This is a genomic window from Comamonas sp. Y33R10-2, from assembly GCF_019355935.1.
Lineage (GTDB): Bacteria > Pseudomonadota > Gammaproteobacteria > Burkholderiales > Burkholderiaceae_C > Comamonas.
This window is the reverse complement of the sequence record NZ_CP079925.1, coordinates 1,897,806-2,013,148: the sequence shown is the minus strand read 5'-3', so window position 1 is coordinate 2,013,148 and position 115,343 is coordinate 1,897,806. Positions and strand designations below refer to the sequence as shown.

The window sequence follows — 115,343 nt, the reverse complement described above, 5'->3', positions numbered from 1 at the left end:
AGCTTTATAACCAGTCCATTATTCCCGCGTTCAACAAGCATGCTATTCGCCTGATCTCGCATGGTGACCGCAGCGCGGCGCAGCGCAAGTGGGTGCGTGATTATTTCTTGCGTGAAGTTCAGCCTTTGCTGATGCCGGTGGGGCTCGATCCTTCCCATCCTTTCCCGCAAGTGGCAAACAAGGCATTGAACTTCGTTGTGCGCCTCAATGGCGTGGATGCCTTTGGGCGTGCCAATGAAGTTGCGATTGTCAAAGTGCCACGGGTTTTGCCACGGCTGATTCGGGTGCCAGAAAAAATCTCGGGCAAGCAAAAACTGTTTGTCAGCATCTCCAGCGTGGTGCGGGCGCATTTGGCTGAATTGTTTCCCGGCCGCGAGGTATCGGAGTTCTCTCAGTTTCGGGCCACGCGCCACTCTGACTTGGCCGTAGATGATGATGATGTAGTTGATTTGCGCATGGCGCTGCGCCAAGGACTGCATCACCGGCACTATGGTCAGGCGGTGCGTCTGGAAGTATCATCGTCGTGCTCGGTAGAGCTGTCTGATTTATTGCTAGAGCAATATGGCCTGCCAGCGCAGGCGCTGTTCCGCGTCAAAGGGCCTGTCAATCTGGTGCGTCAGATGCAGCTGATTGATCTGGTGGATGACCACGCCTTGCTGTTCCCCAAATGGAAGCCTGCATGGCCCACGCAGCTCACACCCGGACGTTCTATCTTGGCTCAGATGCGCAAGAGCGACATCATCATTCATCAACCCTTTGAGAGCTTTGATGCCGTGCTGGAGTTGCTGCGCGAGGCGGTTAACGACCCGCAGGTGTTGGCCATCAAGCAGACGATTTACCGCACCGGCATTGATTCAGAAATCATGAATTTGCTGGCCGAGGCCGTGAGTCGTGGCAAAGAAGTGCTGGCGGTGCTGGAGCTTAAAGCGCGCTTTGATGAAGAGGCCAATATCAACTGGGCCGAGAAGCTGGAATCACTGGGCGTGCAGGTGGTCTATGGCGTGGTCGGCCTTAAGACTCACGCCAAGATGCTGCTGATTACGCGCCGAGAAAAGCGCACCAACCAGCTCAAGCGTTACGCCCATCTGTCTACGGGCAATTACAACGCACGCAGCGCAAGGCTTTATACCGACATCAGCCAGCTGACCTGCAATGCAGAAATTACGGCTGATATGGATGCCGTGTTTCGCCATCTCTCCAGCCACAACACTCTGCCCAAGCTGCAAAAACTGGTCATGGCGCCGTTTCATCTGCAAAGCCGCATGCTTGAGTTGATTGACAAAGTGGCTGCTGCTGCGGCCCGTGGCGAGCGCTCGCGCATGGTGCTCAAGATGAATGCGCTGACCGATGAGCCGCTGATACGCGCGCTGGTTGCCGCAGGGCAAAAGGGCGCGCAGATTGATCTCATCGTGCGCGGCAGCTGCATGTTGCCGGCGCAGCGCCCGGGTGTGACGGACAACATCCGCGTGCGCTCCATCATTGGGCGCTTTCTGGAGCATTCACGCGTTTTCTACTTCTCTTGGGGGAATGAGGAAGAGCTGCTACTGTCCAGCGCTGACTGGATGAACCGCAACATGCTCAGCCGTGTGGAGCTGGCCTGGCCGGTGCTGGATAAGAAGCTGCGCCAACGTGTGATCGACGAGTGCCTGGTGGCCTATATGGGCGATGACCGTGATGCGTGGCTGCTCGATGCCTCGGGTATTTACCAAAAGCCTCTGAATCCGTTGGGCGGCAAAGGTGCGCAGCAGGCGTTGATGGCGCGCTACAGGGCTCAGAAGGTGGTTAAGTAACTTTAAAAGATGAACTGTTAGTCTTTGTCTTTTAAGGGATTGAGCATTCTTTTTCCCTGACCTCAATGATTGCATGGGACATGTTGCTATTCATTTAATAGAGGCCTAATAAAAAGGGACTGCACTGCGCAGTCCCTTTGTGTTTCCCTATCTGCCATACGGACTGATTGGTTTAACGCATAAGTAGCTTCAGGCTCCAGGGTGATTTGCTCCAAGCGGTAGCTTCTTCGTCCAGCAAACGGGCTGACTGAGGATAGGTCCGCATCCAGCCGTCAGGCGTGCTCAGGCGCAACTCTGTACCGACTCGTTTGAGCGCAATGCCCTGCATGTCCGGGTTGCGCCGCGTATGACACAGCAGCACGGCAAGGCGCAGAGCGATCAGGGGCAAAGCCACTTGCGGATCGTCTATGACGGCTTCGAGTTTGCGCAGCTTGCCTTGGTGGCCTAGCACTAGCTGGCATATGCGCTCGCGCAGCTCCGGCTCCCAAGTGGCTTGGCTGCAATGCTCGGTAATGTAAGCGCCGTGGCGGTGATAGTTGCTCAGCGCTACGCGCATGCCCACTTCATGCATCTGCGCTGCAATGTCCAGCGCTTTGCTTGCCAGAGGCGAGGGCGCAGCGGGCTGTATCTGTTGCAGCAACTCGCGGGCTACGCGCTGCACGCGCTGTGCATGGGCTTCGTCCACGCCAAAATCTTGCTGCAGGCCGCTGATTTCAGCGGCTTCCTTGTCAGCAGGGGGCTCATGATCCAGCAAATCATGCAAAGCGCCTTGGCGCAGCGCCCCTTGTGCGACTTCTAACTCAGTAATGCCCAGTAAGTCCACCACGGCCATCATCACGCTGATGCCGCCTGCCACAACGGCGCGGCGGTCTTCTTTGAGGCCGGGCAGGCGCAGCTTGTCGATGTGGCCTAACTCAAGCAACTGCGAATAAAGGTGGTGCAGCTTGGCTGGCGTAATCACGCGCCCATCAAGACCTTGCGCGGTGAGTGCATCGGCCACTGCATTGGCCGTGCCGGACGAGGCATATGCGCAGTCCCAAGCGGTGCCGGGGTAGGCTAGCTGGGCTTGGGCCAATGTCTGCTTGGCGGCGGCTATTGCGGTTTGAAAGTTGGCTTTGCTCAGTACACCATCGCTGAAGTAGTGCGAGCTCCAAGAGACGCTACCCAGTGCAAACGATGCGACTTGCAGGGCTTGGCTGTGCTGGCCGATGATGATTTCGGTGGAGCGCCCACCAATGTCAATCACCAAGCGCTTTTGCTGGCTTGGGGGCAGGGAACTGGCCACGCCGCGGTAGATTAGCCTTGCTTCTTCTTCGCCGCTGATGACTTCAATGGGAAAGCCCAGTAACTCGCTGCCGCGATCTACAAACTCTTGGGCGTTGATGGCTTCGCGCAAGGTTTGGGTGGCAACGGCGCGCACTTGTGATGCGTTCAAGCCTGTCAGGCGTTCGCCAAAACGGGCTAGGCATTCCCAGCCGCGTTCCATGGCTTCGCGTGAGAGTTCATGGCGTGTGTTCAGCCCATTGCCTTGGCGCACGGTTTCTTTAAGGTATTCCACACGCTCAATGCGCTGGTGCGAGCCGATGCGGCCAATCTCGAGGCGAAAGCTATTGGAGCCAAGGTCTACGGCTGCAAGCAGTGATTCAGGGGCCATTTCAGCGCCAATCCATATGTTGTTCTAAGGGGTAGGCGAAGGTGTCTTTGCGCCGCGCCTAAAGTTCTGCAATATGCAGTACTGGCGCTGATCTGGCTCGCTTTCGGTGCTGTTCAACCTCTGTCAAGTCAGGTATTCGCCAGCCATTTCTTTGCTAGTGTCGCAATTTTCTTATGCTTTTACTTGAAGACAAGGAAATGAAGTTTGCGAATCGCGGATGACGATCACGTGACACGAAGAGCAATTATTTCACTCTGCGGTTTGGTGAGATATTTGTGTCACAACGCTGTCATAAAAGGTTTTTAAAGTTCACTCCATCGAATCTTTCAACCCTAAGAGGTCGTTTCATGAAGTTGTCCTTGATTCACGTTCTGGTGGCTGGTGCTTTGTCTGTAGGTGGTCTGGCCCAAGCCAGCCAAGAAGCCACTGGTGCTGGTGCAAGCTTCCCCGCACCTCTGTACTCCAAGTGGGCTGCTGATTACCACAAGGCCACTGGTGTTAAGGTGAACTTCCAGTCCGTGGGCTCCAGCGCTGGCGTCAAGCAGATCGAAGCCAAGACGGTAGATTTCGGTGCTTCCGATGAACCGCTTAAAGATGAAGATCTGGCCAAAAAAGGTCTGGTTCAGTTCCCCACCGTGATCGGCGGCATTGTGCCTGTGGTCAACATCAAGGGTGTGACTCCGGGTCAGCTCAAGCTGTCTGGTCAAGTCTTGGGCGACATCTATCTGGGCAAGATTACCAAGTGGAACGATGCCGCCATCACGGCGCTGAACCCCGGGGTGGCTTTGCCTAATGCAACCATCGCCCCGGTGCGCCGCGCTGATGGCTCGGGTACTACTTTTGGCTTCACTAATTACCTCTCCAAGGTGAACGCTGAGTGGAAGGAAAAAGTCGGCGAAGGCAAGGCGGTGAACTGGCCTACAGGCGCTGGCGGCAAGGGTAATGAAGGCGTCGCCGCTTTCGTTGGCCGCCTGCCCAACTCCATCGGCTACGTTGAGTACGCCTATGTAAAGCAAAACAAGATGAATTTTGCGCAGCTGCAAAACAAGGATGGCGTTTACGTCTCTCCTGATGACGAAACTTTCAAAGCTGCAGCTGCTGGCGCTGATTGGGCCAAGAGCTTCTACCAAATCTTGACCAACCAACCCGGCAAGAATGCTTGGCCTATCACTTCGGCTACTTTCATTCTGATGCACAAGTCGCAAGACAAGCCTGCTCAGGCCGCTGCTTCGCTGAAGTTCTTTGAATGGACCTTCAAGCAAGGTGACAAGACGGCTGCAGATCTGGACTATGTGCCTATGCCTGAAGCGGTGAAGTCGGTGATTTACAAGTCTTGGAACGATATCAAGGACACTTCCGGTAAGGCTGTTGTTCAGTAATTGCTACAGTAATTACTCTAGTCATGCATGAGTGGTGAGGTGTCGTTCCGGACGGCACCTTCGCCGCTTTTTTCAACCTTTTGCGAATAAAGGCGCCCACGTGTCAACTACGTCGCCCTCTAGCTCGCTGACTGCTTCTACAGATGCAGCCAAGCGACGCTCTCCTTCTCCGCCACGTGCACCGATGATGTCGGGTCGCCTGGCGGATCGTCTGTTTGGTGTTCTCGCACGCGGCGCAGCGCTTTTGACGCTGGCGCTGCTTGTGGCCATCATGGGCTCGTTATTTGTGGGCGCCTGGCCTGCCATTCATAAATATGGCTTGGGCTTTTTGACCAGTAGCGTCTGGGATCCCGTGCAGGACCAGTACGGCGGCTTGGTCATGATTTACGGCACGCTGGCGACATCTGCCATCGCGCTTTTGATTGCAGTGCCTGTGAGCTTTGGCATTGCCCTGTTTCTGACGGAGCTCTCGCCCGCTTGGCTCAAGCGCCCGCTGGGTACGGCGATTGAGCTGCTGGCTGCGGTTCCCTCCATTGTTTACGGCATGTGGGGCCTGATGGTGTTTGGGCCCGTGCTCGCCACCTATGTGCAGCAGCCTTTGCAAGAGCTGCTGACCGGCGTGCCCTATCTGGGCGCTTTTGTGTCTGGCCCACCTGTGGGTATCGGCATTTTGTCGGCCGGCATTATTTTGGCCATCATGATCATTCCCTTCATTGCATCGGTGATGCGTGATGTGTTTGAAGTCACGCCTGCGCTGCTCAAAGAGTCTGCTTATGGTTTGGGCTCAACGACTTGGGAAGTGGTCTGGAAAGTGGTGCTGCCCTATACCAAGACGGGTGTGCTGGGCGGTGTGATGTTGGGTCTGGGCCGTGCTTTGGGCGAGACCATGGCCGTCACTTTTGTGATCGGTAATATGAATCAGCTCAACTCGCTGTCTGTGTTTGAGGCTGCTAACAGCATCACCTCTGCACTGGCCAATGAGTTTGCTGAAGCGGGCGAAGGCTTGCATCAGGCATCGCTGATCTATCTGGGTCTGGTGCTGTTCTTCATCACCTTCATCGTGCTGACCATGTCCAAGCTGCTGCTCAGTCGCCTGAAAAAGAATGAAGGAGCCCGCGCATGAGTTCGACCTCTTCAAAAATGATCAGCGCAGCAGACCTCGCTGCTGCGCGCCAAGCCAAGTACGACAAGCGAAAGCGCCTTAATCAGGTGGCGTTGGTGATGTCCTTGGCCGCCATGATGTTTGGCGTCTTCTGGCTGGTTTGGATTCTGTGGGAAACCGTGCGTCAGGGCTTGGGCGGCCTGAGCATTGCTCTGTTCACGCAGATGACGCCACCGCCCAATGATGAGGGCGGCATCGCCAACGCCATCTGGGGCTCTTTGATGATGGTGACGCTGGCCACGTTTGTGGGCACACCCATTGGCGTCATGGCCGGTGTCTATCTGGCTGAGTACGACAATAAAAGCTGGCTGGCCAGTACAACCCGCTTTGTGAACGACATCTTGCTGTCGGCTCCTTCCATTGTGATCGGCCTGTTTGTCTACACCGTGGTGGTGATGCGCCTCAAGAGCTTCTCCGGTATCGCAGGTGTGATTGCGCTGGCGCTGATTGTGATTCCAGTGGTCATCCGTACCACAGAAAACATGCTGGTGCTGGTGCCTGCAAGCTTGCGTGAAGCGGCCTACGCGCTGGGCACGCCCAAGTGGAAGGTCATCATCATGGTCACGCTGCGCGCTGCGCGCGCCGGTGTGATTACCGGTGTACTGCTGGCCGTGGCCCGTATTGCCGGTGAAACAGCACCTTTGCTGTTTACCGCGCTGAACAACCAGTTCTGGAATGCCGACATGACCAAGCCCATGGCTAGTCTGCCGGTCACTATCTTTAAATTTGCGATGAGCCCGTATGAGAACTGGCAGCAACTGGCCTGGGCCGGCGTGCTACTCATCACGGTCGCTGTGCTGGGTCTCAATATCCTGGCGCGTTACATCACTCGCCAAAAATAATTCGAAAGTTCTCGATCATGACTGCAACTATTGCTCCCGCCAATATCAAGCTGGCTGTGCGCGACCTGAACTTCTATTACGGCAAGTTTCACGCGCTCAAAAACATCAATCTCGACATTCCCGAAAAAAAGGTCACGGCCTTTATTGGCCCGTCGGGCTGTGGCAAGTCCACCTTGCTGCGTACCTTTAACCGCATGTTCGAGCTGTACCCCGAGCAGCGCGCCGAAGGCCAAATTTTGCTGGACGGCGACAACCTGCTGACCAGCAAGCAGGATGTGGCGCTGATTCGTGCCAAGGTTGGCATGGTGTTCCAGAAGCCAACGCCGTTCCCCATGTCCATCTACGACAACATTGCCTTTGGCGTGAAGTTGTTTGAAAGCCTGAACTCCTCAGACATGGATGAGCGCGTGGAATGGGCGCTGCGCAAGGCCGCGCTGTGGAACGAAGTCAAAGACAAGCTGCAGCAAAGCGGCTCGGGTCTGTCGGGTGGTCAGCAGCAGCGTCTGTGCATTGCACGCGGCATTGCGATCAAACCTGAGGTGTTATTGCTCGACGAGCCATGCTCGGCACTGGACCCTATCTCTACAGCCAAGATTGAAGAGCTGATTGCTGAGTTAAAGGATGACTACACCGTCGTCATCGTGACTCACAACATGCAGCAGGCCGCGCGTTGCAGTGACTACACGGCGTACATGTATTTGGGTGACTTGATGGAGTTCGGTGAAACCGAAAAAATGTTCTTCAAGCCCGAGCGCAAGGAAACGGAAGACTACATCACAGGCCGATTTGGTTAAGAGCGGCTAACACAACCCAGTAAACCGAAGGTTTGCGTTTGAGGCGAGGCGCGAAGCCGCAGGCAGTACACGAGTACGACAAGGCAAAGCAACGACGTATCAAGGGTGGTGTTAGCGGCTCTAAGAGCCAAAGGCGCTAAAGAAGACTTCGTAAAGCTGAGAAGGATTAGAGCAATGATAGAAAAACATTTGTCCACCCAGTTCGACGCGGAACTCAACCGCGTCTCGGCCCGCGTCATGGAGCTTGGCGGGCTGGTCGAGTCACAGATCCGCAATGCCGTCTATGCGCTGACCAGCTTCAGTACCGATGCGGTGGAGCTGGTCATTAGCACCGAGCAGCGCGTTAACGCGATGGAAGTGGAGATTGATCAGGAACTATCTTCCATCATTGCCCGCCGCCAGCCGACGGCGCGTGATTTGCGTCTGTTAATTGCGTTCTCCAAGTCCACTGCCAATTTGGAGCGCATGGGCGACGAGGCCTGCAAGATGGCCCGCATGGTCAAGTCCATCATTGACAGCGGCGCAGCGCGCTCGCTGCCCAGTGGTGAGCTGCGCGTAGCGGCCCAAATGGCTTCGGAGTTGCTTCGCAAGACGCTTGATGCCTTTGCCCGCTTAGATACCAAGGCTGCGGTCGCAATTTTGAAAGAAGACGACCTGATCGACGAAGAGTTTGACGGCTTTGTGCGCAAGCTCATCACGTACATGATGGAAGACCCGCGCACCATCTCCGCCAGTCTGGACTTGCTCTTTCTTGCCAAGGCCATTGAGCGCATTGGCGACCACTCCAAAAACGTGGCAGAGCTGATCATCTACCTGGTCGAGGGCAAAGACGTTCGCCACCAGACCATGGCCGAAATCGAATCGGCAGTGCTGTAAGCAGGAGGCAAGTCCCGGATGAAGAAGTTGCCCATGGTTCTCATCGTTGAGGACGAACCTGCAATTGCAGAGCTAATTGCAGTCAACCTGAGGCATAACGGTTTTCAGCCCGTGTGGGCTGAAGATGGTGTTTCGGCCCAGCGCGAGCTGGATGCGGTGCTGCCTGATGTGATCCTGCTTGATTGGATGCTGCCCGGTGCCAGCGGCCTGTCTTTGGCGCGCAAGTGGCGCTCTGATAGTCGCACTAAGGCTGTGCCGATTTTGATGCTGACTGCCCGCGGCGATGAGCCTGACAAAGTGGCCGGTTTGGATGCGGGCGCGGATGACTACATCACCAAGCCTTTTTCCACGCAGGAACTACTTGCCCGTATTCGTGCTGTGCTGCGTCGCCGTGCGCCAGAGCAGGCTTTAGACAAGGTCACTATCGGAGAGTTGGTGCTTGACGCTGCCACCCACCGCGTGAGCTGGCAGGGTGAGTTGCTGAAAATTGGTCCCACAGAGTTCAAGCTGCTGAGCTATTTCATGAAGCATCCCGAACGCGTGCATAGCCGTGCGCAACTGCTTGATAAGGTTTGGGGTGACCATGTCTTTATTGAAGAGCGAACTGTAGATGTGCACGTGAAGCGCCTGCGCGAGTCGCTGGGTGTGGCCGGTGCGCTGATTGAAACTGTACGTGGTGCAGGTTACCGCTTCAGCGCGCAGGCGCTAACCTGAGAGCGTTTTGCGCTGCATTTTTGCAGCGCTTTTTAGCAAGCTTTGGCCAAACATCACCAAAGAGAGTAAATATGGGCTGGCGTGCTTTTCGATTATTGGCCTCTCAAATTGCTGTAGCTATGGCGGTTTGGGCCATCTGGGTCTATTTCCTCCACCCAGAGGCTTCGCCGGCCCAGCAAGCGATTGTTGCGTTGGCGGCTGCTTGCTTAGGTGGCTGGATTTGGTGGCTGGTGGATAGCTTCAATGCTGCGCGGCTGCTGCGCTGGTTGCGCCAGCCAGAGCTGGGCGCCGCGCCTGATTTGGCAGGTGTTTGGGGCGAAGCGGGAGTGCGCATGCGCCGTTGGATTCGTCATGGCGAGCAGCAGGTGCACCAAGGTGAGCAGCGCCTCAATGATATTTTGTCCGCCCTGCAGGCTAGCCCCAATGGGGTGGTGTTTCTTGACGAGCAGGGGCGTATTGAGTGGTGTAACCAGATATCGTCCAAGCAATTTGGCTTTGATGCCCAGCGCGATGTCTTGCAAAACATTGGCAACTTGGTGCGCGACCCTCAGTTCAACGCCTATTTTGCAGCGCATGATTTCACCCATGATCTGGTGATGCATGGCCGAGAAAGCACGCCTTCACGCCCTGTGCGCTTGTCTGTGCAGATCTATGGCTATGGTGAAGGGCGCAAGCTGCTGCTGTCACGTGATGTGACGGCGCTTGAGCAGGCTGAGGCCATGCGTCGTGACTTTGTGGCCAATGTTTCGCATGAAATTCGCACGCCACTCACAGTCTTGGCAGGCTTTGTGGAAACACTGCAAAACCTACCGTTGGAGGAGGAAGAGCGCAGCCGCTATTTGGCGCTGATGGCTCAGCAGGCCGAGCGTATGCGGCATCTGGTTGAAGACTTGCTCACGCTCTCGCGTTTGGAAGGAGGCCCGCCGCCCAGCAACAGCGATTGGGTCTCAGTCGCAGACCTGCTCGTACGTTGTGAGAACGAAGCGCGTGGACTGTCGAATACCTTGACACGCAAGCAGGCGAGACCGCATGTGCTGAATTTTCCCGATGCTGCACAGCTCAAGCAACTGGGTGAAGTGGCGGGGGCAAGTGCTGAGTTGCATAGCGCCATTTCCAACCTGTTGAGTAATGCCATGCGCTACACCCCTGCGGGCGGAAAAATTGATGTGAACTGGCAGGTTTTGGGCGATGGGACGGCTCGTTTCGCCGTCAAGGACTCAGGCCCGGGTATTGACGCCAAACATGTCTCGCGCCTGACTGAGCGCTTTTACCGGGTGGACCGCAGCCGTTCGCGCGATACCGGGGGCACGGGGCTAGGATTGGCCATCGTCAAGCATGTGCTGCAGCGTCACGGCGCCAAACTCACGATTGAGAGCGAAGTAGGCAAGGGCTCGGAGTTCTCTGTGACTTTCCCGGCCACGCGTGTGCGCGTTAGCGCTGATGCCGCAGCGCCATCGCTGGCTCGGTTAGCGCAGCGGCGCTGTGTTTATTGAGCGCTTTGTGGTGATGGTTCAGGCTCTCTAATCACTTTGAACAGCATGCTGCTGAAGGCAATCGCGGTCACAAGTAAAGCCACTGCGCTGCAAATCCAAAACGGCATGGGAGTGGCTTGCCAGCCTTGCCAAGCGGGGCCGCCCTGCCATTCGTAGGTGAGCCAGTAACCTGCGCCCAGACCTCCGCCCCAGAGTAATACGCAGTAAATGATTAGTGGGGCGACGGTTACGCGGTAGCAGCGCAGCACAAAAATACAATAGGTCTGTACGCAGTCGGCCACGTGGTAAGCCGCTACTGAGATGAGTAGCCATGAGGTCAGTGCCAGCACCTTGGGTGAGTCTGTGTAGATATCTGCAATCCAGCTTCGTGCTATTAAAAGAGTAGCTCCTAGTCCAATGCCGATAATGACTGAAAGCTTAAAACATTGAATAATGAGTTTGCGGGCCTGTGCTTCATCGTCCGCGCCGCGCCAGTAGCTGATGCGGGCGCTGGCGGCAATGCCCAGCGATAGCGGCACCATGTAAAGAATGGCAGCAAGGTTGGCTGCAATTTGGTGGCTGGCCGATGAAAGCGAGCCTTGGCGGGCGACGTAAAGTGCCATCAGGGTAAAGGAAGTGACTTCCACCAAAATCGCCAGTCCTGCAGGCACGCCGAGGCGGGAGAAGTATCCCAGCTGCTTCCAGTCCGGCCGCTCTAGCTTGACCCAGAGTGCTAGCGGTCTATAAAAATCTTGCGTGCGTACGAGCCACAACGCCGTGGCAAACATGGCGTAGTTCACGAGTAGGGTAGCCAGTGCGCAGCCTACGACCCCCATAGGCTCAAGCCCCAAGCCCCCAAAGGTGAACCAGATGGACAGCGGAATTTTGATCAGCAAAGAAATCAACTGCAGCCAAGTCACTAATTTTGGGTGCCCCAGGGCTTGATTGAGGGCGCTGTAAATGCGAAATAGCAGCGCTGGCGGCAAACCCCAGGCTAAAACGGCCAGGTAGCGTTTGACCTCATGCTGCACAGCCTCAGGTACATCGGTCCAGCGCAGCAGGGCATCCGGTGCAAGCAGCACCGCCATGCCAAGCATGCAAGCGAGCGCGCACAAATACATGGATTGGCGCAAAGAGCGGCCAATCGCCTTTGGCTGACCTGCTCCTCGCTGCTCTGACCACAGAGGCAGGAGCGCCTGAAAAATACCCATCAGTGAGGCATAGACGCTGACAAAAATAGCAGAGCCTACGGACAGTGCGGCCAGTGCATCGTTGGAGTAGCGGCTGGCCACAATGGTGTCTGTGGTGCCAAAGGCCATCACGGCGAGTTGCCCGGCTAGTACCGTGCCCGCATGCCGGCTGATGTGCCGAAGCTCTGCCTTCATCGCGCGGCAGAGGCGTCTGCGCGCTTGAGCAAAATGAGGATTTCCTTGCGCCCGCTTAAGCGCGTGATGCGGCTGACTTCATGCCAGCCTTGACGCAGCTTGATGTTGTGATCGCCTGCCCAGCGGTCTGCATCGACTAAAGCCCAGTCACACTCACTAGCCGGGTTGTGGCGCAGCATAGCTGTGTCTACATGGGTGTAGTAGCGCACAGCAGATATTTGGGCGCGGCCTAAGCCGTAGGTCAGCACGCAAGTAGGGGACTGATTTTTTTGTAGCTCAGCGGCCAGCTGCGACATCTGAAACTCATAGCTGCGGGCATGATCCAGCGGGGCAATCCAGAGGGTGGATAGCAGCACCCAGCTGAGTGTGGCGCCGCCAGCGGGCAGCACCAGACTTTTCCAGATGGCAGCGCGATTGCGAGATGTACGCCAGATGACCAAAACAAACCAGCTAGCGGTGGCGATGAGTGCAATCAGGACGGTAATCCATGAAATTCTCGCTTCAAATTGAGGAGCTAGTCGTGCAATATTGGCGGCGATCTTGGGCGGATATCCGGTCTGAAATGCCAGCCAAACCACCCAGATAGCAACTGCGGATACGGTGAAGAAGATCAGCGTAAACCAATCAATCAGCGCGCTAATGCTGCGGCGGAAGGTGGGTAGTGCAAAGGCGGCCAGCGTAGCAATGGCAGGAAGACCTAGCAGCAGTGCACGGTCGGCCGGCGTGCTACTCAGGCAGGCAGCGACGGGTACTGCTGCAAATAGCAGTGCGATGGAAAGGTGAGAGTTGCTGCGAGGAAATGCAATCTGACGGCGCCAGACCCACAGTGTCCACAAAGCCAGCGGCCAGGCGGGCCAGCAAAACCACAGCAGTAGCTGTAACAGTCCACTCAGATCACTGACGGAGTCCACCAGATGCCAGACCCACTGGTCAAGCGCGGTGGTCAGCATCGCGGCCAAAATGGTTGAAACAAGCCATGCTGCCGCCCAAATGCGTGCCTGTCGGTGTGCGCGGCCGCGGCTGTCGCCCCAGCTGTGCTGGGTGAAGGCAATCAGGCTACCGCCTAAGCCAAACAGCACGGCCATGGTCGGTGCGCCGCTCAAAGCCAAACCCAGCAGGCCGACGATGAGTGCAATGGCCGATTTGTTGGGGTGGTAAGCCATGGCGGCTGCCGCAAAGAACACCAGCGCGGTGCAGCCTAGTTGGGTGACGTAGCTGGTTGTCTCGTGCGAAAGCTGAGCCAGACCAAGGCAGGCGACTAGAGCCAGCAAGGCTGCATCGGCCATAGCCCGGGAGTAGTCAATCAGCGTAGCCTCACCGCCAAAGGCAAAGCTTACGGGCTGTGCGCCGGGGGTGCGGGCCAAGTAATAAGCGCCCCACCAGGTGGCACCCAACGTCAGAACTAATAAGGCAATAAAAGGCAGGCGTGAGGCCATCTCAGGGCCCATCAACCACCCAAAGCCTTGCATCGACAGTGCGCCTAGCCAATAAGGCAGCAGCCCATCCATGCTGGGGGAGAGGCCGGAAAGCTTGGGCGCTAGCCAACTGGTGTGACCTAGGGACAGCTCTCGCATGAAGCCAAAGGCCTCCATATCATTGGAGCGCCATGGGCCGCGCATGATAAAGCCGGGGATGACGTAGGCCAGGCACAGCAAAAGCAGGGCCCAGCGAGGCAGGCGGCGTACAGCGCTTTGGGCAACGATGGCGGGGGTGGGCTGGTTCACGCAATCAATCCGGTAGCGGCGGTGCAAAGTGGCACGGCCAAATCAGGCGGTAGCGCTTAAAGATAAAGCGCAGGGTGCTCCGATGATAGGAGCGTTGAGGGGCTTTGGGGTATGCCTCAAAAGAAAAGGCAGCACGGTTGCCCGAGCTGCCTTTGTCAGCGAAAAAGTAAAAATTACTTCTTGCCGAAGCGGTTGCGGAACTTCTCCACGCGACCACCCATGTTGTCCACCGACTTTTGTGTGCCAGTGTAGAAAGGGTGCGATTCGGAAGAGGTTTCCAGCTTGAACAGCGGGTATTCCTTACCTTCGAAGGTTTCTGTTTCCTTGGCGTTTGCGCACGAACGTGTCACAAACTTGAAACCGTTAGACATGTCCACGAACAGAACTTCGCGGTAGTTAGGGTGAATGCCTTCTTTCATGATCTTCCTTTGGTCAAGTGCGGTAGCCGTGCCTGACCTGCTACAACCCTTGTAGCAGTCGTTAATCAAGCGTACTTTCCGCAATAGAAACAGCCCACCATTATAACGTGGCGGGCTTTCTAAGTTTAATACAAGCTAAAGCCCATATATAACGCTATGTATGGCAAGCGATTAACCGCCGCGACGCATCATGTCGAAGAATTCGACGTTGTTCTTCGTCGCCTTCATGTTCTTGATCATCAGCTCCATAGATTCGATCTCGTCCATGTTGTACATGAACTGACGCAGAATGCGCGTCTTTTGCAGAATCTCAGGCGCCAGCAGCAGCTCTTCGCGGCGTGTGCCGCTCTTATTGAGCTCAATGGCTGGGAACACGCGCTTTTCATAAAGGCGGCGGTTCAGGTGCAGTTCGCTGTTGCCGGTGCCCTTGAATTCTTCAAAGATCACTTCGTCCATACGGCTGCCGGTATCGACCAATGCCGTAGCAATGATGGTCAACGAGCCGCCTTCTTCCACCTTGCGGGCGGCACCGAAGAAGCGCTTGGGGCGCTGCAAAGCGTTAGAGTCCACACCGCCAGACAGCACCTTGCCCGACGAAGGCACGATGTTGTTATAGGCACGGGCCAGACGAGTAATGGAGTCCATCAAGATGACCACATCTTTGCCCAATTCCACTAGACGTTTGGCGCGCTCAATCACCATTTCGGCGACATGCACGTGGCGAGTAGCGGGTTCGTCAAAAGTCGAGGCAATGATTTCGCCCTTGACCGAGCGCTGCATTTCCGTCACTTCTTCAGGGCGCTCGTCCACCAGCAGCACCATCATGTGAACATCTGGATGATTGGCTGTGATGGCATGGGCAATGCCTTGCATCATCATGGTTTTGCCGCTCTTGGGCGGCGCCACGATCAGGGCACGCTGGCCACGGCCGATGGGGGCAATGATGTCGATGATGCGGCCGGTGATGTTTTCTTCGCCCTTGATGTCGCGTTCGAGGCGCATCTGTTCTTTGGGGAACAGGGGAGTCAAATTCTCGAACATCACCTTGTGTTTGTTCGATTCGGGCGAGTTGCCGTTGACCTTGTCGAGCTTGGTCAGGGCAAAGTAACGCTCGCCATCCTTGGGGATGCGAACTTCGCCTTCAATCATGTCACCAGTGTGCAGATTGAAGCGGCGAACTTGGCTGGGGGAGATATAGATATCGTCCGTGCTGGCCGTGTAACTCGTATCGGGGCTGCGCAGGAAGCCAAAGCCATCGGGCAAAATTTCGAGCACGCCATCGGCAAACACTTGTTCGCCTGCTTTTGCGCGCTTTTTGATGATGGCGAACATCAGCTCTTGCTTGCGCATGCGACCGACGTTTTCGATCTCAAGCGCTTCGGCCTGCTTCAAGACTTCAGACACGTGCTGTGCCTTGAGTTCATTAAGGTGCATGAATTGACTCCGAGGGTGGAGTGAGAATAACCAGGGGGGAGGCGTTGAGCCTAACGAAACACTGTGAAAGTGGGCAGGCTTGCCTGAAGAAAAATCCAGCGCGGTCCCATGCGGTTGCCGGCGGTTCAATCATTATGACAGGAAAAGCGGCGCAACTTGCAAGCTTTTTATGCAGGGTGTGTTTGTCTGCGGCCTGCGTTAGGCGATATGCAGATCAAAAAAGCAAGCTTAAAAACAAACAGGGCTTCAAATGAAGCCCTGTTGGTAGAGAACATTAGATGTGCTGATCGATGAATGCCGACAGCTGAGTCTTGTTCAAAGCACCCACCTTGGTGGCGGCCAGTTGGCCGTCTTTGAACATCATCAAGGTAGGTATGCCGCGAATACCAAACTTGGCAGGAATTTCGCGGTTTTCGTCCACGTTCATCTTGGCGATCACGACCTTACCTTTATAGCTTTCAGCTACATCGTCCAAGATGGGGGCAATCATCTTGCAGGGGCCGCACCATTCAGCCCAATAGTCCACCAACACGGTAGTGCCGGGTTGCAATACGTCAGATTCAAAGCTTGCATCAGTGATGTGCTTGACCAATTCGCTAGCCATTTGTAGTCCTAGTTTTTTGAATCAAAAAAGGTCGGTGGTATATCCACCTGATGCTTTGATTGTGACAGAAACTCATCTCCTGCTTTCGGGTGTGGCGGTTGTTTGCAGCTATGGCGTTAATAGTGCCTGTCTTATCGCAGAAATACCTGCGGTGGTATTCTGCGCAGCCTTTGGTAGTCCGGTGGCTGCCTCTTGAATTAGGTAATAGAAGTATGAGTCTCTCGGATACGTTGTTGAGCAATCCTGATGTGGTCTGTGATGTGGCTGTAGTGGGTGCAGGTCCTGCAGGCCTGATGGTGGCTGAACAGCTCGCTAAGGCAGGTTTGGTTGTGCATGTTTTTGAGACCAAGGCCTCTGCTGCACGTAAATTTCTCATTGCTGGGCGCGGGGGGCTGAATCTCACGCACTCTGAAGAGTTCTCGAGCTTTGTCACCCGTTATGGTGCTCGTGCTGCGGAATTGACTCCGTGGTTGCAAAACTGGGGTGCCGATGAAGTGAAGGATTGGGCTAAAGGCTTGGGTATTGATACCTTTGTCGGGACATCCGGCCGTGTATTCCCCAAAGATATGAAGGCTGCGCCTTTGCTGCGTGCATGGTTGGTGCGCATGAAAGCTCAAGGGGTGAAATTTCATATGCGCCACCGTTGGCTGGGTTGGGGTACGGATGAAAAGCCCGTATTCCAAGGTGAAGAAGCCAAGGTTAAGGTGGATTGCAAGGCTTTGGTGCTTGCCACCGGTGGCGCAAGCTGGGCGCGTCTGGGCTCAGATGGCGCATGGGCTGCATTGCTTCAGGGCAAGGGTGTAGAGCTTGCACCGCTGCAAGCTGCAAATTGTGGCTTTGATATAGGTGGGGCGCAGGGGCGTGCTGCCGGCTGGAGCGACGTGTTTGCTCAGCGTTTTGCTGGTCAGCCTATCAAGCCAGTCGTTTTGAAATTCACAGACGATCAAGGTGCTAGTTTTGTACGCCAAGGTGAGTTTGTGGCAACGCAGACTGGCGTAGAGGGCAGTTTGATTTATGCCGTCTCATCCATGCTGCGGGACTGTATTGCCCGCCAAGGTCATGCGACATTCGAGCTGGATTTGCTGCCGCAATTCAGTGCAGAGCGCGTGCTGCAAGAGGTAAAGCATCCACGTGGCTCACGGAGCCTTAGCAGCCACCTTAAGGGTCGATTGGGTCTGGATGGCATCAAAGCTGGTCTTCTCTATGAAGTGCTGGGTAAAGATGAAATGGCTGATTCGGCACGCCTTGCTGCAACGATCAAGTCACTGCCTTTGACCGTTGTTGCAACGCGCCCTCTTGATGAAGCGATCAGCACGGCAGGTGGTGTTCGTCTTGAGGCGCTGGATGAGCAAGGCATGTGCAAGGCGCTTCCAGGTGTGTTTTGCGCTGGTGAAATGCTGGACTGGGAAGCATCTACAGGTGGTTATCTGTTGACCGCTTGCATGTCGTCGGGCGTGCATATCGCCGCTGGCGTGGTGAAATTCTTGCAAAGCAAGTAATTTTTTGAAGGTGTTTTGCCTAGGGTGCCGCATTCAATTTTTAAGAGTGCAATTGTCGTGAGAAAGGTTATTCTTGCTTTAACTAGCAAATAACAGGCGGCATTCATGCCGCTCACGACAAGAGGGCACCCTAAATGCTCAAGCGCGCGCTTGAATCGCTCAAACAGCCTTCACTACGGCTGACCATCATTGGTATTGTTCTTTTAGTTCTGCTGCCAACGCTTGGCGTGGTTTTAGTGACCTTGTTCAATGCCGGGAAGTCATTTCAAGAGGCAACCACGCGCCAATTGCAGGAGACGGCTAGGACGGTGGCGCGTTCTACTGCCAATGAGCTTGAGCTGACTTCAAGCGTTTTATTGAGCCTTGCAGAACTTCATTCCGGTAGTGAGCCGCTTAGCCGAAGAGGTGCTGCTACCTTTGCCAATGGCACTTACGAGATCTACCAGCTCAGTGGTAAAGAGGGGAGCTGGCAGTTTCTAGGAGCGAGACCGGATCAGGTTGGAATTCAAAATCTTGCGCTGCAAGCGGCTCAAACCGGTCGTCCTCAAATCTCGGATATTGTGGATTCGGATGACAGCAGCAAGCCGTACAAATTGGCCTTTGCGGTTCCGAAAATCAGTGGATCTTCTCATACACAGGTGACCGTACTCATCACCACTCCCGCTGACTTAATCCATTCGCTTTATAAAAATAACGAGACTAATTTATCCGTCATATTGGCGATTGTGGATAGCACGGGGCGTATTTTGGGACGTTCAGTCAATGGCGAGCAGTTTTTAGGTAAGAAAACACCTGATTGGAATTTGCTGAAAGAAAGTGGTACTGATAGCGGTTTTTTTAAGGCGCGCACCCTAGAGGGGCGTCAGATCATGTTTGCTTTTCAGCGCATTAGCGGAACTCCTGGATGGGTGGCGGTTGTGGGTGAGGCCGCATCCAGCTTTGAGGAGCGCTGGCAGCGGCCTATCAAAACCATGCTGATTGCATCTGTGGCGGCAGTGTTGCTTGCTTTTGTGCTCGCTTTAACGCTTGCTCAGCGTGCCATGAAGCCGATTCGTCATCTGGCCGCACGTGCTCGGCGCATTGCAAGTGGTCAAGCAACTCAATCGCCAAGTATTGGTGACGATATTCCGCCCTCGTTTGTGGCTGAGTTTGAGACCTTGAGGCTGAGTCTGGATGAGGCTGACAAAGTGCTCAATCGCAGTCTTGAAGAGAGCCGCAGTGCTGAGAAGTGGGCGCAGGAGAATAACGCAGTACTCCGAGCGGCTGAGCGGCAAGCAAAGTTGGGCCATTGGTCATTAGATGTGAGGACTGGAACGCTTACGTCTTCCGAAATGCTTTCGGTGCTTTATGGCGATGAATCTGAGCCCAGTGATATGCCCATTCAAGCGCTGGATGATCGGCTGGTTCCTGAAAGTGCAAGGCGCATTGATGTGGCGATGACGCAATGCGTTGAAACAGGCGAGCCCTATGCGATGGAGATTGAGCACCGAAGGGCTGATGGCAGTACTTTTGCGGCTTATGTTCAAGGATCGCCAGTCAAAGATGCTGATGGCCGTGTTGTCAAAATAGTCGGCATCATGCAGGACATCAGCGAGCGCAAAGAGCAGCATGAGCGCTTGGTGGCTTTGGCTGATAACCTGCCTTCAGGGGTAATTTTTCGAATTGAGCGTGATTCAAGCCAGCATTTAAAGCTCGCATTTTTGAGTGCGGGTCTTGAGACCTTAACGGGCCTGCCTTCCAGCGAAATTTTGCAAAATCCGCGCAAATTGTTGGCTGCCGTGCCAGCGGCCGCATCGGAGCGCTTGCAGGTGGTCATGCGCAATTCAAATGCGGCTGGAAAGGTCGTGGATGAAATATTTCCACTGCAAACCGCCTATGGGCAGAGTATTTGGATTCATCTACGAGCGGCATTGCGGATTACAGGTGTGGAATCTGCCGTATGGGATGGGATTGCCCGTGATGTGACTGCGGAGCGAGAGGCTGCAAATGCTTTGCGTGAAGCAAAAGAGGCGGCTGAAGCGGCTGAGCATGCCAAAAGTGATTTTTTGGCCACCATGAGTCATGAAATTCGCACGCCCATGAACTCCGTCATTGGCATGGCGCGCTTGGCCATGCGCACAGACTTGAACCCCAAACAGCGCAATTACTTGGAGAAGATCAACGAGTCGGCAAATGTGCTGCTGGGCATCATTAACGACATTCTGGACTTCTCAAAAATAGAAGCAGGTGGTCTAGAGCTGGAACGCGTTCCAGTGCGGTTGGAGTCAGTGCTTGAGACTGTTTCCTCAGTCACCACATTGCGTGCTGAGGAAAAGGGCTTGGAAATTACCTATGCTGTGGCGCCAGAAACGCCGAGCATGCTTAAGGGGGACGCACTAAGGCTGGGGCAGGTCATTACCAATTTGGTTGGCAATGCCATCAAATTTACGGAGCAGGGCGATGTCGTCGTCTCTGTGAGCCCCATTTGGGATGAGTCGCGCTTGAGTCGTAAATTGTTGTTTTCGGTGCGTGATTCGGGCATCGGCATGACTGCTGAACAAGTGAAAAGTCTCTTTACCCCATTTACGCAAGCACAGTCAGATATTTCTCGTCGATATGGCGGCACGGGCCTGGGTTTGGCTATTTCCAAGCGCCTTGTCACGATGATGGGTGGCGAAATTTGGGTGGAAAGCGAGTTGGATCAGGGGAGTACTTTCTTCTTTACGATGATGTGGGTGGAGGCAGAGCGCGAGACTGTTGACTTTAGTGCGCGCAATCAGTTGGCGCTCAACCTGAAGGGGCGCCGTATTCTGGTGGTAGATGACAACGCTAGTGCCCGTGCAGCGCTCGTAGAGATGGTGCGCGGCTTTGGCATGCAGGTAGTTGATGTCGATAGCGGTATGGCTGCGCTTGAGCTGCTTCGTGCCGATGTCGGCCGTGGTAGCACTTTTGATATCGTGCTGCTCGACTGGCGCATGCCGGGTATGGATGGCTTGGAAACTGCGCGCCATATCCAGGCTGATGCGGCCTTGGGAGGTATGCCGGCCGTGCTGATGGTGACAGCCTACGGGCAAGATGCCATGCTGCAGGCCAGTGCTGGCATGGGTTTGCAAGCCGTGCTGCTCAAGCCGGTGACTCAATCGCTCATGTTTAACACCTTGCTCGGGGTGTTTTCTGGCTCAGAAGGTGTTCAGCAGTCCCGCTCTACCTATGTCCCAAGCGATGTGACTGCTTATGCGGGCTTGCGTGGTAAGCGGGTGCTCGTGACGGATGACAATGCTTTGAATCGTGAGGTGGCTACGGATTTTCTTGAATGCGTAGGTGTCCATGTGTTGACGGCGGTGAATGGGCGTGATGCTATTGCTCAGCTAGAACAGCATGACGTGGATGCCGTTTTGATGGACATTCACATGCCTGAGATGAATGGGCTTGAAGCAGCCAAGCAAATTCGCCGTCAAGGCCGCTGGGCTCAACTTCCCATCATCGCTTTGACAGCGCAAGCTCGCGGCGAAGACCAGCAACTCAGTCGTGAGGCGGGCATGAATGCACACTTGACCAAGCCGATTGATGAAGTGCTGCTCTACAGTACTTTGCTGCAACTTTGCAGTGCTCAAAAAGAAGTCGCTCAGGGCGGGGTGCTTGCGAGAAATGGTCAGGCGGCTGGAGTTTCTGCAGCGCAAATGTTTCCGCGACTCCCATCTTCGCCCAAACGCAAGGCTGAGCTATTGCGTGGCTTTTTGAAAGACTTTGACTCTTTTCCGGATCTATTTGAGCAGTTGTTGTTGGCCGAGCGCTGGCAAGATTTGGCTGAGCTGGTTCATCAAATCAAGGGTAGCGCCAGTTATCTGGATGCGGCGCAACTGTGCGCGCTGGCTAACGTCATCGAGCGAGCTGGGCATGATGGTAATGGCGATGTGGTTCGCAATCAGGCAGCGCCGTTTTTACGCTTGGTGCACGAGTGTTTGGCACAGGTCCGTAAAGTATTGCAGCGGCTTGATATGTCTAATGAAGTGACAGCAAGTGCGGCAATAAGCGCGGATTCGCTAGCGCTGTTAGATCGCTTGATTCCCTTGGTAAGCCGTGGAGACTTTGCTGCTCGGCAACTTCTCGAGCAGCTGATTCAGGGGGGGCAGCATGTTTGTGGCTAGGTCAGGCCCAAGCAGCGCTAGATGCGTTTGATGATCTGGAGCTTGATGCAGCGCAGCAACTGCTGTTGGCATTGCGAACTCAGCTACACCAAGCCCATGCTCTATAAATTTGTAGGCTAACACTTACAATATTTTTTGGAATTTTGTTGCAAATTTGAGAGTAGTAAAGGCGTTTTTGGGGAGCGTTTTAAGCAAGAAGCCATCCTACGTGTGGAACTCTTGCTATGGGACAGATATTCGACCTTGAACTCATTACGCTGGTGGTATTACTAGATAGATGGGTGGGATGAGCGAACTAATCGTTGCACAAGGAGGCTGACATGTTCTTCGGCAAGCTTTTTGGCTTTGGGCGCTCTGAGCCGCGCTATATCCGCCGTACGCGTGCCTACCTACAAGAGGCCCGTATGGCGGTGCTTGAGCACACGATTGCAGCAGAGCATTACCAATCTTCCGCGCAAATGTATGCAGAGCGCGCGACAAGACTGGAAGAAGAGTTGCATGCGTGGGAGCAGGGTGATCATCATGTGCCAGCTGTTCCCCATCACTATGCGTATCCGACGCGGGCAGTACCTAAGGCTGTGGGCGTAGATTCAGTGCCTGTGGGCGGGGTCGTTCGCGCTGCTTAGCGAGTTAGATAAAGCGTTGCTCATAGCCCCGCTAAAAAAGAAAAAAGCCTGTATGCAAACATACAGGCTTTTTATTTTGGCTCCTCAACCTGGGCTCGAACCAGGGACCTACGGATTAACAGTCCGGCGCTCTACCAACTGAGCTATTGAGGAAGATGTTGGCTAATGCGCTGATGTGATCAACGGCATTGAAATTTGGCTCCTCAACCTGGGCTCGAACCAGGGACCTACGGATTAACAGTCCGGCGCTCTACCAACTGAGCTATTGAGGAAAATGTTGGCTAATGCGCTGATGTGATCAACGGCATTGAAATTTGGCTCCTCAACCTGGGCTCGAACCAGGGACCTACGGATTAACAGTCCGGCGCTCTACCAACTGAGCTATTGAGGAAAATGTGGGCTAATGCGTTGATGTGCTCAACGGCATTGAAATTTTGGCTCCTCAACCTGGGCTCGAACCAGGGACCTACGGATTAACAGTCCGGCGCTCTACCAACTGAGCTATTGAGGAATATGTTGGCTAATGCGTTGACGTGATCAACGACATTGAAATTCTTGGCTCCTCAACCTGGGCTCGAACCAGGGACCTACGGATTAACAGTCCGGCGCTCTACCAACTGAGCTATTGAGGAAGAAGACCTAGATTATAGGACGTAAAAAGTAGCTCGAAAGAAGTTCGCCAGAATTTCACCAAATTCTCTACGCTTGTCCTCATTTATGGCCGCACTTTAGATGCTCGGCGGAGGTGGCGCTATGCTTTTAAGTGTTCGCTACAAAAATGTAGTTGTTTGCTTTTTCAATACGGAGCGCGTAAGTGGCGGCTTGATGGCTTGCTGCACGTGGTGCTGAGATGACGGTTCGCACAATTTTAAAAATGGGTGACCCCCGCTTGCTGCAGGTGGCAAAGCCTGTCACTGAATTTGATACGGATGCCTTGCATCTGCTACTTAAAGATTTGCTGGACACCATGCATGCCGCCAGCGGCGCGGGCTTGGCAGCGCCACAGATTGGTGTGGACTTACAGGTGGTGGTGTTTGGCTCGGGTCAGCCCAATCCCCGTTACCCCGATGCGCCGATTGTGCCGATCACGGTGTTGATTAATCCTGTGATTGAGCCCATTGGTGAGCAGGAGCAATCGGATTGGGAAGGCTGCCTGTCCGTTCCGGGGATGCGCGGGATGGTGCCGCGCTGGAACGCGGTGCGTTACACGGGCTTTGATATCTATGGCGACCCCATCGATCGCACAGTGGAGGGTTTTCATGCGCGTGTGGTTCAGCATGAGTGCGATCACCTCTGGGGCAAGCTCTACCTGATGCGAGTGCGTGACTTTAGCCAGTTTGGCTTTACCGAGGTGCTGTTTCCCGGCATAGCTGCAACAGAGGACGACTGAAAGCTCACGCTGCGCCGTGGTTCACGCCCAAAATGCCATGCAGGCGTGCGCTGGTCGTAGTGTATTCCAGCAGGGGCTTGCTGCCTTGCAGATACTCGGCTGCGGCAAAGGCTGCCATGGTGGCCTCGTGGAAGGCGCAGACAATTAAGCGCTTCTTGCCGGGGTAGCTGACGATATCGCCAACCGCGTAAATTCCCGGCGCACTGGTGGCCAGCGTTGCGGGATCGACCATCAGTTGCTTGCGCTCTAGCGCCAAGCCCCAGTCTGTCACTGGGCCGAGCTTGGGGGAAATGCCTTGAAACACCAGCAGCTGCTCGATGCTTAAAGGGTGTTCATTGCCAGCACCATCCATCCACTGCACGGTTTTGAGTTGGCGATTTTCTTGCCCAATCTCGGTGACCTGGCCAATCAACACTTCAATAGCACCGCACTCACGCAGCTGCTGGAGTTGGGCCAACTTCGCAGGCTCAGCATTAAAGCTGTCGCGGCGGTGCATGAGCGTGGTTTTAGCGGCCGTCTTTGTGCAAGCGATGGCGGCATTCACAGCCTCTTCATCGCCGCCATAAATCAGCACCTCGCGGCCAGCCGCCATGTCTAGTTGCAGCGGGTGATAGTGCAATTGGGAGGCTGTCAGCAACTCTATGCCTGAAACTTTCAAGGCCTTAGGCACAAAAGCGCCTACGCCTGCGGCAATAAAGATGCTGCGCGTGTGAAGCTGCGTGCCTGTAGACGTTGTGACCTTCCAGCGGCCATCTTGCATGGCCTCTAAGGTTTGCACCTGCTGGCCAAGGTGGCGGGGCACCTTCATGGGGGCGATCTGCTTATCCAGCAACTGCACCAGTTCTAGCCCCGTACATACCGGGATGCCGGGCACGTCGTAGATGGGTTTGTGGCCGTATAGCTGGCTGCACTGGCCACCGACATGGGGCAGGGCGTCAATCAAATGGGCTTGAATGCCTTGCAGACCTAACTGAAAGGCCTGAAACAAACCCGCCGGACCCGCGCCAATAATGATGGCGTCGGTTTCCACGGCGGGTTGTTGGGGAGAGGAAGCGTTGGGCGTTGCGTTGGACATGCTCATGCTGGTAAGCGTAGCGCAGTCCACGCCCAGTTTGGCTTAGCGCTCCAGCAAATCCAGTTTATTTGGCTTGCCATTCCACTCGTCGGCATCGGCCAGAGCAGGTTTGCGCTTGGTGATGCTTTTCCAAGTCTTAATCTGAGACAAGTCGACGTTCAGCTTGATGAAGGCCAGTTGATCGGCAGGCACATCTTCTTCAGCAAAGATGGCGTTGGCTGGACACTCTGGAATGCAGACGGCGCAGTCAATGCACTCATCAGGATCGATGACCAGGAAGTTAGGACCTTCACGGAAGCAGTCCACGGGGCAAACATCCACGCAATCGGTGAATTTGCACTTGATGCAGTTTTCGGTAACGACGTGAGTCATTTGGATTCTTCTTGTAGGGTGGGATTGGTAAACCCTGTGATTCTAGGTTTTTTCCCGCTTAGCCCCAGTGCCAAGCCGGATAAGGCCGCACGGCAATCTGATTTTTCGATCAGATCAGTGCGCGGCCATTCAACGTTTTTTAGTTTAGTGAACCAGCACAGCACCTGCTGTAGCGTTGCTGGCAGTGTCCACCAAGATCATGGCGCCCAGTTGGCGAGCCTGTGTGAAGGCGGCAGCGGGAATCGCCTCTTGCAGCACCAGTTCTACTTGGCCAATGGCGTTGGCCTCCAGCTGCTGGGCATCTTCTTGAGCCAGCGTGTTGATGTTCAGGCGGTGCACCAAGCTGCGAACTTTGGCCTTGACCCAGCGATGGCCGTGCAGCGCCCAGTACACGCGCCCGGGCACCAAAGGCTCGTTATCCATCCATGCTACGGTGGCGGTAATCTCGCGGGTAGCGGGCCATGGGCTCACTGCTGCGGGCGCGTCAAAGTCGTCTTCGGCGGCGGCTGCAGCGACTACGGGCGCCGCCACAATCCAGTCGCCGCGCGAGACATCAACTTCGCGGTCCAGCGTAATGCCGGCGGACAGGCCTGCTGCCACATCCTTGGGAGTGCGTGCATGGTCGATGACCTGAGCCACAGTCGCCAGTTGGCCGCTGGGCAGAATTTGCACTTGTGCGCCAACTTGCGCGATGCCGGTGGCGACACGGCCCCAGAACACGCGGCGGCCTTGGCTGGTATCTGCAGAGGACGAGAACTTCTCGACCCACTGCACGGGAAAGGCCAGCGCCAAAGCGTTGTCGCTGGGCGTGTTGGGCAGTTGCTCCAGCACTTGCAGCAAGCTAGGGCCGTTGTAGCCCGCCCAGCCCGCTTCGGTGTTGACCACGTTGAAGCCCTTCAGCGCTGACACGGGCACGGTGGCCGCGACCTTGATAGCAGCCGTTGCGGCAAACTTTTGCAGTGCAGCGCTGATGTGGACAAAGGCAACAGCCGGGTCTTGCACGGCATCAAGCTTGTTGACCGCGAAGATCAGCGAGTTCACGCGCAGCAAGTGGGCCAGCAGGCTGTGGCGGCGGGTCTGGGGCAGCAGCTCCAGATTGGCGTTTTGCCAGTCCAGCTTGGTGGCGTCGACCAGCACCACAGCAGCGTCCGCACTCGATGCTGCGGTGACCATGTTGCGGGTGTACTGCTCGTGGCCAGGCGCATCTCCAATGATGAACTTGCGCGCTTCGGTGTTGAAGTAGCGGTAAGCCACGTCGATGGTGATGCCTTGCTCGCGCTCGGCGGCCAAGCCGTCGGTCAGTAGGGCCAGATCGGTTTCGCCGCTCTTGGTGACCCCAGCCAACTGGTCTTGCAGCACAGCGCGGGTGTCGACCAGCAAGCGGCCAATCAATGTGGATTTGCCATCATCGACCGAGCCGCAGGTAATAAAGCGCAGCGCAGATGCATGGTCGTTTTGGCCGGTAGTGCTTGATGTATCTGCACTAGCTGCTATGGAATTAATAGTTTCAGTCATCGCATTGAACTCGTTGATTCAGACATTGCGTAAAAAGGGGCGCGATCCAGAACAAGGGACGCCGAGCAAGAGCCGCCTCGCGGCGAGGGCGTCGTCCCCCTCCCGAAGAGAGAGGGGGAAGGCGCGCAGCGCCTCAGGGGATGGCTCTAGAAATACCCATCCTTTTTGCGTTTTTCCATCGATGCTTCGCTGGTCTTGTCATCCATGCGGGTGGCGCCGCGCTCGCTCACATCAGCGGCCAAGGTTTCGATCACGATGTCTGAGGCCGTTGCGGCGGTGCTCTCCACCGGGCAGGTGCAGGTGATGTCGCCCAGAGTGCGGAAGCGCACATCGCGCACCACGACTTGCTCGCCATCTTTGGCGGGGGTCAGCTCGGTCACGGGCACCAGTAGGCCCTTGCGCTCAACGATGTTGCGCTGGTGGCTGTAGTAGAGGCTTGGCAGGGCAATCTTCTCTCGCTCGATGTACTGCCACACGTCCAGCTCGGTCCAGTTGCTGATGGGGAACACACGGAAGTGCTCGCCGGGCGCAATGCGGGTGTTGAACAGCGTCCACAGCTCAGGGCGCTGGGCCTTGGGCTGCCACTGACCAAAGCTGTCGCGGTGGCTAAAGATGCGTTCCTTGGCGCGAGCTTTTTCTTCGTCGCGGCGTGCGCCGCCAATCAGCGCGTCAAAGCGGAATTCTTCAATCGCTTCGAGCAGCGTGACCGACTGGTGCGCATTGCGCGGCTCTTCAGGGTGGGCCAAGCGCACCGTGCCGCGCGCCATGGAGTCTTCTACGCTGCGCACGATCAGCTCAGCGCCCAGTTCTTTGGCACGCAGGTCACGGAAATCGGTCACTTCAGGGAAGTTGTGGCCGGTGTCGATCATTAGCAGCGGAAAGGGAATGCGGCCCGCACCAAAGGCTTTTTCCGCACAGCGCAGCATGACCAGCGAATCCTTGCCGCCCGAAAACAGCAGGGTGGGGCGCTCAAACACGGCAGCGACTTCACGCAAGATGAAGATGGTTTCTTCTTCCAGCGCATCCAGATGGCTGTTGCTCAGGTGATTGAGCACGGAGGTATCCACTCGGGCGTTCATTACTTATCCAATCAAATCATGCTGTAGCGCATATGGAGAATGCACAGACAGCTATCTTTTTTTGCGGCAACTCAGGGCGTTGCGCTTGAAACTGAGCAGGTCCACATCAGGGGCACCGTGCAAGGGCCGCCCCGCAGCACCGGTGCCGTCCCCCTTCCGCGCAGCGAGAAAGGGCGAAGCCGCAAAGCGGCTCAGGGGGTTAATGAGAAATGTGCAAGCCGCACTCGCGGTTGTCTTCGCCCTTGGTCGGGTCCACATAGTCAAAATTGTTGGGCAGGCCGTGCTTTTGGCAGTACTCGTGCAGGTCTTTAGACGACCAGTGCAGCAGCGGCGCTACCTTGATCAGCCCGTCAGGGTTGATGCTGACGGGGTCCATGGCAGCGCGCACCGCAGTGTCGGTGGCGCGCAAAGCGGTAAACCAGACCTTGGGCGCTGTCTCCCGCAGGGCGCGGGTAAAGGGCTCTAGCTTTACTTCTTGCGTAAAGGCGGCGTGGCGCGGGTCATCCAGAGCTGGCGTGGCGCCTTCTACTGCTTCGCGGTGGGCACGGCTGCGCAGCGGCAGGTAGATCTTGAGGTTCAGGCCCAGCTGCTTGGTGACCGCGTCGGCAAACTGGTAAGTAGCTTCGGTGTTGTAGCCGTTGTCCATCCAGACCACGGGCACATCAGGGCGGGCCTGAGCGACCATGTGCAAAATCACCGCTTCAAAAGGGCGAAAGTTGGTGGTGACGATGGTGGGCTGGCCCAGACCAATAGCCCAGTTCACCAGCGCTTGGGCGTCGTGGCCCAGTTCGGCGTTGATGGCCGACAGGTTCAGTTCGCTCATGCCAGCTCCTGCGGAAAGTGGGGGTGGTGCTCCACAGCATCGGCTTGGTAGTAGCCGCCAAAGCGTTCGAACTGGCGCTGGGCATCAGCGGCATCCACGCCTTCGCGCAGCACGGCAGAGCTAAAGCCTGTGCGCTGCATTTGCACCAACTGGTCGATCAGCACATCGCCAGTGGCGCGAATGTCGCCCGTGAATTTCAGGCGGCGGCGCAGCAAATAGGCTTGGCTGAAGGCGCGGCCGTCGGTGAAGTTGGGAAACTGCAGATCCACCTGAGTGATGCCGTCCAGATTGGCTTCTAAGGCGTTCACATCGTTGGCCAGTACCAGCACGCTGCCAGTGCTCTGGGCAGGTGCTTGGTAATCGTTGTTTGCCAGAATTTTCATGACTTTGTCTTTCTTCTTGCTCTTGTTCTTCAGGCCACGGCTTCTTCTTCAGCGGGCGCGGGGTGGCGGGCAGCTTTGCCTGCATCCTTGAAGGGGTCCAGACCAATGCGGCGCACGGCGTCCACAAAATGCTCGCCCGGCTGGCGCAGGTCGCGGTAGGTGCTGAGCACGGCTTCGATCACGTCCGGCACTTCGGCAGCGCTAAACGATGGGCCAATGGCCTTGCCGGCCACGGCGTTGCCAGACAGCGTGGAGCCATCCGAGCCGCCCAAGGTGACCTGATACCACTCTTTGCCATCCTTATCCACGCCCAGAATGCCGATGTGGCCGCTGTGGTGGTGGCCGCAGCTGTTGATGCAGCCGCTGATGTGCAGATCAATCTCACCGATGTCGTCCAGCTCGTCCAGATCCTGATAGCGGGCGGTGATGGCGTCGGCAATTGGCAGGCTGCGGGCGTTGGCCAGCGCGCAAAAGTCGCCGCCGGGGCAGGCAATCATGTCGGTCAGCAAAGCCACGTTGGTGCTTGCCAGACCCAAGGCCTTGGCCTCGGTCCACAGCGCATACAGCTGGCCGACTTGTACCCAGGGCAGCATCACGTTTTGGTCATGGGTGACGCGGGCTTCGCCTGCGGAGAAGGCATCCACCAATTGCGCCAGTGCGTCGAGCTGCTCGCTTTGCGCATCGCCGGGCGCTTGGCCTACGCGCTTGAAAGACAGGGTCACGGCGCGCAGACCGGCAATGCGGTGGGCGTGTACGTTGCGCGAAACCCAGCGCGAGAAGGCGGGGTCCTTGGCGGCTTGCTCGATCAGCTTTTGCTCGTCGGCAATGGCGTTGGCCACTGCAGGCAACTTGGGCGTGGTGAACATGGCGGCCACGCGGTCAAACTCGGCCTGAGGCACGGTGTGTGGGCCGCCATCGACTTCAACGATTTGGCGGAATTCTTCTTCCACCGCATCGATATAAGCCTGACCTTCGGCCTTGACCAAGATCTTGATACGCGCCTTGTACTTGTTGTCGCGGCGGCCTAGTTCGTTGTAGACGCGAACAATGGCTTCGATGTAATTCATGATCTGGTTCCACGGCAGGAACTCACGAATCACAGTACCGATCACAGGCGTACGGCCCATGCCGCCACCTACAAAAACTTTAAAGCCAATCTCACCGGCTGCGTTTTTGACCATGTGCAGGCCCACATCGTGCCAGCCGGTGGCGGCGCGGTCTTCGGTGGCACCGGTGATGGCGATCTTGAACTTGCGTGGCAAAAAGGCGAACTCAGGGTGCAGCGTGGTCCACTGGCGCAAAATTTCAGCGTAGGGGCGGGGATCAATTGCTTCGTCCGGGGCAATACCGGCCAGCGCGTCGGTGGTGGTGTTGCGAATGCAGTTGCCGCTGGTTTGAATGCCGTGCAGGTTGACGCTGGCCAGCAAATCCATCACATCGGCAGCTTTGGACAGGGGGATCCAGTTGAACTGCACATTGGTGCGGGTGGTGAAGTGGGCGCAGTTCTTGGGCAGATAGGTAGTGCCCATCTTGCCTTGGCCTTCGAGGGCGGTCTTAAAGACTTCAGCCTCGGGCTCGTCGTAATCACGGGCGACCTTGGCCAGCACGCGAATCTGGGCGGAGTTGATCTCGCCATAAGGCACGGCCACGCGCAGCATGGGCGCATAGCGCTGGACATACCAGCCGTTTTGCAAACGCAGCGGGCGGAAATCATCTTCCGCCAGCTTGCCTGCCTGCCAGCGTTGTAGCTGGTCACGGAACTGGTCGGCGCGTTGCTTGACGAACGCTTTGTCGAAATCGGTGTATTGATACATGTCTTCAGCTCTTCCGTGGGGCGAATGCCTTGCCTTTAGAGCCGCTAACTCAACCCTTGATACGTCGTTGCATCGCCTTGTCGTACGTATGTACTGCCTGCGGCTTGGCGCCTCGTCTCAAACGCAAACCTTGGGTTTGCTGAGCTGTGTTAGCCGCTCTGAAGGGCTTGGCACTGTGGTCGTTGGGTGGAACTGTAGAGATTCTTTATATAAAAACAAACGATTATTTAGTCCTTCATATATAACTAAATGAATATGTGAGATTGTGGGAAAAGGCCAAGTTTTGGGGCGAAAAGCGCGTTTTTGAGGGATTTCCTTGCTCCGCGCTTGCATTTATGGATATGAAGGGTTTGCTGATTCCCTAGAATCGGGGCTTGTTTAATGATTGAGGCGCCTGGATCGAAAGCGGGTGCCTGACTATGGAAATAGCCATACTTTTAGCCCTCATCTGTTTGAACGGCGTGTTCGCCATGTCGGAGATTGCGCTGGTCACAGCCCGCAAGAGCCGCATGCAAAAAATGGTGGATGAGGGTGATAGCGGTGCACTAGCTGCTATCAAACTAGGAGAGGACCCAACGCGTTTCCTCTCTACCATTCAAATTGGTATCACTTCCATCGGCGTGCTCAACGGTATCGTCGGTGAGGCGGCTTTGGCCGGCCCGGTTGCGCTGTGGCTCACCAGCTTGGGCATGGAAGTCAAGGCTGCGGGTTACACCGCCACCGGCTTGGTGGTCTTGGTCATCACCTATTTCTCTATCGTTGTCGGTGAGCTGGTTCCCAAGCGTTTGGGCCAAACCAACCCCGAGGCGTTTGCCCGTCTGGTCTCCCGTCCCATCAACTTTCTGGCCTTGGCCACCAAGCCTTTTGTGTGGCTGCTGTCGGCGTCGACTCGCGGCTTGCTCAAGCTCATGGGCGTCAAGGAAAGCAATGGCAGCGTGGTGACTGAAGAAGAAATTCAGGCCATCTTGGTCGAAGGCCATTCAGCAGGCGTGATCGAGTCGCAAGAGCACACCATGGTGCGCAACGTGTTCCGTCTAGACGACCGCCAAATCGGCTCGCTGATGGTGCCGCGCAGCGATGTGGTGTTTCTCGACATCGACGACAGCCTAGACGTCAACCTGACGCGCATGGAAAGCGCCGACCACGCGCGCTACCCTGTGGTGCGTGGCGATATGAACAATATCGTCGGCGTGCTCAACGCCCGCCAGTGGCTGGCCCAAACCGTGCGCCAAAAGGGCGAGCAAAAGCTGGGCGACCAGTCCTTGCAAGTGGCTTTGTATGTGCCCGAGACCATCACGGGCATGGAGCTGCTGGATAACTTCCGCACCTCTGACCTGCAAATGGCGTTTGTGATCGATGAGTACGGCGAGGTGCAAGGCATTGTCACGCTGCAAGATTTGATCGAAGCGATTACGGGCGAATTCCAGCCGCGTGATGAAGAAACCAGCTGGGCTGTGCAGCGCGCAGATGGCAGCTGGCTGCTAGATGGCCATATCCCCGTGCCTGAACTCAAGGACCGTCTGAACCTTGACGCCGTGCCTGAAGAAGAGCGCGGGCGCTATCACACCCTCAGCGGCATGGTGATGCTGCTCTTGGGCCGAGTGCCCAAAGAGGCCGATATGGTGGAGTGGGAAGAGTGGCGCTTTGAAGTGGTGGACATGGACGGCAAAACGCTGGACAAGGTCTTGGCTACCAAGCTGGAGAGCTTAATTTCAGACTCAGAAGCGGCGCTGCTGTAATTTCAGCGCTAGGTATTGAGAGCGGCCCTTTATAAGCACTTTATAAGCCGTTTAAAACCCATTAAAAAGAGCAGCTAGCGCTTGTGGATCAAGCACTGGCTGCTCTTTTTTTAGGAGTTTTATTCAGCTTGCGTGGGCTTTGTAGTTACCTGCTCCACGCGGCTCCACAAGCGTTGCGTGCCCAGCGACTGCGCCAGTTTTGCGTCCAGCGGCAAGGGCTCACCATGCAAGCGCGCGGCCAGCAGCTCGCCGCAGAGCATGGAAAGCGTCAATCCCCGCGAGCCTAGCCCTGTCAGCACCCACAGCCCGATTTGGTCATTGGCCGACTTCCCTATCGGGCCCGCAAGCGGCAGGCGGTCATAGGCAGCGCAGCGCACTCTGGCCCAGGTTTGTTCCAACGTCTCGGGCTGCTGCTGCGCCGTAAAAAAGGTCTGCAAGGCGCGGCTGCACTCGGGCAGCAGGGCGGCCAGTTTTTCAGCGTTGCCCGCATGGGCGGCTAGCTGATCGGCTTGGCTGGGCGGAAGCTCGGTCACATCGCGCTCGAAGGTGGAGCCCATGATCCATTGATTGGCGCTGGCGCTGCTTGGCTTGTCTGGATTACTGCTCAGAAAGTCCGGCACCAAGTTGCCGTTGCCGTTGACGGGGAAGGGCGGCATGGCCGCCTGCGTTTGCGTCGTATGGTCTGCCACGCTGACCTGCCCGCGTATGGCTTGCAGCTCCCATAGCCCGGCATCCATGCCACTGGCTTGCAGCAGGCTTTTGCTGGTGGGGCCTAGTGCCAGCACCAGCATGGGGGCTTGGGCGATGGTCTGGCCTTCTGGGTTCAAGACCTGCCACTGGCCGCTGGCTTCATCGCGCAGCAGCTTGGCGGCGTGGGCATTGCCTTGCCATTGAATTAGCGGCGACTGCAACAAAGCGCGCACCAACTGGGCCGGTCTGACCCAGCCTGCTTGCGCATGCCATAGGGCGTGGCTGTCGTTGGGTAAATGCGCAGCGGCCAAGTGCTGGCTGCTGGCTGGATTACTCCACTGCAAGCCCCAGCCCGATTCAGCGCTGTCTGCCCTGAGCCATTGCGGGGGCAGGTGGGTGGGCTCGTTCAAGTCGTGCTCCAGCACGCCGCTGTGCGCCCAGTCTTGGCCGGCGAGCAGTTGCTCAGCCGTACTGAGCTGCTGCAAAGTTTGTAGCGTGGTACGCACGCCGCTGCGTGACAAGCGCGATAAAACACTGTCATCGGGCGAGACGTGGGGGCAAAACAGACCGGCAGGCAGACCTGATGCACCGGCCGCAGGCTGGGCTGCACTATCAAGCACGGTAACCTGCCAGCCGCGCCTTGCCAAACTGGCAGCTGCTGCTGCACCGGCCAGGCCCGCGCCCAGCACCAGGCAATGGCTGGGCTGCTGAACGGGGGGCGCAAAGCCATCAACGCGCTGGCGTGGCTCCCACGCGGGGTTGTAGCTGGCTTGCAGGTTATGGCGCTTGGGCGGCGTGCCCGCGATTTTTTGAACGTCAAAACCCTGAGTCTTTAAAGCCTGCCGAACGCTGCCAGCCACACACCAAGTCGCCAGCTGCGTGCCGCGGCGGCAGTGGCGGGCGATGTTTTTCATGGCGTCTTCATCCCACAACTCGGGGTTGAGCTGGGGTGAAAAGCCATCGAGATAGACGCTATCAACTGTGAGCTGCTGCTTGCGCAGCATGATCTGCGCCGGGCCGATATAAAGCGTCAGCAGCACTTGGCCGTTGTCAAAAGACAGGCGGTGTACGCCCGGCAGCAGCCCCCACCATTGATCGGCCAGTTGCAGGCCCAAGCTGCGCAGTTCCTCATCGGCTGGCAAGGATCGAAGCAGGTCTTCGCGTGAGACGGGGAAGGCCTCTACCGAGACAAAATGCAGCAGCCTTGCGCGCTGCGGGTCTGCCTTCCAGGCCGCCCAGGTCACCAGAAAGTTCAGGCCAAAGCCAAACCCGGTTTCCAAAATGCGCCACTGCGGCGCGTTGGCCCATGCAGCGGGCAGGCCGCAGCCGCCTAAAAACACCTGCTTGGCTTGCTTCAGCCCGCCATCCTCGCTGTGATAGCGATCGCCAAATCGGGTGTTATAGGGAGTGCCGTCAGGCATCCATGTGATGGGTTCAGGCATGGCAGAGGAAGGTGCATTCACAGGGCGTGATGCTTAAAAACTGGCGCGCTCCAGCATTAGAGATGCCGGGCAAGAGCCGCCTTGCGGCGAGGGCATCGTCCCCATTCCGCGAAGCGAGAGAGGGGGAAGGCGCACAGCGCCACAGGGGGTGCTTCATCTTATTCCCAGCGTTGCTGATAGGAAAAGACGGGAAGGCGCCACTTGAAACGAATAGCTGCCATACGAAACGCCAGACCCCCGATAAAACAGACGATGGTGCTGACGTTGGGGCTTACCTCCAGATAGCGCAGGCCGAGGAACATCAAACACACGGCCAGCGACACGCTGGCATACAGCTCGCGGCGGAAGACTACGGGCACTTGGTTGCACAGCACGTCGCGCAAAATGCCGCCGCTGATGCCGGTAATCATGCCCGCCATGATGACAACGATGGTGGGGTAGCCCAGCTCTAGCGCGGTATTACAGCCGATGAGCGAAAAGGCGATTAAGCCCATGGCGTCCAGCAGCAAAAACACCTGTTTGAGCTTGACCATGTGGCGTGCGACCAGCGTGGTCAGCAGGCCAAAGCTGATGACCAAGTACACATATTCGGGGTGCTGCGTCCAGCCAATCGGGTAGTGGCCCAGCACCATATCGCGAATGGTGCCGCCGCCCAAAGCGGTGACGAAGGCGATGACAACAACGCCAAAGATATCCATATTGCGCCGGCCCGCAGCCAGTGCGCCGGACATGGCTTCTGCCGCAATGGCCACCAAATAGATGGCCAGCATGACGGTGAAATTAGAGGCCTGGAACGAGTCCAGCAAAGAGATAGAGGGAAGCATGAAGGCTCTTGAAAATAAACCAGCCACTCGCATCAGCGGGTTGTCTGGCGTGCCTCTCCCGCTGTCCTTTTACCTGAGAGTTGCGCATAAGCACCATCGTGGCGGTCATGCTTGCCCCTTCGGTGAGCCCTACAAATTGCGCATTGCGGGCTGCTCTCCAGTTGGCGATATCCGGGCCTTGTCTGGCCCACCTGCGGTTCTTAGTGCCTGAGCGATTATGGGAGTTTGCGCCTTCGGCGGGAGCCGTTGCAGACCCCTCTCTCCCGCAGGATGGGCGCGATTCTAGCCTGCCGTAAGGCGCTTTTAGCGACTCATGGCTTCGTTTTGCTTTTGCCCTTCAGTTTTAGTCCATAAAAAAGCGCTGCTGGCAATCCACCAGCAGCGCTTTTGAGAGCTATCGCTTTATTGCTTGATGATTAAAGCGGAAGAATTGTCTTTTCGTAAGCGCCATTAATCATGATGGCCGAAGCTTCATAAAAAGCCAGTGAGCCGCAGACAATACCCACCCAGCCGGCGATATTGAGAATGCTAGTGCTGCCCGTAAAGTAAGAGGCAGACAATAAGAAAAACAAAATAGCCAAGGAGCCGAACAGCAGTTTGCCGGTGGTGTGACCCTTTAATGTTTGCAGGAAAAAGATAACCGTAAACATGCCCCAGATGGCTAAATAGCAACCCATAGAAGTGGCATCAGGTTTTGCGGCGCCAAAAACACCGGGTGCCAGCCATAAGAAAACCAAGGTCAGCCAAAATGCGCCATAGGCCATAAAGGCGACGCTGGCGAAATTATTGCCTTTCTTCCAAGCCATGACACCCGCAATAAACTGCGCGCCACCGCCAAAGAAAATGCCCATTCCCATAATCATACTGTCGACCGGGAAAAATCCAGCATTGTGGATATTTAATAAAATCGTGGTCATTGCAAAGCCAAATAATCCCAGCGGTAATGGGTTGGCTGTGTTGTCTTTCAGGGTATAAGTATTATTCATCACCAATAATCTCGTTCGGTTTTTTTGAGCGTGAATTGTACTGTCGGGGAATTCCCTTATTTCTGAGAATAAGGAGCTGACATCAAGGTGTCAGCTTTGGTTTTTATCTACGTAATAACCACTATGTTTTGCGCATCGTTGGTGATAAAGAAATAATAAATTTGATAGCGTTATGTCTAATCGATATAAAGGCTAGCGGCTAATTTTGCTGATATTTCTGCCTCATGCTTGATTGAAGAGTAGGAGCCGGGGCGAGACCCGGCCTCTGTCGCTGGCGACGCAATGAAGTTAATTTTGATAGCTGCTAGTGCAAGATGCATAAGCACTAGAGGCGGATTTAGCTTGTTTTTGCCACATGCCTGATTCACCGGCAGGAGCCGGGTTTCGCCCCGGCGGGCAAGCTACTTTCTGAGGCCAGAAAGTAGCCAAAGAGCCTGACCCCGCTGCCCGCGTCCCCTTCGCTACGCTACGGGGCAAACCTGCTCCGCCAACCTCTTGTTGCTGTGCGGCCCAACTCACTGCGTGCCTGCGGCACTCCGTTCAAACACACGGCCGCAGAAGTGATGACGATGCGTCTGCACTCTTCGGTGCAGCCGCCCGCAACAAGAGGCCGCCGTCGCAGGCGCGGGCAAAAGGGCGGGGGAGCCGGGATAGCTTCTTTAGCAAAATAGATAGCTGCTGCCCAAGGTGAGGTGCGGACTAAAAGCCTATTTCGTCACAAATCTGGCAGGCCGTCCGCTCCCGGCTTCCACCCCTTGTGTCAGCGCCTGCGGCACGCGGTTTGGGCTGCGGGCAGCGCTGCCGCAGGACAGCGTTGCTTCGTCATCTGACTTGCCGCCGTTTGTTTGAGCGAAGCGCTGCAAGCGCGCAGCGAGTTGGGCGGCACCGCAGCTTGAATGGCGTGACGCAGGTTTGCCCGTAGCGCAGCGGAGGGACGCAGGCAGTAGGGTCGCCTTTTCTTTGGGTACTTATCTTTTGGCGAAGCAAAAGAAAGTATCTCGCCAGCCGGGGCGAGACCCGGCCTCTGTCGCTGGCGACGATATGCAGCTAATTTGATAGCTGTATGTCTAATCAACACAATGACTAGAGGCTGATTTAGGTTGATTTTTTGGCGTCATGCCTGATTGGCCGACAGGAGCCGGGTTTCGCCCCGGCAGGCAACCTACTTTCTGCTGCCAGAAAGTAGGCAAAGAGCAGCACCCCTACTGCCCACGACCCTTCGGCTTCGCCTGCGGGCAACCTGCGCCGTCAAGCTCTTGGGGCTGTGCGGCCCAACTCACTGCGTGCCTGCGGCACTTCGTTCAAACAAACGGCCGCAAGTCAGAGCACGAAGCTGCCGCACTCTGCGGTGCAGCAGCCAGCCCCAAGAACTTGCCGTCACAGGCGTGGGCACAAGGGGCGAGATACCGAATACGGGATAGCTTCTTTATCAAAATAGAGAGCGGCTACCCAAGGTGGAATAAGCACTAGAGGAGGATTCCGTCACAAGTCCGGCAGGCCGTCCATTCTCGGCTTCCATCCCTTATGTCTGCGCTTGCGGCACGCGGTTCGGCTGCGGGCAGCACTGCCGCAGGACAGCGTTGCATCGTCATCTCCCTGCAACTCCAAATAGATAGCGAGCCACCGCAAGCACAAGCTTGGCTAGAAGTCCATGTGAGCATGCACTTTGAAGGTTTTGAAAGAATTCCAGAAGGGCTATCGGCTATAACCCCTCATCCTTGAAACAAGAAGATACAAGTGAAGGGTGGAGGCAATGGCGGTATTGATACCCGCGCTCAGCAGTTGCGCGGGGCGGATGACGAGTGGTGAAAAACGCTTGGCAGAGCGTTTGCAGCAAAAACTCGAAGACGATTACTTGCTCTGGTGGGATGTGCCCATTGGCCCCAAACAGACAAGGCCTGACTTTGTGGTGGTGCATCCGCGCCGGGGTGCGCTGATTTTGGAAACCAAAGATTGGCACCTCGACACCATTCGCAGCGCCACCCGCGAGCGCTTTGAAATTTTGGTCGATGGCCAAGTCAAAGTGGTGATGAGCCCGCTGCAGCAAGCGCGGCACTGTGCCATACAGGTCATCAACGCCTTGGAGCGCGACCCCCAGCTTATTGATGGCGATGGTCCGCACCAAGGCAAGCTGGCCTTTCCTTGGGGGCATGGCGTGGTTTTTACCCGCATCACGCGCAAGCAGTTTGATGCGGCGGGGCTGGGCGATGCAATTGCTGCGCACCTCGTCATCTGCCAAGACGAAATGGTGGAAGTCGTGGATGCCGAAGCCTTTCAGCAGCGGCTGTGGGACATGTTCCCCCACAGCTTTGGCCGCACCATCACCCTGCCGCAGCTAGACCGTATTCGCTGGATACTCTTCCCCGAAGTGCGCGTGCCCCAACAGCAAGCCCTGTTTGGCAACGATGCGGCCGATGAGGATGAGCTGCCCGACATCATGCGCGTGATGGACTTGCAGCAAGAGCAGCTAGCCCGCAGCTTGGGCGACGGCCACCGCGTCATTCACGGCGTGGCAGGCTCGGGCAAAACCATGATCCTGGGCTACCGTGCCGAGCACTTAGCGCAGACCCAAGGCCCGGGCAGCAAGCCGATTTTGGTGCTTTGCTACAACGAGCCGCTGGCCGTCAAACTCGCCGCCAGCATCGCCGAAAAAGGCCTGTCTGAGCGCGTGCATGTGCGCCACTTTCACAAATGGGTGTACGCCCAGCTCAAGAGCTACCAGCAACTGCCGAGCTACGCAATCGACTGGAATGTGGACGCCAAGATGGAAGAGTACGTCCGTTGCCTGATTGCCGCCGTGGACAAAGCTCACATCCCGGCTGGCCAATACCACGCCATCCTCATCGACGAAGGCCATGACTTTGCGCCCGAATGGCTGCGCCTTGTCACCCAAATGGTGGACCCCGCCACCAACAGCCTGCTGCTGCTGTATGACGACGCGCAAAGCATTTACGACCGGGGTCAAAAGCGTAATTTCAGCCTGAAAAGCGTGGGCATACAGGCGCCGGGCCGCACCACCATTCTCAAAATCAACTACCGCAACACGCGCCAGATTCTGCAACTGGCCCACCGCGTGGCGGGTGACATGCTCACCCCCGAAGACGCCAAGGACGAAGACGGCATTCCGCTCTTAAAGCCACTGAGCTGTGGCCGCGAAGGCCCGGAACCCATCATCATCGACCTGCCCACCCTCTACGCCCGCGCAGGCCGCGTGGCCGATTTGCTGGCTGACCAGCATGCCCAAGGCCATGCCTGGGGGGAGATGGCCGTGCTGTGTCGCCATAAGGACGAAATGTTTGTCTGCGCCGACGCCCTGCGCCGCAAGGGTTTGCCGCACCGGGTGCGGGAGAGGGCGGGGGACTTTCAACCTACGCACGATTCCATCAAGGTGATGACCATGCATGCGAGCAAGGGGCTGGAGTGGCCTGTGGTTGCGGTTGTTACTTCGGATGAGGAGCGTAAGGCTCGGGATGTGAAGAAGGATGGGGCGTTGGAGGCTAGGTTGGTTTATGTGGCTTCGACTCGTGCTACTCAGAAAATTATTTATCAATGATCTTATTTGTATCTGCTGGGCAAGAGGTTACTAGAAAATCTAATACCTCGATTAACCGAAGAAATATGTATTTGAACTATGGTTTGCTGACAATAGCAACTTATTTTTCAAATAAAGGCTACCCTTGCATTCAAGTTCAGGGCCATTTTTATCAGCCATTGGAATTTTTCAATCATTACAAAAGATTGGGATATTTTGAAAATGATAATCCAATATTTATTTCCATTCCTAGTTTTTATGCTTTGTCTTGGACAAGAAAATTTCTTGATTTTATAAGGGCTGATAATTTAAAAAGAAAAATTATCATTGGAGGAAGATGGTTGATAGATGGAGAACCTCAAAAATTAGTTCAAGAAATTGGTCGTGTTGACTATATTGCGGATGGATTGGGAGAGTCTCATTTAAATGGTATTGAGAATGAATTCTTACTAAGACTGAAAAAAAATCTCACGTCAGGGAAGCATTCAGTACTTGATTATAGTGTCTTGGAGAATAGATATCTATATCAGCCGAGTATTGAGGTTTCTAGGGGTTGCGGGATGGGTTGCTCTTTTTGTCAGGAGAAAGATCAACCATTAGAGAAATTGATTGCTCCGGAAATTTTGTGTAATCAAATTGAAGAGACATTGCTTCATGATTCATTAACAAAAATGACACCATACTTTGAAGCTTCAATGTTTATCCCATCAAAAGAATGGAGTAAGAAGTTTTATGAAGTGAAGAAGCATCATGTTTTGCTGGATCATCTAGAATGGAGGACCGAGTCTAGAGTTGACTCCATTAACCCACAAGTATTACCTTTTTTGAGTGATTCAGGATTAAAAATTATTGATTTGGGTTTGGAGAGTGCATCAGAAGTTCAACTTAAAAAAATGTCTAAAACCAATAATCCAAAAAGATATTTGGAAAGAGCTTCTTTAATATTAAAGGAAGCTAAAAATAATAATATTAAAGTTAAGGTTAATATTTTACTCTATGCGGGTGAATGTGCAGCTACTGTACGAGAAACTATGGATTGGCTTCATCAGCATAGAGAATTTATTTTTGGGGTTTCTGTTGGACCAGTTGTTGTTTATGGTTGGGATACTAAAGTTGCTTCATATATGGAGCAACTAAGATCCTTTGGTGCTACTCCTGCAGATTTTAATAGTATCAAAGGGGTTCAGCAGATAAATTTAAGCCCATCTATTGATCATCATGAAGCAAGATCACTTTCGATGAAAATAAGCCGAGAATTTATGAGTGCAAAAAATTTTTTTGAATTGAAAAAATTCTCATATTTCTCTAGAGATTATTTATATAATGATTTTTTGTACGATTTGAAAAATGAAGATAAAAATAATCTGAGTTTTTCGATTTAAAAATATAAATTCGATTAAGTAAAATTATTGGTTTCATATGAAATAAAATCTCATGTGTTGGCGCAGTCGATTATCCCCTGAGGTCGCAGGCATGGGCAGAAACATAGATGCAAAATTTATATCAGGGGTAGTTTCTGTCAAATTGAATGGTTACTACCGTATTCAATACATACGGCTGTAAGTCAATTCCGTCACAAGTCATCCAGGTCGTCCGCTCCACCCATGTGACGCAGGTTTTACGGGGCAGGCCTGCGCCGCTAACCTCTTGTTGCTGTGTGGCCCAACTCTCTAAGTGCCTGCGGCACTTCGTTCAAACAAACGGCCGCAAATTTGAGGTGGATGCGTATGCACTCTGCGGTGCAGCCGCCCGCAACAAGAGGCTGCCGTCGCTGGCGCGGGCAAAAGGGCAAAGGAGCCGGTATAGCTTCTTTAGCAAAATAGATAGCTGCTGCCCAAGGTGAGGTGCGGACTAAAAGCCTATTTCGTCACAAGTCCGGCAGGCCGTCCGCTCCCGGCTCTTACCCCTTGTGTCCGCGCCTGCGGCACGCGGTTCAGGCTGCGGGCAGCGCTGCCGCAGGACAGCGTTGCTTCGTCATCTGACTTGCCGCCGTTTGTCTGAGCGAAGCGGCAAAGCCGCGCAGCGAGTTGGGCGGCACCGCAGCCTGAATTGCGTGACGCAGGTTTGCCCGTAGCGAAGTGAAACGTAGCGTAGGGACGCGGACAGTAGGGGCGTGTTCTTTTGCCTTCTTTGCTTGCACGAGCAAGAAAAGAAGGTCGCCTGCCGGGGCGAGACCCGGCCTCTGTCGCTGGCGACGATATGCCGCTAATTTGATAGCTGCATATCTAATCAACACAATGACTAGAGGCTGATTTGGCTGATATTCATGGACTCATGCCTGATTGACGGACAGGAGCCGGGTTTCGCCCCGGCAGGCAAGCTACTTTCTGCGGCCAGAAAGTAGCCAAAGAGCCTGACCCTGCTGCCCGCGTCCCCTTCGCTGCGCTACGGGTCAAACCTGCGCCGCCAACCTCTTGTTTCTGTGCGGCCCAACTCACTGCGTGCTTGCAGCACTTCGTTCAAACAAGCGGCCGCAAGTCTGAGGTGAATGCGTCTGCACTCTTCGGTGCAGCCGCCCGCAACAAGAGCCCGCCGTCGCAGGCGCGGGCAAAAGGGCAAAGGAGCCGGGATAGCTTCTTTAGCAAAATAGAGAGCGGCTACCCAAGGTGAAATAAGGGCTAGAAGCCCATTTCGTCACAAATCCGGCAGGCCGTCCGCTCCCGGTTCCTAACCCCTTGTGTCCGCGCCTGCGGCACGCGGTTCAGGCTGCGGGCAACGCTGCCGCAGGACAGCGTTGCTTCGTCATCTGACTTGCCGCCGTTTGTCTGAGCGAAGCGGCAATGCCGCGCAGCGAGTTGGGCGGCACCGCAGACTGAATTGCGTGACGCAGGTTTGCCCGAAGCGAAGTGAAACGTAGCGTAGGGACGCAGACAGCAGGGTCGCCTTTTCTTTGGGTACTTATCTTTTGGCGAAGCAAAAGAAAGTACCTTGCCTGCCGGGGCGAGACCCGGCCTCTGTCGCTGGCGACAAAGCATGAGTAATTTTGATAGCTGCTAGTGCAGGAAGCATAAGCACTAGAGGCTGATTTGGCAGAAATCAAAACACCAGACAACAAAAAAGCCCCGGACTCACACCCGAGGCTTTTTTATCAGAGCAAGACCAGCTTAGTCAGCGCTAGGAGGCACATAGCCCTGCGCCGCATCCGCGCCATCGCCAAAGAAATGGTTTTCCATCTGGCGGGCCAGGTACTGGCGAGCACGTGCGTCTGCCAAATTCAGGCGGTTTTCATTGATCAGCATGGTTTGGTGCTTGAGCCAATCAGCCCAAGCCTGCTTGCTCACGCTTTCATAGATGCGCTTGCCCAGCTCGCCGGGTGCAGGGGGGAAATCCATGCCTTCAGCGTCTTGACCAAGCTTGATGCAGTGAATGGTGCGTGCCATGTGTAGGGTCCTCTTAGTTGAATTCAGATGTTTTGGTTATAACAAACTGAAATCTTAGTAGTTTGAGTTTTAAAACTGTAGATGAAGAATGCATAGCAACGGGGGGAAGTAGCCCGTTAACTATTCACTAAGAACACAGTCCAATGAAAAATCGTCGCAACTTTATCAAGTTTCCTCTGGCTGCAGGCCTGATTGCTGGCTTGTCCCTATCTGTTTTGTCTACATTGTCTGCCCATGCGCAAGGTGCAGCGCCTGTGCAGCTGCTCAACGTGTCCTACGACCCGACCCGTGAACTGTATGTGAACTACAACCAAGCCTTTGCCAAGCACTGGAAGGCGACGCAAAACCAGGACGTGAGCATCAAGCAGTCGCACGGCGGCTCGGGCAAGCAGGCGCGCTCCATCATTGATGGGATTGATGCCGATGTGGCTACGCTGGCACTGGCGGGCGATATTGATGTGCTGGTTAAAAACGGCAATGTGAAGGCGGACTGGCAAAAGCGCCTGCCGCACAACAGCGCGCCTTACAGCTCGACGATTGTGTTTTTGGTGAAAAAGGGCAACCCCAAGGGCATCAAGGATTGGGACGATCTGGTCAAGCCCGGCGTGCAGGTGATTACGCCCAACCCCAAAACATCGGGCGGTGCGCGCTGGAACTATCTGGCCGCTTGGGAGTTTGCCAAGCGCAAGTACGGCGGTGATGTGCAGGCCAAGGACTTTGTGGCCAAGCTCTACAAAAACGTGCCGGTGCTAGACACGGGCGCACGCGGCTCGACGGTAACGTTTGTGCAGCGCGGTCTGGGTGATGTGCTGCTGGCTTGGGAAAACGAAGCCTATTTGGCGCTTAAGGAGTTTGGCCCAGAGAAGTTCCAGATCGTGGCGCCGCCGCTGTCAATTCTGGCTGAGCCTTCGGTGGCCGTGGTTGACAAGGTGGTTGACAAGCGCGGCACCCGCGTGGTGGCCGAGGCTTATTTGAAGTATCTGTACTCCGAAGAGGCCCAGCGCATTGCGGGCAAGAACTTCTACCGCCCCACAGATGCCAAGGTGGCCGCTGAGTTTGCCAGCCAATTCCCTAAGCTGGAGCTGTTTAGCATCGACAAGGCTTTTGGCGGCTGGGCTGCAGCGGACAAGGCGCACTTTACGGATGGCGGCAGCTTTGACCAGATTTACACCAAAAAATAAGTAAGACGAAAAGGGGGCGTGCGCGATTGTGGGCCCCCTTTTTTGATAAACAACAAGGCCAACTCATGTCGATTTTGCTGATAGCCGCAAGTCCCACCAAGCCATCGCGCTCAAGCGCTTTGCTCAGTGCCGTGGCGAGCCGTTTGCAGGCGCAGGGCCTGAGCACCGAGCCGGTGCTGCACCTGAACCAGCTGGACCCCGCAGCCCTGCTGCACGCCCAGTTTGATCACCCCGAAATTCGCGCCGTGACCGATCGCGTCGCCCAAGCCGATGCCGTGGTGATTGCCACGCCGGTTTACAAGGCGGCTTACAGCGGCCTGCTCAAGGTTTTTCTCGATGTGCTGCCGCAGACTGCACTCAAGGGCAAGCTGGTATTGCCGCTGGCCACGGGTGGCAGCCCGCACCACATGCTGGCGCTGGACTATGCGCTGCGCCCCGTGCTGCAGTCGCTGGCTGCGCGCCATATCTTGCCGGGCATTTACGCCACCGACCAAGGCGTGCCCTTGTTGCCTGAAGGCGGCTATGGTCTGAACCCCGACATTGCAGAGCGGCTGGACGACGCCGCCGAACTGCTGGCCACCGACTTGCGCCGCAGCGCGCAATGGGCCGCCTCGCAAAACTTTGAAAACATCGCCTTCACTGATGTGCGATGTAGTGTCTAAAAATCTCCTCTCCCCCTGAGCCTTAATCGGCTGCGCAGCTACCCCGCTTCCTTCTCATAGAGCGAGGAGGGCGCTAGCTTGGCTCAAGGGCGGCTCTTGTTCACTACCCCCTTGATGGCTGTTGCCGGGGTAGTGCTGGCTTAACTATGTCTTTGTTTTATTGGATAGCAGTCCCCGCACTGTGAAGGCCGACTTGCGCCTGAAATCAGCCCCAAAGTACGGCTGAAGTGTGTGGATTGCGACTTCTTGAAAGGTGAATTTCTTATGACAGATCGCAACCCATTCGGCAACCCACTCACTTCACGCGTCTTGCCCCCACTGTTGAGCGCAAGCCGCCGCAAGTGGCTGGCAGGGACTGCCGCTTCAGCGCTGGCTTTGGCATCAAGCCCGCTGCTGGCGCAGAGCGGCAGTAACGCAGCGGCTGCACCGCGGGTTTTGCGCGTGGGCCACCAAAAAGGCTGGCTCTCTATCCTCAAAAAACGCGGCACCTTGGAAAAGCGTTTGACCCCGCTGGGTGTGTCGGTGCGCTGGGTGGAGTTCAACGCCGGCCCCGTGCAGCTGGAAGCGCTGAACGTCGGCTCCATCGACTTTGGTGATGTGGGCGAAGCCCCACCCATCTTTGCCCAGGCCGCCGGTGCGCCGCTGGTGTATGCCGGCGCCACCGTGGCCCGCCCGGGTTTGGAGGCGGTGATCGTGCCCAAGGACTCGGCCATTCGCTCGGTGGCCGACCTCAAGGGCAAGCGCATTGCCTATAACAAGGGCTCCAACGTTCACTACTTTTTGGTCCAGCTGCTGCAAAAGCATGGCCTGAAATACGGCGATGTGCAGTCCGTCTTTTTGGCCCCGGCCGATGCGCGTGCTGCGTTTGAAAAAGGTTCGGTCGATGCGTGGGTGATTTGGGACCCCTTCTTGGCCGCCGCGCAAAAGTCGCTGGATGCGCGTTTGCTGGCCGATGCCAAGGGCATAGCCAATAACCGCGCTTACTACTTCACCTCGCGTGACTTTGCCAGCCGCAATGCCGATGTGTTGCGCATTGCAATTGAAGAGATTGCGGCGATTGACAGCTGGGCCAGCAAAAACAAGAGCGCTGCGGCCGCAGATCTGTCGCAAATTTTGGGGCTAGACATTGCGGTGACCGAGCTGTATTTGAGCCGCACGGAGTTTGGCACCAAGGCGGTCAACGGCGAGATCTTGGCCGAGCAGCAAAAGATTGCCGACACCTTCTTTGATCTCAAGCTGATCCCTAAAAAACTGAACCTTTTGCACGCAGCCCCTGTGGATCTGCTGGCAGGGCGCTAAAGCAAGACTAGGAGTAGGTGATGACTAATCAACCGATTTCTCAACCCCGTTTTCAGCGCGGGCGTCGCCAAGCGCTACAGCTGCTGGGCACCACGGCTTTTAGCTGGGCGCTGGCAGACCATTACGCGCATGCACAGGCCAAGCCTGTCTCAAGTGCACCCGATCAGCTGCGCATTGGTTATAAAAAATCAGCCGTCAATCTGGTCGTGCTCAAGCAGCATGGCGTGCTGGAAAAGCGTTTTCCCTCCACCAAAATCAACTGGCTGGAGTTCCCGGCCGGGCCGCAACTACTGGAAGCCTTGTCAGTGGGGAGCTTGGACTTTGGCTTGACGGGCGACTCGCCCCCGGTCTTTGCGCAAGCCGCTGGCAAAGATCTGCGCTATGTGGGGGCGGAGCCACCCAAGCCCGAAAGCTCGGCCATTTTGGTGCAGGCCGATTCGCCACTTAAAACGCTTGCCGACCTCAAAGGCAAACGCATTGCGCTGCAAAAAGGCTCTAGCGCGCACTATTTGCTGGTGCGTGCGCTGGACAAGGCCGGAGTCGCTTGGGCCGACATACAGCCCATCTATCTGGCCCCCGCCGATGCACGCGCCGCGTTTGAGCGCAAAAGCGTGGATGCATGGGCAATTTGGGACCCGTTTTACGCCGCCACCGAAGTGGCTTTAACCCCCCGTGTGCTCAGCAGCGGCGAAGGGCTGTCGGGCAACAACTCTTTTTACCTGGCATCTCGCACGCTGGTGGAGCGCCACCCGCAACTCATCAGAGCCTTGTTTGACGAGTTAACGCGCGCCGATCAACTGGTGCAGACCTCGCGCAAAGAGGCGGTGCAACTGGTGGCCGCCTTTAGCGGGCTGGATACCAATGTGGTCAACCGCTTTATTGCGCGCAGGCCCAGCTCGCCCACCACGCTGCTGACCCCCGCCATCGTGGCCGATCAGCAGCGCGTGGCCGACGCCTTTTTTCGCTTGGGCGTGATTCCGCGCCAAGTGCGTGTGGCTGACATTGTTTGGCAGCCCAGCGCTTCGGAGTACGCCAGTTACGCCCAGCTTTCCCCATCCATCGTGCCCGCCAAGGGCTGAGACAACATCAAGGAGATATCCGCATGAAAGTTTTTTGGTTTATTCCTACCCACGGTGACTCTCGCTATCTGGGCACCAGCGAGGGGGCCCGCCAGCTCAGTTTTGACTATGTCAAGCAGGTGGCCATCGCCGCAGACAGCTTGGGCTACGAAGGGGTGTTGATTCCCACGGGCCGCTCTTGCGAAGACCCTTGGGTCATCGCTTCGAGCCTGATGCCTGTCACCAAACGCCTGAAGTTTTTGGTGGCGGTGCGCCCCGGCCTGCACCAGCCCAGTTTGGCAGCGCGCATGGCGGCCAGCTTTGACCGGCTCTCAGGCGGGCGCTTGTTGATCAACCTCGTGACCGGCGGCGATCAGGCTGAGCTCGAAGGTGACGGCGTGTTTTTGGACCACGCCACGCGCTATGAGCAGTCCGCTGAGTTCATCAAAATCTGGCGCGAGATTTTGGCACGCAGCCATGATGGCCAGTCGCTGGACTATGACGGTAAACACCTGCAGGTCAAGGGCGCCAAGCTGCTGTTCCCGCCGCTGCAAAAGCCATATCCGCCCGTGTATTTTGGTGGCTCGTCTGCAGCCGCCCACGACTTGGCGGCCGAGCAAGTCGATGCTTATCTGACATGGGGCGAGCCACCGGCTGAAGTGGCTAAAAAGCTGGCCGATGTGCGGGCCAAGGCCGAGCGCCATGGTCGCAAGCTGCAATACGGCATTCGCCTGCACGTCATCGTGCGTGAAACCGATGAAGAAGCTTGGGCCGATGCAGAGCGCCTGATCAGCCGCGTGCAAGACGAAACCGTGGTGCAGGCGCAGGCCGCATTTGCGCGCATGGATTCTGAAGGCCAGCGCCGCATGGCCCAACTGCATGCAGGGGGCGCCAAGCGCAGCCGCAAGGATTTGGAGATTAGCCCCAACTTGTGGGCGGGCGTGGGCTTAGTGCGTGGTGGCGCGGGCACGGCGCTTGTGGGCAGCGCGCAAACCGTGGCGGATCGCATTAAGGAATATGCCGACTTGGGCATTGACACCTTTGTGCTGTCGGGCTACCCGCACTTGGAAGAAGCCTATCGCTTTGCCGAGCTGGTCTTTCCGCTGCTGCCGGTGAACGTGCAGGAAAAGCTCGCTGGCGGCAGCCCTTTAGGTCCATTCGGCCCATTTGGCGAGACCGTGGCCAATCTTTACTCACCGGGGCGCGAGAGGGTGGCGGAGAAGGTTTCGGAACCATTGCGCGTGTCGCAAAGCTAAAGGAGATGCTATGAGTGATGCTCAAACTTTAGCCTTGAAGCCGAGGACTCAACCCACGGCGCAAATCGCACCTCGTCTGGAGCAGTTTGCCCGGCAGGTGGGCCTGCGGCTTGTGCCTTGGCTGGTGCCGCTGCTGCTGATTGCCACATGGCAGGCAGCATCGGCCTACGGCTGGCTGTCTACCCGGGTTCTGCCTGCGCCGCTGGATGTGCTGCGCGCGGGCTGGGCGTTGGCTGAATCGGGCGAGCTGTGGGTTCATGTCAAGGTCAGCGCGGGGCGTGCGCTGGCTGGGCTGGCCATTGGCGGCAGCTTGGGGCTGCTGCTGGGCCTGCTCACAGGCTCGCTGCGCTGGGCCGAGACGCTGCTGGACTCCACTATTCAGATGGTGCGCAACATCCCGGCGCTGGCGCTGATTCCGTTGGTGATTTTATGGTTTGGCATTGATGAGACGGCCAAGCTGTTTCTGATCAGCATCTCGGTGTTTTTTCCCATCTATCTCAACACCTTTCACGGCATTCGCAATGTAGACCCGGCGCTGATTGAAATGGGCAAGAGCTACGGCCTGACCCGCTGGCAGCTGTACCGCGACATCGTGCTGCCCGGTGCGCTGTCTTCCATCTTGGTGGGCCTGCGCTTTTCGCTGGGGCTGATGTGGGTGATTCTCATTGTGGCCGAGACCATCTCGGCGCAGGCCGGAATTGGTTACCTGACCATGAACGCCCGGGAGTTTTTGCAGACCGATGTGGTGCTGGTGGGTATTTTGCTCTATGCCATTTTGGGCAAGCTGGCCGATGTGTTTGCACGTTCTCTGGAGCGCTGGTGGCTGCGTTGGCATCCTAGTTATGGAACCCCCTGAGGCGCTTTGCGCCTTCCCCCTGAGGGGGCCGACGCCATCACCGCGAGGCGGCTCTTGCTTGGCGTCTCTGGGGTGAGGGTGTGACGGTTTTAAGGTCAGTGAAAAGAATTTCAGGAGCTTGTGATGAGCAATTTATTTAAACGTTTGACGCAGTCTCTGCTAGGGAGCGGTGCCCGGAGTGCGCGCCAGCCGCTGGTGGCTTGGGAGTCGTCTGACTATGAGGTGAGGGCGTTGCAAACGCTCAAGCTTGAGCGTGCAGTGACTCAAAGCGACGCAGCTTTGGGAGCAGTTACGGGTGAAGTGCAGGGCGTAGTGCAGGGTAGCTCTTTGCAGGCGCAAGTCAAAACACGCGGCGTGCACTTGCAGACCCAGCAGCTGACCAAGCGCTATGGCGAGCGCGAGGTTTTAAAGCAGGTGCAGCTCGATGTGCAGCCCGGTGAGTTTATCGCCATCGTGGGGCGCAGCGGCTGCGGCAAATCGACTTTGTTGCGCTTGGTGGCGGGGCTGGAAGAGTCCAGCGCTGGCCAGTTGCTAATTGCTGATGTGGATGTCAAAAAGGCAGCTAAAGAGGCGAAAAAAGACACCCGCATCATGTTTCAAGATGCGCGTTTGCTGCCTTGGAAGCGGGTCTTGGATAACGTGATTTTGGGCCTGCCCGAATCCGCCCGCGAAAAAGGCCGCAAGGTGCTGGCGCAGGTGGGCTTGGCCGATCGTGAAAACGAATGGCCGGCCCGTTTGTCGGGCGGCCAGCGCCAGCGTGTGGCCTTGGCCCGTGCCTTGGTTCACCAGCCGCGTTTGCTGCTGCTCGACGAACCGCTGGGCGCACTGGACGCGCTAACGCGCATTGAGATGCACCGCCTGATTGAAGGCCTGTGGCGCAGCCACGGTTTTACGGCTTTGCTGGTCACCCACGATGTGCAGGAAGCCGTGGCCTTGGCCGATCGCGTGGTCTTGATTGAAGACGGCCGCATTGCGCTGGATGAACGCATCGACTTGCCGCGCCCGCGTGTGCATGGCGATGCACGCTTTGCCGCGCTGGAAAGCCGCATTTTGGACCGCGTGCTGCAAAAGCCTGAAACCGAGTCACCCCCTGTGCAGGCTGTCTGGCCGGGTGTGACCGCGACCGGCCTGCGCTGGGCGATTTGATTTTTTCTCTTTCTCTTTTTCTCTGTTCACTTGTTCTCAAACCAAAGGAAACATCATGTCTATTCAAGCTATCAATGTGCGCAACCAGTTCAAGGGTAAAGTCAAAGAAATCATCCGCGGTGATGTGGTCTCCGAAGTGGATGTGGAAACGCCTTGGGGCGTCGTGACCTCGGTTATCACCACACGTTCGGTGAATGACTTGGGCTTAGAGGTCGGCTCGGAAGTCGTGGCGCTGGTCAAATCTACAGAGGTCTCTATCGCCAAGCTGTAATTCGAGAGTTAGAGCAGCTAACACCACCCTTGATACGTCGTTGCTTCGCCTTGTCGTACGCTTGTACTGCCTGCGGCTTCGCGCCTCGTCTCAAACGCAAACCTGCGGTTTGCTGGGTTGTGTTAGCGGCTCTTAGTGGTTCTTAATGTCAAAAGAGCACCTTGTGCAGGTACTGTCTGCACTGGGTGCTCTTTTTTTTGATTAATTCATACAGGCGAACTCGCTAATTCGCTAAATTGCTAATTTATGGGCGGATTAGTCCACCCGCAGCACTTCAAAATGCTGACGCATTTGAGCGACCTGTATCGCGATCTCATCACCCTCGCACTTACCCAGCATGGCATTGCCCAAGGGGGCATCACTGCTGATGACCTGAATAATTTCAGCGCCGTTGATCAGCTTCATGCTCGCCCCACTAGGGCCTAAAAAGAGCTGTTGCTGCTGGCCGCTTTCATCCACCAAGCAGACCAGTGCGGCCAGCTGTATACCTTTGCTGGCGTCATAGGCGTGCGGGCGGAACTGGCGCCATTGGGCGATTGACTGAGCAATCGCTTGGGCGCGGCGCGCTTGGCCTGTGGCGAGGTAGGCGGCTTCGAGGCCCAAGGTGTCGTATTTGTTTTCGGCGATGTTCTCTTCATGAGTCGCCGTCTCATGCGCTGCCCGCGCTGCTTGCTCGACTTGCTCTAGGTCCTCGGTAAGCCTCTGCAGCACCTGCTTTTGCAGCAACAATTTATCCATCATGAAGTCAAAAATCGCAGAAATGGGTGAGGTTACAAGGTGGGCCATCAAGGCATGTTCAAGTCCATACCCAGCATCTTGGCGATGCCGAAGGTGAACAGCAGCACAAGCGCGAGCCCTACAAGGAACAACGCAGCCAGCTTGCCGCCTGTGCGTAGCAGCGTGCGCTTGTCCAGCTTTTTTTTACCTTGGTCGTAATGCCATTTGATGGCAAAGAACATGCACGCGCCGAAGATGAGGGCCTTGAAGGCCAGGAGGATGACGGGGACCCAGTCGATCATTTTGAAAAACTTCCAACCAATATTTGGCAGAACGCGAATGCGTTGCAGCAGGCGATGATAGATGGCTTGTACACCCCCGGTGATGGCCTGCTAACTAGCGCCACCCCCGCCGCCTGATAGGGTGTATTTTGACGGCTGCGACTACTCCAGCGTCATCAACGCCGCATTGCCCCCTGCCGCAGCTGTGTTGTGTGACAGGGCACGCTCATGCCAAAGCCGCTCTAGGCGCACGGGCTGGCCCGTTGGGCAACGCTCGGGCAGTACCAGCGGGCCGGGGCGACGTGCCAAGGCTTGCGACCATTGCAAAAACTGCGCGTCATCACAGTGCAGCAAGGCCGAATCGATAGCTTCGGTTTCGGCAATTTCTTCAACACTGATATCGGCACTGAGCAGCTTGATATGGTGCTGCAAAGGCTCGGGCAGCTTCTTCAGCAGCGATGCGGTAAGAGCGCTATGCACCCATATAACTTTGGAGCTACTGGCCAGCACGGCCGCACATTGCAGCAGCAAAGTTTGATCATTTTGTGCCACGCACAGCGTGTGGTGTTTGCCTGTGAGGCGGTAGAAGTTGCGCTCCCCCGTGGGGCCGGGCAACAGGCGCGGGCTCCACAACGCGGGCAGGCATGCCTTTAATTGCTCGCATTGGGTTGCTACGGTGGGCTCACTTAACTGTCTGGCCCAGTGGCTCAGGTGTTCAAGGGCATCAACTGCTGCGTTGATGGCGGTGGTTGTGGGGTGGCTTGTGTGGCTGCTTGCCTCTTGCTCAGGGCCAGAATCTTGCAGTATTTGCTGGAGCAGGCGCACGGGTGATGAGCAGGCTTGTTGCAGGCGCGGCACATAAAGTGGTCCACCTGCCTTGGGGCCGGTGCCGGACAGCCCTTCGCCGCCAAAAGGCTGCACCCCCACCACGGCGCCCACCATGTTGCGGTTGACGTACAGGTTGCCGACATGGGCGCTGTTTGCCACATGCTGCACCGTTTCATCAATGCGGGTGTGCAGGCCCATGGTCAGGCCATAACCCAAGGCGTTGATGCGCTGCATCAGCTCTGGCAGCTCTTGCCTTTTGTAGCGCAGCACATGCAGCACAGGGCCAAAGACTTCGCGTTTGAGGTGGTGTAGGTCGGGCAACTCAATGAGCGTGGGGGGCACAAAGTGGCCTTGCGCTGCGGTGATGGATGACAGCGGCGACTGCTCAACGCTCAAACCTTGGGCTTGGAGATGGTGGATATGTTTTTCCAGGCCCGCCTTAGCTTGGGCATCAATCACGGGGCCCACATCGGTGGCTAGCTCGGCGGGGTTGCCGCAGCGCAGCTCATGCATGGCGCCGCGCAGCATGTGCAGCAGGCGGTCGGCGCAGTCGTTTTGCACGCACAGCAGGCGCAGGGCCGAGCAGCGCTGGCCCGCACTGTCAAAGGCCGATGCCACAATGTCTTGCACGGCTTGCTCGACGAGGGCGGAGGAGTCCACCAGCATGGCGTTTTGGCCGCCGGTCTCGGCTACCAGCACCACGGGCTGGCCGTCAGCGCGCAGGCGGGCGGCGGTTTGCTGGTTTAAAAGCCGCGCTACTTCGGTGGAGCCGGTAAACAGCACCCCGGCCACGCGGGCATCGGCGACTAGCTGCGCACCCACGGTTTCGCCGCGCCCGGGCAGCAGTTGAAGCACCTCTGGCGCAATACCGGCTTGGTGCAGCAGGCGTACCGCTTGCTGCGCGATCAGCGGGGTTTGCTCTGCCGGTTTGGCCAGCACCACGCAGCCAGCGGCAAGGGCGGCGGCAATCTGGCCAGTGAAAATCGCCAGCGGAAAATTCCAAGGGCTGATGCAAACCACAGGGCCGATGCCGGGTGCGAGCAGGCCAGACTCGGCCTGTCGGCGTATTTGCCCTGCGTAGTAGCGCAAAAAGTCCACGGCTTCGCGCACCTCGGCCACGGCATTGGCGGCGGTCTTGCCGGCCTCTTGCATCAGCAGCGCCATCAGCGGCTGCATTTGGCTTTGGTAGCTGTCGGCAGCCGTTTCCAGTAGTTGCGCGCGCAGCTCGGCGGGAGTGGCGTTCCAGCTTGGCTGGGCCTGCTCGGCACGTTGCACGGCTTGATGCACCTGTGCAGGCGTAACGTCTGGCACATGACCTAACCATTGCAGATGGTTGGCGGGGTTGGTGATGGTGAAGCCGTCTTTGGGCTGTTTGTGATCTTTGTGTTCTTTGGCTGGCTCACCTCGGCTAGGGTTGAGGTGGCAGGAGAGTGCCTGCAGCACGCGTTCGTCGCTCAGATCCAAACCAGCAGAGTTGGTGCGCTGCTGCCCCAGTAGTTGGCTGGGCAGTGCGATATGTGGATGGGGCAGGCCGATGTTTTGAGGCCCTTCGCGCTCAGATTTTGGGTCACTCTGGCTCGCAGTCCTTGTCAGATCTGCAGGGGCTGCTATCAAATCTGAAATAGGCCAGTCCGGGTCAGCAATGCGGTGTACGAAGGAGCTGTTGGCCCCGTTTTCCAGCAAGCGTCGCACCAAATAGGCCAGCAGCGTCTCATGCGTGCCCACGGGGGCGTAGATGCGACAGGGGCGGCGGTTTTCTGGTTTACCTTCTTCAACCACATGGCGATACAGCGGCTCGCCCATGCCGTGCAGGCATTGAAATTCATAGCGCCCAGTCTCGTAGGGCTGTGGCTTGGCCAAGGCTTCGATGCTGGCCACGGTTTGGGCGTTGTGAGTGGCAAACTGCGGGTAAATCGCAAGGGGCGCGGCCAGCAGCTTGCGGGCGCAGGCAAGGTATGCCACATCGGTGTGGTGCTTGCGGGTGTAAACGGGATAGTCGCTCAGGCCTTCGATCTGGGCGCGTTTGATTTCACTGTCCCAGTAAGCGCCTTTGACCAAGCGCACCATTAGCCGGCGCTGGCTGCGGCGGGCTAAATCGATTAGGTAGTCAATCACATACGGGCAGCGCTTTTGATAGGCTTGAATCACAAAGCCTAGACCATTCCAGTTGGCCAAGCTGGGCGCGTGCGCTAGCTGCTCGAGCAGGTCTAGTGAGAGTTCCAGCCGGTCGGCTTCTTCAGCATCAATGTTCAGGCCAATGTCGTAGCTGCGTGCTAACTCGCACAACTGCAGCACACGGGGCAGCAACTCTTGCATTACCCGTTGCTGCTGCGCACGGCTGTAGCGCGGGTGCAGGGCGCTGAGCTTGATGGAGATGCCTGGCCCTTCGTAAACGCCTCGGCCAGCCGATGCTTTGCCAATGGCGTCAATGGCATCCACATAGGATTGCAGATAGCGCTGGGCATCTTGCGCGGTGATTGCGGCCTCGCCCAGCATGTCGTAGGAGTAGCGAAAGCCTTTGGGTTCGAGATCGCGGGCACGCACCAGAGCTTGGCCAATGGTCTCGCCCATCACAAACTGCTCGCCCATCAGGCGCATCGCCATGTCCACGCCTTTGCGCACCAGAGGCTCGCCACCTCGGGCGGTAATGCGTTTGAGGGCTGAGAACAGTCCAGATTCGCTGTGCGTATCGACGAGCTTGCCGGTAACCACCAGCCCCCAAGCGGCAGCGTTGACGAAGACGGATGGGCTCTTGCCCAGGTGGGCTTGCCAGTCTCCACCGCGCAGCTTGTCGCGAATGAGCGCATCGCGCGTGGCGGCGTCGGGGATGCGCAGCAGCGCCTCGGCCAAGCACATCAGCGCTACGCCTTCTTGTGAGGACAGTGAGAACTCCTGCAGCAGCCCTTGCACCAAGCCCTGTCTGCCTTTACTCGAAGGCTGGGCGCGCAGTTGCTCGACCAGTGTTTGGGCGTGGGCTGCCACTTGAGCGGCAACAGCGGGTGGCAACGTGGCCGCAGGCAGCAGTTTGGTAACAGCCTCTGGCTCGGCGATGCGAGTTGCAGCGGTGATGGCTTGGCGCAGATCATCGGCCGGGCGGCTGGAGTCTGGCAGTGCGGTGAAGGTTGTCATGGCTGGCCGTGTTGGAGAGTCTGGCCGCGAGCGGGTGCGCGGTATTCACCATGTCCACCACTGCATTGCATGCGTCTGTAATGCAGATGTCTACATAGGGAAAATCATTGCTGGTTTGGAAATAAATTAATCACTATATTTGGCGAATTAAAAAGAGGAATTCTCCAATGAATGATGTTTTAGAAGTGGATATCGATAGGATCGATCGAAAAATACTGGAAATTCTGCAAACAGACGGGCGCATCTCTAATCTGCGCTTGGCCGACCAAGTAGCACTATCGCCCACGGCTGTGCAGGCGCGGGTGGCCCGGTTGACGCGAGACGGCTATATCTTGGGTTACGAGGCACGCCTGAACCCCCAAAAGCTAGGCGTTGGCATGACGGTGTTTGTGGAGGTGCTGCTCGATCGCACAGCCGCTCATGTGTTCGATGAGTTCAAGGCTGCGGTGCTGGCTTACCCGGCCATCATGGAGTGCCATATGGTGGCGGGCGGGTTTGACTATTTGCTCAAGACCCGCATGGCGGATATGGCTGCTTACCGAGAGTTTGCCGGCCGGGTGCTGTGGCAGCTACCCGGCGTGCGAGAGACGCGCACCTATGCGGTGATGGAAGAGGTCAAGGATGATGCGCGGCTACCGCTGTAAATCGAGTTACTGCCGAGTAGCCGCTGAGTTATCTAGCCAAGGCAAGCTTCACTTTGGCTGCTTCAAGCCGCGTTGTTCGACGCTTTGCGGTCTTGATGCTGAAACCAAGCGCGCAGCAGATCTTGCAACAGGTACAGGCTAAGGCCAAAGACCAGAGCGATAACAACGATTGGCAGGCCCAGTGCGCTGACCACATCAGGGCCCGAGGGAATTGCGAGGCGTTTTTCTGCTGGCGCAGTGCAGATGAATTCCGCAGCGCTCATGCCCATGTAGTGCATGGCCGAGACCGCGATGGCCATGATGGCGGCTGCCATAACGCGCAAGCTGATCTGTGCAGTGTTAAAAGCCAGCCAAAGTGCCGCAGTAGCCGCAACAAACGCTATCAAAACCGAGAGCGCAACGCGGGTGTAATCCCACTGAAAGTAGCCGCCAAAACGCATGCCGTACATGCCCAAGTAGTGCATGACAACGGCGCCCATTCCTAATATGGCGCCAGCGAGCAGCAGTCGTTTAAAGCTGCGCGGGTCGCGGGCGACAATATGAAAGGCAAAGGCAGAAATTGCAACAGCGGCGATGAGGGAGACGATTGTTTCCCAGATGGAGTAACCGATTCCCAAATCCATGCGCACGGCGAGCATAGCAATAAAGTGCATGGCCCAAACGCCGATACCGCCCAGTGCAAGCCCGGAGCTGATGAGCGCCATCCGATAGGTTTGCGGATCGTAATTCTCAGGCATCAACCGCCGAGCGGAGAGTAGCGCCATAAAGGCGCCAAGCATTGAGATTGCATATGACAGCACAACAAGTTCCATGTTGTAGCTGGTGTTGACCACGGTACTCATAAGCTCATCTCCTAATAATCGTAAAAAACACTAATAAATCCATCCTGGTTTTTTAACGCATAGCCCTATTTGTAGCAATATGTATCCTGTAAGACAAATTCTAGTCTTTCCCTCTGTAGAGGATTGTTAACATTGATAAATTCGGCGCTCTGATTTGGGTTGAGGGCAATTTTCAGGTATGCCTTGACGTAGAAATTGCGCTGCTCATCCCCACAGGGCGGGTTTGTTCACCATCAGGTAATAAGTCCCTGCCATGGCTACAAAAGCGGGGTAGCCCAATGTCTCCCAGCGCAGTTGGTAGTGCTTGAAAAGTGCTGGCAGGGGCTGATTGTTTGCATGAGCTTCATTGGCTATGGCGGCCATGCGAACTTGCAGCCAGACCACGGGCAGCCAGCAAATACCGGCCAGCACATACAGCCCCAGCGATAGTGCGAGCCAAGGGGTGGAAAGCGGCCAGCCGGCCATATAAGCCATGGCAAGACCTGTTATCGGCTGAATAAAGATGCATGGCGTGGTAAACCACCAGTCTGCCCGCACGACGAGGCGGCTAACCACTGCTTGAGCGGCAACGCAGCCACTGCGGTTGGCAAAGAACATATAAAAAGCCGAGCCAAGGCCCGTTCCCACCAGCAAAACGCTGGAGAGGATATGCAGGGTTTTGAGCAGCAGATAGATATTCATGATTCAAGCCCATCAGCCGCGCCGGCTGTGTTGGCGGTATTCGTGGATTTTTCGGTCTGCAGCAAAAACCACAGCATGGCTGCGATGGGCAGATTTTTGAGTAGAGGCCCCAACGGGTGCAGCCACAGCGCGGGTTGCAGTGCGGTGCCGACCGCCGTCATGGCAACCATCATCCACAGTGCCGCCCTATAACTTGCGCGGCCGGGGCGCAGCAACAGAGCCAAACCTATTAGTAGATCTGCCAGCAGGCCAGACCAAATAAGTACTGCTTGCCACCGGGTATCGCTTATGCCGCCATCAGTCAAAAGGCGTGCGCCTTCGTGGTTGAGGCTAGACAGACCGAAGTAGTCCAAAGCGCTGACGGCGGCCGTGCCTAGCCAGACTATGACTAGCGTGGCGTGCATCGCACTGAGTGGCGAGCGCACAGCTTTATCCACGGGGGCCTCCTTTGGGTAGGCTGGCCACCATTTGATAGATATTCATGGGCTCGCGCCCCAGCAGGCTGCGCAGGGTGGCGGGGTCGGTTACGTTGTCATGCTCAAGCAAGGCCATGGCTTCGCTGCACCAGGGCATCCAGCTGATCTTGTCGCCCAGTTTGGCGCTAGCGCTGCTCAGCCAGTTGGGCAGCATGCGCACAGTGGCGGGGCCGTATTGCATTTGTGCGCGCAGGGTGGCGATAAAGCGTTCGATGGAAAGTGCTTGCGGGCCGCCGATCTCAATGACGCCGCTTGGGGTGTTTTCTGCTGCCTCAATGCTTGCCAGTTTGGCGATGGCTTGCGCCACATCGCGCACGGCGACGGGCTGGATCTGGCTGCCACGCATGATTTGCGGCAAAGGCAGAACAGGAAGTTGAGCCAGCAAAATAAAAAGTTTGCTGCTGGCGCCACCTTCGCCAAAAATGATGCTGGGGCGAACAATGGCGGGGTTGAGCTCGCCCGCTTGCCCCAGCGCCAGTAAATAGTCATCTGCCGCGCGCTTGGTAGTGGCGTAAAGCGTGTCGCCCTTGTCCGCACCAAGCGCAGATACCTGCACTACGCGGCGTATGCCGGCTTGTACGCAGGCGTCAAACAAGGCGGCTGGCGCTGTCATGTGCAGGGTTTGCAAATCGGCATCGGGCCGGTTGCGCAGGGCGCCAACGGCGTTGATGACGGCGTCTATCCCTTGCAAGTGCGGCATCCAGTCTTGCGCGGTGCGCAACTGGGCAAAGTCCAGTGACGGATCAGAATGACGGCTGCGCACGACGGGGTCGTGGCCTAGTTGCACCAAGGCGTTGACGATATGACGGCCCAAAAAACTGGTGCCACCGCAAATTAGAACTCGCATACATAACCCCTTTAAAATTTTCTGCTTTTGCAGAAATTAAAAACAGTGAGGCGATTTTTGCCTTGGCAATGCACAGAGATGCCTTAAGAACTCCGCACAAAGCGCTGCACACTGGCACCCATACGCAAAATTTTGTCTAGCGTAGAGGGGGATAAGCGCAGCATTTCATCTGTCCAAATGCCTAGCGAGTCCATCAGGCGCAGGGTCTCGTGCACGCGGTCTTGGGCGTCGGGTGTTTCTTGCTCAAACTCGGGCTGCGCAATCAAATTACGTAGCAGGGCGCTGGTGGGGTCAAACTCCCGCTGCTTGCGCTCTCTCACAATGGTGCGTAGCAGCTCCCATACATCAGCCGAGGTTTCAAAGTATTCGCGCCGGTCGCCTGTTTTGCGGCTGCTGCGAATCAGATTCCAGCTCAGCAGTTCCTTGAGGCTGTTGCTCACATTGGAGCGCGCAGCGCCCAGTGTTTCGCAGATGTCATCGGCATTGAGCGGGCGGCCATGAAAGAACAGCAAGGCATGGATCTGCGCCACGGTGCGGTTGACGCCCCAGGCGTTTCCCATGTCACCCCAGTGATGCACAAAACGTTCGGCGATAGGACTTAGTTGCATGGTTTTAAGTGTTCACTGGATTGAAATTTCTGTCAATACAGAAATTTCAATCCAGTGAAAAGCTTTACCGCTCTTGCTTCATGTGTTGTAGCAAGGCGAACCAAGAAACAATGGCGGTACAGAAATTTCTGTCTTTGGCGGCAGCCACATAAAATGATGAGCATTCAAGGGGCATGTAGCCTCTGATGGCTAAGGGAGAGACTTCATGACTGCTGTATCTGTATTACGTGCCACCGTGCTGGTGTCGGCCTGCGCTCTGGCCCAAGCCGCATCGGCAGCTTGCTACTTTGTTTACGCGCCAAATAACGAGCTGATCTATCGCTCCAACTTGGCGCCAGTCGATCTCTCGCAGCCGCTGCATATGACTGTGCCCCAACTCAGCCCCGGCGCGAGGATGTTCTTCTCGCTGGACGAGTACAACTGCGCGACTGAAGTCAACTTGATCGCCGACCGCGCTCAGGTCGCGGCAGCCCGCAACAATCGCGACCGTCGCACTCGTGAGGACTCACGCTTTTCTCGATAACACGTCGCTTGCACCCCGTTTTATGGAGTGCTGAGGAAAAAGCCCGCGGCACGGGCATTGCGTTCGTAAAATTTTGGGAACAGGGGGTGGCTGGTGGCAAATTCTTCTCGCATACCAACAGCCATCTCATAGGTATCGATCTGTGCGAGCGTGCTTTGCTCCCAAGCGGCGAGCGCGAGCATGCTTGCTCGTTGTTCAGGCGCTTGCTGTAGTGCCAGATCGCTTCCCCACTGCAAAGAGTCCAAGCGAGATGAAAGCAAGGCTGCTTCGCTCGTTGAGTGAAGCGCTTTGAACAATTCGTTTTGCGTTGAATTCAGGTCTTGATCGGGGACTTGTCCAGCGAGGTCACTGACGTAAATTAACGTGGGCTCGATGGACTGCACCAGTGTCGATAGAGTGGCTTGCAGCCCTAGTGGCAATGATTGGCGTGACGGAAATTCTTGGATATCAATATCGAGACCTGCGACGAGCGCCGCTTGTGCCACAGCTTGCCATATGAAATTGTTTGATTCTTGGGCAGCTTTGAAAATCAATAATTTTTGAGTCGCGCCTTGGGCGAGGTCTGTGAATGTGCGCTGCCAAGCGTTGACGTGGCTCTCATAGGCTTGCGGGTTCTCGTCACGAAGCGGCGGGGAGGGCATGTTGAGCAGCCGATATTGCCCTTTGCCATGAGTTGTGCCTGCGGGCGAGCGAAGGCAGTCTAGGGCTTGAGAACCCTCTGAGATGACGGTGTCAGGGTCAAAAGCTCGAAGCTGAGATTGGATGCTTCGGCAGGAATCTTGACTGAAACCCAAATACTGATGGCGAACTTTGAGTTGTGGGTGAGCCTGGAAGATTTCTTTAGCGCCTGCATTAAAGGCTTTGCTGTAAGCGCTGTCCGCTTTGCCTTCGTGAAGAATCAAGACTCGGCGACTTTGTGTATTCACCAAAATGGTGGCCCATGCCAACAAAGCAAGTAAGCCGACCCATGCCCATGGTTCAAATCGACGCCAGATATTAGTCACTGAATGAACCCCATGGAGAGCCAGTAGGGAAGACTGAGCGCCAAGGCAAAAATTCGAGTCAATTGCATTAACGCATTACGCTTGAGCATAAAAGTGCTTTCTGCATGCGTGCATTGGCAGGACTCTCTGAACATTAGAAAGTCCGAGCTTTGGTGCGGTAAAAACCAAATCTCGCTGGCTGTAACAATGACAAAGCCAAGTACCAGCGGATTTAAACCATGTACGTCTGCCAAAGGTATAAGAATGGCGCACAGCGTTGTAATGCAGACCACAGAAGGCAGAGCTAAACGAAGCAGCAATATGGTGGCAATCAGCATGGCGAGGAATATTGATTGCTGATCTCGAATCAGTGGCTCAAGCATGTCAAGTTGACTTAGCAGCACTTTTTCTATGCCCATGAAAGTAAAGCCGCGAGCCAGACCTGTTGTGCAAATGAGGTAAATTAGAATGCTCCACTGAATGTCGCTATGAAGCCTGGTGGCGGGCAGTACTCCGGTAAACATCAGTAAAACCAAAATGAAAAGTGCAAGCCAAGCCATTTCAATATGGTGTGTATGTACTGTTGCCGCGCCAGTTGCCAAAACGATTAACGACAGCAGAGTAATCTGCTCTTTTCTCCCCATGGGAGGCAGTTTAGGCGCTGTCCAAGGTGCCAATTCTTTATGGGGGGGGCCTTTTTTTCCCTCAAAAGCGGTGCTGATGACTAAGCTGGCGATCATTGTTGCGGTGTAAATTGCAGCGCATTGAAACCAGGTGCTCCAGTTGACATAGGGCTGCCAGTGGTCAGGCAAGATGCCAAGCACAATGAAATTGGCTGCATTACCCAACAGAAATGAAGTTGAAAAAAAGGTGCAGGCCGACAGGGCGATGAATGCCAAGGCGCTTCGGCTCAACGGTGTTGCCAGGGCGCTGACCATGGGGGCAATCAGTTGCAGGCGGCCGCTGCTGCTAGGGATAAACATGGTCATGGCGCTTCCGATCAGAAGCAATGCCAGTTGAAAGATGCGTGGGGTACGCGGCAGTGGGCGCAAAAGACTGCTTAAAAGGCGAGGCATCAAGCCGCTGCGCTGTACCGCAGCGCTACAGCCAAACATTCCCAATAGTAAGAAGAAGCTTCCGGTAGTGAGCCCTGCAAGAGCCTGTTGAACTGGCAAATGGTTACCGGCCATCATGAGTGTTAATGCGAGCAAGGCTCCAATCAACGGAGGCGCTAGGTTCAACACCCAGACACATAAACCTGCCGCCAATGAAGCGGAGAAGATCAACCACTGGGTTCGTTCATCGTTGATACCTGCCATGAGAAGCAGAGCCCAGGCGGGTAGTGATAGGGCGAGCACCCAGCCAAGCGCTTCACGAATATTGAATGGCGCAGGTGACACGCGTGGTGTGCAGCGTTGCTGACTGAGGGTGCTGAGCAAGGCTGCCGGAGCGACCCAGCCGTAGCCGGGTAAATCAGGAGTAATCAGCTCAGACGCGTTGCTGTGGACGTCAGCGGTGATGGCCTCAATGGGCGTTCCGTCATCAAACCAGCCGAATACTTGAGCAGATGGGCTGATTTGCCGGAGGTCCCTGGCGCAGTTCCAAGTGATTTCTTGAACATTGCAAGTCAGCACATATTGCTCTGACGCTCCTAGCTGTGCAAAAACCGGGTGCTGCTGCAACGGATGGTTCATTGAGCAGAGACTCCGATTAATCGCGCGGATGAGCGTGCGTAGTAAGCGTCTAGAGCATCAACTTTCAGGTGTCGGCGCTGTACCTGTGCTGGGTTGAGTAAAAGTAAAAAATGTTGGCTTTGCAAATGCTGTTGCGAAAGCGATGAGGGTTGCTTGGGGATAGCAATCTCATGCTTGGATATCTGCTGCAGCGCCATCTTGGCGGCAACCTCGCCTTGCTCCATGGGGGAAGGAAGTATTCCCATGGGAATTCCATCTTCTAAGGCATAAGCAGATAACGCAGCGATTGGCTGAGACAAGCGATCAAGCGCTTCCTGCGCCAGAATGCGGCGCCATTGTTTGTGATTCAAGCTATCGCTTGGCTGCATGTATCGATAGTCTCCAATGACAACGATGTCTGCAGATTCTGCAATTTCATGGAGTGCAGCAATCCATTGCTCTTTGTTTTTACAGCGCCACACCCCAATCGGTTTGGCAAGCTTCCAGGTGTGCTGCTCGAAGCTGCGAGCTTCCTCTTCTGCGGCAGGGCCCGTATCTGAAATGAGTGCAATGCGTAATTCAGAGGTGCTGGCTTTGTGCGAAGGGGCGTTTAACTGCACAGCTCTAACCAAACTGTGCTCGATGCTGTCCCAAGGCGTTCTCTGCGCGATACCGCGAACACCACTGGCTTGCAGGCTGGCGAGTGATCTTTCGTGGTCTTCGATGCCGGTGTAGATGACGGGCTTGTTGGCTGCGTAAGGTAGGCCGATACGCGTTTGTGCAAGGTCGTCAACAACGATCAGCGCACTAGGTTGCCAAAGCTTGATGAAGCGTTGTGTGCGTGAGATTTGCGTATCTGGATTGGCGCCGTTGCTTGTGGAGATGTGAGATTTATGCAGCCTGATGTTGGAGATGGGTGTGATCGTTGTATCGATGCCGACATTAATGCCGCGGGTCCAAGGGATTGTCTTGTCTTGGCTGTGAACGACCAGAACAGATGGCCGTAGTGCTCCAGTCCATGCGAGGCTTACCCATAAAAAAACCAAGGTGGCAGCGATGAGCCAGCGCTGACAATTGTTGAATCCTGCTTTCATGAGCGTACCCATTGAAGCCACAATGGAAATGCAAGCAAAATTGCCCATGTGCTGGGCGCTGAATAGGCATAGCGCAGGCGTAGCCAGAGCTTTGGAGATTGCTCATGTGTTTGCGTTAAAAACTCCACCAAGTGAAGCGCAACGAGAACGGGTAGCAGAGCCTCCAAAAGGCTGGTGCCGGGTGTATGCCCCCAAAGTGCACCGACGATGATAGTGATCATCGTCAATGCCACTGCCGGAACGATGAATCTGAGGGCCATCAGCAAAGGCAAGATCAGCAGCGTAGATGCGGGTTGCAAGTGCTCCACGTGCAGGCTAAAGGCGACTGGAGTGATCGAGGAGAAAGACTCCAGTAGCCCTGGGAAAATAATGAAGCTAACGAGCAAGGACCAGTCCATGCCTTGCTGCAATGCGGCTGGGGTAATGACGCGCAGTGCAAATAAAGCGATCAGCCCAAGCGCAGTCACCAAACCCGGTTCAATCCCATGAAAGGGTTGCAATGCAACCAGCACAACGCAAAATAAAGCGATGGTGATCGTGGATTGAAACGCAAAGCGATCTAAGTAATGTGGATTGGGTGCTGGGACTGAAGATGAGCCGATGACTTTTGTAGTCTGGCTGGAGACTAGTGCTGAGTCATTGCCTTGAAACCTGCAGCCAAGGCAGCAGGCAAGAAGTGCGAGTGGCCAAGTGGAAAGGCACCAGTGAAGTGCGCTGAAACTGTTTGAACCCCCAGCCGGTAAAAGTGCAAGCATAAGCAAGCTTGCTGGATGAGCTGGTAGCCAAATCAGTTTTGCGGCAAGTTGGGCGGCTGAAGATGTGCGCTCATGGCTCTCGTGTGCTGGTGTTGTGTGCAGATAAATGTTGCGCCAGTGTGCGGATTGCCGTGGAGATGTCAGCAGCGCAAAAACAGGGGTTAGCCACAGAACGCAAGAGAGACGGAGGCTGGGCCATTGTTGACTGTGAGGCGCTTTCAGGCTTTTGCATGCCCGGTTGAGCAAGTAGCCCAGTAAACCGCTGTCACGAGCGGCGATGGACAGGGCCAAGGATGTCAGCATCCACAGTGTTGCATCCGTCGCGGCAGGGGTCAAAATGGCCTGAGCGGGGCGTATACCCAATAAGCTGATCACCAGAAAAATCAGCAGCATGGGCGCAAGGGCAGGCATGGATTGCAGCATCCACAGACCTAGCAAAAGCAGCATGCAAAGCCCCAGTCCGAGCTGCTGAAGATTGAAATCTTGAGCCCATAGCGGGGCGTTAGCGTGCGTGATGAGTAGCCAGCCGGCCAAACCAATAAGGCCACATAAGGCGCAAAGCGCCCATGCGACCAGATTGGAATTGCTGTTGCTGGATGTGTGACTGCACTTTGAAGCCTGACGCTGCAAAGGAGAGTTCATATCAAACAGTCAAAGAGTAAAGCAGGCTTTATTCCACCGAGACGATTTGCATCATCCCCATATCTTCATGCGCCAAGATGTGGCAGTGCATGACGTACTCGCCACGGAAGTCTGTAAAACGTGTTCTGAATGTCACCGACGTGGGTGCCTCAGGTTTTCCGTTTCGCGGCAGTCCAATGGTGTCGCACCAGAAAGGCTCGACCGCTTCACCGTTGACTTTGATAATTTCGATAGGGTTGATGTGGATGTGAAAGGGGTGGCGTACCCCGTTCATATTGTAGATAGTCCATTCCTCAACACTTCCAAGGTCCACCGTTTGGCGTATGGCGGAATCCGATTGGATGGGTGCCAGTTTCTGCGGCATCAGCGGTTGAGTAGATGCTTTGTCGCTTGCGGCTCCCATCGTCAACGCCGTATCCGCCAAAAAGGTGCTGTCTGTTTGGTATTGCCATTGGCTCAATTGAGACAGGTCACCATTGGGAAGGTTCAGAAGGTCGAGTGCGGGAGCGCTTGTCAAAGGGCTTCCATCACTATTGAAAACAGAGCGCAAAACAATGCTGCGTCGCAGCCCGCCTTTTTGAGCGAGTTCTTCGTCGCTAATGTGCTTGAGCGCTTCAGGGACCGGCGGCAGTTTTTGCGGCAAAGCCATGTTGATTGGGCTTCCCTCTACAACAATATAGGCAAGAACATCAGCGTCCAGCGGCTGTTCATTGCCCATGTCATAGGAGTTCGTTCTGAGTTCATAGCGGCCAGGCGCGCCTGCCTTGATCAAGACATCGGCACGATTGCCTGGGCACAGAACCAGCCCGTCAGCTTGCGCGTCGTTGCTCTGGAAAACTTGTGCATGACTGCGTGGGCAGGAGTCCAGTGCCACAAGGTGCAGAGCGTGATCTTGAAATTCGATGTTCAGATAATTGGCAATACCAGCATTGATCAGGCGCCAGCGTTCAACTTGACCGGGGCGCAGCACGAGAGTTGGTCGGCGCTGACCATTGATGAGAAATGGAGGCTCGGATTTTGGATCTGCCACTTGAGAGAAGCTTTCCAGCCGGCCTTTGTCGTCCGAGATCGGTGCTTGGAACATGAAAACGCGGTCGCGCGCTGCGGCGATTTCAGGGACTTGATCTAGTGCGCCTTTAATCAAAATGGCTCCAGCCATGCCGCTACCAACTTGAATGGCAGTAGATCCATGTAAATGGGGGTGGTACCAAGAGGTGCCCGGGGGGTGATCTTTGCCGATAGCGTATTCATGCTGGCGGCTCTGACCTGGGTGTACGGCGGTTGTATGGGTATCTACAACGTAGTCGCCATAGACGTTGGGGCGAACCAGCCCCGGCGTGACATGCAGGCCATGAGTATGGAGGTTGGCACTATTCATATAGCGAAGGTGCTCAACTGGCTCTTGGCTCACAGGATTGAGGGGAAGATCGTTGACGATGCGAATTTTCAGCAGCTCACCTGCATCAACTTGCAGCGTTGGCGCTGGGATCATGCCGTTGTAAGTGCGTAGGTTGACGGCTTTGTTATCTAAGCGTAGGTCTGCATAAGTCATGCGCAAGGTGTAGTCCAATACTCCATTGCTTGCGACGACACGTAGCGGCTCGACGAAGGTCTCGGTAGTCGCTGGCGATGAATCACCGCCGCCGCCGCAGGCGGCTAACGCAGTGGGGAGAATGGCCCCAACCCCAAGCTTCCATGAGACATTGAGAAAATCACGGCGGTTAGTCGGTACGCTTTTCATAGTGGTGGTGTTGCGCAGTATTAAAGCGCTTGTGTTTCGTTCAACAAGATGGGAGAGGCCATGCTTGGGATAGCGATGCCAAGTTGCTCGCGGCGGTTGTCGCCCCATGCCCAGACACGTGCCCCATCGCTGGCCAGCACATGCCTGTGGCCTGCTGCCAGTTGGGTGATGCGCCGCAATGAAGCAATGGATTGAATGCCTGTCAGCGCGTTTTGATTTCCTTGGCCTAGCTGGCCGCTGGCATTCCAGCCCCATGCATAAACATTGCCCGAGCGAGAGAGTGCATAGGAGACATGCTGCCCGGCTGCGATTTGAGTAATTGCTTCAGGGAGTTTGACTTTGAGGGCTTCAGGGCTGTAACTGGGGGCTGAGTGACCTAGCTGGCCGTGCTGATTGCTTCCCCAGGCCCATACGGATCCATTGGTATCAAGCGCCAAGCTATGGCTGCTGCCCGCTGCAACGGCCTTCATACGCTTCAAAACAGGCAGCCGTATGGGGCTGGCTTGATCTTTGAGGTGACCGAGGCCCAACTGCCCTGCGGTGTTGGAGCCCCATGCCCAGATTGTGTGCTGCCGGTCTATTGCTAAGGCATGAGAGCCGCCAGCGCTGCATGTCAAACACGCTGGTGCTTGCTGCACGCTAGCCGGGGCGATGTTCTGAGTCTGAGCGCCACCGGGGAGCAGCCCCCAGTGAAACAATTGCCCCTCTTTGCTGAGCGCCAGTGCAAAAAATTCGCTGCCACTGATGTGCTCGATGGCGGGAAGTCCGTGCAACAAGCGCGGTGTTGATTCCGTAATGCTGCCTTGTTGACCGCCTAGCCCAGCGCGGTTAGCGCCCCATACGTAAGCTTTGCCCTGTGTATCCAAGGCCAAACTGCTGCCCGCGCCCGCAGTGATTTGGCGCAATGGCTGGTGACTGATCAAAACCATGCTGTTTTCGGAGTCCGAAGCCGAGCACACCCCTGCAGGCAAAGGCAGGCGCCCTGTGCCGTCGCCCCCCCAGCCCAGCAAGCCCGCTTGTGATCGCAATACCAAGCTGTGGTCACGGCCTGCAGCCAAGTCCAGAACCTTATCTGGCTGGCTCATGGTTTTTTGCTGATGATGAGAACGCCGCGTGGTTTGTTGCTTACGCTGTCTGGGTCCTGCGCGCCCAGCAACAAATCCTTGAGGGGGACCCACACGGGTGGGTATTTGTAGCGTGCTACATCCATGAGCAAAACAGAATCACTGGGCTCGTGGTATGCGGCCAGAGGCGACCAGTGTCCTCCACCGATTTCACCAGTCATGCGTCGGTTGAAATTGAGCAAGACAAAGCGATCATCTTCTTTGAGATTTTTCTTCAATAGTTCGCGAAAACTCTGCTCATTCAGCGTGTCGCCAAATATCTTTTGCTGGTTGACAGGGTAGTTGCCCAGCATGGCGCTGAGCTGGTCCATGGTCATACCCTCTTTAGCAACCACGTCCGGGTCCGCAATGCGCTTGTCGGCGGGTGTGAAAAAGTCTTGCTGAGTGAAGAATGGAAAGTCTGGATACAGCGCATTGGCTGGCCTAGGCAGGCCTAAGGCGTTGAGCACGATGACGGAACTTGCAACAGAGCAATAGGCTTGATTGCGTTGGGTTTCAAAGTAGGTTGCCAGCAGCCAGTAGGGCTGGCGATAGTCACTTTGCAAAAGCCGCTGCTGACCAATTGGGTGCGAGAGCGCAAAGAGATTGCTTGGAATCTCCAGTGGCTTCTGAGTGGAAGGGGCGAAAGTGACTTGAGGCGCAGTTTCCCGCGCTAATGCCGTAGGTGTGAGAAAAGCGCTGCAGAGCGCCAGAGACAGGCTCACCAGCATTCGTGAACTTAGATGCCTAGTGCTGCGCAGGCAATTGCGGGTATTTATCATCGTGAGGTCTTAGTTCTTGCTTGCGAGGGCGTTTTGTCGCTGCACATATTCACGCGCCTTGCGCAGCGCATCGAGAGCCCGATCAATGGATTCGGGGTCGGTGAACACGGAAAGCGTGAAGAATTTGATGCCAACGATTGGCATGCCATACGGGGTATCTCGGTACCGGTTGGTTTGCACGAACACGGGGCTTTCGCCGCTTTCTGCCATCTCGCGGGTGCGCATGTACACGGCCTGGTTGAAGTCGTTATGCGCTTGCAGCGTGGCTTTTTGCGCGGCGTCGCTTCTTTCTATGCGGTATGAGCTGTCGGCTTCGACATTGTCTGGATAGACTCGAATAACGACCACTGAACCATGGTTGTCGGCATTGAGTACGGTCAACCAAGGTAGCTCGCGCGCCTTTTTTCGCATGAGCTCTGACATTTGAAGGCAGTGGCTGAGCATGCCCCGAAAGCCATCTTTGCCCAGCAAAATCAGGTTAGACAGTGCAGCGAGCACTGGCCCGCCCGAGCGTGAGCATTCCAAGGTGTAAATGCCGGGGTCATATTCGCCAAATTGGAATAAATAGGGCATCGCCACTTTGTCGCGACGGATGGGGCTGAGCATTTGTGCATCCCGGGCCAGAAATAGGCTGGATGCATAGGGTGTGTAGCCACTCTTATGGAAGTCAATGCCCAAAGAGTCGGCGAGTGACAGGTGACGCAGACGCTCGCGAACTAGCTTGAGGGAGTTCAGTGCAGCGTCGGGAATTTCTAGCGGGTTTTGTGCAAAGTCGTAGTCATTGAAAACGCTATATGCCCAGCCAATCACGGCATCTGCATGCAGGTGCGGCACATAGTCAAGCTTGTACTCTTGCACCAGCTTTAAGCGCAGCGCATGCACGGCTTCGATGTCGTCTATGCCAAAAGCATCGGTGCTTCCCATGGTGACAACAATGGCGGCAATACGTTCGCCTTTTGCGATAGCGCTACGCAGAGATTTTTCTAACGCCTGTACATCAATGGCATTGTCTTCGGTGGTGGGCACAGAGACTGCCGCTTGAGAGCCCAAGCCTAGCCAAGCGGTTGAGCTAAGCTTGGCGTAGTGAGCCACATCAGAGGCGAAGACGCGCATGGGCTGACGCAGGCCATCATTAAACAGGCCGGGCTGGGCTTTTTCTGCACCAATTTTGATGCCGTAAAGAGTGGTTCCTGTGCCGCCAAAAGTAAACAGTCCCAGCGCCTTATCTGGGTCATAGCCCACGAGCTCGGCGCACATTGCGGAGGCTCTGACTTCTGCTTCAGCCGTCTTGTGCGACAAATCATCCCAGACTGTATTGGGGTCTACAAGGGAGCCATACAGCTGACCAATGATGGAGACGGAGGTTGCAGAGCCATGCAGACGGTGCACATCAGGGTGGCTCCATGTGTATTGACCTTCGAGATATTGAGCCGTCTCCTGAACGGTACGGCGCATGTCTGCCATATTCTTTTGCATTCGGAATTTGCGCGCACCTGCATAGTCAAGAGGTTTGCGTTTTCCCAAAAAAGTACGGTGAGACTTAAGGCTCTCGTATTCAGACAATGCGAAAGCCATGATCCGAGAGAATCGGCTATCAGCCGCTGAGGATGTGGTCGGCGATGGGAAGCCGTCCCGAATAGAGCGAACAATGCGTTTGTACGCTTCTGAGCCTGCGTCTGCGCTTGCCAAGTTTGCGGTGCGTTGAGCAGCCTGCGCTTTGGACGAAAAATAAGTGGCCATAGAAGCGATGGTTGATACCTTGAGCCAAGAGCGTCTAAGCATGTAATTTCCAGATAGAGTGAACGTGGTGGAGCAGGGCTGGCTCAGGCGTTAGCCTGAAAGCGACCAATGCTCAAGTCGTTAATAAGGCTAGGTAGGGCTCGCAAGCCGAGGGCAGCTGCAGTCAGCGTCGGCGCGTTAATCGGCATGGTTGGGAAATTGGCCGTACCAACCACGAACAAATTGGCATGGTCATGGCTACGGCACGAATCATCGACAACTGAAGTTTTCGCATTGCTGCCCATGCGCGCAGTGCCTGCAATGATGGCCGTCGCGATAGAGGGCTCGTCGGTGGTGATATTCGTGCAGCCCAGCGCTTTAGTGATCTCGTCATGGCGCAGGCGGGCTTGGTTGATCGCTTGCAGGCTGTAATCGTCAATGGTGAAGCTGACCTGTGGACGGGGCATGCCGCTGCTGTCTTTGAGTTTTGGGTCTGGAATGACGCGGTTATGTGCAACAGGCAATGTTTCCACTGAGCTGTTGATCGCGAGCTCGCGTGCGCATTCATCATTGAGGGCTTGCGCTAGCTCTTGCCCTCTCAAACCTGCTTTGATGAGCTGAGCTGAGCGTTGCATAGGCCCAAGCCCAGTGCGCCAGCCGCGGTTAAGGAACGAGGTGCCAATGGCTGCGTGGCGCTTGCGGAAGTCACCATCGCGCAGCTCCAAAATACCCGCTGTCGTGGTGGGTGCGCGGTAGGTATAGAGCGGCTCTCGCGTCAAAGCTCTAGTGTCCAGGTCCACCTGCCCCATTAGATATCGGCCAACGGCATCGCTACTGTTGGCAACGCCATTAGGTGCGCTTGCTTGGCGAGAGCGCAGCAGGAGATTGGGCGTTTCGATGGCATGAGCAGCCAGCACGAATATTTTTGCATTAGCAGTAGCTCGGCTGCCATCAGCGCGGCGTATGCGTAGGCTTTTGATCTTGGAGTCAGAGCCCACTTCAATATGCTCGACCAATGCCTGAGACAGTAGCTGGGCACCTGCCGCTTCTGCTTTGGCAATATGAACGCTGCCGTCATATTTGGCGCCGATAGGGCAAATTGGAACACAGCTTGCACTGCCGCAGCAGGGTGGGCGGTTGTCATGCACGACAGAGTTACGGGCATGGCTGAAGGGCCCGACGGTGTAGCCTAAAGGGGCAATCGCCGCATTGATGACCTTGTCTGCATAGGCCATGGGGACGGGGGGGAGTGGAAATGCATGGCCATGACGCGGGCAGCCTTGATCGAAAGCATCGTCACCAGCAGTTCCCCACTCTTTTTCAATGAGCAGGTAGTGGTCCAGCAAGTCCTCGTATGCAATCGGCCAGTCCTCACCTACGCCATAAAGGCTGCGAGTTTTGAAGTCATTGGGGCGAAAGCGTGTGGCAAAGCCTGTCCAGTGCCAACTGGTTCCACCAACTGCACGCAAAAAGCTACCACCAAAAACATCTGGTCCCGCCTGCACCATGTAATCGGTGGCATGCATAGGGTGAGGTGCGTAGTCTTGGTTGGGGTAAGGCGAGTTCGGCCCTTTAACTGCGGAATTAAAAAAATGTTGAACGGCATCTCCCCGATCAATACGCGGGCCCGCTTCAAGTATCAAAACCTTGATGCCTTTTTTGGCCAGCTGCCAAGCCATCATGCCGCCAACGGCACCAGCGCCAATGACAATGACGTCCGCAGAAAAAGTTTCGTTTTGAGGGCTTGGTGCGTTCATTGTGTGTGCAAAAATCTTTAGAAAAATGGGCGCTCTCATGCTTAGGTAGCAGATGAGGACGAAGGTCTTCAGGCGGGTTTGTCGGCCCAATAGCCAAAAGCTCCGCCGCATACGCCCGCGGGTTTGGTAAACGTCAAAGTGCTCCAGATCGGTGCATCGATATAGGCAAGAACGGTTTCGCTGTTTTTGATGGGGGGCATAGCACTGAGCCAGAGTTGCAGTGCAAACTCGGCGGCTTCTTTAAGCGGCTTTTGGCGTGACGCTGTGGCTTGAACCTTCGCAGGCTGCTTGGCTAGCGTGAGAAAAGCTGTTATTTGCGGGCGAGAAAGATGCTCTTGCAGCACCTGCAGGTATTGGCCCACCAGCTCTTTACTATCAACTTTTGTGCCGGCCAAAGCATTTCCAACAGCCATTAGCTCGGTGATTTGCTGGCTGTTTGTGTTCGCACTCGTCGCAAAGGCATCTGCGGCAATGCAACTTGACAGCAGTACAAGAAATTCGCGACGCCGTGTATTTTTGAGTGGTTGCATGGTCATGAGTGGGGCCTTGCGAGGGCTTCAAATTCGAAATTCACACGGCGACAAAGGCTTGATGTGTGCAAATGCAATAAATGCTACCTGTTAAAAGGTGTTGCAATATTTCAAATCGCAAGGTATGGCGGCGGGTTATGACGTCGTGAACTGGAGTCTGTGGTGGGCCAGCGCTTTAGACACGAGTGTTGCTAGGCGTGGCTTGGGTATTTTGTGATGGAGCCAAAGGGTGCGGCCTAGCCTGAGACAATTGCCCACCATGAGTAAATCCAGCGACAACAAAATCCCCGAAAATCTGCCTGAAATTGACACCGATGCGCCGGCTTTGCCTGAGGGCTGGCTGCAGGTGTTGTCCATGGATATGGACGCCAAGGGCGTAGCGCGCAAGCCCGATGGCAAGGTAGTCTTTATCGACGGTGCTTTGACGGGTGAGCTTGTCACCGCCAATACCCACCGCAAGAAAAACAACTGGGAAGCTGCCTCGTTGACTGAGATTCATCGCGAATCGTCTCAGCGTGTGACGCCCGGTTGCCCCAACTTCGGCCTGCACGATGGTGCTTGCGGCGGCTGCAAGATGCAGCATCTGCATGTCGCTGCCCAGGTCGCCATCAAGCAGCGCGTGCTGGAAGACAACCTCTGGCATCTGTCCAAGGTCAAGCCCGAGACTATGCTGCGCCCCATCGAAGGCCCGGCCTGGGGCTATCGTGACCGCTCGCGTCTGTCGGTGCGCTACGTCATCAAGAAGAGCAAGGTGCTGGTCGGCTTTCATGAGCGCAAGAGCCGCTATGTGGCCGATATGGAAACCTGCAAAATTTTGCCTCCCCATGTCGATGCCATGTTGATGCCGCTGCGCGCGTTGGTTGGCAGCATGGATGCGCGTGAAACCCTGCCCCAGATCGAGGTGGCTTGCGGCGAGCATGTGACCGCTATGCTGCTGCGCCACCTTGAGCCGCTGAGCGTGACAGACCAAGAGCGTCTGCGCGTCTTTGGCACTGAGCACAATGTGCAGTGGTGGCTGCAGCCCAAGGGCCCAGACACCGTACACCGCATGGAAGAGGGCGGCACCCAGTTGTCTTACAGCCTGCCAGAATTTGGCATCACCATGCCGTTCAAACCCACCGACTTCACACAGGTGAACCCGCAAATCAACCGCGTGCTGGTGGGTCGTTCACTGCGTTTGCTTGATGCTAAAAAGAGCGAGCGTGTTATCGATTGGTTCTGCGGTCTGGGTAATTTCACCTTGCCGATTGCCACCATGGCCGGCGAAGTGCTGGGCATTGAAGGCTCAGACACGCTGGTGCAGCGCTCCCATGAAAACTATGCCGCCAACAACGCCGTGCGCGCTGAGGGTGAGAAGCTGGCGCCTACGACCTTTGTGGCACGTAATCTGTTCAATATGACACCCGCCATGCTTATTGCCGACGGCAATGCAGACAAGTGGCTGGTGGATCCCCCTCGCGAAGGCGCTTTTGCCTTGGTTCAAGCGTTGGCGGATATTCACCAGATCCGCACAGGTGCCAAGCAAGTGGGCGTGGCTACGGAAGAACAGCCGGACTTGCTGCCAGCGCTGCCTGAAGGACAGGAAAGCTGGGAGTTTCCCAAGCGCATCGTGTACGTGAGTTGCAACCCCGCCACGCTGGCGCGCGATGCGGGTTTGCTGGTGCATCAGGCCGGTTACCGCTGCGTGCTGTCTGGTGTGGTCAATATGTTTCCGCATACGGCCCACGTGGAAAGCATGGCCGTTTTTGAGCGTATTTGATCCCTCATTGATCTAGTTTGATTTTTGAAGTGATCTGTGATGCGCTGTTGCAGATCACTTTAAGCGAGCTTTGCCTTGGCTATAGCGGCTTCCTGCACGATGGAGCCGCATTAGTTTTAAAGCTAACTTGAAGCGCACCGGGTTTGGTCGTGGCCAAAGTTAACTGTATCAAGCGACTGGTTGGGTGTGTGATTTCACAAACGTTTTAGCGTCAAGTGAACGACCTGTACAGCTGGCCCACGACCTTCAATCAATTTACTTAATTGGATCATCCTCAGATCGCGGCGGTGGCGTAGACGAGTCTGGGGTTTGGGCCAAAGTGCCGCTGAGCAGTTCAAATGATCGGACTTACTATTGAAGTACTTTTCTCCTCGCGAAACACAGCGACGATTGTATTGGTGACTTCTGAAATGGAGTCCTCAATCAAGCGATTACGTGGCTGGCGTGAAGGTGTGATGATGCTGACGGTCGCTTCCATATTCGAAATCTTTTGCCAAGAAAGATCGTGAATACGGGGGAGGCGTCGCATGCTTCCGGGCATGATGGAGTATCCAATGCCTTGGTGGATCAGCTCCAAAGTGGAGAAGGTTGAGTCAACTTCCAACACGATGTTAAGGCGCAGTCCTAAGCGTGCTGCGGCCGATTCAAGCGCAGGCCTTGTCCATTGATTGCTGTGTGGGAGGATAAGTGGGAGTGCCGCTATTTCCTGAACACTGATCGATGCCGCTGGGTCGCGATCGGACTGCGGCCCAACTAGATAGAAGTCTTCTGTGGCCAAAGGCCTGATGTCTAAGTTCGGTGAGCTAGCTGGGCTGAGTAGCACGGCGAAGTTTAGCTGGCCGAGCAGCACGCGTTCATAAAGGGCTCCGGATAGGCCTTCAGTGAGGCTAATCGCTGCCCTGGGAAAGCGTTCTTTCAGTTGGCGTGCAAGTGATGGAATAACCAGTCGACTGATGCTGGGCGTAAGGCCAATGACGAGTTGTCCGCTGTACTCGGCCTCATCTTCTCGAACGGAGAGTAGCGCTGTATCTACGGTGAGCAAAATAGAGCGCGCATATTCGATGAAGCGCTTGCCTCGATCTGTCAGCAGGACGCCGCGACCATGGCGGTGAAAGAGGCTGGCACGTAATTCGACCTCTAGGGCGCGAACTTGTCGGCTAAGTGTCGGCTGTGGAATCTGAAGCAGGTCGGATGCTCTGATGTAGCTTCCGGCTTCTGCTACGACAACAAAGCTTTTGAGTTGAGAAATATCCATGTCTAAGGTGACCTGCAAAAAACCGATTCAGAAGGATGTTGGCGAGCGCAATTAATGCACTGACTGTTCAGGTTGTGCTGCGATCAAATGTTCGATAGTGACAGCAGTTTTTTGCAGCTTTTGCAAATACGAATGAACGATTTCGCCTGACAGTTGGCTGGGAAATTCACTCAGGCGCAGAGCTAAAGCGACTTCGCCGTTGGGTTTGCGTACCGGGACAGACAGGTGGAGCATGTCGTGCTTCTCATTGATGTCCAACTCATCTGGTTCGTGCAAGTCAAACATGGTGGACACGCTAGACAGGAAGTGACGTTCTTGCTCGGGCGTGCGCTGTGGATTGCTATACATCGTTACCGCTTGCTCTAGCTGATCGGCGGATAAATTGCCAAGCAAGGATGCTGACCAGCCACGAGCTTGGACGCTGCTTAGCTTGCTGCGTGCTTTGGCAACGGTGTCAGGGCTAGCCTTGTTTCCCAGGCGTGCAATCCACTCATCTTCGGATAGGGCGTTCTCGTGGCCAATGAATAGGGTGCCCAGCGGAGGTGTTAAAGGTACACGTACTCCTAGGTGGCTTGGATTGTCGTTTTCTGGGTTGTGGTTGGCCACGGCGACATAGACGGCATCGTTGCCGACGGGGGCGACTAGGCTGCACTCCATCTGCAATTCATTAGCCAGTGATTCAATTTCGTTGCGTGCGACTTCTGCAAGTCGGGCGCATTGCAGGGTTTCTCTTTCACTTGCAAGCACCATGGGGCCTGTGGAGAAGCTCCCATATCCGCGCTGGAAGAACAGCAGTGGCGTGGTGTCTCGCTCGAGGCCCATATCCTTGACGCTTCCCAGCACAATAAAGTGGTCGCCGCCTTCAAGCACATTTGCGTATTCGCAATCAATCCACGCGACGACGCCGTTGATGATGGGGTTGCCTGCAGGGCTGAGGTGCCAGTCGACCGCATCGAATTTGCGCTCTCCTGGCGAGGCCAAAGTGCGGCAAATACCTTCCTGATCGGCTGCCAAAATATTGATAGAGAACTTATCTGAAGCTTCGCGTAGATTTTGGAAAGTGCGCGAGGTCTTCATTGGCAAAAAAGCGACCAGTGGCGGATTCATTGACACGGAGGTAAAAGTTCCCACGACCATGCCGATGGCCTCACCTTGTTGATCAAGGCCAGTGACGACGGCGACGCCGGTGGGATAGCTTCCCAGTACGGAGCGGAAACGGTCGTTAGCGATGGACTGCTCGGTTTGCGACATGATCTTGCTTTCTTTGTTCTAGGTGTCAAAGACAAACGGGCACCGGCTGTAAAGAGTCGGCGCCCGCTCTGTCATTCTGGATCCGGGTAGGGATCGCTTAAATAATCACGCCCTTAGGGGTTGGGATGTTGTAGAGCGAACCAGCATAGGCTGAGTACACTGGTGCTTCGACGTTACATGCGTGACCCAGTGCCACGGACAGATCGCGCCATTGACGTTGGATGGGGTTGGACAAGCGGCTGGCATTGCCACCTGCGTGCTTAAAGACCTGTGCCGCAGCGCTTGCTGCACGGTGCACGGCACGCACTTGATGAACGCGAGCCTTGGCTTGCATCTCGGGTGTGATGAAGCCGCCACCCTTGACGAATTCATAGGCGTCGTTGATGTCGGTCAGCACCTGCAGCTTGCAAGCGTCAATATCGGCCATAGCGCTACCTAGATCCGCCATTTGCCAAGGGTTTTGCGTGGATTTGACGCCCATGCGAGATACGCGGTTGCGTGTGTATTCAGAGAAGTGACGGACTACACCATCAGCGATGCCGATCGTTGCTGCAGCAATAGCGCCGGGGAAGATCAGCTCGAAAGGAACTTGATACAGAGGGCTACCAGGACGATTCTTCTTGGCGTATTGACGTGATGTCAGGCCCGCGTAGCTCATGATGCGGTGGTCAGGGACGAAAGCGTTAGTCACGCGCACATCCTTGCTGCCGGTTCCCACCAGGCCCATGACCTTCCAAGAGTCTTGCAAAATCTCGTAGTCGGCGCGTGGCAAGATGAAGTGAGTCATCTCAGTGAACTCATCGGCAGGCCCACCTTCTTTTTCTGCCAAACCTGCCAGTACGATCCACTTGCAGTGATCAGTTCCGGACGAGAAAGGCCATTGGCCATTCAGGATGTAGCCGCCGTCCACGCGCTTGGCTCGGCCAATAAATGCGTAGGGTGATGCAATCCATGTGTCATTGTCCTCAGCCCAGACTTCTTCTTGCATGCGGCGGTCGCCTTGTGCAAATTCGAAGGGGTGAACGCCGACCACGCCACCAACCCAGCCTATGGAAGGGCAGCGAGCTGTCAACTCCATCAGAATTTCGATGAAATCGCGTGGATGAGCTTCCTCACCGCCAAAATCCTTGGGTTGCAACATGCGGATGATGCCGGCATCGCGCAACAAGCGAGCGCCTTCGTCAGAAACGCGACCTAGTGCCTCACAGGCTTCGGCTTCAGCAGCGACTTGGTCGCCCAGTGTTTGGATGTTTTCGAGAGCGGGATGCATAGTTAATCTCTTGTTTACAGGGGTCGAACAGAGTGGGGGTGAATCAGGCTTTGCTGCCGGCATCGCCCAAATCGAGGAAGGGCGAAAGGTGCTTGTTGAGGTGGCGGTGACCCCAGATGCTGGTGCGGTCGTAGTAGCGCGGAACCCACAGGTCATGCACTTCCAGGCCGCCCCAGCCGTATTCGATGCGGAAGTCGGATGGGGAGTGCAGATAGAACGATGTCATGTGATCGTTGGTATGCGCGCCCAAGGTGCGGGTGATGGGGACACCCGAGTCTTCGCAGATGTCCAGTGCTGAGCCGACATCGTCTAGCGACTTGGTTTCCACCATCAAGTGAAGGAATGAAGGGCGACCTGTTGGCGGGCGTGCAATGGCCAACGAGTGGTGGCGACCGTTGACGTGATAGAAGTGAGCATGGATGGGGCCATCGACGACGGTGTCAGAGAGGTGAAAACCCATGACGGAGCGATAGAAACGGTCCATTTCAGCAACGTCTGGAACTCCCAGCACTACGTGGCCGAGACCTTGCTCCCCAGTTGTGAAGCCGGACATTGGACGACCGGGCAGAAATGGATTGTTGGGGCGTCGTTGACCCCAAATCAGCTCATGACGGAAACCCGCAGGATCAAGAAACCAGAAGAAGCCCAGAACGCCGCGATCTGCGGCTTGCTCATTGCTCGCTCGGGTGGTTTGAATACCTTCTTCTGCGACGCGAGCGGCGAGGGTTGCGGCCTCGGATTCGCCAGAGGTGGTCCAGCCGATATAGGCGACATCGTTGCGCTCACCTGGATGAACCGTCAAGCGGTGTGCCATTTCATCAAAACGCAAACGAACTGAGCCATCTTGACCTGGTTGCGTCAACTCTGCACCTAGCACTTTGGGGCCGAAGGTTTCCCACTCTTTATAGGCTGGTGATGTGACGCCAAAGTACGCGAGAGAGGTAATCACTTGTCTATCCTTTTAAATTATTTGATGATTATCAATACTAGAATGATCATTCAACAAAGAGAATCAGGCAAGATGGGGTTGACCCTAGGTGATGCTCAATTTTTTGTATGAAGAAGCTCTATAGGAATGCGTCCCTTGTGATGACGCAGCCATAGAGGGTTCAACAACATTAGCCGTGTGCAGGTGAGCACCGTTGTGCGTAGGTTGGTGAGATCGATCCATCAGGACTGCCTTCAGGGTAGGCAGACTTAGAAAAAGTGATGGCGTTTTGAAACACTGGCATTACCCGCCAGTGATGCAGAAAAGAATTTGAGTGAATAGCGATGCTGATGGCAATAAGCGCCATGAGACATGTGAGTCCCGGACCTTGTCAGAACAGCACTGACTAACGTTGGGCCCCCGAATGGACTGATCCATTCCGCTGACTATTTCCATCAGCAAGAAAAGATAAGACGAATGTCACCTAATTGCGCCTTTGGTGTGGATGACCAGGGCTGAAATTGCGCGAGGGGTCTAGGTTTGTAGCAGCGTCAGGCTTTGAAACCAAGCGCCGAAATTTGCTGAAAATCCTTCGAACCAGTACAGCCTAAGTCGCGCTTAAGATGTGCTTTGAAGGGTATTTCGCTTTGCTTTTATCAGCTACTACCTCAGTCCTAGGAGAGGAGGCTGTTGCGGCTCGCTGAGCATAGTGCTCAGAAAGGAAATGGGCCGAGTGATGAAGATGCATCACTCGGCCCATTTCGAATTACCTGATGAGTTTCAGCGATTATTGACCCTTGATGAAGGATGTCACTGAACGGTTGAATTCGTCAGCGTGTTCCAGTTGTACCCAGTGGCCGCAACGATTCACGATCAATGCACGAGAGTTAGGGATCAGGCGAGAGAGATGCAGAGCGGCAGCGACGTTAACGGTACGGTCATCACGGCCATGAACGTGCAACGTCGGGATATTGATCTCTGGCAGCTTGGACTGGTCGATGCGAACCATGGGCTTGCCGTGACCGGTGATCCAGCCTTCAACGTGGTCCATGCGAGACTTGGTCAACTGCACGCGCTCCTCGATGAACTCGTCTGTGACGTGACGGGAGTCATAAGTCATCGTTGCGATGAACTTGCGCATTGTTTCTACGCTTGGGTTGAAGTAGGCAGCTTCCAGAGCTTTCACACCTTCAGTTAAGCCACCCGCAGCATCAAAAATTCCAGGAACGCCGGCAGAAGATCCCAAAGTGATCAAATGGCTGATGAGGTCAGGGCGCTCGTAGGTAAGACGAATGCAGGAAGATCCGCCCATGGAGTTGCCCACGATGGCAACCTTGCCAAGACCCAGCGCGTCAATGAATTCAGCCAATGCACCGCTGTTATCGCGAATGTCGTATGTCACAGCCTGCGACTTACCCCAGCCTGGGAGATCCACGGCAAATACGTGAAAGTGCTCAGCCAAATAAGCGATGTTTGGTTGGAAGTTGCTCCATGCAGAGGCGCCAGGGCCGCCACCGTGAACCAAAACCAGAGGTTGGCCTTGACCGGCTTCGTGGTAATGAATGTCCCAAGACTTGGTCTTGATGCGTTTGCTGGTGTTCTCTTCGGTCAAAGTCGCCATGTGTGTCTCTTTAGTAAAGCCTCAAAACACTTGAGGAAGATAAAAAATCGGGTGTCTTCTAGGGGTGTCAAAGCACGCCATATCAATTGACGAACGAATAATAAATGAACATTCATTCTAGAAGATGTGATCGTTAACCCTAGGTTGCCGACTTCATTGCTCTTATTGAGCGACTGCATGGAGATAGGTGAAAGTTAAAAAGCGATGGACGCTGTCGCATATACCTCGTATGAATCGATCAGTATTTTCTTGTTAGCTTTGAAATTCAGATGGCGTGCCATAGACAAATTGCATATCTGTGTTGTGCAGTCCAGTGTTGAATGTGGCTTGAAATACTTTGAGAATGAGAAAAGTCAACTGGCCATGGCGTCATGGAAAGTAGAGCTGATTGAGGTATCAAGCAGGTAGCTCAGCGAATTCAAGAAGTGTTTTCAAAGCAGCTTTCTGCAAGGCATGGAATCATGCGCATGAGTAGTTGGTGGGCAGCCTCGTATCCTGGTGGACGAGGCGACATTTTCCCGCTCTAGCTTGAGTGCGGACTTCATGCGCTCTCCTGTGAAGCGAACCATTTCTTTTCGTCTGTTGTACAGCGAGCTGTTGCTTGAAACTGCGTCCAGTCAGCAATGAGCCGACTCGCGTACATGGTTAACAGAACGAAAATGGTAGAGGCAACACGATGAATAACGAAGTGCTGATTCAGCAATTGGCAGCCAGCTTGCGCGAAGCAGAGCGCTCAGGTTCCCCAGTCCAACCATTGCGTGAGCAAATTCAGCATGATCCGGAGCGTTTGGCGTACGCCATTCAACAAGCCAATGTGGATTACGCCGTATCTCAAGGGCGCCGAATTGTGGGTCGCAAAATTGGCTTGACCTCACTTGCAGTGCAAAAGCAGCTGGGCGTTGATCAGCCTGATTTTGGCGTTCTTTTTGCAGACATGCTTTACGGCGATGACGAACCTGTGCCGGTTGCGCGCACGCTGCAGCCTAAGGTGGAGGCGGAGGTCGCGCTTGTGTTGGGGCAGGACTTGCCACGTACTGATACGACTTTGGTAGAGCTGTTAAATGCGACAGCCTATGCGTTACCTGCCATTGAAATTGTGGGCAGCCGCATCGCTAATTGGAATATTCGGTTCGCAGATACGGTGGCTGACAACGCTTCTAGTGGATTGGTTGTGCTTGGCGGAGTCAAGGTGCCTTTGAATAACCTCGATTTGAAACTCTGCGAGATGCAGATGACGCGCAATGGCGAGGTCGCATCCACTGGCAATGGTGCAGCCTGTCTGGGGCATCCACTCAATGCAGCACTATGGCTGGCACGCAAACTTGCATCATTAGGCAACCCCTTGAAAGCAGGAGACCTTGTGCTGACAGGCGCATTGGGGCCAATGGTGCCTGTAAATCCGGGTGATGTTTTTGAAGCCAGTATCAGCGGCTTAGGCTGCGTCCGTGCTCGCTTCGACGTAGCGCATTAGCCGATGAGTTTTCTTTTTCGGGTAACTGCATCGATCTGCATTTGCCTGCTCTGCCTAGATGGCACCTTTGATATTTGTGAAAGAAGCGCTATGACGCATAAGCTGAAAGCTGCCATCATCGGCAGCGGCAACATTGGCACAGATCTGATGATCAAGATTCTGCGCCACGGCCAGAACATCGAAATGGGTGCCATGGTTGGCATCGACCCCAATTCCGACGGTCTGGCCCGCGCCGCCCGCATGGGCGTTGCCATCACCCACGAAGGTGTGGAAGGCCTTACCCGCATGCCTGAGTTTGCGGACATCGATTTTGTCTTTGATGCCACCAGCGCAGGCGCTCATGTCAAAAACGATGCCTTCTTGCGCAGCCTCAAGCCCGGCATCCGCATGATCGATTTGACACCTGCGGCAATCGGCCCGTATTGCATTCCCGTGGTCAACGGCCAAGCGCATCTGGATGCGCTGAACGTGAACATGGTCACCTGCGGTGGTCAGGCCACTATTCCTATGGTCGCTGCCGTCTCGCGCGTGGCCAAGGTGCATTACGGCGAAATCGTGGCCTCGATTGCCAGCAAGAGCGCCGGCCCCGGCACCCGCGCCAATATTGATGAGTTCACCGAAACCACCTCCAAAGCCATTGAAGTGGTGGGCGGTGCGACCAAGGGCAAGGCCATCATCATCATGAATCCGGCCGAGCCACCGCTGATCATGCGCGACACGGTCTACACCTTGAGCGACTTTGCCGACCAAGATGCCATCGCTGAATCGGTAGAGCGCATGGCCGCCGATGTGCAGTCCTATGTGCCCGGCTACCGCTTGAAGCAAAAAGTGCAGTTCGACCGCATCGACACACCCATCCGCATCCCTGGCGTGGGCAATGCCCTGACGGGTCTGAAGACCTCGGTGTTCTTGGAAGTCGAGGGTGCAGCCCACTACCTGCCCGCTTACGCCGGCAATCTGGACATCATGACCAGCGCAGGTCTGCGCACCGCTGAACACATGGCCGCCCGCATGCTGGCTGCCAAACTGGCTACTGCTTAAGGAAAAGCGTCATGAACGTGAACAAAAAAATCTACATCTCCGACGTGACCCTGCGTGATGGCAGCCATGCCATTCGCCACCAGTACAGTGTTGAGCAAGTCAAGCAAATCGCCAAGGCCTTGGACGATGCCAAGGTGGACTCCATTGAAGTGGCCCACGGCGACGGCCTGCAAGGCTCCAGCTTTAACTACGGCTTTGGGGCCCACACTGATCTGGAATGGATTGAAGCCGTGGCCAGCGTCGTCAAGCACGCCAAGATCACCACCTTGCTGCTGCCCGGCATCGGTACCGTCCATGACCTGAAAGCCGCCTACGACGCCGGCGTGCGCGTAGTTCGCGTTGCGACCCACTGCACCGAAGCCGACGTTTCGCGTCAACACATCGAATACGCCCGTCACTTGGGTATGGAAGCCGTGGGCTTTTTGATGATGAGCCATATGCAGACCCCTCAAGGTTTGGCCCAGCAAGCGAAGCTGATGGAAAGCTACGGCGCCACCGTCTGCTACGTGGTGGATTCGGGCGGCGCTTTGGGCATGCAAGATGTGCGTGACCGTTTCCGCGCCTTCAAGGATGTGCTGAAGCCCGAAACCCAAACCGGCATGCATGCCCACCACAACCTGAGCTTGGGCGTGGCCAACTCCATCGTCGCCGTCGAAGAAGGCTGCGACCGTGTGGATGCCAGCCTGGCCGGCATGGGCGCGGGTGCGGGCAATGCACCTCTGGAAGTCTTCATTGCCGCTGCTGAGCGCCTGGGCTGGAACCACGGCACCGACCTGTACAAGCTCATGGATGCGGCTGACGACATCGTGCGCCCCCTGCAAGACCGCCCCGTGCGCGTGGACCGCGAAACACTGGCTCTGGGCTATGCAGGTGTGTACAGCTCGTTCCTGCGCCATGCGGAGGTCGCTGCTGCCAAGTACAACCTGAAGGCTGTGGACATTCTGGTGGAGCTGGGCAAGCGCCGCATGGTGGGTGGCCAGGAAGACATGATTGTGGACGTCGCCCTTGATTTGCTGCGCCAGCGCACAGCTGCCTGAACTTAATTCAGGGCGATTGTAGAAATCATCGCTTAGAGCCGCTAACACCACCCTTGATACGTCGTTGCTTTGCCTTGTTGTACGCATGTACTACCTGCGGCTTAGCGCCTCGTCTCAAACGCAAGCCTTCGTTTGCTCTGTGGTGTTAGCGGCTTTTGCACAGGGTGAGCTTGAGTGCCGAGTTGGTTTTTACATGTGAGATTTTTGTAGTGCTAACAATTGGTACCGTTTATTTGGCTACTAAAGCCCGAGCCTCCAAAGGATGTGTGCTCCTTTGTGTGCCGCCTAGCTCATGCAACCTAGGCGGTGGGGCGTATTCCACGCTTTCCTGCATACAAATGTGTCAATGTAGTGCTAGGTGCTTTCCCTAGATTTATTCATGCTCAGTTCCTTTTGCCGTTTGCACAAAAGCAGGGGAAGTAACTCCAAATCATTGTGTTAGCAGGGAGGCTTTTCAAAACAGGTCGAGATGTCAGTCTTTCCTTCGATCTTTGAATAGCAGAGTTGGTGTTTCTCCGTGTTGATTTAGTTCAATTCTAGTTTCAGAATTCTAGAAAAATATTCCAGAACAAAAGTACTGGATTGATAAATACACGGAGACAAATCGATGAACAGAGCACTTTTGAAAAGTGCCGAAACACGATTGAGAGATGCTGCATTGCATCTGCTTGATCGCTGTCGGCATAGCTTTCGAGCAAGGCGGTTGACAGGCCGCTACTTGTTGGTGGCGCTAGTTCCTTTTCATGTGGCGGGAGTTGCTCAGGCACAGAGCACTTCTCAGCTGCGTGTGGCAGATTACCGAGCCTATTTACCTGAGACGCATTCTGTTCGTCAGGCCTTGAACAGCTTGTCCATGCTGGTTAATGAGCGCAGTAGTACTGCGTTGCAGGTGAAAGTTCTTTCAGGCACTGTGCCTGGTAATCCCTCGCAACAGATCAATGCTTTGCAAGCAGGCGAGGCACAAACACCAGAAATCATGCTGGTCGCCGCGACAGGGTTGGCTGAGCTCGATGACAGCTTTTCTTTGTTCGACCTGCCTTACGCGCTCAGAAATAGCGCTGAGGTTGATGCTCTGATAGATGGGAGCAAAGGTGAGGCTTTGTTCAAGCGCTTGGAGGCTCACGGTTTAGTGGGACTTGCGTGGATGGAAAACGGCTTTCGCGTGCTCACCACCTCTGATCAAGATCTGGTTTCACTGCAGGATTTTCATGGGCTGAAACTGCGCTCATTGCCGGTCGCTACCTCTGTAGAAACTTTTAAAGCTTGGGGCGCTATGCCTGTTGCAATTCCTGTGAGTCAAGTGCGCGAAGCACTGCTGTCTAAAAAGATTGTTGCGCAGGAAAGCTTCATCACTTCAGTGCAGCAAAACAAGCTGTATGAAGTCCAGAACAAGCTCTGGCTGACTAATCACTCTTACGGAGCACAGGTTTTGGTAATCAATGCCAAGGCTTGGAGTGCTCTGAGCACATTGCAACAAGACGTCTTGAATAAGGCTGCGCAGCAAGTGGCTTCGCAGCAGCGTATTGCTGCGCGCAAGGAAGATGCCCAAGTCTTGGAAACCCTGAAGTCGCAGGGAATGCAGATTCACATGGTGTCCCATGAACTGGTGCAAAAGCTGAGCGACGCCACAAAAAATATGCGTGAAAACGCATTGACCGACACGGGCTTAAAACCCCGTGCTACTGGTTGCCTCAAAGGCGGCCTATGCAGTAGTGCCTTGCCAATACTTGCTTTGACGACTGTTAGCTATTCGCTTCAGTGATGGACTTTTGAGCCAGTAGAAGCTTTTCCTTTGCTTAAACAACGAGACCGTAGATTTTTATGACCGAGACCACTGAAGCGCAAAAGCAAAAGCGACGAGCAATGATCGCCAGTTACTTGGGAACAACGCTCGAGTATTACGATTTTCTGTTGTACGGCGTTGCTGCTGCACTGATCTTTCCAAAGATCTTCTTTGTTGCGATGGATCCGTTTACGGCCACGCTGTCTTCCTTCGCTACATTCGCGGTGGGCTACTTTGCTCGCCCATTAGGGGCGGTCGTGTTTGGTCATTACGGTGACAAACTAGGGCGCAAAAATGTGCTCGTGGTGACGTTGGTGATGATGGGCTTGGCCAGCACCTTGATTGGTGCGCTGCCTACGTACGCTCAGGCCGGTGTGATTGCTCCAATCCTGTTGGTGGTTCTGCGCTTGGTGCAGGGCGTGGCCATGGGTGGCGAGTGGGGGGGCGCAACCCTAATGTCGATGGAGCATGCCAAGCCTAAAGGGCGCGGCTTTGCCGTCAGTCTGGTGAGTGCTGGTGGTCCTACAGGTGCTGTGCTGGGGACATTGGTCATGACACCGTTCTCATTGCTGCCTAGTGAAGACTTTTTGAGCTGGGGCTGGAGAGTGCCATTCTTGCTGAGCGCACTGCTGATGGTTGTGGGCTTGTTGATCCGCGTGAAAGTGACGGAAACTCCAGAGTACGAAGCCGCTCGCAAGGCTCAGGCTGCCAAGAAGGGACCTAAGTCGATCCCCATCGTGACGGTTCTCAAATACAACAAGCGCCAGATTGTGTCTGGTGTTCTGGGTGGTTTGGCACCTCTGTCGTTCTCGACATTTGCTGCAGCTTTCCTGTTGAACTATGCGGTGCAGATGGGACACAGCCGTACGGACGCACTGATTGCGATGACGATCGCTAATTTCTTCAACATCTTCACGCTGCCATTCTTTGGTGCACTGTCTGACAAAGTGGGTCGCCGACCTTTGATGCTGACAGGTGCTACTGCTGGTGTGGTGCTGATCTGGCCCATCTTCTTGTTGGTGCAACAGGTGAGCTTTGGTTTGCTGCTGCTTGCAATGGTGTTGGCAATGCCCGTGATTCAGGCATTGATGGGCGGAGTGTTCAACACCTGGATCAGCGAGAAGTTTGCTGCTGATGTGCGCTACAGCGGCATTGCTTTGACTTTCCAAATTGCTTCAACATTGGGCGCAGGCTTGTCACCGCTCATCGCTGCGACTTTGCTGGCCGCTTCTGGCGGTAAAAATCCTGAATGGGTTGCCATGTATTTTGGTGCGATTTGCGTCATCAGCGGTATTACCTACTGGATCGGTAGTGAGAAGTTTGACCAAGAACTAGATACCTTTACGGTTGCTAATGAAGAAGAGGTCGAGCCAAAGCGAGATATGGCTTTCCAAAAGTAATCTGCTTGATATTGGAGAGATTTTGATTTGAATAAAGATGTTGATTGAAGTTGCAAGATTTCAATCAACTCTTTTTTCGGGTTGAAAAGACATGGGGATTTAATAAAATTTCTATGATCGTTTGTCGGTAAATTTAATTAAATAAAATCGGAGACATAATGAAACAAATCCTGCTGGGGGTTGGTTCAGTGCTGGCCATTTCTATGGTGCAAGCACAAAATAATAATAATCAAGAAAAAAATTCTACTAGCTTTGTTCGCCTCTACGGTGCAGCGGATATTGGAGTTGCTCATTACCGTACATCTGGCCAATCCAAAACAGCCATGCATGCCGCAAGCGCGGGCTCACGTCTGGGTTTTCTAAGCAGTGAAGATCTCGGTCAAGGCCTTAAGGTTGGTGCACGCTTAGAAGCCGGTATTAATCTGGATTCTGGTACATCAAGCTCAACCAGCGGTAATCCGGGCCGTTTCTGGAGTCGTCAGGCCTATGTGGAGTTGGCAAGCCAGTCCCTAGGTGCTGTTCGCGCCGGTCGTCTGGAAGGTCCGATCTACGACTTTTTCCCAAAATTTGATCCCATGCTGCTGCCTGCTATGGATGCATGGGGTGTGCTGACTACGCTGGGCTCTCCAATGCCCGGCTATGTTTCTGCGTCTAAACGGGGTGGGTCTACGGGATTTTTGATTAATCCGACCATGCGTACGGAAAACTCACTGGCCTATATTTCTCCTCGCCTAGGTGGTGTGCAGGCAAAGGTGTCGTATTCATTCAATGAGCGTTCGCAGACCATGCCTAAAATGTTGGAGGCAATGGTCGATTATGAAAATGGGCCACTGACCTTAGGTGCTTTGCTCGTAAAAACGTCCAAAGTAGAAGGTGCTGGCGCAACGCCAGCAGCGAAGGGCGTAACCGAGTACGCGCTGGGTGCCAGCTACAAAAAAGGCCCTGTCCAGCCTTACGTTTCTTATATTCACCGCGATGTGACTGACCCAGCGTTAAATGCGTCGGGTCAAGCGGTTAACGGTAATTCAGAGTCGGTCATTTTGTTGGGTGGTGTCGTTCCAGTGACTGATAACAGTCAATTGCGCTTTACCTTGGGTCATTACTCTAGCGGCGCAGATAACAGCGATGCCCGCAGCTATGGCGTGGCTTATACCTATCAGTTGAGCCGCTCCACGATGTTGTTGGCGGCTGTCACACGACTGACGCAAGACAGTAAATCTCGCTGGCCTGTTTTCCAAAGCACGATTCCCAATGCGGGAGCCAGTGTTAACGGTGTGATTTTGGGTATGTCCCACAGGTTCTAAGAGCCACTGATTTTTAAAACTGTAAAGGAAATAAAATGGCTTCTAAGTCTCCCTGGTATTACATTGTTCATTGGATTCGTCTGTACTTCGGCGCCCATTTGCTGTTCTCTGGTTTGCGCTATGCATTTACAGGGTATGTGCCTAATATTCCTGGAGTAGGTGGTGAATGGGTCAATGCGAATGCTGAAATTTACCTCTATCAGATAATTAAGTACCTGGAAATCGTGACTGGTGCCATGATTTTCTTTAACCGCATGCCGCTGTTGGGTCTGATTCTTGAAATGCCTGCCTCTGTCAATATTTTCTGGTTGAACACGATCATCGTGGCTTCACCTGAAATGCCTCGTCAGTATTTCACCGGGCCTCAAGAACTTTTCCTGAACGGAGTTTTATTGCTGGCTTATAGCGGCTGGATGGCTGCGGCGCTCAAGCCTAAGCTTGAACCGCTTTGGCTGTGGAATGGGGATAAAGCATACAAGCCAGATGTTGGTCGACGAATTGTTGATTAATACTTTCATTTGTTAAAAATAAAAAACGGAGAAATAATGGATAAAAATAAATGGATTGCTGTGTTTGTCTGTGTTTTCCTGACAGCTGCAGCATTTATTGGGTCGACTGGTCTTTTTTACACGACATATCGTCCAATTCGCAACTATGACATCGTTGCATTTGTAGCATCTTGGGCTGGATTGATTTTTTATCTTATCCGTGACAAGAAAAAAGATTAATTAATAAAAAGGTCGCAATGTTTTTAAATTCATTGCGGCCTTTTTTATTTAAAATAAAGGAGACAATAATGAGCGCTGAAAAAGGGCCTTGGAAATATATCGTATTGTGGCTTAGGTTTTACTACGCCATTCATTTTTTAAAGTCTGGGATTAATTACGCGGTATTTGGGGTGATTCCTGATTTCAGCAAGGCGGGGCTGGTTGGCCCTTATATGCATGAAATGAATGAAATCGGTTTCTATCCTTTGGTGAAATATCTAGAGATAGTGTTGGGCTCGATGCTGCTGTTCAATGTTTTTGTACCAGTCGCTCTGTCGGTCATGGCAGGGATTTCATTTCAGATTATTTATCTGAATTTATTTATTTCACCGCATCCACGTCAGCTGTTTACGGGGACTCAAGAGTTGCTTTTGTGCGGCCTTTTGTTGCTTGGCTACGGAAAAATATTTGCAAGCCTGTTTCAGTTTCGCGCACAGCCTGGTTTCCCGTGGGATAGGGGGCCGAATCTTGTGCAAGCCTCAGGTGAAAACTCCAGTGTGTTGCCTCCAGTGGCAAAGGATTTCATCATCGTTGCCATTCTTGCTGGAGTCTGGACATTGGTTGTCATGGCCTTCTCGACCACGATGGGAACCCGACCTTTGCGAATTTATGACTGGGGTCCACCAGTTGGCGCATTGATTTTGACGACTGTCGCCATGATGGTTGCGCAAAAAAAGCGTTGAAGATTTGAGTCGTGAATATAGGCATCAGTGCCTATCGATAAATCTGATGCCTAAACGCGGGCTGACCTGATTTAGGTGTTTGCCGGTTTCAAGTAAGGAAGCATTTCAAAATGAAGCTCAATCGTAGAAATTTTGCACAACTGTCTGCTTTGTTTGCAGCAAGTGGCTCCGTCGGCTCTATTTGGGCACAGGCGGCGAAAGATGGCGTGGCTGCGGCAAGAGCACCGGATGCCATTTATGCGCTAGTGGACTATTGCTTGAACACGCAATATGAAGCGCTTCCTGCAGCGGTAGTGGAAGCGACCAAGGTGCAGATTTTGGACACGGTTGCCGTGACGCTGCCTGCGCTCAATGCGGATGGCATTCGGCAGTTGTTCAGCTGGGCTCAAGATACCGGCGGCAAGGCTGAAAGCCTGGTGCTGGGCACCAAAGTGCGCCTGCCTGCTGAAGTAGCATTGCGTCTGAATGCATCGATGGCTGCAACTCTTGAGTTTGACGATACTTATGAGCCTTCGCTCATGCACGCATCTTGCGTAACCGTCCCCACAGCTCTGGCGACTGCAGATTTGGTCAAAGGAGTGTCCGGCAAAGAGTTGATTACAGCTGTGGCCTTGGGAACAGATATTGCCTGCCGCCTGTCGCGAGCAGGATCGCCGGGCTTATCTCCTTTCATCGTGGGCTGGGACCCGACCCCTATGTATGGCATCTTGGCTGCAGCCATGGTCGCTGGCAGATTGTTGGGACTGACGCAAAAACAGATGGTTGCAGCCGTGGGCTTGGCTTACCACCAGATGTCTGGCAATGCTCAAGCGAGTGTGGACGGAACGCTGGCCAAGCGCTTGGGTGGTGGCTTTGCAAGTTATGACGGCTTGATGTCTGCACGCTTGGCAAAGCACGGTGTTTTTGGTTCTGACAATGTGCTTGAAGGCTTCAAAGGCTTGTTCAAGCAGTATCACGGCGGCAAATTCTCTAAAGAGTCATTGCTTGGGGGCCTTGGGACTCAGTTCGCAGGCCTTGACATTGCACCTAAGCCCTATCCATCTTGCCGTGGCGGTCACGTGGCCATTGATGGAACGTTAGAGCTGGTTAAGACCCACAACATCCTGCCCGAACAGGTGGAGAAGGTTACTATTTACAGCCCGCCCGGTGAGATGATGCTGCTGGGCGCGCCCATTGATAAAAAGCGCAACCCCAAGACGATTGTGGAGGCGCAATTTAGCAACCCGTGGATGGTGGCTGTCGCGATTCAGGATCGCGAAGTATCTTTGCGTCACTTCACTGACCAAGCGCTGCAGCGTGCGGATCTGAAGGCACTGACGCAGCGCATGTTCACGGTTGAAGATAAAGGCTTGGTGCGTCCAGATGGTGGTCCTGGCTTTGCGCGAGTCGAGATTCAAACCCGTGACGGCAAGACCTACTTGAAGGAAGTGAACTATGCCAAGGGTGACCCGAAAAATCCCATGTCGCCAGCTGAGTACGAGAAGAAATTCTACGAGTGCACGGACGCGGCCAAGATGAAGCGTGTGCAGGCGCAGCAGTTGCTCAAGCGTTTGCAAAAACTGGAAGCGGAGAAAAATGTCTCTGCTTTGCAGGAATCGATGGCGATTTAAAAGCGTGTTTACGAGCTAAGGTAACTAACGCGCGATAGATATGATGGCCTCACCTGTTTTTGGGTGAGGCCATGATTTTTGGAATGGTGAGTAGCTGGTCACGAGCAGATTGAGTCTGGCTTGAACTTGAATGGAGTAGCACCCTTGATACAAAGAAAGCACCCTTATGGTCACGAGTGAAAAAAGCCGACCGCGTAAACATGGCGAGCACAAATCCAGTGCTGCTGTGCGACTGCGTATTCTGGACACGTCGTTTGATGTGATCTCCAAATATGGTTACAGCGGCATGACGATGGCCAAGGTTGCAAGCATGTCTGGTTTGCCCGTTGGTAGTGTTTACTGGCATTTTGAGAGCAAGGATTTACTCCTAAATGCCATGATTGAAGAGAGCTTTGAGCGCTGGCATCAGGTTAACGAAGAGGTTAACAAGCCTCGTCCTGATGAGAGTTTTGAAGAGCATGTGGAGCGTATCTTTAGCAGAGCGACGGCGCCCAAGTTTGTGGCTGCAGACTTCTGGCGTCTGGGCGTGATTCTTAGCGTGGAAAAATCGGTTCCAGAGCAGACGGCTCGTGCTCAGTTTCTGCGAATACGTGAGCTGCAAAAGCAGGAGCTGGTTGGGTGGTGGCGGAGCATCTTGCCAACGGACTTGTTGAAATTCCAACCGAAGCTGCCGCAAAAGCTGGGTGACTTTACGCTTGCGATGCAAGATGGAAATGCGATTGCAGGTGCTTCTGGTCAGGCGCTGGAGGATTTTCAGCTCACGCTCAAAACTTGCCTGTTGCATCTGGTGGCGCATGCGCGTATGCAGCTAGCGCAGGGTGATGCTAGCGTGAATAAGCGCGTGGCAAAGGTGGCGACTAAAACAGCGGCCAAGACTGCGGCGAAGCCAGCGACTAAAGCCGCGCCCAAGACTGCTAGCAAGACCGCTAGCAAGGCACCGAAATTGGCTTGAAGAAGCGCAGCCGTCTCAGTATTAATGCTTCAAAACGATAGCGTTATCTGCCGTGTAGTGGTTGGTTTGAGCTTGATTTCATATTGAGCTCAAGCATTGACAGCCACTACTTGCTATCAAAGTCTATAAAAAAGCCGACGTAAAAGCCGGCTTTTTTGTTGGGGGAGCTTCAGAGATCAAGCACGAGTCGAGAGCTCTTGGCGCCCGAGCAGCAAACCATCATGGTTTTGTTGGCGGCCTTTTCTGAGTCGGTCAAGATAGCGTCGCGGTGGTCAACTTCGCCGTCTAGCACCACGACTTCGCAGCAGCCGCAGATACCTTCTTGGCAGGATGAGTCCACGTTAATGCCATTTTCCAGCAGCACTTTCAGAACGCTGGCGCCTTGGGGCACAGTGAGTTCTTTGCCGGAGCGCGCCAGCGAGATGACAAAGCCGCCATCAACTGCCGCCACTTGCTTGCTTGCAAAGCGTTCTAGGTGCACTTGCTCGGCAGGCACGCGGGCCGATGCTGCGGCTTCGTAGGCATCAAGCATGGGCGCGGGGCCGCAGCAGTAAAAGTGCGCGTTGGCAGGTGCGGCTGCAGCAATAGCGGGCAGGTTCATGGGGCTGCCTGCTTCATCATCAAAGTGCAGGTGAACGCGGTCACCGAGAGCCTGCAGTTGAGGGATGAAAGCCATGTCGGCGCGAGAGCGAACGCTGTACCAAATCTCCCAAGAGGCACCGATGGCCTGCAGGCGCTGGGCCATGCACCAGATGGGGGTGATGCCAATGCCGCCGGCAATCAACACCGAGTGGGGCGCATCTTCGACGAGAGGAAAGTGGTTGCGTGGCTGAGAGACAGGCAAGACCGAGCCGACACGCAGTTGCTCGTGTACATAACGTGAACCACCGCGGCTTTTTGCATCCAGCTTGACGCCCACGACATAAGACTCGGGGTTGTCGCCGGACTGCACCAGCGAGTAAGAGCGCGTGATGCCGTTGGGCAGGTGCAGATCAATGTGAGAGCCCGGCGTGACCGAGGGCAATGTCTGCCCTTGAGGCTGCGTGAGCTCGACGAGGTAAGTGTCCTTGGCCGCATAGCGAATGGACTGAACCCGCAGTTGGAGATGTTCTTTGTGAGTGCTGGACATGCTCAGCCTTTCGAGCCGGTTACCTTGACGTGCATTTCGCCAATGGACTCAATAGATGCGTGCATGGTGTCGCCGGCAACAACGGGGCCAACGCCTTCGCAGGTGCCGGTCATGATGACGTCACCGGGGTACAGGGTGTAGAAGGTGGACGCCCATTCGATCTGTTCTGCAATGAACATGATCATTTGCGACGAGTTGGTGATTTGGCGAGTTTCGCCATTAACGCGCAGGTGCAGGTTCAGGTTCTGTGGGTCTGCAATCTCGTCTGCCGTCACAAGCCAGGGGCCGAGCACGGAGTAGGTGTCTAGCGACTTGCGCAGCGAGCGGTCTTCAGGGCCGCGTACGGTCATGTCTAGGGCGATGGAGTAGCCTGCAATGCACGACAAAGCTTCAGCCTGCGTGACGTTGGAGACTTTTTTGCCGATGATGGCCGCCAGTTCAATCTCGTGGTGCGTCAGGCGCTCGGGCATCGTGATGTTGACGGCATCACTTGCGCCGATCAGTGAGCTGTTGGCCTTCAGGAACAAGCCTTGCTCCTTGACACCGCCGGTGTAGCGGTTGGTGAAAATGGCCACATCGCGTTGGGCTTCTTCCACGTGAGCTTGGTAGTTCACTGGAACGCCAATGATTTTGCCGGGCTGTGCCACAGGGCTGAGCAGGCGCACATCTGCAACAGCTTCAGAAGAGGCCGTGGGCAGCAGGCGTTCGATCTCGGCGCGCAGCGCGGGAAGGTTGGCTACAACCAAGTCACCGGTAAATTCGGGGTAGCTGGGGGCGGGCAGAGCTTTGAGGGCGGCAGTGACGTCGTACACGCGATCATTGACGACGACACCCAATTGATTGTTGTTAAACCAGCAAATCTTCATTGTTCTTCCTTGTTTATTATTGATGTGGCAGCTGTGCCCAGCTCTTCGCTCAGTAGATTAAGGCGGCGCATGGCATCGGCATCAGAGACGACAAACAGTCGTGCATCTGCACCTGCTGCTTTGTGCGAGACCCAATTGTTTTGCGGCACCGTAAACACATCACGCGCAGACCATTGAATGCGCTTGTCGCCAATCACGCTTTCACCCGAACCTTCGACGACCGAGACCACTAAATTGGCATTGCTGCGTGTGGGCAGTGACTGGGTGTTGGCATCGATTTGCATCATGCTCGCTTCCAGCAAGGCCATAGCGCCTTGGCCGTTGAGCGGGTTGACATAGCGTACGCGGCGAATGCCGTCTGGGCTGGCAGGTGCATGTTTGAGGGCGCTCACCACATCGGCATAGGGGTAACGGAACACGGGCGAGTGGTCCGTGCGGCCAAGCGTGACGAAAGGCGCCACATTGGCGTGGGCGAACGCCGCATCCGGCATGGTTACAGGCGGCTCGGTAATAGGGCCGGGCTGGAACACGACTGAGCCCATGTACATGTGCAAGGGCACATCCAGCACGTCCAGCCACACAACGGGCTCGCTGCCATCATGGCGGTGCTCGTGCCAAGTCATGCCGGGTGTCAAAACCAGGTCACCTGGCTCCATGGGGCATTCCTTGCCGTCTACCAGCGTCACAGCTCCCTTGCCTTCCAGCATGAAGCGCAGTGCGTTCATGGTGTGGCGGTGAGGGCGTGCCGTTTCGCCAGGCAGCAAACACTGGTAAGCAGCCAGAACATTGCCGCAGGTGTGCTCGTCAGCCAAAGACTTGGCTACCGGGCTCAGCATTTGCAGCACACGTCGCTGCACGGCGGCAGGCGAGGTTTCCTGAAACGCCAGCTCGATCAGTGGGCGCATTTCCTGCCAGCGCCACAGATGGGCTGCAGTGGGGGCAGGAGGCGGCTTGTGTGCGTTAGGGCTGTTCCACAAGGGCGCCAAGCCTGCGCCATGCCACTGTTGCAAAATCTCTTCGCTGCTCAATGACATGGTGATCCTTACAGGCTGTAGCTCTCGAAGGTACCGGGGTGGAACAGGTCTTCCGGTGTGACCAAACGTGGCGACAGGCCTTGCGCGTGGTGGTGATGGAAGAAGTTCTCCAGCACGTGGCGGTTGGCCTTGATGCCGTAGGACCAGTGATCCTGACCCATCAAATCACGGGCTTCTTTGAGGCGCTCTTCCACAAAGGGCAGCGTGATCTTGGTGGCCGAGGTTTCAGACAGATGCTCAAGCGCCTTGACCTTGGACTCTTCGAACGCCTTGTAGATGGCGCCGGGCAGCCATGGGTGGCGCTCAGCGAGCTCACGGCGCACACCCAGAATGTGCATGATGGGGAAGATGTTGGTGCGGCGATAGTAGTCTTTGGCGGCCTCAACTGGGTCGCGGAACAACCAGCCGATATTAGGAGTGCCTGCAGGAACGTCGGGAGCGCGAGGCGCGACATAGCCATCAATTTCACCCTTGGCCAGCAGGCTGGAGATGGTTTCGCCTTCAGGCGCATCTTCAACGCGCACGTTGTCGGGCAGCTTGATTTTGAGCTTTTCAGGACGGCCGGCGTGCGAGATACCGCCGCGCACCCAGGTAACGTCGGAAGGTGCAATACCGTAGTCCTCTTGCAAAATCGCGCGCACCCAGACGTTGGCGGTCAGTTGGTACTCGGGCAGACCAATTTTGCGACCACGCAGGTCTTCAGGCTTTTGAATGCGGTCCGTGCGGCAGTAAATTGCAGTGTGGCGGAAGGCGCGTGACAAGAAGATGGGAATGCCTACATAGGGGAAGGTGCCCTGAGCGGCCTGCAGTGTTGAGCTGGACAGCGAGAGTTCGCAAATGTCGAACTCTTGACCACGGAATGCGCGAAAGAAGATCTCTTCGGGCGACAAAGTCATGATGACCGGGTTCACGCCGTCGATTTGCACAGCGCCGTCAATGAGGGGGCGGCAGCGGTCGTAATTACCAATGGCGAGAGACAGTTCGAGCTTTGACATATTGATAGCCTGCTAATTCAAAAATAGGGGGAGAGAGCGTGTGAGGCAAGCCGCTTTAGGACAGCGCGAATTCTTGGCGAATGGCTGCGGAGTGCTCGCCAAGAACGGGAGCTGCAAGCTCTGATGGGCCGCGCTGGCCGCCGATTTTTACGGGGCGGTGAATTGCAGTTAGCTCGCCGTGCTCTGGGTGTTGAATGGTGTAGAAGGGCTGCAGTTGCTGCACTTGTGGGTCTTGCATGACTTCAGGCACGCTCTTGACCGGTGCAAAGGGCACGTCTGCTTGCGTCAGGCGTTTTTCCCACTCTGCATAGGGGTGCTGGGCAAAGATCTGGCTCACTAATTCGGAGATTAATGCGTAGTGCTGGGTACGCAGAGCCGGGGTTTTGAAGCGTTCGTCTTCCAGTAGTTCTGGGTGAGCCAAGGCGTTGACAAAGGCAAGCCAGAACTTTTCCACCGATGACAGGTGAATTGCCAGCAAGCGGTCATCAGCGCAGCGGAATGCATAAGACTGAGAAATGGCCACGCGTGACATGGGGGTGGGGGTGACGCCCAGACGTGTGAATTGCGAAAAGCCTTCGGGCGAGAATGCGATGGAGGCTTCCAACATGTTGACTTCAACGCGTGCGCCTTCGCCAGTGCGCTCACGCCCATGCAGAGCACCCAGAATGCCGTAGGCGGCGTACATGCCGGTGATGTTGTCAGAAAGTGAGGGGCCGTTGAGGACGGGGTTCTCAGGGTCCAGTTTCTGACTGGCCAGACCGCTAATGGCCAGCGCTACAGCGTCATAGCAGGGGCGATCTTTGTAGGGGCCTTCTGCACCGAAGCCGGTGATGGAGCAGTGAACCAAACGGGGGTTGAGCTTTTTCAATACTTCATCGCTAAAGCCGAGGCGAGGGAGTACGCCTGCGCGGAAGTTGTCTAGCAGGACATCGGCACGTTGAATCAGCTTGGTCAGATCGGCCTTGCCGGATTCAGACTGCAAATCCAGCTGAATACTTTCTTTGTTGCGGTTGTAGGCCGCAAAGTGGGGGCTGTAGAGCTTGCCTGCATGGCGGCGAAAGGGATCGCCTCCTTCAGGGTGCTCCACTTTGATAACTCGAGCGCCCAGGTCGGCGAGCATCATGCCGGCAAGTGGCGCTGTCAGCACGGTGCCCAGTTCAATGACCAAAATACCTTGCAATGCGTCTTTCATGGGGTCTTCTCTCAGGCAAAGTTTTTCAGGATTTGACGGGCCAGCGTGGTGCGCAGCACTTCGGTGGGGCCTTCTGTGATGCGGTAGCTGCGCAGATCACGCCAGAAGCGCTCGATAGGTGTGTCTTGCGTCAAGCCCATGCCGCCGTGCAGCTGCATGCAGGTGTCGATCACGCGAAAGCCCACTTCGACGCCGTAAGTCTTGATCATGAAAGTTTCAAGCTTGGCGTCGATGCCCGCTTCCACCTTGCGCGCTGCGTCATAGACCATCAGGCGCGTTGCATAAACTTCGGTGAAGCCGTCAGCAAGCATCCACTGAACGCCTTGGCGCTCAGACAGGGGCTCGCCAAAGGTCTTGCGCTGGCAGGCGTAGCTGGCGGTCATGCCCAAGCAGCGCTCGGCAGCGCCCAAGGTATGGGCGCCTTGGCGGATGCGGCCGTGGTTGATGTAGCCTTGCGCCAGAGCAAAACCCTTGCCTTCGACACCCACCAGGTTTTCAAACGGGATGTCCACATCGACCAGCGCGATCTCGCACGGAGAGTCGCCCATCATTGTTTTTTCTGAGCTGGCCAGCGTGACGCCGGGTGCCTTCATGTCAACGATGAAGCATGAGATGCCTCCGCGTGCGCCTTTTTCAGGGTCGGTCACGGCCATGATGAGGGCAAAGTCTGCTTTAGCAGCACGCGTGATGTAGCGCTTGACACCGTTGAGGCGATAGCCTGTTTCTGTCTTGATCGCTCGTGTGCGCATGGCACCTGGGTCGGAGCCAGCATCGGGCTCTGTCTGTGCGAAACAAAAGCGCTTGCGGCCTTCTACAACGGGGTAGAGATACTCTTGGCGTTGAGCCTCATTGAGACCTAGCAAGATGGGGCCGACCATGGGGCCAAACAGACCATGATCACGAACCCATGAGGCTACGGTGCTGCGGCCGACTTCTTCCCAAAAAACGGTCAGAGGCAACATGGATAGGCCTAGGCCGCCAATTTCTTCGGGTACATCCAGCAGCCAAAGTCCGGCGGCTTTGGCGCGTTCGCGAACTTGTTGCGCGGTGGCATCATCCAGTAAGCCTGCCGAGTCAAGCTTGTGTTCGAGGGGGAACAGCTCTTTTTCGACAAACTTGCGAACAGAGTCGCGGAACATGATTAGCTCTTCGGGGAGTACTTCGTGGGGGGTCAGCTCAAACATCGACATACCAGACTTTAGAAACAGGGGGCAAAGTACAAACGTGCAAACCCCGGCGTGATGGGCCGGGGTTTGAGGTGCTAACAAGCGTTAGGCATTAGCCAGTGCAGGGGCCTTTTCGCTTTCATCACCTGGCTGGTGTGGCAGCTCCATTGGCACGTCCAGAGCCTTCCAGTCCTTGATGGGCTGGCCGCTGTTGACGAGATCGAGCTCGCGCCAGAACAGCTTGCGCAGCGTGACGATGCCCAGGTCCGAGCGACCCAGAATTTCGTCTTCTCGCTTGGTCACGCGTTCTTGACCGCGGATGGACAGGTAATCCTGCGCCGCAGTCAGGCCCACGAAGGTGTCATCCGGGTTCTTCCAAACGCGGGAGCTGAACAGCTCGTCATGATGGTCAGCCGGGTCGTACTTGCCGTACTTGGCAAAGTAAGCTTTGAAGCGCATGCGCGAGGCTTCGTTGGCTTCGGGAGGCAGGCTGTAGATCATGAAGCGGGTGGTGTTCAGATCGTCGTTAGGAGTCATCCACACAAACACATCCAGCCATGGATCTTCTGGCTGAAGGCCTGGCACGGTGATGTGGTTGTTGTTGGGGAATGTCCAGTCGCTTTGACGCACGTTGTTATTGGTGCGACGTGCGGTTTGTCGAATGCCCGAAGGAGTTTCTTCGTAGCTCAGCTCTGGAATGCCAGAGGTCACGGCCTTGCCGAATGCGCCCACGGTCAAAGCCATGTGCACAAAGCTGACGTGCACGGCATCCATGGAGTTTTCCACTTGCTGGAACCAGTTGTTGTCCCAGCGCTCCATACCGTTAGCAACCGTTGCGCCTTCGCGCTCGGTCAAAAGCTTGCGTGGCAAATCAAAGGTAGGGGCTTCACCTTCGCCCAAGTAAGCAAAGACAAGACCTTGGTACTCGGTCACGGGGTAGCCTGCAATCTTGGTGCGGGGCATGCCGGTATCTGCTTCTGCGGGGCGGTTAACGCATGCGCCAGTGCTGTCAAATTGCCAGCCGTGATAGATGCAGCGAATTTGCTCGCCATCGACCCAGCCTGTATGCAGCAGGGTGCGGCGGTGCGCGCAGCGGCCACCGACCAGATGCAGTTTGCCGCTGGCGCCGCGATACAGCGTCAGCTCTTCGTGCAAGATTTTCAGTGGAATGGCTGCGCCAACTTCCACGCTCTCGCTCAGTGCGACGGGCTGCCAGAACTTGCGCAGCAAGCGCCCCATGTCTTTATCGGGACCCACTTCGGTGAGTCGGTTGAATTGTGCTGCGCGCGCCAGGCGGCGTTCATCGAGTTGGCTCATTTTTTTGTCTCCTACGTGGGGTAGCAATATCAGACGGGTTCGCCCATCAAGTCGGTCAGCGGACCTTGTGGTTCACCAAACTTGGTCCAGTTGATGGAGCGCGCGTAGTCCTTGATGTCCAGGGGTAGTGGCGGCCAGGGGTCCAAGTGGGGTACTTGTGGCGCAGACCACCGTCTACAGCCATGTCTGAGCCGGTCATGCAAGAGGACTCATCGGAGGCCAAGAACACCGTGGCCCAAGCCAAGTCCGATGCGCGGGGGAAGCGGCGCAAAGGCATTTGATCGAGGTACTCTTGACGCGAGTAAAAGCCCTTGCGCTCTGGCGCCTTCCATTCGGGGTCGAACATTTCGTCGCGCATCGTTCCCCACAACTGGTGCTCCATCGAGCAGGGGGTGACGCTGTTGACGCGAATGCCAAGGTGGGCGAGGTCGAGCGCGGAGGAGCGTACAAAGCTCAGCAGGCCTGCCTTGGCCGAGCAGTAGGCTGCGCCATCGGCTTCACCGAAGTGTGCTGCGGTAGACAGAATGTGAATCATGCTGCCGCCATCGCCAGATTGCATCATGGCGCGTGCGCAGTGCTGAGTGGTGATGAGGCCGGCGGTGGCGAAACTGGCGACAGAGTCATCCCAGTCGTCATGCTGCATGTCCATGACGTGGCTCCAGTGCACGCGACCTGCCATGTTCACTGAGATGTCCAAGCGACCATAGCGGGCCATGGTTTCATCGACTACGCGCTTGACGTCAGCATCTAGGCGGGCATTTGCCACCACTGCAAAAGCCTCCAGACCACGTTCCTTGAGGAAGTTAACAGTGTCATTGGCTGCTGCTTCGCTCACATCGGTCACGCACACCTTGGCACCTTCGCGGGCCAGGAAGTGAGCAATCGTGCCTCCAATATTGGGGCCTGCCCCAAACACAATCGCGACCTTGTCTTTAAGTCTGTCCATGGCACTGATCTCTTGAGTTATTAGTAGCTAGTAGGGAAGTCTGGGTTGGATTCTCTAAATCTGACAGGCTAATAACAAGATGAAAAGCTCAGAGACTGATATGCAAAAAATGAATGAATCGGGTAAATAGTGGTCGTTGTTGCATAAATTCCGTTGGAAACAAGCTTTTTTAAATTCCAAGCGCACTTAAGTCACTGCCGCCGTTTAAGGGCGGCTCCAGACTCTCCATACCCTTTCGCCCAATAGCCCGTATCCGGAGAAAGCCGCATTTCGTTGCACAAAGGCTGCGTGTTGACGTATTTACCGGCGTATGTGCTGGCAACCTATCGTTTGCGTATCGTTCACCTCATGCATCACGTAAACCAGCGTGATTCAAGATCTGACTCGTTAAATATCTGAAAACTAAGCTGCTCTAAGCAGATGAAATTTGAATAAAAAAAGCTGCATGTGCCTGTTAATCAAGCACATGCAGCTATGGTTTTGATGTATTTAGCGTGCGTTAGTAATTGCTGGTTGCGCTCGTGTGACTAAGGCCAAGGCAAACGTCAGAAACAAGGTGGGCAGGGCCGAGCCCATTGCGGTGCTGGCATAGGGCAGCAAGTGATAAAAGGCAATGCCCAGCAGCCATATGCTCACGGCATCCCAACGCACGGCTGGGGCGTTGCGCATGAGTTCTACAGCGTTCGTGCCAAAGGCCAGGCGACCCAGCATCACACCAAACAGTGGCACAAAGCAGGAGCTGAGCAGCAGCAAAAATGGCTCCAGGCTGTGCATGGGCAGCACCATGGCTAGGGCTGTACACAGTATGGTCATCAGCAGGCCCCAGCGGCGAATGCTCCAGCGCGGCAGCAGGCTGTGAGCGGACATGGCGCCCGAATACGCATCGCCATAGGCGTTGTCCACTTCGTCAATCAAGATGAGCGACAGCGCAATCAGCCCGCCTTGGGCCAGCAGCAAGGCGGTGACTAAGTCTTTGCTGGGCAGCGTCAACACCACCAGCACACCGAGTGAATAGCACCAGATATTGGCCAGCGCATAACCAGTCCATGCACCGCTAAGCGCTGCTTTGCCGCTCTTGCCGTGGCGGGCGTAATCGGCGACTAACGGCAGCCAGCTAATGGGCATGGCAATGACCAGATCAACGGCGCTCAACATACTCATTGCGCCCGTGCCTTCACGGCTCATCAGAGCGGCAAAGCCGGTGGCGCTGGCCATGCTGAGAAACTGCCAGCTCAGCCAGAGCAGCGACAAAATGACCAAGGGCAGGGCCACGCGCGAGATGACCCGGCGCACCAGTGTGGTCATGGATCCGCTCATCAGCAGCAAGATCACGCTGCCCCAAATCAGTGTGGCCAGCCAAGGCCAGTACGCCGCCATCATGCCGCCGCTTTGCTGGCCCAGCGCCACAGTGGCGTCGCGCATGATCACCAGCTCAAAGCTGCCCCAGCCCAGCAACTGAATGATGTTCAGAAAAATCGGCAGGCGCGCAAAGTTGCGGCCGTAAACGCTGTGCATCAGCCCTGCGCTGGAAAGGCCGCTGTCGCAGCCCAGCTTGCCTACCCAGCCCAGCAAACCTGCCCCGATAACGGAGCCGATGGCAATAGCCACCATTGCTTGTACAGGGCTGAGTGCGGGCATCAGGTAAGAGCCCATTTGCATAACCAGCAGGCCCACGCCCAGACTGAACCATAGCGCCGCATGGTCGCGCCAGACGAAGACGCGGTCTTGCGCGGCCACGGGGGCCAAGGCCTGATTGGCCGGTGTTGAGGAAGATGAATTCATGGATGCTCCGCCAGAAAAAACGAAGCAGGGGCCGCATGGGTTACGCAGTGCGCTACTAAAGCAATCGTGTATCAGTAACGTGCCGCGGCATAACACCTTGGACAGCTTCCCTGCGCGAGGATGATCTCGGGCAAGCGGTCATAAGAAGCGGCCGCTTGCGCAATCAGGTTCAAAGGGACTCTCTCAGCCCTGACTCATCGTCGTCAGGACACCCCTAGCGAGCGCGATTGTGCCAGACAAGCGCGTCATTTCGTCGTGCCACATCACAAAGTGTTGTTGCAAATACTTGCAACTAAAGGGCGCAGCGTTTAACCCCGTTGGCGCGGCTGCTGCGTTTAAGTACATGACAAGTCTGTCGTAACTGAAATTTCAGGAGATAACGCTCATGTTCTCTGATCAAACTGCCAAGCTCGCCCGTCCCATCTCAGTAGCCACCAACGCTTCCATCACTCGCAGTTGTTTGCTGCGCGCTGGCCTGATTTGCGCCGTGCTCGCCACCAGTGTCGGTGGTGCCAGTGCGCGGATGCGTGGCAATGAGCGCCTCGGGGTGGCTGATGTCAGCATCGTCGAACGAGCCACTGGCCGTGTGCTGCCGCTTTATGCTTTTGAGGGCGAACTCTGGGTCGCGGGCCGCCCCGGCGCTAACTATGCGGTGCGCGTTCGCAGTCTGGAGGATCGCCGCATCATGGCGGTGGTCAGCGTCGATGGTGTTAATGCCGTCAACGGCAAAACTGCCAGCTCGCGTGCTGAGAACGGCTATGTGCTGAGTGCGGCAGATAGCTATGACGTGACAGGTTGGCGAAAAAGCAACGAGAGCGTGGCGGCTTTTTATTTTTCGCAAAGCGATATGTCTTACGCCAGCCGTACGGGCCGCCCTAAGGATGTGGGCGTGATTGGTGTGGCGCTGTACCGTGAGAAATTGCCTGAGCCCGTGGCTTATGAGGGCCCGATTTATGAATCCCAATCGACGGCCAAGGCGAGGGCGGACTCTTCTGCCGTGGCTGCCGATGAAGCTGCTCCGAATGCGGCCAATAAGAGCAGCACAGCCAAGCGAGCGCCCGCAGCTACCCCTTCGCTGGGCACAGGCCATGGCGCGGTAGAGAATTCTCAGGTCAGCCAAACAGAGTTTGAGGCCGACACCCGCAGCCCCCGCCGCGTCGTACGCATTCGCTACGACAGCTATGAAAACCTGGTTGCCAAGGGTGTGATTCGTGAGCCACGTCCGCGCCCACCAGTCACCCGATCGCCCAGCCCTTTCCCCGCTGATAACGGCTTTGTGCCTGATCCACCCCGTAACTAAGATCTGCTGAATTAAAAGCTTGGGGGCATGTCTGCGAAATTTGCATAATCTCGGACATGTCTGAACAGCCGCTGGCGCCACCTTCTGTGCTCGATGAAGTCCTGATGCAAAGCTATGCAGCAGGGCAGGCTGCAGCGTTTGAGCAGCTCTACAGCCGGCATAAGCTGCGCATGTGGCGCTACTTTTATCGCAGCACGGGCGATGGGGCGCTGGCCGATGACTTGGCCCAAGACCTGTGGTTTGCCGTGGTAGATAGCGCCGCTAGCTATCAAGTGCGCAGCAAATTCACGACTTGGCTTTTCACCATGGCGCATCACCGGCTGGTCGATCACTGGCGCAGGCAGCGGCGCGGCATCAGTCTGTCGGCAGACACTGAAGAAGCCCTTCGTCTGGCCGACAGTTTGTTTGCCGCCTCAGGCTTTGAGCCTGATCACCAACTCGATCGCCAGCTCATGGCGCAGGCCTTGCTGGCCGCGCTGGCGCAACTGCCTGCTGAGCAGCGCGAGTGTTTTTTAATGCAAGTTGAGGCAGACATGACCGTGGCCGAGATTGCACAGGCCACCGATGTGGCCGAAGAAACGGCAAAAAGCCGCCTGCGCTATGCGCGTGCCAAACTGCGTGCTGCGCTGGAGGAGTTGGTATGAGCATCACCCCCAAACCAGAAAAAGTCAGCAAGCCCGATGCGCTGCGCGAGTTGTACCTACAAACTGCGGCCGATGACCGAGGCCCCAGCGCGCAAAGCAGCGCCGCCATACTGGAGCGTGCCAGGCAGCGAGTGGCCTTCGCATCCAAAGAAAATGCCAAATCACCAAGCCAGGCGGCCGCCAACGATCGCTTTTGGCTGCGCCATGCGCTGGGCGGTTTGGCCGCTGTGGGGCTGGTCGGCTTGCTGATGCTGCAGCACGCCGCGTGGTGGGATGGAACAGATAAAGGCATTGGCGAGCAGCCAAAGCCATCGGCAGCGCAGGCTCAAAATAGCACTGCTAATGAGGCGGTAGAAGCAGCTGTACCTGACGCAGCTGACACTCCTTCCACGCCAAGCTTGACCCATGAACATGCAGCGATAGCTAAAGCTCCACCCGCTGCCAATAAGGCCGCGCGACAAGAGAAAAGCGTCTCAAAATTGAAGGAGAATCGAGCGCAAGTGCAGGAAGATAAAGCACCTGCTGCTATCGATATGGAAGCGTCCGCGCCCATGCTTGAGGGCAGTACTGATCGGTTGCAAGAACGTTCAGAGAGAGCGGCCACTAGCGCCAAAGCGCGAGCCCCTCATGCTGAGTTGGCGCAAAAAAATGCGAAAAGTGACTCAGCATCAATCACGAAAGACATCGTGAAGAACAAGTCGATTGCCCTTGAAGAGGTAGCGCCGTCGCAGAATCTTGAAGCTCAAGCAAGCTTGCCTCTTTGCCCGTTGACGGATGATGTGCCGCTCAAAAATGCCAAAACAAATGGAAATGGAAAGGGCGATGCTAAAAAGGTGCAAATAGATGACAGTTCATCGGCTTCCAAAGCTGCGAGCTGCCGCCCGCGCAAGGCCCATGAATTGCGCCAAGACAAACCGGCATCTGTGCCTGAGGCTGCTGAAGGCATCGCACAGCCCGTGCAATAAGCGCAAAAAATAAGCACAAAAAAGCCCGCATGAGCGGGCTTCGGTAGTGGTCTAGCCAGTCTTTGAAGAACTGGCTTGAATCCATATTATTGAATTTTGGCGTTTTTGCGCAGGCTGTCTTGGAACGCTTGCACTTTGGTTTGCTGCAGCTGTTGCGAGATTTGGGGCTTGACGTCTTCAAACTTGGGCATCTCGGCTTGGCGCTCGTCATCCATGCGGATGATGTGCCAGCCAAACTGGCTCTTCACAGGAGCAGCAGTCAACTCGCCTTTTTTGAGCTTGATCAGCGCTTCGGTGAACTCAGGCACGTAGTTGTTGGGGTTTGCCCAATCCAGATCGCCACCGCGGGCACCCGATCCGGGGTCCTTGGATTCTTTCTTGGCGATGGCTTCAAAGCTCTTGCCAGATTTCACTTCAGCAATGATGGCTTTGGCGCGGTCTTCGGACTCCACCAGAATGTGGCTGGCCTTGAATTCTTTGCCGCCATTAGCTTCTACGAACTTGTCGTATTCGGCCTTGGCTTCGGCGTCGGTCACTGGGTTTGTCTTTTGGAAGTCATCAAACAGCGCGCGGATCAGCACGGTTTGGCGTGCCATTTCCATTTGCTGCTTGTACGAGTCAGAGCTCATCAGGCCGCGGCGGCTGGCTTCTTGCATGAAGATTTCGCGGGCGATGACTTCGTCCTTGATCATCTTGTCCATCTCAGGGGCGATGGGCTGGCCGCTGGCTTCGATCTGGGCCTTCAGTGCGTTGACGCGGGCCATGGGGACGGCCTTGCCATTGACGATAGCCACATTTTGTGCCGATGCGGACAGGGCGGCGAAGCCCAAAACTGCTGCGCCCACGAGGCGGGCCATTTGCTTTTGATTCATGCTCATTCGAGTCTGGATTGAGAAAAGTGAATTAAGTCTGCCCATATGCAACAGGCTCCGCATTGCGGAGCCTGCTGTCATAAAACTTCAATGGCGATGGCGTGTACGCCCTGGTCAATGAAATCTTGCAGTGCATCATACACAAGGCGATGACGCGCTACGCGGCTTTTGCCGTCAAAAGCGGGGCAGGCAATGCGGATGCGAAAGTGGGTGCCTACGCCGCTGTCATCGGCACCCACATGGCCAGCGTGCTGGTAGCTTTCGTCGATGACTTCAAGCGCGCTGGGCTGCAGGCGCAGACGCAAAGCGGCGTCCATTGCTGGGGCGGTGATGCTCACGCTCATGGCTGCTTGTCCTTGGCTTCAGCGTCGTTTGGTGCGCTGCCTTTGGCGGCGTCTTGCGGCAGGTAGCGGCTCATGTAGATGGCTTGCGCAATCACAAAGACAAACATCAGGCCCATGCCGCCAAACAGCTTGAAGTTGACCCAATCGTCAGTATCAAAGTTGTAGGCCACCCAGAGGTTGAGTGCGCCCATGGCGGCAAAAAAGGCCGACCATGCCAAGTTCAGCTTGAGCCAGACGGCATCAGGCAGTTGCAGCTGCGCACCCATGACGGAGCGCAGCAGGTTCTTTTTAAAGATCAACTGACCCAGCAGCAAAGCCGCGCCCATGAGCCAGTACAGCACCGTGGGCTTCCATTTGATGAAGTTTTCATCGTGGGCCAGCAGTGTGGCGCCGCCAAACAGCACGATCACGCCGAGGCTGACCCACTGCATGGGCTCGACCTTGCCGTTTTTAAAGCGCAGATATACGATTTGCGCAATGGTGGCCACAATAGCGACGCCCGTGGCGGCGTAAATGCCCCAGACCTTGAAGGCCACGAAAAACAAGATGATGGGGAAGAAATCAATCAGCAGCTTCATGCGCGAAATATCAGTGGTTCTGGTGTTTCAGACTGCGCGGACCCAGCAAGGTTCCCGGCGCAGAGGTAAAAAGTCATCATGCACTAAAGAGCAGGTCATACCTGCGTCAAAGGCTTGTCTGATGGGAGGTTTTAGCTATCAAAACTAAGAGCCATCAAGGGATCTGCAATTCAAGCTACAAAAAGCGCTAGTCCTTGCAGATCAAGGACTGTTAGCTCTTATTTTTGATGCTCGTTGTGAAAATCCAGCGAGGCGGAGTTCATGCAGTAGCGCAGGCCGGTGTCGGTGGGGCCGTCAGGAAAGACATGGCCCAGATGCGCGCCGCAGCCGCTGCACACGGTTTCTACGCGCAGCATGCCGTGAGTGCGGTCCTCGATATTGGTGATGGAGCCGGGCACCGCCTCATCAAAGCTGGGCCAGCCGCAGCCCGCGTCAAACTTGGTGTGCGAGTCAAACAGCTTGTTGCCGCAGCAAACGCAGTGGTAGCTGCCATCAGCCCAGAACTTCTCGTACTTGCCAGTAAAAGGGCGCTCCGTGGCCGCATGGCGGGTGACCTGAAATGCCGCAGGCTCGGCGCCTTTTTCTTGCAGCAGGGCTTGCCATTGGGCATCGGACTTTTGGATGGGAAAACTCATGATGAACAGCTTATTTCAATAGAGGTCGCCCAGTCGGGCGGAAAGTCGGCCCAGTCTGCATGAGCTGGGTGCGAGTCATAGGGTGCTTGTAGCACGGCCAGCAGTTGCTGCACCGGCGCAAAGTCGCCACCTTGTTCTTGCCCTTGAACTTTTCCTTGTGCGGCGCGAATGACGGTCTCGCCCAGGTGGTTGCGCAGCACGAAACGGGGGTTGGATTTTTGCATCAAATCAGCCGCCAGTCTTTGATCTGTCTGCGTTAGATGCTCTGAATAAGTGAGCGCCCAGGCATCGAATGCGGCGCGGTCCAAAATAATGTCCCGCAGCGGCTCGAAGTTGATGTTTGCATTGTGTGCCTGCTGCACGGCTTGCGTCAGGCGCGTGAAGAAGATGGTGTAGTCCACCTTGTTATCAGCCAGTAGCTGCAGCAGCGGGTTGACCAGCAGGGCAAAGCGGCTTTGTTCGGGGGCTGTACCAGCCGCATCATCTGGCAGTCCCAGCTTGCGCAGCATTTGCGTGGCGTAAGCGGCGGGGAAGACGGTTTTGTACGACTCAAGCGCTGCAATCGTCAGCTCTTCATCGCCAATCAATGGTAGCAGGGCTTGGCCTAGGCAATACAGATTCCAGTACGCGACCTGAGGCTGGCGGTTAAAGGCGTAACGGCCTTGGTTGTCGCTGTGGTTGCAGATATGGCCGGGGTCAAACGCATCCAAAAACTGGAACGGGCCGTAGTCAATCGTCAGGCCCAAAATGCTCATGTTGTCGGTGTTCATCACCCCGTGGCAAAAGCCCACGGCCTGCCACTGGGCCAGCAGTCGGGCGGTGCGCTCGCTCACCGCCTGTAAAAAGTTGGCGTAGGCATTGCCTTCAAGCGCCGCAGCTGTGCGGCATTCAGGGTAGTGCTGGTCGATGACCATATCTGCCAGCGCTTTGAGCTCAGACTTCATGTCGCGGGCAGCGAAATGCTCGAAGTGGCCAAAGCGCACAAAACTGGGAGCCACGCGGGTAACGATGGCCGCAGTTTCCATGGTCTCGCGCGCTACCGACAAGGGCGAGCCCGTTAGCGCCAAGGCTCGGGTCGTCGGAATGCCAAGTGCCGCCATCGCCTCGCTGCACAAAAACTCTCGAATCGATGAGCGCAGCACGGCACGGCCATCACCGCCGCGTGAATAGGGCGTGCGGCCTGCGCCTTTGAGTTGGACTTCAAAGCCTTGTTCGGTCTCGCCCAGCATGATGGCGCGGCCGTCGCCCAGCTGGCCGGCCCACACGCCGAACTGGTGGCCGCTATAGACGCTGGCCAGCGGCTTGTGGCCGTCAGTTGCCGCATTGCCGCTGAGCATTTGCAGGGCATCGCTGGTTTGCAGCCATTCGGGGTTCAGCCCCATCCATTGAGCGGTGCTGGCGCTGGTGGCGATCCAGTGCGCAGCTGGTACGGGCGTGGGCTGGAGGTAGGTGAAAAAAGCCGGGCCTAAAGCTTCAAAGTGGCCCAGCTTGCGCCATTGCGGGGCAAGGGATTCGTTCATGCAGTCATTTTGCTTGAGCCGTAGCAAGGCCAGAGCTTGCAGGGTTGTCGACGGGCTTGCTCGGTCGCGACTGCCTAGGTTTTTCCCTAGGGCTGCTGGCATCCCTCATAGAGACCTTAGAGCTAAACGTCGCTGACGTTACGCATTGGTGACAGTCCTGCTGATGACGGCGAGAAAGCCCGCGATAGGATGATTTGCTATCACTACAACGCTATTTAGGAGACACGCCAATGTTGGGTTTGATGCAAAACCAGCCACTGCTGATTTCTTCCCTGCTTGAGTTTGCAGCCCGCAACCATAGCGACGGGGAAATTGTCTCCCGCCGCGTAGAGGGCGACATCCACAGCTACACCTACAAAGACATGGCGGGCCGTGCGCGCCAGTTGGCCAATGCGCTGGACGGCCTTGGCTTGGCGCAGGGTGAGCGGGTGGCCAGTCTGGCGTGGAACGGTTACCGCCATATGGAGATGTACTTTGGCGTCAGCGGCTCAGGTCGCGTGCTGCACACCATCAATCCGCGCCTGCACCCTGAGCAGATTGCGTGGATTGTGAACCACGCCGAGGACAAAGCACTTTGTTTTGATTTGAGCTTTTTGCCCCTGATTGTGGCCGTGCACGCCAAGTGCCCGCAGGTCAAACAATGGGTGGTGCTGTGCGATGCGGATAAGCTGCCCACAGACAGTGGCATTGCAGGGCTGGTGAGCTACGAGACTTGGATTGCAGGTAAATCTGATCAATACAACTGGCCGCAGTTGAACGAGAACACGGCGTCCAGCATGTGCTACACCAGTGGCACCACGGGCAACCCCAAGTCTGTGCTCTACAGCCAACGCTCTAGTGTTTTGCACGCTTATGCGGCCTCGCTGCCCGATGTAATGTGCTTGTCGGCCCGCGACTCGGTGCTGCCGGTCGTACCCATGTTCCATGTCAATGCCTGGGGGCTGCCATATTCTGCAGCGCTTACGGGCTGCAAGCTGGTCTTTCCCGGCCCGGCGCTGGATGGCAAATCGGTTTACGAGTTGATTGAATCGCAGGGTGTGACTTTTGCCGCTGGCGTGCCCACGGTGTGGCAGATGCTGCTCAGTTATATGAAGCCGGGCGACTTGCGCTTTTCCAAACTCAAGCGCACGGTGATTGGTGGATCGGCTTGCCCGCCAGCCATGATTGAGGCATTTCAAGAAGACTACGGCGTGGAGGTTTTGCACGCTTGGGGCATGACCGAGATGAGCCCGCTGGGTACCTTGTCCACGCTCAAAAACAAGCATCTGGCGCTGCCCAAAGATGAGCAGATGAAGATTCGCCAAAAGCAGGGCCGCGCTATTTTTGGTGTGGATATGAAGATCGTCAACGAGGCTGGAGCCGAGCAGCCTTGGGATGGCAAGAGTTATGGAGACTTGCTCGTGCGCGGTCCGTGGATTGTGGACAGCTATTACAAAGGTAGCGCCAGCCCCCTGGTGGATGGCTGGTTCCCAACAGGTGACGTGGCCACGATTGATGCAGATGGCTATATGCAGATTACCGACCGCAGCAAGGATGTGATCAAGTCCGGCGGCGAGTGGATTAGCTCCATTGACATTGAAAACATTGCAATGGCTCACCCCGCCATTGCCATGGCCGCCTGCATTGGCATGCCGCACCCTAAGTGGGATGAGCGCCCGATTGTTGCTGTAGTCAAAAAACCGGGCTTCGAAGTCACACGTGAAGAGCTGCTGCAGTTTTATGAGGGCAAGAGCGCCAAGTGGCAAATTCCCGATGATGTGGTGTTTGTGCAAGCCATCCCGATTGGTGCCACAGGCAAGATGCTCAAGACGCGCCTGCGTGAGGAACTCAAGGACTACAAGCTGCCTACGTCTTAAACCGCCTCTTATTCGCTGATTTTCAGGGACATAGAGCCCCACAAAACCCGGCTATCATCATGCGATGATGGCCGTTTCGTTTTTGGGCTCTTGCCATGCACCGTGTTCAGCCGCCGCCTGCCTGTTCTTGCGAATCCTGTGAAGAGCCTGTTTCGGGCCTGCTGCGCCGCCATCTTATTGGAGCCGGTTTACTCGGTGGGCTGGGTGCGATAGCTGGGCCTGCCGCAGCTTGTACATCCGAGGCTGCTGCTCAGGCTGGCAGTGTGGTTGCGCCGCGTACGGTTTGCATGGAATGCCTTGCGCGTCGCGCCCAGCAGCGCTCTCCTTTTGTGAACAAGGAGCTGTCATGAGCAAAGTACAAACTTGGCATGAGATGAAGCCGGCGCGCCAGACCTGGCCGCAGCGGTGGTCGCAGATCAAGTCCTCTGGAAAATTCTCAGACAAACCTTTGCAGCTGTATTTGCTGCTGGATGCTGCCCAGAAGCGGGACTTGCTGGCGCTGGTGCCTGAAAGCGGAGCAGAGGCCTTGTTCGCATTCACGCGCAGCACCAAGGAGGGCAAGGTCAGTCCCTGGCTGGTGCACTTGGGGCGCCACGGTCAGTCATTGAAGAAGCCGCAACAAGATTTGTTGAATGCTGTGCTTGATGTGGTGCAGGCCAGCCCCTGTGCGACGTTGCTGGCAAGCGAGTGCGAGATGGCTGTGCTGATAGCCCACCTGCGCCGCGCTATGGACCCGAAAATGCCGGACAAGGACAGCAGTTATCTGGCTTTTTGGGACCCTGCGGTGCTGGCAGTTCTGCTGGGGCAGAGAGATCTGGATACCCAAAGCCGTATCGAGCCCGTGCTGAAATCCGCGCAAAGCCGCGCCTTGCTGGGCCCGATTGCGCGCTGGTGGTGCTGGAGCCGATCAGGTCGCTTGCATGAATATGCGGTCAGTGACTTTACCGAACTCTCCGCCTCGATGTCCATGCCGTTGCCGTTGCCGCTGCAACTCAGCGCCGCGCAAGTCGAGGCGCTGGTGCAGGGCAATGTGCCCGATCTGCTGATTTATTTTGTCAATCTGAATCAGGTACATCTGCGAGACAAGCTGCCGCCGCTGGCCATGCATTGGTTCGTGCGCCAGCAACTGGTTTTTGCTCGCCGTTATGGGCTCACAGGGACGCGTGATCTGCTGAACTATCTGTGTCTGGCTTTGATCGGTGGTGCGCGTGTTGATCAAATACCTGAAGTGGCAGAGCTGCTGGCAAAGGTAAAGGCGCGAAAGCTGAGCTTTGACAATTTCATGGATGAGGTCGCCCCAAAGCTGGATGGCAAGGACCTGGCTGAACCGCAGGTGCTGATGGCTGCCAACGGCCTGCCTTTGACGGAAAACCAACTGCCGCGATAACTATTGGTTTTTGCCATGTTGTTGAAAGAAAAAGGCTTGTAGCGCTTTATTTGTATGCGCATGCAGCTTGTTTGTGATGACTCTGGTCATCACAATCGCTCCAAAGTCGCCAAAGTGATATGCGCTAGGGCAACCCCCAAGCGGCAACCGAGAGCTTGCCGCTTAGTCTGCCCATTGCTCATAAACACCAATGGAGACGCTCTATGAAGTTTGCATACAAGGCTTTGACAGCATCGGTGATCCTGGCGTGCGCAGGCAGTGCGATGGCGCAAAAAGGCGAGACCGTAAAGGTCGCTTGGATTGACCCACTCTCAGGCCTGATGGCCGCGCTGGGCTCCAATCAGCTCAAAAGCCTGCAGTACGTGGCCGAAGAGATCAACAAATCCAACACTTCAGGGGTGAAGTTCGAAGTCATTGGTATTGACAACAAACTGAGCCCACAAGAGACCACGGCCGCGCTGCGCTCTGCTATGGACCAAGGCGTGCGCTATGTGTTTCAGGGCAATGGCTCAGGCCCGGCGCTGGCCATCATGGATGCGCTGGAAAAGCACAATGCGCGCAACAAGGGCAAAGAGGTCATTTTCCTGAACTACGCCGCGGTTGACCCTGACCTCACCAACAGCAAATGCAGCTACTGGCACTTCCGTTTGGATGCCGATACCTCGATGAAGATGGAAGCGCTGACCACGTATATGAAGGACGTGCCCGAGGTTAAAAAGGTCTACCTGATTAACCAGAACTACGCCCATGGTCAGCAGGTATCCAAGTACGCCAAGGAGATGCTCAAGCGCAAGCGCCCTGATGTGGAAGTTGTGGGCGATGACTTCTCGCCACTGGCGCAGGTGCGAGACTTTGCACCCTATGTGGCCAAGATCAAGCAGTCGGGTGCGGATACGGTGATTACCGGCAACTGGGGCTCTGACTTGGCGCTGCTCATCAAAGCCGCCAATGATGCGGGGCTGAACAACGTCAAGTTCTACACCTACTATGGCATTGCGACGGGCGCACCCACAGCCATGGGCGCAGCAGCTGCGGGCAAGGTTTATATGGTGGG

The 115,343-nt window shown here is 55.6% G+C and carries 98 protein-coding genes, 5 tRNA genes and 2 riboswitches (2 of these 105 cut by a window edge); of the genes, 44 read left to right on the top strand and 59 right to left on the bottom strand.

The genetic code is table 11. From position 1 onward, the window contains the following. A protein-coding gene (ppk1, locus tag KUF54_RS09010; protein ID WP_219346341.1) for a polyphosphate kinase 1 crosses the window boundary here: on the top strand, positions 1-1,790 show its 3' portion. 283 nt of this gene lie to the left of the window's left edge; 1,790 of the gene's 2,073 nt are visible here — the last part of the coding sequence; its start codon lies beyond the left edge, outside the window; the stop codon is at positions 1,788-1,790. A 172-nt stretch (positions 1,791-1,962) separates the two neighbouring features. Here ppk1 and KUF54_RS09005 read toward each other — a convergent pair whose 3' ends face one another. Continuing rightward, a complete protein-coding gene (locus tag KUF54_RS09005) occupies positions 1,963-3,444 on the bottom strand; it encodes a Ppx/GppA phosphatase family protein (protein WP_219342447.1) in 1,482 nt (493 codons plus the stop codon). A gap of 347 nt (positions 3,445-3,791) precedes the next feature. Between KUF54_RS09005 and pstS the strand changes: the two genes are divergently transcribed. The 7 genes from pstS to phoR all read left to right on the top strand — a co-directional run bounded on the left by pstS (position 3,792) and on the right by phoR (position 10,704). After that, the gene (gene pstS / locus KUF54_RS09000; RefSeq protein WP_219342446.1) at positions 3,792-4,823 is read left to right on the top strand and encodes a phosphate ABC transporter substrate-binding protein PstS; all 1,032 of its coding nucleotides are present in this window, start codon (positions 3,792-3,794) and stop codon (positions 4,821-4,823) included. A 184-nt stretch (positions 4,824-5,007) separates the two neighbouring features. Then, positions 5,008-5,946: a phosphate ABC transporter permease subunit PstC gene (gene pstC / locus KUF54_RS08995; RefSeq protein WP_219346340.1), complete on the top strand. Its 939-nt coding sequence runs from the start codon at positions 5,008-5,010 to the stop codon at positions 5,944-5,946. Beyond that, positions 5,943-6,827: a phosphate ABC transporter permease PstA gene (gene pstA / locus KUF54_RS08990; protein WP_219342445.1), complete on the top strand. Its 885-nt coding sequence runs from the start codon at positions 5,943-5,945 to the stop codon at positions 6,825-6,827. Before pstC ends, pstA begins: the two co-directional genes overlap by 4 nt. Before the next feature lie 17 nt (positions 6,828-6,844). Further along, the gene (gene pstB / locus KUF54_RS08985; protein ID WP_219342444.1) at positions 6,845-7,621 is read left to right on the top strand and encodes a phosphate ABC transporter ATP-binding protein PstB; all 777 of its coding nucleotides are present in this window, start codon (positions 6,845-6,847) and stop codon (positions 7,619-7,621) included. A gap of 174 nt (positions 7,622-7,795) precedes the next feature. Further along, positions 7,796-8,497, top strand: a complete 702-nt coding sequence (gene phoU, locus KUF54_RS08980; RefSeq protein WP_219342443.1) for a phosphate signaling complex protein PhoU — start codon at positions 7,796-7,798, stop codon at positions 8,495-8,497. An 18-nt stretch (positions 8,498-8,515) separates the two neighbouring features. Then, the gene (gene phoB, locus KUF54_RS08975) at positions 8,516-9,211 is read left to right on the top strand and encodes a phosphate regulon transcriptional regulator PhoB (RefSeq protein WP_219342442.1); all 696 of its coding nucleotides are present in this window, start codon (positions 8,516-8,518) and stop codon (positions 9,209-9,211) included. A 71-nt stretch (positions 9,212-9,282) separates the two neighbouring features. Further along, positions 9,283-10,704, top strand: a complete 1,422-nt coding sequence (gene phoR, locus KUF54_RS08970) for a phosphate regulon sensor histidine kinase PhoR (protein ID WP_219342441.1) — start codon at positions 9,283-9,285, stop codon at positions 10,702-10,704. Here phoR and KUF54_RS08965 read toward each other — a convergent pair. The 5 genes from KUF54_RS08965 to trxA form a co-directional block, all read right to left on the bottom strand. Then, on the bottom strand, positions 10,698-12,068 hold the full coding sequence (locus tag KUF54_RS08965; protein ID WP_219342440.1) for an MATE family efflux transporter: 1,371 nt from the start codon (positions 12,066-12,068) through the stop codon (positions 10,698-10,700). The genes phoR and KUF54_RS08965 overlap by 7 nt on opposite strands. Next, on the bottom strand, positions 12,065-13,792 hold the full coding sequence (locus tag KUF54_RS08960) for a hypothetical protein (protein WP_219342439.1): 1,728 nt from the start codon (positions 13,790-13,792) through the stop codon (positions 12,065-12,067). Before KUF54_RS08960 ends, KUF54_RS08965 begins: the two co-directional genes overlap by 4 nt. Before the next feature lie 173 nt (positions 13,793-13,965). Further along, positions 13,966-14,211 (bottom strand): type B 50S ribosomal protein L31, encoded by a 246-nt coding sequence (locus KUF54_RS08955; RefSeq protein ID WP_219342438.1) that lies wholly within the window; start codon positions 14,209-14,211, stop codon positions 13,966-13,968. 171 nt (positions 14,212-14,382) lie between these two features. After that, positions 14,383-15,645 (bottom strand): transcription termination factor Rho, encoded by a 1,263-nt coding sequence (gene rho, locus KUF54_RS08950; RefSeq protein ID WP_219342437.1) that lies wholly within the window; start codon positions 15,643-15,645, stop codon positions 14,383-14,385. Between the two features lie 274 nt (positions 15,646-15,919). Then, positions 15,920-16,249, bottom strand: coding sequence for a thioredoxin TrxA (gene trxA, locus KUF54_RS08945; protein ID WP_219342436.1), 330 nt, complete (start codon positions 16,247-16,249; stop codon positions 15,920-15,922). Positions 16,250-16,461: 212 nt separating this feature from the next. On the opposite strand from trxA, the gene KUF54_RS08940 reads away from it, so the two are divergent. From KUF54_RS08940 to KUF54_RS08930, 3 genes are all read left to right on the top strand, one after another. Continuing rightward, a complete protein-coding gene (locus KUF54_RS08940; protein WP_219342434.1) occupies positions 16,462-17,748 on the top strand; it encodes a TIGR03862 family flavoprotein in 1,287 nt (428 codons plus the stop codon). Between the two features lie 134 nt (positions 17,749-17,882). After that, positions 17,883-21,875: a response regulator gene (locus KUF54_RS08935; protein ID WP_219342433.1), complete on the top strand. Its 3,993-nt coding sequence runs from the start codon at positions 17,883-17,885 to the stop codon at positions 21,873-21,875. A gap of 320 nt (positions 21,876-22,195) precedes the next feature. Continuing rightward, the gene (locus KUF54_RS08930; protein ID WP_219342432.1) at positions 22,196-22,501 is read left to right on the top strand and encodes a hypothetical protein; all 306 of its coding nucleotides are present in this window, start codon (positions 22,196-22,198) and stop codon (positions 22,499-22,501) included. Positions 22,502-22,578: 77 nt separating this feature from the next. On the opposite strand, the gene KUF54_RS08925 is transcribed toward KUF54_RS08930, so the two are convergent. The 5 genes from KUF54_RS08925 to KUF54_RS08905 form a co-directional block, all read right to left on the bottom strand. Continuing rightward, positions 22,579-22,654, bottom strand: a tRNA-Asn gene (locus tag KUF54_RS08925). 43 nt (positions 22,655-22,697) lie between these two features. Next, positions 22,698-22,773: transfer RNA gene (locus tag KUF54_RS08920), tRNA-Asn, on the bottom strand. Positions 22,774-22,816: 43 nt separating this feature from the next. Continuing rightward, positions 22,817-22,892 (bottom strand) — tRNA-Asn (locus tag KUF54_RS08915). Between the two features lie 44 nt (positions 22,893-22,936). Then, a tRNA-Asn gene (locus KUF54_RS08910) sits at positions 22,937-23,012 on the bottom strand. A 45-nt stretch (positions 23,013-23,057) separates the two neighbouring features. Continuing rightward, a tRNA-Asn gene (locus tag KUF54_RS08905) sits at positions 23,058-23,133 on the bottom strand. Positions 23,134-23,351: 218 nt separating this feature from the next. Between KUF54_RS08905 and def the strand changes: the two genes are divergently transcribed. Then, positions 23,352-23,891 (top strand): peptide deformylase, encoded by a 540-nt coding sequence (gene def / locus KUF54_RS08900; protein ID WP_219342431.1) that lies wholly within the window; start codon positions 23,352-23,354, stop codon positions 23,889-23,891. Positions 23,892-23,895: 4 nt separating this feature from the next. Here def and KUF54_RS08895 read toward each other — a convergent pair whose 3' ends face one another. From KUF54_RS08895 to KUF54_RS08865, 7 genes are all read right to left on the bottom strand, one after another. Continuing rightward, positions 23,896-24,972: an NAD(P)/FAD-dependent oxidoreductase gene (locus tag KUF54_RS08895; RefSeq protein WP_219342430.1), complete on the bottom strand. Its 1,077-nt coding sequence runs from the start codon at positions 24,970-24,972 to the stop codon at positions 23,896-23,898. A gap of 36 nt (positions 24,973-25,008) precedes the next feature. Further along, a complete protein-coding gene (gene fdxA / locus KUF54_RS08890; protein ID WP_219342428.1) occupies positions 25,009-25,338 on the bottom strand; it encodes a ferredoxin FdxA in 330 nt (109 codons plus the stop codon). Positions 25,339-25,482: 144 nt separating this feature from the next. Then, positions 25,483-26,853: a sulfate adenylyltransferase subunit 1 gene (locus KUF54_RS08885; RefSeq protein WP_219342427.1), complete on the bottom strand. Its 1,371-nt coding sequence runs from the start codon at positions 26,851-26,853 to the stop codon at positions 25,483-25,485. Positions 26,854-26,999: 146 nt separating this feature from the next. Beyond that, complete coding sequence (cysD, locus tag KUF54_RS08880) at positions 27,000-27,932, bottom strand: sulfate adenylyltransferase subunit CysD (protein WP_219342426.1); 933 nt, start codon at positions 27,930-27,932, stop codon at positions 27,000-27,002. A gap of 199 nt (positions 27,933-28,131) precedes the next feature. After that, the gene (locus tag KUF54_RS08875) at positions 28,132-28,755 is read right to left on the bottom strand and encodes a phosphoadenosine phosphosulfate reductase family protein (RefSeq protein ID WP_219342425.1); all 624 of its coding nucleotides are present in this window, start codon (positions 28,753-28,755) and stop codon (positions 28,132-28,134) included. Continuing rightward, entirely contained in the window at positions 28,752-29,138 is a 387-nt protein-coding gene (locus tag KUF54_RS08870; protein ID WP_219342424.1) for a DUF934 domain-containing protein, read from the bottom strand. Before KUF54_RS08870 ends, KUF54_RS08875 begins: the two co-directional genes overlap by 4 nt. A gap of 29 nt (positions 29,139-29,167) precedes the next feature. Continuing rightward, positions 29,168-30,952, bottom strand: coding sequence for a nitrite/sulfite reductase (locus KUF54_RS08865; RefSeq protein WP_219342423.1), 1,785 nt, complete (start codon positions 30,950-30,952; stop codon positions 29,168-29,170). Positions 30,953-31,371: 419 nt separating this feature from the next. Between KUF54_RS08865 and KUF54_RS08860 the strand changes: the two genes are divergently transcribed. Further along, a complete protein-coding gene (locus KUF54_RS08860; protein ID WP_219342422.1) occupies positions 31,372-32,691 on the top strand; it encodes a hemolysin family protein in 1,320 nt (439 codons plus the stop codon). Between the two features lie 119 nt (positions 32,692-32,810). On the opposite strand, the gene mnmC is transcribed toward KUF54_RS08860, so the two are convergent. From mnmC to KUF54_RS08845, 3 genes are all read right to left on the bottom strand, one after another. Next, on the bottom strand, positions 32,811-34,802 hold the full coding sequence (gene mnmC / locus KUF54_RS08855) for an FAD-dependent 5-carboxymethylaminomethyl-2-thiouridine(34) oxidoreductase MnmC (protein ID WP_219346339.1): 1,992 nt from the start codon (positions 34,800-34,802) through the stop codon (positions 32,811-32,813). Positions 34,803-34,981: 179 nt separating this feature from the next. Continuing rightward, positions 34,982-35,647: a trimeric intracellular cation channel family protein gene (locus tag KUF54_RS08850; protein WP_219342421.1), complete on the bottom strand. Its 666-nt coding sequence runs from the start codon at positions 35,645-35,647 to the stop codon at positions 34,982-34,984. 51 nt (positions 35,648-35,698) lie between these two features. After that, a riboswitch (glycine riboswitch) is annotated at positions 35,699-35,818 on the bottom strand. Positions 35,819-35,831: 13 nt separating this feature from the next. Next, positions 35,832-35,923, bottom strand: a riboswitch (glycine riboswitch). Positions 35,924-36,063: 140 nt separating this feature from the next. Then, positions 36,064-36,633 carry an acetate uptake transporter gene (locus KUF54_RS08845; RefSeq protein WP_219342420.1) on the bottom strand — a complete coding sequence of 190 codons (570 nt, stop codon included), beginning with the start codon at positions 36,631-36,633 and terminating at the stop codon, positions 36,064-36,066. Positions 36,634-38,386: 1,753 nt separating this feature from the next. Here KUF54_RS08845 and KUF54_RS08840 point away from each other — a divergent pair. Together KUF54_RS08840 and KUF54_RS08835 are read left to right on the top strand one after the other, a co-directional pair. Next, complete coding sequence (locus KUF54_RS08840) at positions 38,387-40,186, top strand: DEAD/DEAH box helicase (RefSeq protein ID WP_219342419.1); 1,800 nt, start codon at positions 38,387-38,389, stop codon at positions 40,184-40,186. Beyond that, complete coding sequence (locus KUF54_RS08835; protein WP_219342418.1) at positions 40,183-41,547, top strand: radical SAM protein; 1,365 nt, start codon at positions 40,183-40,185, stop codon at positions 41,545-41,547. The genes KUF54_RS08840 and KUF54_RS08835 overlap by 4 nt, the downstream gene beginning before the upstream one ends. 1,722 nt (positions 41,548-43,269) lie before the next feature. Here the strand turns inward: KUF54_RS08835 and KUF54_RS08830 are convergent. Continuing rightward, positions 43,270-43,545, bottom strand: a complete 276-nt coding sequence (locus tag KUF54_RS08830; RefSeq protein WP_219342417.1) for an oxidative damage protection protein — start codon at positions 43,543-43,545, stop codon at positions 43,270-43,272. Between the two features lie 143 nt (positions 43,546-43,688). Between KUF54_RS08830 and KUF54_RS08825 the strand changes: the two genes are divergently transcribed. The 8 genes from KUF54_RS08825 to KUF54_RS08790 all read left to right on the top strand — a co-directional run bounded on the left by KUF54_RS08825 (position 43,689) and on the right by KUF54_RS08790 (position 51,274). Next, the gene (locus KUF54_RS08825; RefSeq protein WP_219342416.1) at positions 43,689-44,726 is read left to right on the top strand and encodes a sulfate ABC transporter substrate-binding protein; all 1,038 of its coding nucleotides are present in this window, start codon (positions 43,689-43,691) and stop codon (positions 44,724-44,726) included. A 65-nt stretch (positions 44,727-44,791) separates the two neighbouring features. Next, on the top strand, positions 44,792-45,388 hold the full coding sequence (gene ssuE, locus KUF54_RS08820; RefSeq protein ID WP_219342415.1) for an NADPH-dependent FMN reductase: 597 nt from the start codon (positions 44,792-44,794) through the stop codon (positions 45,386-45,388). A gap of 264 nt (positions 45,389-45,652) precedes the next feature. Continuing rightward, on the top strand, positions 45,653-46,687 hold the full coding sequence (locus KUF54_RS08815) for a sulfonate ABC transporter substrate-binding protein (protein ID WP_219342414.1): 1,035 nt from the start codon (positions 45,653-45,655) through the stop codon (positions 46,685-46,687). A 20-nt stretch (positions 46,688-46,707) separates the two neighbouring features. After that, a complete protein-coding gene (locus KUF54_RS08810; protein ID WP_219342413.1) occupies positions 46,708-47,766 on the top strand; it encodes a sulfonate ABC transporter substrate-binding protein in 1,059 nt (352 codons plus the stop codon). Between the two features lie 23 nt (positions 47,767-47,789). Further along, entirely contained in the window at positions 47,790-49,001 is a 1,212-nt protein-coding gene (ssuD, locus tag KUF54_RS08805) for an FMNH2-dependent alkanesulfonate monooxygenase (protein ID WP_219342412.1), read from the top strand. 10 nt (positions 49,002-49,011) lie between these two features. Further along, the gene (gene ssuC, locus KUF54_RS08800) at positions 49,012-49,857 is read left to right on the top strand and encodes an aliphatic sulfonate ABC transporter permease SsuC (protein ID WP_219342411.1); all 846 of its coding nucleotides are present in this window, start codon (positions 49,012-49,014) and stop codon (positions 49,855-49,857) included. A gap of 123 nt (positions 49,858-49,980) precedes the next feature. After that, the gene (locus KUF54_RS08795) at positions 49,981-51,003 is read left to right on the top strand and encodes an ATP-binding cassette domain-containing protein (protein WP_255576001.1); all 1,023 of its coding nucleotides are present in this window, start codon (positions 49,981-49,983) and stop codon (positions 51,001-51,003) included. A gap of 55 nt (positions 51,004-51,058) precedes the next feature. After that, a complete protein-coding gene (locus KUF54_RS08790; RefSeq protein ID WP_219342410.1) occupies positions 51,059-51,274 on the top strand; it encodes a molybdopterin-binding protein in 216 nt (71 codons plus the stop codon). 255 nt (positions 51,275-51,529) lie between these two features. On the opposite strand, the gene KUF54_RS08785 is transcribed toward KUF54_RS08790, so the two are convergent. From KUF54_RS08785 to putA, 3 genes are all read right to left on the bottom strand, one after another. Beyond that, positions 51,530-52,012, bottom strand: a complete 483-nt coding sequence (locus KUF54_RS08785) for a GreA/GreB family elongation factor (protein WP_219346337.1) — start codon at positions 52,010-52,012, stop codon at positions 51,530-51,532. Positions 52,013-52,059: 47 nt separating this feature from the next. Further along, positions 52,060-52,293 carry a hypothetical protein gene (locus KUF54_RS08780; RefSeq protein ID WP_219342409.1) on the bottom strand — a complete coding sequence of 78 codons (234 nt, stop codon included), beginning with the start codon at positions 52,291-52,293 and terminating at the stop codon, positions 52,060-52,062. A gap of 141 nt (positions 52,294-52,434) precedes the next feature. Next, on the bottom strand, positions 52,435-56,229 hold the full coding sequence (gene putA, locus KUF54_RS08775) for a trifunctional transcriptional regulator/proline dehydrogenase/L-glutamate gamma-semialdehyde dehydrogenase (protein WP_219342408.1): 3,795 nt from the start codon (positions 56,227-56,229) through the stop codon (positions 52,435-52,437). Between the two features lie 167 nt (positions 56,230-56,396). On the opposite strand from putA, the gene KUF54_RS08770 reads away from it, so the two are divergent. After that, the gene (locus KUF54_RS08770; protein ID WP_219342407.1) at positions 56,397-56,873 is read left to right on the top strand and encodes an Lrp/AsnC ligand binding domain-containing protein; all 477 of its coding nucleotides are present in this window, start codon (positions 56,397-56,399) and stop codon (positions 56,871-56,873) included. A gap of 62 nt (positions 56,874-56,935) precedes the next feature. On the opposite strand, the gene KUF54_RS08765 is transcribed toward KUF54_RS08770, so the two are convergent. From KUF54_RS08765 to KUF54_RS08745, 5 genes are all read right to left on the bottom strand, one after another. Beyond that, positions 56,936-57,715 (bottom strand): MHYT domain-containing protein, encoded by a 780-nt coding sequence (locus KUF54_RS08765; RefSeq protein WP_219342406.1) that lies wholly within the window; start codon positions 57,713-57,715, stop codon positions 56,936-56,938. 204 nt (positions 57,716-57,919) lie between these two features. After that, positions 57,920-58,396, bottom strand: coding sequence for a DUF2269 domain-containing protein (locus KUF54_RS08760; protein ID WP_219342405.1), 477 nt, complete (start codon positions 58,394-58,396; stop codon positions 57,920-57,922). Continuing rightward, entirely contained in the window at positions 58,393-58,800 is a 408-nt protein-coding gene (locus tag KUF54_RS08755; protein WP_219346336.1) for a DoxX-like family protein, read from the bottom strand. Before KUF54_RS08755 ends, KUF54_RS08760 begins: the two co-directional genes overlap by 4 nt. Positions 58,801-58,825: 25 nt before the next feature. Next, complete coding sequence (locus tag KUF54_RS08750; protein ID WP_219342404.1) at positions 58,826-59,719, bottom strand: NAD-dependent epimerase/dehydratase family protein; 894 nt, start codon at positions 59,717-59,719, stop codon at positions 58,826-58,828. An 83-nt stretch (positions 59,720-59,802) separates the two neighbouring features. Further along, a complete protein-coding gene (locus KUF54_RS08745; RefSeq protein WP_219342403.1) occupies positions 59,803-60,327 on the bottom strand; it encodes a GbsR/MarR family transcriptional regulator in 525 nt (174 codons plus the stop codon). A 205-nt stretch (positions 60,328-60,532) separates the two neighbouring features. On the opposite strand from KUF54_RS08745, the gene KUF54_RS08740 reads away from it, so the two are divergent. After that, the gene (locus KUF54_RS08740; RefSeq protein ID WP_219342402.1) at positions 60,533-60,850 is read left to right on the top strand and encodes a hypothetical protein; all 318 of its coding nucleotides are present in this window, start codon (positions 60,533-60,535) and stop codon (positions 60,848-60,850) included. 20 nt (positions 60,851-60,870) lie between these two features. On the opposite strand, the gene KUF54_RS08735 is transcribed toward KUF54_RS08740, so the two are convergent. From KUF54_RS08735 to KUF54_RS08690, 10 genes are all read right to left on the bottom strand, one after another. Beyond that, entirely contained in the window at positions 60,871-61,854 is a 984-nt protein-coding gene (locus KUF54_RS08735; protein ID WP_219342401.1) for a hypothetical protein, read from the bottom strand. Continuing rightward, positions 61,851-63,527 carry an SLC13 family permease gene (locus tag KUF54_RS08730; RefSeq protein WP_219342400.1) on the bottom strand — a complete coding sequence of 559 codons (1,677 nt, stop codon included), beginning with the start codon at positions 63,525-63,527 and terminating at the stop codon, positions 61,851-61,853. Before KUF54_RS08730 ends, KUF54_RS08735 begins: the two co-directional genes overlap by 4 nt. Beyond that, positions 63,524-64,600 carry a hypothetical protein gene (locus KUF54_RS08725; protein WP_219342399.1) on the bottom strand — a complete coding sequence of 359 codons (1,077 nt, stop codon included), beginning with the start codon at positions 64,598-64,600 and terminating at the stop codon, positions 63,524-63,526. Before KUF54_RS08725 ends, KUF54_RS08730 begins: the two co-directional genes overlap by 4 nt. After that, positions 64,597-65,985: a hypothetical protein gene (locus KUF54_RS08720; protein WP_219342398.1), complete on the bottom strand. Its 1,389-nt coding sequence runs from the start codon at positions 65,983-65,985 to the stop codon at positions 64,597-64,599. Before KUF54_RS08720 ends, KUF54_RS08725 begins: the two co-directional genes overlap by 4 nt. Before the next feature lie 40 nt (positions 65,986-66,025). Beyond that, positions 66,026-67,567 (bottom strand): multicopper oxidase family protein, encoded by a 1,542-nt coding sequence (locus KUF54_RS08715; protein WP_219342397.1) that lies wholly within the window; start codon positions 67,565-67,567, stop codon positions 66,026-66,028. 191 nt (positions 67,568-67,758) lie between these two features. Beyond that, positions 67,759-68,823, bottom strand: coding sequence for an RCC1 domain-containing protein (locus KUF54_RS08710; protein WP_219342396.1), 1,065 nt, complete (start codon positions 68,821-68,823; stop codon positions 67,759-67,761). Then, a complete protein-coding gene (locus tag KUF54_RS08705) occupies positions 68,820-69,572 on the bottom strand; it encodes a phytochelatin synthase family protein (RefSeq protein ID WP_219342395.1) in 753 nt (250 codons plus the stop codon). Before KUF54_RS08705 ends, KUF54_RS08710 begins: the two co-directional genes overlap by 4 nt. A 60-nt stretch (positions 69,573-69,632) precedes the next feature. Further along, a complete protein-coding gene (locus KUF54_RS08700) occupies positions 69,633-71,099 on the bottom strand; it encodes a pyridoxal-dependent decarboxylase (RefSeq protein ID WP_219342394.1) in 1,467 nt (488 codons plus the stop codon). Positions 71,100-71,446: 347 nt separating this feature from the next. Further along, on the bottom strand, positions 71,447-73,099 hold the full coding sequence (locus KUF54_RS08695) for a GMC family oxidoreductase (protein WP_219342393.1): 1,653 nt from the start codon (positions 73,097-73,099) through the stop codon (positions 71,447-71,449). A gap of 68 nt (positions 73,100-73,167) precedes the next feature. After that, positions 73,168-73,635 carry a hypothetical protein gene (locus KUF54_RS08690; RefSeq protein WP_219342392.1) on the bottom strand — a complete coding sequence of 156 codons (468 nt, stop codon included), beginning with the start codon at positions 73,633-73,635 and terminating at the stop codon, positions 73,168-73,170. Positions 73,636-73,888: 253 nt separating this feature from the next. Here KUF54_RS08690 and rlmD point away from each other — a divergent pair, with 253 nt between their 5' ends. Continuing rightward, the gene (rlmD, locus tag KUF54_RS08685) at positions 73,889-75,388 is read left to right on the top strand and encodes a 23S rRNA (uracil(1939)-C(5))-methyltransferase RlmD (RefSeq protein WP_219342391.1); all 1,500 of its coding nucleotides are present in this window, start codon (positions 73,889-73,891) and stop codon (positions 75,386-75,388) included. Positions 75,389-75,722: 334 nt separating this feature from the next. Here the strand turns inward: rlmD and KUF54_RS08680 are convergent, their stop codons facing one another. The 5 genes from KUF54_RS08680 to KUF54_RS08660 form a co-directional block, all read right to left on the bottom strand. Next, positions 75,723-76,643, bottom strand: a complete 921-nt coding sequence (locus KUF54_RS08680; RefSeq protein ID WP_219342390.1) for a LysR family transcriptional regulator — start codon at positions 76,641-76,643, stop codon at positions 75,723-75,725. Between the two features lie 51 nt (positions 76,644-76,694). Next, a complete protein-coding gene (locus KUF54_RS08675; RefSeq protein ID WP_219342389.1) occupies positions 76,695-77,894 on the bottom strand; it encodes a flavin reductase in 1,200 nt (399 codons plus the stop codon). Between the two features lie 97 nt (positions 77,895-77,991). Further along, complete coding sequence (locus KUF54_RS08670) at positions 77,992-79,164, bottom strand: hydroxylase (RefSeq protein WP_219342388.1); 1,173 nt, start codon at positions 79,162-79,164, stop codon at positions 77,992-77,994. Between the two features lie 43 nt (positions 79,165-79,207). Beyond that, complete coding sequence (locus tag KUF54_RS08665) at positions 79,208-80,113, bottom strand: VOC family protein (protein WP_219342387.1); 906 nt, start codon at positions 80,111-80,113, stop codon at positions 79,208-79,210. Positions 80,114-80,879: 766 nt separating this feature from the next. After that, the gene (locus KUF54_RS08660; RefSeq protein WP_219342386.1) at positions 80,880-81,713 is read right to left on the bottom strand and encodes an alpha/beta fold hydrolase; all 834 of its coding nucleotides are present in this window, start codon (positions 81,711-81,713) and stop codon (positions 80,880-80,882) included. Between the two features lie 676 nt (positions 81,714-82,389). On the opposite strand from KUF54_RS08660, the gene mhpD reads away from it, so the two are divergent. From mhpD to KUF54_RS08605, 11 genes are all read left to right on the top strand, one after another. Then, positions 82,390-83,184, top strand: a complete 795-nt coding sequence (gene mhpD / locus KUF54_RS08655) for a 2-keto-4-pentenoate hydratase (RefSeq protein WP_219342385.1) — start codon at positions 82,390-82,392, stop codon at positions 83,182-83,184. Positions 83,185-83,274: 90 nt separating this feature from the next. Beyond that, a complete protein-coding gene (locus tag KUF54_RS08650) occupies positions 83,275-84,225 on the top strand; it encodes an acetaldehyde dehydrogenase (acetylating) (RefSeq protein ID WP_219342384.1) in 951 nt (316 codons plus the stop codon). Between the two features lie 11 nt (positions 84,226-84,236). Further along, on the top strand, positions 84,237-85,262 hold the full coding sequence (gene dmpG / locus KUF54_RS08645; protein ID WP_219342383.1) for a 4-hydroxy-2-oxovalerate aldolase: 1,026 nt from the start codon (positions 84,237-84,239) through the stop codon (positions 85,260-85,262). 607 nt (positions 85,263-85,869) lie between these two features. Then, positions 85,870-87,024, top strand: a complete 1,155-nt coding sequence (locus KUF54_RS08640) for a DctP family TRAP transporter solute-binding subunit (protein ID WP_219342382.1) — start codon at positions 85,870-85,872, stop codon at positions 87,022-87,024. 59 nt (positions 87,025-87,083) lie between these two features. Continuing rightward, the gene (locus tag KUF54_RS08635) at positions 87,084-88,445 is read left to right on the top strand and encodes an MFS transporter (protein ID WP_219342381.1); all 1,362 of its coding nucleotides are present in this window, start codon (positions 87,084-87,086) and stop codon (positions 88,443-88,445) included. A gap of 158 nt (positions 88,446-88,603) precedes the next feature. Further along, a complete protein-coding gene (locus KUF54_RS08630) occupies positions 88,604-89,749 on the top strand; it encodes a porin (RefSeq protein ID WP_219342380.1) in 1,146 nt (381 codons plus the stop codon). Between the two features lie 35 nt (positions 89,750-89,784). Further along, a complete protein-coding gene (locus KUF54_RS08625) occupies positions 89,785-90,258 on the top strand; it encodes a hypothetical protein (RefSeq protein WP_219342379.1) in 474 nt (157 codons plus the stop codon). A gap of 36 nt (positions 90,259-90,294) precedes the next feature. Continuing rightward, complete coding sequence (locus KUF54_RS08620) at positions 90,295-90,477, top strand: hypothetical protein (RefSeq protein ID WP_219342378.1); 183 nt, start codon at positions 90,295-90,297, stop codon at positions 90,475-90,477. Positions 90,478-90,545: 68 nt separating this feature from the next. Then, a complete protein-coding gene (locus tag KUF54_RS08615; protein ID WP_370627499.1) occupies positions 90,546-91,199 on the top strand; it encodes a hypothetical protein in 654 nt (217 codons plus the stop codon). Between the two features lie 110 nt (positions 91,200-91,309). After that, positions 91,310-92,809, top strand: coding sequence for an MmgE/PrpD family protein (locus KUF54_RS08610; RefSeq protein WP_219342377.1), 1,500 nt, complete (start codon positions 91,310-91,312; stop codon positions 92,807-92,809). A 166-nt stretch (positions 92,810-92,975) separates the two neighbouring features. Continuing rightward, entirely contained in the window at positions 92,976-93,761 is a 786-nt protein-coding gene (locus KUF54_RS08605) for a TetR/AcrR family transcriptional regulator (protein WP_219346201.1), read from the top strand. Positions 93,762-93,930: 169 nt separating this feature from the next. Here KUF54_RS08605 and KUF54_RS08600 read toward each other — a convergent pair whose 3' ends face one another. From KUF54_RS08600 to KUF54_RS08560, 9 genes are all read right to left on the bottom strand, one after another. Beyond that, complete coding sequence (locus tag KUF54_RS08600) at positions 93,931-94,890, bottom strand: PDR/VanB family oxidoreductase (RefSeq protein ID WP_219346200.1); 960 nt, start codon at positions 94,888-94,890, stop codon at positions 93,931-93,933. A 2-nt stretch (positions 94,891-94,892) separates the two neighbouring features. Continuing rightward, on the bottom strand, positions 94,893-95,756 hold the full coding sequence (locus KUF54_RS08595) for a fumarylacetoacetate hydrolase family protein (RefSeq protein ID WP_219346199.1): 864 nt from the start codon (positions 95,754-95,756) through the stop codon (positions 94,893-94,895). Continuing rightward, a complete protein-coding gene (locus tag KUF54_RS08590) occupies positions 95,753-96,790 on the bottom strand; it encodes a cupin domain-containing protein (RefSeq protein WP_219346198.1) in 1,038 nt (345 codons plus the stop codon). Before KUF54_RS08590 ends, KUF54_RS08595 begins: the two co-directional genes overlap by 4 nt. 8 nt (positions 96,791-96,798) lie before the next feature. After that, on the bottom strand, positions 96,799-97,785 hold the full coding sequence (locus tag KUF54_RS08585; protein ID WP_219346197.1) for an ABC transporter substrate-binding protein: 987 nt from the start codon (positions 97,783-97,785) through the stop codon (positions 96,799-96,801). 55 nt (positions 97,786-97,840) lie between these two features. Then, positions 97,841-98,977 carry a CaiB/BaiF CoA-transferase family protein gene (locus KUF54_RS08580; protein WP_219346196.1) on the bottom strand — a complete coding sequence of 379 codons (1,137 nt, stop codon included), beginning with the start codon at positions 98,975-98,977 and terminating at the stop codon, positions 97,841-97,843. 11 nt (positions 98,978-98,988) lie between these two features. Continuing rightward, positions 98,989-100,167 carry an acyl-CoA dehydrogenase family protein gene (locus tag KUF54_RS08575; RefSeq protein WP_255576402.1) on the bottom strand — a complete coding sequence of 393 codons (1,179 nt, stop codon included), beginning with the start codon at positions 100,165-100,167 and terminating at the stop codon, positions 98,989-98,991. Positions 100,168-100,248: 81 nt separating this feature from the next. Continuing rightward, positions 100,249-101,460 carry a Rieske 2Fe-2S domain-containing protein gene (locus KUF54_RS08570; protein WP_219346195.1) on the bottom strand — a complete coding sequence of 404 codons (1,212 nt, stop codon included), beginning with the start codon at positions 101,458-101,460 and terminating at the stop codon, positions 100,249-100,251. Between the two features lie 55 nt (positions 101,461-101,515). Further along, a complete protein-coding gene (locus KUF54_RS08565; RefSeq protein WP_255576401.1) occupies positions 101,516-102,406 on the bottom strand; it encodes an SDR family NAD(P)-dependent oxidoreductase in 891 nt (296 codons plus the stop codon). Between the two features lie 489 nt (positions 102,407-102,895). Continuing rightward, on the bottom strand, positions 102,896-104,188 hold the full coding sequence (locus KUF54_RS08560) for a cytosine permease (RefSeq protein WP_219346194.1): 1,293 nt from the start codon (positions 104,186-104,188) through the stop codon (positions 102,896-102,898). Positions 104,189-104,573: 385 nt separating this feature from the next. On the opposite strand from KUF54_RS08560, the gene KUF54_RS08555 reads away from it, so the two are divergent. Genes KUF54_RS08555 through KUF54_RS08545 form a run of 3 tightly spaced genes read left to right on the top strand, consistent with a single transcriptional unit; the run spans position 104,574 to position 107,097 of the window. Next, complete coding sequence (locus KUF54_RS08555) at positions 104,574-105,488, top strand: hypothetical protein (protein ID WP_255576400.1); 915 nt, start codon at positions 104,574-104,576, stop codon at positions 105,486-105,488. 56 nt (positions 105,489-105,544) lie between these two features. Beyond that, positions 105,545-106,132 (top strand): sigma-70 family RNA polymerase sigma factor, encoded by a 588-nt coding sequence (locus KUF54_RS08550; protein WP_219346193.1) that lies wholly within the window; start codon positions 105,545-105,547, stop codon positions 106,130-106,132. Continuing rightward, entirely contained in the window at positions 106,129-107,097 is a 969-nt protein-coding gene (locus tag KUF54_RS08545) for a hypothetical protein (RefSeq protein WP_219346192.1), read from the top strand. The genes KUF54_RS08550 and KUF54_RS08545 overlap by 4 nt, the downstream gene beginning before the upstream one ends. Before the next feature lie 86 nt (positions 107,098-107,183). Here the strand turns inward: KUF54_RS08545 and KUF54_RS08540 are convergent, their stop codons facing one another. The 5 genes from KUF54_RS08540 to KUF54_RS08520 form a co-directional block, all read right to left on the bottom strand. Next, the gene (locus KUF54_RS08540; RefSeq protein WP_370627596.1) at positions 107,184-107,975 is read right to left on the bottom strand and encodes a peptidylprolyl isomerase; all 792 of its coding nucleotides are present in this window, start codon (positions 107,973-107,975) and stop codon (positions 107,184-107,186) included. Between the two features lie 71 nt (positions 107,976-108,046). Continuing rightward, complete coding sequence (locus KUF54_RS08535; RefSeq protein ID WP_219346191.1) at positions 108,047-108,313, bottom strand: BolA family transcriptional regulator; 267 nt, start codon at positions 108,311-108,313, stop codon at positions 108,047-108,049. Continuing rightward, complete coding sequence (locus KUF54_RS08530; RefSeq protein WP_219346190.1) at positions 108,310-108,891, bottom strand: septation protein A; 582 nt, start codon at positions 108,889-108,891, stop codon at positions 108,310-108,312. The genes KUF54_RS08535 and KUF54_RS08530 overlap by 4 nt, the downstream gene beginning before the upstream one ends. Before the next feature lie 218 nt (positions 108,892-109,109). Next, on the bottom strand, positions 109,110-109,526 hold the full coding sequence (msrB, locus tag KUF54_RS08525) for a peptide-methionine (R)-S-oxide reductase MsrB (RefSeq protein WP_219346189.1): 417 nt from the start codon (positions 109,524-109,526) through the stop codon (positions 109,110-109,112). Beyond that, a complete protein-coding gene (locus tag KUF54_RS08520; RefSeq protein ID WP_219346188.1) occupies positions 109,523-111,046 on the bottom strand; it encodes a YdiU family protein in 1,524 nt (507 codons plus the stop codon). The genes msrB and KUF54_RS08520 overlap by 4 nt, the downstream gene beginning before the upstream one ends. A 230-nt stretch (positions 111,047-111,276) precedes the next feature. On the opposite strand from KUF54_RS08520, the gene KUF54_RS08515 reads away from it, so the two are divergent. From KUF54_RS08515 to KUF54_RS08500, 4 genes are all read left to right on the top strand, one after another. Continuing rightward, positions 111,277-112,902: a 3-(methylthio)propionyl-CoA ligase gene (locus KUF54_RS08515; RefSeq protein ID WP_219346187.1), complete on the top strand. Its 1,626-nt coding sequence runs from the start codon at positions 111,277-111,279 to the stop codon at positions 112,900-112,902. A gap of 95 nt (positions 112,903-112,997) precedes the next feature. Further along, on the top strand, positions 112,998-113,252 hold the full coding sequence (locus KUF54_RS08510; RefSeq protein WP_219346186.1) for a hypothetical protein: 255 nt from the start codon (positions 112,998-113,000) through the stop codon (positions 113,250-113,252). Continuing rightward, complete coding sequence (locus KUF54_RS08505) at positions 113,249-114,289, top strand: DUF4123 domain-containing protein (protein WP_219346185.1); 1,041 nt, start codon at positions 113,249-113,251, stop codon at positions 114,287-114,289. Before KUF54_RS08510 ends, KUF54_RS08505 begins: the two co-directional genes overlap by 4 nt. A 203-nt stretch (positions 114,290-114,492) precedes the next feature. Then, positions 114,493-115,343: the 5' portion of a branched-chain amino acid ABC transporter substrate-binding protein gene (locus KUF54_RS08500; RefSeq protein ID WP_219346184.1), read on the top strand. The gene runs 385 nt beyond the window's last position; the window shows 851 of its 1,236 coding nt (coding positions 1-851); it begins with the start codon at positions 114,493-114,495; its stop codon lies beyond the right edge, outside the window.

Coding starts and splice junctions, on each gene's coding strand:
- KUF54_RS09005 (WP_219342447.1), bottom strand. CDS start 3,444: ATGGCCCCTGAATCACTGCTTGCAGCCGTAGACCTTGGCTCCAATAGC.
- pstS (WP_219342446.1), top strand. CDS start 3,792: ATGAAGTTGTCCTTGATTCACGTTCTGGTGGCTGGTGCTTTGTCTGTA.
- pstC (WP_219346340.1), top strand. CDS start 5,008: ATGATGTCGGGTCGCCTGGCGGATCGTCTGTTTGGTGTTCTCGCACGC.
- pstA (WP_219342445.1), top strand. CDS start 5,943: ATGAGTTCGACCTCTTCAAAAATGATCAGCGCAGCAGACCTCGCTGCT.
- pstB (WP_219342444.1), top strand. CDS start 6,845: ATGACTGCAACTATTGCTCCCGCCAATATCAAGCTGGCTGTGCGCGAC.
- phoU (WP_219342443.1), top strand. CDS start 7,796: ATGATAGAAAAACATTTGTCCACCCAGTTCGACGCGGAACTCAACCGC.
- phoB (WP_219342442.1), top strand. CDS start 8,516: ATGAAGAAGTTGCCCATGGTTCTCATCGTTGAGGACGAACCTGCAATT.
- phoR (WP_219342441.1), top strand. CDS start 9,283: ATGGGCTGGCGTGCTTTTCGATTATTGGCCTCTCAAATTGCTGTAGCT.
- KUF54_RS08965 (WP_219342440.1), bottom strand. CDS start 12,068: ATGAAGGCAGAGCTTCGGCACATCAGCCGGCATGCGGGCACGGTACTA.
- KUF54_RS08955 (WP_219342438.1), bottom strand. CDS start 14,211: ATGAAAGAAGGCATTCACCCTAACTACCGCGAAGTTCTGTTCGTGGAC.
- rho (WP_219342437.1), bottom strand. CDS start 15,645: ATGCACCTTAATGAACTCAAGGCACAGCACGTGTCTGAAGTCTTGAAG.
- trxA (WP_219342436.1), bottom strand. CDS start 16,249: ATGGCTAGCGAATTGGTCAAGCACATCACTGATGCAAGCTTTGAATCT.
- KUF54_RS08940 (WP_219342434.1), top strand. CDS start 16,462: ATGAGTCTCTCGGATACGTTGTTGAGCAATCCTGATGTGGTCTGTGAT.
- KUF54_RS08935 (WP_219342433.1), top strand. CDS start 17,883: ATGCTCAAGCGCGCGCTTGAATCGCTCAAACAGCCTTCACTACGGCTG.
- KUF54_RS08930 (WP_219342432.1), top strand. CDS start 22,196: ATGTTCTTCGGCAAGCTTTTTGGCTTTGGGCGCTCTGAGCCGCGCTAT.
- def (WP_219342431.1), top strand. CDS start 23,352: ATGACGGTTCGCACAATTTTAAAAATGGGTGACCCCCGCTTGCTGCAG.
- KUF54_RS08895 (WP_219342430.1), bottom strand. CDS start 24,972: ATGAGCATGTCCAACGCAACGCCCAACGCTTCCTCTCCCCAACAACCC.
- fdxA (WP_219342428.1), bottom strand. CDS start 25,338: ATGACTCACGTCGTTACCGAAAACTGCATCAAGTGCAAATTCACCGAT.
- KUF54_RS08885 (WP_219342427.1), bottom strand. CDS start 26,853: ATGACTGAAACTATTAATTCCATAGCAGCTAGTGCAGATACATCAAGC.
- cysD (WP_219342426.1), bottom strand. CDS start 27,932: ATGAACGCCCGAGTGGATACCTCCGTGCTCAATCACCTGAGCAACAGC.
- KUF54_RS08875 (WP_219342425.1), bottom strand. CDS start 28,755: ATGAGCGAACTGAACCTGTCGGCCATCAACGCCGAACTGGGCCACGAC.
- KUF54_RS08870 (WP_219342424.1), bottom strand. CDS start 29,138: ATGAAAATTCTGGCAAACAACGATTACCAAGCACCTGCCCAGAGCACT.
- KUF54_RS08865 (WP_219342423.1), bottom strand. CDS start 30,952: ATGTATCAATACACCGATTTCGACAAAGCGTTCGTCAAGCAACGCGCC.
- KUF54_RS08860 (WP_219342422.1), top strand. CDS start 31,372: ATGGAAATAGCCATACTTTTAGCCCTCATCTGTTTGAACGGCGTGTTC.
- mnmC (WP_219346339.1), bottom strand. CDS start 34,802: ATGCCTGACGGCACTCCCTATAACACCCGATTTGGCGATCGCTATCAC.
- KUF54_RS08850 (WP_219342421.1), bottom strand. CDS start 35,647: ATGCTTCCCTCTATCTCTTTGCTGGACTCGTTCCAGGCCTCTAATTTC.
- KUF54_RS08845 (WP_219342420.1), bottom strand. CDS start 36,633: ATGAATAATACTTATACCCTGAAAGACAACACAGCCAACCCATTACCG.
- KUF54_RS08840 (WP_219342419.1), top strand. CDS start 38,387: ATGGCGGTATTGATACCCGCGCTCAGCAGTTGCGCGGGGCGGATGACG.
- KUF54_RS08835 (WP_219342418.1), top strand. CDS start 40,183: ATGATCTTATTTGTATCTGCTGGGCAAGAGGTTACTAGAAAATCTAAT.
- KUF54_RS08830 (WP_219342417.1), bottom strand. CDS start 43,545: ATGGCACGCACCATTCACTGCATCAAGCTTGGTCAAGACGCTGAAGGC.
- KUF54_RS08825 (WP_219342416.1), top strand. CDS start 43,689: ATGAAAAATCGTCGCAACTTTATCAAGTTTCCTCTGGCTGCAGGCCTG.
- ssuE (WP_219342415.1), top strand. CDS start 44,792: ATGTCGATTTTGCTGATAGCCGCAAGTCCCACCAAGCCATCGCGCTCA.
- KUF54_RS08815 (WP_219342414.1), top strand. CDS start 45,653: ATGACAGATCGCAACCCATTCGGCAACCCACTCACTTCACGCGTCTTG.
- KUF54_RS08810 (WP_219342413.1), top strand. CDS start 46,708: ATGACTAATCAACCGATTTCTCAACCCCGTTTTCAGCGCGGGCGTCGC.
- ssuD (WP_219342412.1), top strand. CDS start 47,790: ATGAAAGTTTTTTGGTTTATTCCTACCCACGGTGACTCTCGCTATCTG.
- ssuC (WP_219342411.1), top strand. CDS start 49,012: ATGAGTGATGCTCAAACTTTAGCCTTGAAGCCGAGGACTCAACCCACG.
- KUF54_RS08795 (WP_255576001.1), top strand. CDS start 49,981: ATGAGCAATTTATTTAAACGTTTGACGCAGTCTCTGCTAGGGAGCGGT.
- KUF54_RS08790 (WP_219342410.1), top strand. CDS start 51,059: ATGTCTATTCAAGCTATCAATGTGCGCAACCAGTTCAAGGGTAAAGTC.
- KUF54_RS08785 (WP_219346337.1), bottom strand. CDS start 52,012: ATGGATAAATTGTTGCTGCAAAAGCAGGTGCTGCAGAGGCTTACCGAG.
- KUF54_RS08780 (WP_219342409.1), bottom strand. CDS start 52,293: ATGATCGACTGGGTCCCCGTCATCCTCCTGGCCTTCAAGGCCCTCATC.
- putA (WP_219342408.1), bottom strand. CDS start 56,229: ATGACAACCTTCACCGCACTGCCAGACTCCAGCCGCCCGGCCGATGAT.
- KUF54_RS08770 (WP_219342407.1), top strand. CDS start 56,397: ATGAATGATGTTTTAGAAGTGGATATCGATAGGATCGATCGAAAAATA.
- KUF54_RS08765 (WP_219342406.1), bottom strand. CDS start 57,715: ATGAGTACCGTGGTCAACACCAGCTACAACATGGAACTTGTTGTGCTG.
- KUF54_RS08760 (WP_219342405.1), bottom strand. CDS start 58,396: ATGAATATCTATCTGCTGCTCAAAACCCTGCATATCCTCTCCAGCGTT.
- KUF54_RS08755 (WP_219346336.1), bottom strand. CDS start 58,800: ATGCACGCCACGCTAGTCATAGTCTGGCTAGGCACGGCCGCCGTCAGC.
- KUF54_RS08750 (WP_219342404.1), bottom strand. CDS start 59,719: ATGCGAGTTCTAATTTGCGGTGGCACCAGTTTTTTGGGCCGTCATATC.
- KUF54_RS08745 (WP_219342403.1), bottom strand. CDS start 60,327: ATGCAACTAAGTCCTATCGCCGAACGTTTTGTGCATCACTGGGGTGAC.
- KUF54_RS08740 (WP_219342402.1), top strand. CDS start 60,533: ATGACTGCTGTATCTGTATTACGTGCCACCGTGCTGGTGTCGGCCTGC.
- KUF54_RS08730 (WP_219342400.1), bottom strand. CDS start 63,527: ATGAACCATCCGTTGCAGCAGCACCCGGTTTTTGCACAGCTAGGAGCG.
- KUF54_RS08725 (WP_219342399.1), bottom strand. CDS start 64,600: ATGAAAGCAGGATTCAACAATTGTCAGCGCTGGCTCATCGCTGCCACC.
- KUF54_RS08710 (WP_219342396.1), bottom strand. CDS start 68,823: ATGAGCCAGCCAGATAAGGTTCTGGACTTGGCTGCAGGCCGTGACCAC.
- KUF54_RS08705 (WP_219342395.1), bottom strand. CDS start 69,572: ATGCTGGTGAGCCTGTCTCTGGCGCTCTGCAGCGCTTTTCTCACACCT.
- KUF54_RS08700 (WP_219342394.1), bottom strand. CDS start 71,099: ATGCAAAAGAATATGGCAGACATGCGCCGTACCGTTCAGGAGACGGCT.
- KUF54_RS08695 (WP_219342393.1), bottom strand. CDS start 73,099: ATGAACGCACCAAGCCCTCAAAACGAAACTTTTTCTGCGGACGTCATT.
- KUF54_RS08690 (WP_219342392.1), bottom strand. CDS start 73,635: ATGACCATGCAACCACTCAAAAATACACGGCGTCGCGAATTTCTTGTA.
- rlmD (WP_219342391.1), top strand. CDS start 73,889: ATGAGTAAATCCAGCGACAACAAAATCCCCGAAAATCTGCCTGAAATT.
- KUF54_RS08680 (WP_219342390.1), bottom strand. CDS start 76,643: ATGGATATTTCTCAACTCAAAAGCTTTGTTGTCGTAGCAGAAGCCGGA.
- KUF54_RS08675 (WP_219342389.1), bottom strand. CDS start 77,894: ATGTCGCAAACCGAGCAGTCCATCGCTAACGACCGTTTCCGCTCCGTA.
- KUF54_RS08670 (WP_219342388.1), bottom strand. CDS start 79,164: ATGCATCCCGCTCTCGAAAACATCCAAACACTGGGCGACCAAGTCGCT.
- KUF54_RS08660 (WP_219342386.1), bottom strand. CDS start 81,713: ATGGCGACTTTGACCGAAGAGAACACCAGCAAACGCATCAAGACCAAG.
- mhpD (WP_219342385.1), top strand. CDS start 82,390: ATGAATAACGAAGTGCTGATTCAGCAATTGGCAGCCAGCTTGCGCGAA.
- KUF54_RS08650 (WP_219342384.1), top strand. CDS start 83,275: ATGACGCATAAGCTGAAAGCTGCCATCATCGGCAGCGGCAACATTGGC.
- dmpG (WP_219342383.1), top strand. CDS start 84,237: ATGAACGTGAACAAAAAAATCTACATCTCCGACGTGACCCTGCGTGAT.
- KUF54_RS08640 (WP_219342382.1), top strand. CDS start 85,870: ATGAACAGAGCACTTTTGAAAAGTGCCGAAACACGATTGAGAGATGCT.
- KUF54_RS08635 (WP_219342381.1), top strand. CDS start 87,084: ATGACCGAGACCACTGAAGCGCAAAAGCAAAAGCGACGAGCAATGATC.
- KUF54_RS08630 (WP_219342380.1), top strand. CDS start 88,604: ATGAAACAAATCCTGCTGGGGGTTGGTTCAGTGCTGGCCATTTCTATG.
- KUF54_RS08625 (WP_219342379.1), top strand. CDS start 89,785: ATGGCTTCTAAGTCTCCCTGGTATTACATTGTTCATTGGATTCGTCTG.
- KUF54_RS08620 (WP_219342378.1), top strand. CDS start 90,295: ATGGATAAAAATAAATGGATTGCTGTGTTTGTCTGTGTTTTCCTGACA.
- KUF54_RS08615 (WP_370627499.1), top strand. CDS start 90,546: ATGAGCGCTGAAAAAGGGCCTTGGAAATATATCGTATTGTGGCTTAGG.
- KUF54_RS08610 (WP_219342377.1), top strand. CDS start 91,310: ATGAAGCTCAATCGTAGAAATTTTGCACAACTGTCTGCTTTGTTTGCA.
- KUF54_RS08605 (WP_219346201.1), top strand. CDS start 92,976: ATGGTCACGAGTGAAAAAAGCCGACCGCGTAAACATGGCGAGCACAAA.
- KUF54_RS08600 (WP_219346200.1), bottom strand. CDS start 94,890: ATGTCCAGCACTCACAAAGAACATCTCCAACTGCGGGTTCAGTCCATT.
- KUF54_RS08595 (WP_219346199.1), bottom strand. CDS start 95,756: ATGAAGATTTGCTGGTTTAACAACAATCAATTGGGTGTCGTCGTCAAT.
- KUF54_RS08590 (WP_219346198.1), bottom strand. CDS start 96,790: ATGTCATTGAGCAGCGAAGAGATTTTGCAACAGTGGCATGGCGCAGGC.
- KUF54_RS08585 (WP_219346197.1), bottom strand. CDS start 97,785: ATGTCAAAGCTCGAACTGTCTCTCGCCATTGGTAATTACGACCGCTGC.
- KUF54_RS08580 (WP_219346196.1), bottom strand. CDS start 98,977: ATGAAAGACGCATTGCAAGGTATTTTGGTCATTGAACTGGGCACCGTG.
- KUF54_RS08575 (WP_255576402.1), bottom strand. CDS start 100,167: ATGTCGATGTTTGAGCTGACCCCCCACGAAGTACTCCCCGAAGAGCTA.
- KUF54_RS08570 (WP_219346195.1), bottom strand. CDS start 101,460: ATGAGCCAACTCGATGAACGCCGCCTGGCGCGCGCAGCACAATTCAAC.
- KUF54_RS08565 (WP_255576401.1), bottom strand. CDS start 102,406: ATGGACAGACTTAAAGACAAGGTCGCGATTGTGTTTGGGGCAGGCCCC.
- KUF54_RS08560 (WP_219346194.1), bottom strand. CDS start 104,188: ATGAATTCATCTTCCTCAACACCGGCCAATCAGGCCTTGGCCCCCGTG.
- KUF54_RS08555 (WP_255576400.1), top strand. CDS start 104,574: ATGTTCTCTGATCAAACTGCCAAGCTCGCCCGTCCCATCTCAGTAGCC.
- KUF54_RS08550 (WP_219346193.1), top strand. CDS start 105,545: ATGTCTGAACAGCCGCTGGCGCCACCTTCTGTGCTCGATGAAGTCCTG.
- KUF54_RS08545 (WP_219346192.1), top strand. CDS start 106,129: ATGAGCATCACCCCCAAACCAGAAAAAGTCAGCAAGCCCGATGCGCTG.
- KUF54_RS08540 (WP_370627596.1), bottom strand. CDS start 107,975: ATGAGCATGAATCAAAAGCAAATGGCCCGCCTCGTGGGCGCAGCAGTT.
- KUF54_RS08535 (WP_219346191.1), bottom strand. CDS start 108,313: ATGAGCGTGAGCATCACCGCCCCAGCAATGGACGCCGCTTTGCGTCTG.
- KUF54_RS08530 (WP_219346190.1), bottom strand. CDS start 108,891: ATGAAGCTGCTGATTGATTTCTTCCCCATCATCTTGTTTTTCGTGGCC.
- msrB (WP_219346189.1), bottom strand. CDS start 109,526: ATGAGTTTTCCCATCCAAAAGTCCGATGCCCAATGGCAAGCCCTGCTG.
- KUF54_RS08520 (WP_219346188.1), bottom strand. CDS start 111,046: ATGAACGAATCCCTTGCCCCGCAATGGCGCAAGCTGGGCCACTTTGAA.
- KUF54_RS08515 (WP_219346187.1), top strand. CDS start 111,277: ATGTTGGGTTTGATGCAAAACCAGCCACTGCTGATTTCTTCCCTGCTT.
- KUF54_RS08510 (WP_219346186.1), top strand. CDS start 112,998: ATGCACCGTGTTCAGCCGCCGCCTGCCTGTTCTTGCGAATCCTGTGAA.
- KUF54_RS08505 (WP_219346185.1), top strand. CDS start 113,249: ATGAGCAAAGTACAAACTTGGCATGAGATGAAGCCGGCGCGCCAGACC.